The following is a 113738-nucleotide window of genomic DNA, read 5'->3' as shown; positions in this document are numbered from 1 at the left end:
ACACGCGAGAGGGCCCGCACGGCCTCTTGGGTTCCAGTGGTCGTTGCAACACCGTCTGGTTTTAAGTGGTGAGTAGATCACGTAGACGCTCGGCCGGGGTATCCCAGTCGAGCGTCTTGCGTGGGCGGCCGTTGAGTTCCTGGGCGACGTGTTCGAGGTCTTCGGGGCTGTGGAGGCTCAGGTCGGTGCCTCTGGGGAAGTACTGCCGCAAAAGGCCGTTGGTGTTCTCGTTGGAGCCGCGTTGCCAGGGCGAGGCGGGATCGCAGAAGTAGACCGGCATGCCGGTGAACATGGTGAACTGCTTGTGGCGTGCCATCTCGCTGCCCTGGTCCCAGGTGAGGGAGCCGCGCAGGTGCGCGGGCAGGGTCTCGATGGTGCGGACCAGGCCGTCGCGGACGGTTTCGGCGTCGTGGGCTCCGCCGGGCAGGTGGACCAGCATGGTGTAGCGGGTGGTCCGCTCCACCAGGGTGGCGATTGCGGAGCGGCTGTTCGCGCCGATGATCAGGTCGCCTTCCCAGTGCCCGGGAACGGCCCGGTCCTCGACGTCGGCGGGGCGGTCACTGATCATGATCATCGGGTCGGTGAACCGTGGCGTGCGTGTGGCTGGGTCGCGGTGTGGTTTGCGGCGGGTGCGGCCGGTGCGGATCGCTGCCTGCACTTCTCGTTTCAGGCCGCCGCGCGCCTGGAAATACAGTGCCTGGTAGATCGTTTCCACGCTCACCCGCATGCTCCGGTCGTCGGGATGCTCCTTGAACAAAGCGTGGCAGATCTGTTCCGGCGACCACCGTCTGCGCAAGCCGTCCTGGACGAAGTAGCGCAACAGGCCCTCGCGCAGCAGCTTGCGGCCTTTGGGCCGGGGCCCGCGCGCTGCAGCTGCCCGGTGGGCCGCACAGGGCTGGTAGCCCTCGGGGCTGGAGTGGGTGTCGATCTCCCGCATGATCGTGCTGGCCGGCCGGCCCAGGGCGCGGCCAATCGCCCGCAACGACTGGCCCGCCGCCCGAAGATCGCGGATCTGCTCGCGCTCGGCCAGCGTCAGGAACCTCGGATGCAGCTGCTTCTCCAGGGCCGCCAGACCCACCGATGATGTGGTCACACCGCACATCGTGACGGACCCCGCCGCGTAATCGACACGGCGGCCATCGGCGTAGGTCCGCGCCGCGCGACTCTTCTTGACGCCCTGGTCCCAGTCCCTGGCCGTGCGCTCGTTCACCCCGACACGCCTGGCCGCCACGGACTGCGCAACACCCTCGGCCCGCAACTGCTCGTACTCATCCCGCCGCAAATGCCGCCGCGGCAAACGCACCGACCCACGTCCGGCTTTCCGCGCCCAGCCGAATGCCGTGTTCCGGTTCACGCCCAGCTCACGCGCCACCACCGTCACGTTCCCCACGACATCCAGCCGCGCAAGGAAACGCTCCCTCAGCCCCGCAAGATCAACCCGCTCAACGCCCACGGTCCTCGCAACTCCCACAGATCGCGGGTGTTGCGAGGACCGTTAGAACCCAAGCATGTGCGGGCCCTCTCGCGTACGTGACTCAGAGCAGCCTCTCGCCCACGCGGCTCAGAGCAGCGCCCGCAGCCGCTCGGCGAGCAGGTCCCAGCGCCACTTCTCCTCGACCCAGGCCCGGCCCCGCTCCCCCATCCGCCGCCGCAGCTCCGGGTCGCGCAGCAGCGTGACGATCCGGTCGGCCGCCTCCTCGGGGGAGCCGCCGCGCACCACCCACCCGGTCTCGCCGTCGAGCACCGCGTCGGGCGCGCCGCCCGAGTCGCCCGCCACCACCGGCAGACCGGTCGCGGACGCCTCCAGGAAGACGATGCCGAGGCCCTCCACGTCGAGGCCGCCGCGGCGGGTACGGCACGGCATGGCGAAGACGTCGCCCGCGCCGTAGTGGGCGGGCAGCTCCTCCCACGGCACCGGTCCGGTGAACCGCACGGAATCACCGACCCCGGTCTCCTCGGCCAGCCGCTCCAGCTCCTTGGTGTACGGTCCGCCGCCGACGATCAGGAGCACCGCGTCCGGGACCTGCGCCAGGATCGCGGGCATCGCGAGGATCAGCGTGTCCTGGCCCTTGCGCGGCACGAGCCGGGACACGCAGACGACGACCGGCCGGTCCGAGAGCCCGAGCCCGGCCCTCGTCCGGTCCCCGCCCGAGTCGGGGTGGAAGGTCTTCTCGTCGACGCCGGGCGGCAGTTGGACCATCCGCGCCGCGGCCCGGGAGGTGAGCGCGGGGGCGATTCGGGAGCGGGTGTACTCCCCCAGGTACGTGATCGTGTCCGTGCCCTCGCCGATCCGTCGCAGCAGCTGCCGGGCCGCGGGCAGCTGCGCCCAGCCCGCCTCGTGCCCGTGCGTGGTGGCGACCAGGCGGCGGGCGCCCGCCTTGCGCAGCGCCGGTGCCATCAGCCCGAGCGGGGCCGCGGCGCCGAACCAGACGGAGGTGCAGCCGTGCTCGCGCAGCAGCCGCACCGCGCGCCGGGTGACCCGCGGGGTCGGCAGCAGCATCGTCGTCGGGTCGCGCACGACGGTGAACGGCTGCTCGGCGTCGAAAGCGGCGGTGGCCGCGCGGCCCTCGGGGCTCCGCTTCCAGGTGGAGGCGTACACGACGACCTGTTCGGGGTCCAGGCGCAGCGCCATGTTGTGCAGGAATGCCTGGATGCCACCGGGGCGGGGCGGGAAGTCGTTGGTCACGATCAGGGTCTTGTCCATCCCGGCCGACAGTACCGGGCTGTCCGGCCCCGATGGCTCCCGCACCGTCCGGACGGGCATCATGGCTCCTCGTACCCGCGGAGTACCCACCGAGTACCGGCCGGGCAACCACCGGGCGACGACCGACGAATGACGGATGACGAACACGGATGAGGCGTTCATGAGGGGATCGGCCGGCGCACGGCTCGCCGCCGCGGCGGTGTGGGCCCTGACCAGGGTCGCGCTGCTGTGCTTCGTCACCAAGGTGATCACGCTGCCCGGACCGGACGTGACCAGTGATGTCTCGGTGATCTACCACGGCTGGTCCGAGGTCCTGAAGACCGGTACGTATCCGGAGTCCGACGTCACCTGGCAGTACCCGCCGCTGGCCGCGCTCGCCGTCCTCTCCCCCGCGCTGCTGCCGTTCCTGGACTATGCCTCGGCCTTCTTCGTCCTCGCGTTCGTGTGCGACGCGCTGGTGCTGGGGCTGCTGCTGTACGCGGGCCGGGGCGGCGGCCGGTCGGTGGCGGGCGCCTGGGTGTGGGTGGCCGGGGTGCCGCTGCTCGGCACGACCGCGTACGCCCGTTACGACGTGATGGTCACGGCGGTCGCGGTGGCGGCGCTGCTCGCGGGGGTGCGGCATCCGCGGGTGATGGGTGTGCTGGCCGCCGTCGGTGCGCTGCTGAAGGTGTGGCCGGCGCTGATCCTGGCCGGTACGGCGCGCGGCCGGCATACGCGGCTGGCGTGGACGGCCGCGGCGGGGACGGCGGCCGGGCTGCTGGTGGTGTGCACCGTGGCGATGCCCGGTGCGCTGGCCTTCCTCGGCTTCCAGCGCGACCGGGGCACCGAGGTCGAGTCGCTGGGGGCGCTGGTCTTCCATGTGGCGCGGCAGTTCGGCTGGGAGGGCCGGGTGGAGTACCACTACGGCTCGATGGAGTTCCTGGGCCCGCACGTACCGCTGGTGAGCACGCTCGCCCTCGGTCTGTCCGTCCTGGCGTTCGGCTGGCTGCTGGTGTGGCGGCTGCGGGCCCGTGAGTTCGGTGCGAGCACCCCGGCGGACGCGGCGTTCGTGGCGGTGCTGCTGTTCACGACGACGAGCCGGGTGATCAGCCCCCAGTACATGCTCTGGCTGGTCGGTCTGGCGGCGGTCTGCCTGGTGTTCCGCGACAGCCGGATGGTGCTGCCGGCCGGTCTGGTGCTGCTGGCGACGGGCGTCACCCAGTGGGAGTTCCCGCTCGGGTTCACGCACGTGGTGACCAGCGACGCGACGGGCGTGACGCTGATGTTCGTGCGCAACGGCCTGCTGGTCGCGGCGACGCTGATCGCCTGTGGCCGGCTGTGGCGGCGGACGGTCACCGGGGCGGCGCGCGACGGCGGGTCCGCCGCCCGGTCCGGCCTCGGCCGTGAGACGGAGCCGGTCGGCTCCTGAGCCGTGCGCAGGGCTCAGCCGAGTGCGGAGCGCAGATACTCCCGCCAGAGCACGGTGAAGTCCTGCGGAGTCGTGTCGAGCACCTCGTGCATGGCCTGCTCCACCGCCCCGTCACGTCCCGAGTGCCCTCCGACGGCCCGGTAGAAGGCGAGCAGCTTCTGCTCGCCCCAGCGGTCGGCGATCAGCTCGCAGGCCGCCCAGCCGCCCTCGTACGCCCTCGCCAGGCGCGCGGCGTCGCCCGCGAAGCCGAAGTCCTCGTCGGTGGGGAGGGCGGCCGGCGTTTCGCCGCGCGCGACGGCGTCCTCGAGTTCGGGCGCGATCCGGGCGGCGGTGCGGTCCTCGGCGCGGTAGGCCGCCCAGTCAGCGAAGCCCTCGGAGAGCCAGGTCGGGGTCGCGGCGGAGGTGTGGGCGCGGGTCGCGACATGGGTGGTCTCGTGGGTGAGGACGACCCGCTGTCCGAAGGCGCCCAGCGTGCCGTACGCCTGCGGGTTGACGATCACCCGGTCCGCGGGCGTCCGGCCCGCGCCGCCGGTCCGCCCGGTGGTGACGGCGGCGATCCCCCGGTAGTCCGCCGCCGACCCCAGCAGTTCCGCCATGTCGTCCACCGTGCGCGGCACGAGCACCACCACGCGGCCCGCCCAGCGCTCCGGCCAGGCGTCGGACACGGCGGGCACCGCGCGGTCGGCGGTCCTGGCGACGGCGCGCAGCTCCTGATCGGTGCGGCCCACCCCGAGGACGAGGCTGTGCTTCCCGCGCACCACCCGTACGTCGCCCTGCTGCCAGAGCTGGCGGGCGCCGTCCCCGCCGGCCCGGTCCCCGACGACGTACCAGCGGCCGGCCGCCCGGTCCCGTCTCAGGTCGAGCACCCGGTCCGCGGTGACCGGCGCCGCGTCGTAGCCCTCGATCCTGTAGCGCAGCTCGACGTCGGCGGTGGCCCGGTCGGTGCCCTCGGCGGTCACGTCGCGCAGCCGGTACGTCCAGGAGGCGAGCGGTACGTCGGCGAGGTTGCCGAGCTCCCGGCGCTGGGCCGCGCGCAGCGCGGTGGCCCCGGGATCCGTGGTGGCGAGGTAGGCGTCCGTGTCGTGGTCCAGCACGGCGGCGGCCCGGCGGTCCAGCGTGGCGCGGACGGCCCGGGTGGTGGATCCGGGGGCGGCGCCGTCGTCGGGGGCCGCGCAGCCGGAGACGAGCAGCAGTCCCGCGAGCAGTGCTCCCGCCGCCCGTCGCCCGCCGTTCCGTCCCCGCCGCTGCATCACCCGATCGAGGGTACGGTCAGACGCGGGTCACCGACGAGACGGGCATCATGCCGACGGGGTCGTAGCGCACCGGGGCCCCGGGGTACGGGGCGTGGATCACCTGGCCGTTGCCGACGTACATCGCGACGTGGCTCGCGTCCGCGCGGTAGACGACCAGGTCGCCGGGGCGGGCCTCGGAGAGCGGCACCATGTGTCCCGCGTACCGCTGGGCCTGCGAGGTGCGCGGAAGGCTGACCCCGGCCTGGGCGTACGCCCACTGCATCAGCCCGGAGCAGTCGAATCCGGCCGGTCCGTTGGCCCCCCAGATGTACGGGCGGCCCAGCGCCTGCCGGACCGCCGCGACGGCGGCCGCCGCACGTGCGGAGCCGGCCGACAGACCGGCCATGGCCGGGAGCCCGCCGTCGCGGCCGGAGCGCGAGGCCCGCTCGAACTCCGCCCGGTCGGCGCCGGGCAGCGTCTCCAGCAGCTTCCTGGCCTCGGCGAGCTTGCGTTCGACGGTCCGTTTGTGGCGGGTGGCGGCCGCCCGGTTGAGCTCCAGCTCGGCCAGCGCGCGGTCCGCCTCCGCCCGGGTCTGCTCCAGCCCCTGCTGGGCCTTCTGGAGTTCCCGCAGCTCGGCGGCCTGGACCTCGTTCAGGCGCTCCAGCACGGCCGCCCGGTCCAGGTAGCTGTCCGGGTCGGAGGAGAGCAGCAGGGCGAGCGAGGGGTCGATGCCACCGGAGCGGTACTGCGCGCTCGCCGCCGAACCGAGCACCGTACGCATCCGGTTGACCTGCTCCTGGCCACGGGCCGCCCGGTCCTGGGCCCGGTCGACCTCGCCGCGCAGCCGGCCGGCGTTCTCACCGGCCTCGTTGTACTGCTCGGTGGCCCGCTCGGCCTCGGTGTACAGCCGGTCGATGCGGGCCTTCGCGGTCCGGGGGGAGTCCTGCGGGTCGGCGTTCGCGGTGGCCGCGCCGAGGCCGGCGGCCGCGGTCGCCGCCGCGGCGGACAGAACGGTGGCCCGGACGCTCAGGTTGAGGCCGGACTGTGTGGAACGGCGATGGGACACCACAGGACGCCGCACTCCTTCCGCTGTACGCAGACGCGCGCAGCCCCTGCCGCCCGGGGCGGGCGGACCGACGACCGGGAGCCGCACAGCAGGCAGACAGTAGTCGGACGATCACGGAGCGACGAACGGCCGCGCCGCGAGGAAGAGTGCCAGAAACGACGGCGCCCCGCCGGTGACCTGTGGTCTCCGGCGGGGCGGACTGTCCGTGCGGGCGCGGGAATTCGCCCGTTCGGGCGTCGTCAGCCGACGCGCACGCCGAACTGGAAGCTGCCGATGGTGTCCATCGACTCGTAACGGACGAACGTGCCCGGGTACGGGGCGTGCAGGACGGTGTTGTTGCCCGCGTAGAGGCCCACGTGCGCGGTGTTGTTGAAGAAGACCAGGTCGCCCGGCTTCAGCGCGCTGCGCCCGACGTGGACGCCGTCGTTGACCTGGGTGTAAGTGACCCGGGAGATCTGGACGTTGGCCTGGGCGTAGGCCCACTGGGTCAGCCCGGAGCAGTCGAAGGAGCCGGGGCCGGTGCCGCCGCGGCCGTACGGCTTGCCCACCTGGGTCTTGGCGGCGTTCAGAGCGGCGGCGCCCCAGGCGGAGGCGGGGAGCTCGTTGCCCAGTTCGACCCGGTCGCCCGCGGAGCGGCTGGCGCGCTGCTGGTCCTCGCGCATCTTCGCGCGTTCGGCTGCGGTCATCGAGTTGAGCAGCTGCTGCGCCTTGGCCAGCTTGGTCTGGAGGTCCTTCTTCTTCTCGCCGAGCGTCTTGCGTACGTCCGCGAGGTCACCGAGCTTGTCCTGGGCCTCTTTGCGCTGCTGCGCGAGGACCCGCTGCTTCTCCTGGATCTTGCCCAGGGTCTCGGTCTGCTTGGCCGTCAACTGGTCGAGGGCCGAGGCCTCGTCGAGGAAGGTGTCCGGGTTGGACGAGAGGAAGAGCTGCACCGACGGGTCGATGCCACCGGAGCGGTACTGGGCCGCCGCGAGCGAACCGAGGCCGTTGCGCAGGTTGTTGACCTCCTGCTGGCCGCGGGCCACCTTGTCCTGCAGCGCGGCGACTTCCTTCTCCAGCTTCTGCTGCTTCTCCTTGGCGCCGTAGTACTTCTCGTTGGCGTCGCCGGCCGCGTGGCTGAGCTTCTCGACCTCTTCCCGGACTTCGCCCTTGGAGGGCTTCGGGTCGGCGTGGGCCGCCTGGGAGGTCAGGGCCACGGCCGCGGCGGCGGTCGCGGTGAGCACGGTCACACGGGCGCGGCTCGGCTGCTTGGGACGACGGTGGGACGCCACGGAGGCGAGCTCCTTCTTCCTCGAGCCGCCTACCGGGCTGTGGGGGATCTGAATCCCCGGCTCCGTGCATGTCACGGACTCGGCGGTGCCCTCGCCGTCACCCCGGATGGGTGATCAACCGTGCGAAGGTTCGAAGCCTGACCCTAGTGACCAACTTGTGATCAGTTCAAATCCTCACCCGAAAAATCTGTCACGGAGCGCACTTCTTTACCCACGACGCACGGGGTGTAGCGAGGAACTGACGGTCCGTTCCCCGATTTCCACCGAGACCCGGCAAGTGTCACTAGACGCGCGAAAGGCGCTTCAGGAGCAAGACGGACGCAACGGGCCTGGCGCCCGCCTTCGCCACTCCGTCGGCGACTTCGCGGTCGGTGGAGACCACCACGACCGGCCTGCCCGGAGGTTCGGCGCGCGCCAGCTGGCGGATGAGCTCGTCGGCGGTCACCCCGGGCTTGCTGAAGAGCACCCTGACCCCGCGCGGCGGCGCCAGCAGCACCGGGGCCGCCAGCTCGGCCCCGTCGAAGACACAGGTCATCTCCGCGCCGGTCTGCGCGGCGAGCACCGAGAGCCCGCCCAGCAGCCGCAACCGCTGCTTCTCCAGCGGCAGCTGGGGATAGCCGGTCTTGGTGACGTTGTAACCGTCGACGATCAGATGCGCCTGCGGTAGCGCGAGCAGCTGGTCGAGCAGGGCCGGGTCGGTCTCCGAAAGGGCCCTCGCGGCAATGTCCTTGGGCGACAGCCGGCCCGGCTCGACCGCATCCACGCCGTCCGCGGGACGCATCGAGGAGGGCGGCAGGGCCAGTTCACGGCGGAGTCCGCTCGCCGCGTCGAGCATCGTGTCGAGCAGCAGCCGCAGCCGCATGTCCTCGACCGAGCGGCCTTCCCTGGCGGCCCGGCGGCCCGCCTCCACGGACGCCTCGGCCTCACCGAGCCTCGCCTTGAGCCGCCGGCTCTCGCTCTCGGCCACCGAGACCTGGGCGGCCGCCTCGGACCGTACGGCCTCGATCTCGGCCCGGCTGCGGCGCAACGCGGCCTCGCCGCGCTTGACCTCGTTGACGGCGCTGCGCAGCTTGCGCTGGAGGGATTCGGCCTCCTTGCGGGCCGCGTCCAGCTCGACGCGCAGCCGCTCCGTCTCGCTCTTCGTCTGGGAGCGGGCCTCGACGAGCTCCTCGCGCAACCGCTCCAGTTCGCGCCGGCTCTCCTCGTCGGCGCGCTCGGCATCCGCGCGCTGGACCTCCTCGCCGGCGGCGGCGACCAGCTTGACCCAGCCCGCCGGGCGCAGCACATAGGCCGCCGCGGCCACGTCGACCGGGTCGGCGGCGGCGGGCGGCGCCCCCGCCTCCAGGGCGGCGGCCAACTCCGGCTGCCCCTCCCTGAGCCGATCACCGATCCGCTGCCGGAACAGCGCGTCGCCCTCCAGGGCGGCCGCCATCGCGTTCCCGGCGAACTTGGCCCGCCGGGTCGGGGTGAAACGGGCGTACTGCCGCAGCTGGGCCGGGAGTTCGGTGACCGTCAGGCCGCCGAACGCGTCCGAGACCAGCGCGACGACCCGCCGCCGTACGCCTTCGGGCAGCGGGCGGTCGAGCGCCTCGACGGCGCCGTCGGCCGCCTCGGCCGACTCGGCGCCGCTAGCGGGCTGCTCCACCATCCGTCACCCCAAATGTCTATGGGCGCGGCTCCGTCAGGAGTCGGCACCCGGCCTGTCCACCAGTTCGATCTGATCCACTGCGTTGCACCAGCGGCAGCGCACCGACTCGATGGTCTCACTGACCACCTCGCGTTCCTCGACGCTGGACTCACCGGCCAGGTCGAGATGGACATATTCGACGACCTTCGAGGAGCGCGTCACGTCGAAGCGCGTGAGATTTCCGCAGAGCGTGCAGCGCCAGCGAGTCCCGTCGGTCATCTGGGGAACCGTCGTCATCGTTGCGTCCTCTTTCGTCGAGCCTCTTGCTGCCTTGCTTCAAGGATCTCGCGGTGCGCCGTCGAACTGCGGATGTCCTGCCGTAACCCTACGGCCTCGCCATGTCCCCCCGACACGGCGAGGCGGTCTGTCCCGTTCCCTCCGCTTGCGTCATGCTCTGTTCATGATCGATCGGCGAGCTGTGACCGGAAGGCTGACCGGTGGGCTGCTACGGACGGTCACCTCGGGCGGGCCAGTGGTGACCCATGCCCTGATCGCGGCCTGCGTCCTGGTCTTCTTGATCAGCCCGCTGTCCGGCTTCAACCCGGTCCCCGGCACCGCCGACGCCCTGCTCGCCGCCCAGGCCGGGTACTTCGAACGCTGGGGCGTGATCCCCAGCGAGCTGTGGGACGGCTCCGCACACGCCCTGCTCACCCCGCTCACCGCCCTCTTCGTGCACGGCAGCTGGCTGCATCTGCTCGGCAACGTGCTCTTCCTGTACGTGTTCGGGGCGATGACCGAGGAACGCATGGGCCGGCTCGGGTTCACCTCCTTCTACGTGATCTCCGGCTACCTGGCCCTGGTCGCCTACGCGGCCGCGCACGCCACGTCCGACCAGACGCTGGTGGGCGCCTCGGGGGCGATCTCGGCGGTGCTCGGGGCGTTCCTGTACCTGTTCCCCAGGGCCCGGGTCACCAGCCTGTTCCCGTTCCTCTTCTTCCTGCCGCTGCGCTTCCCCGCCTGGATCGTGCTGGTCTTCTGGTTCGCCCTCCAGTGGCTGGCCGTCCAGGGCGCGGGCAGCGGGGGGCCGGGCGTGGCCTATCTGGCCCATGTGGTGGGCTTCGCCCTCGGCTTCCTCTACGCCTGGGGGCGTTACCGGCGTACGGATAGAGTGAAGGGACCAGCCACGGCCACCGAGGGAGAAAGCCAGCCGTGATCACCGCGATCGTGCTCATCAAAACCAGCGTGGACCGGATTCCCGAGATCGCCGAGGCCATCGCCGCGCTGGACAGTGTCAGCGAGGTCTTCTCGGTCACCGGTACGTACGACCTGATCGCCATGGTCCGGGTGCCCAAGCACGACGATCTCGCCGATGTCATCCCCGGCCGGATCAGCAAGATCCCCGGCGTCGAGGCCACCGACACCCATGTGGCGTTCCGTACCTACTCGCAGCACGACCTGGAGGCCGCCTTCGCCATCGGCCTCGACGCGTAGACACGCACCTCACCACCCCGCAGCACTTCGGCGGGGGACGGGCCCACAGGCTGCCCGTCCCCCGCCGAAGTGCTGTGTGCCTCAGAGCTGCGCCGCACCCCGGTCCGGGACGCAGCGGCCGTCCTCGGTGCGGTACTTCCACTGCGCGCCCTTGAGCACCAGCTCCTTGACCGCGCGGACGAACCGCTCGATGTGCTCGTCCGGCGTACCGGCGCCGAAGCTCACCCGGATCGCGTTCAATGAGCGCTCGCCCGGCTCGGCCTCCGGCGCACCGCACTCGCCGACCTCCTGCGGGTCGCTGCCCAGCAGGGTGCGGACCAGCGGGTGGGCGCAGAACAGGCCGTCGCGGACGCCGATGCCGTACTCGGCGGAGAGCGCGGCGGCGAAGTGCGAGCTGTTCCAGCCCTCCACCACGAAGGAGATGACGCCTACCCGCGGGGCGTCATCGCCGAACAGCGAGAGCACCTTGACCTCGGGGACCTCGGCGAGGCCGGTGCGGACCGCATCGACGAGGTACTGCTCCCGGGCGACCAGGTTGTCGAAGCCCGCCTCGGTGAGCGCCTTGCAGGCGGAGGCGATGGAGTACACGCCGATGACGTTGGGGGAACCGGCCTCGTGGCGGGCGGCGGTGGAGTGCCACTCGACATCCACTCCGCCGTCGGTGCGACGGGCGACCTTGCGCGAGGCGCCGCCGCCCGCGAGGTAGGGCTCGGCCTCCTGCAGCCAGTCGGCCCGGCCGGCGAGGACGCCCGAGCCGAAGGGCGCGTACAGCTTGTGCCCGGAGAAGGCGACCCAGTCCACGTCCAGCTCGGCGATGTCGACGGGGTGGTGCGGGGCGAGCTGAGCGGCGTCCAGGACGATCCGGGCGCCGTGCGCGTGGGCGGCGGCGGCCAGCTCCTTCACCGGCCACAGCTCGCCGGTGACGTTGGAGGCGCCGGTGACGCAGACCAGCGCGGGACCGTAGGGCTCGCGGTCGGCGAGCGCCCGCTCCAGCGTCTCGACCGCCTGGGCCGGGGTGCGCGGGGCGTTCAGGTACGTCACCCGGGCGTCACGCCACGGCAGCAGCGAGGCGTGGTGCTCGGTCTCGTAGACGAAGACCTGGCAGTCGGCCGGGACGACCGCGGCCAGCAGGTTCAGCGAGTCGGTGGTCGAACGGGTGAAGATCACCTGGTCACCGGCGCGGCAGCCGAGGAACTCCGCGACGGTCGCGCGGCTGTTCTCGAAGAGGTCGGTGGAGAGCTGCGAGAGGTAGCCGGCCCCGCGGTGGACGCTGCCGTAGTACGGGGCGTACGCGGCGACGTCGTCCCAGACCCGCTGGAGCGCGGGGGCGCTGGCGGCGTAGTCGAGCGCGGCGTAGGTGACCTCGCCACCCGTGACCAGCGGAACCGTCACATCCTTGCCCAGAACCGGCAGAGGGGCACAAAGCGACTGGTCGGCGGCAGCGGTGAAGACAGACATGGCGAACTCCCGTAAGAGGCAGGCGAATCGCATGCGCCGGCGGATACGCGGCAGCGCAGCGGAAAAGATGAAGAGGGGTGTGCGGAGGAGGGCCGACGGCCCTATCGCATTCGCGTGCTCACAAGAGGCTCCCTAGGGACCAGGACCCCGGGGGTTGGCATTCACAGATGCCGAGGGGCCCGCGCTTGCCGCAGACCTCGCTGCCTACGGCCTGGTCTTCACCCGGGGCACCCCGCCACGGACGGAGGGTTGCCGGACAGCGGGCCGGGGCCGTAGTCGCTGTCACTCATGACCTGACCTGCATCTTGCCATACGTGCGAAGACGCGCAAGGCGCAGTCCAGGATCCGGACTGCGCCTCGCACCACATCTGCGCCCGTTTCAGGCGTTGCTGGCCGCCACCCAGCGCTCCAGCGCACGCGCCGCCGCCCCGGAGTCGATGGACTCGGCGGCCTTCGCGATCCCGGCCGCGAGCTGCTCGTTCAGCGTGCCGTCCGTCGGGTCGAGAGCCGTCAGCGCCGCCGCCGAGTTGAGCAGCACGGCATCCCGCGCCGGCCCCCGCTCGCCGGACAGCACCCGCCGGGCGACGTCGGCGTTGTACGAGGCGTCCGCACCGCGCAGGGCCTCGACGGGCACCAGTTCCAGACCGACGTCGCGCGGGTCGAAGACCTCCTCGCGCACCTCTCCGTCCCGGACCACCCAGACCCGGGAGGTCGCGGTCGTGGTCAGCTCGTCCAGGCCGTCGTCACCGCGGAAGACCAGCGCCGAATTGCCGCGCTCGGCAAGGACACCGGCGACGATGGGCGCCATCTTCAGGTCGGCGACACCGACGGCCTGGGAACGCACCCGGGCCGGGTTGGTGAGCGGCCCGAGGATGTTGAACGTGGTCGGCGTGCCGAGCTCCTTGCGGGCCCTTGCGACGTACCGCAGGGCGGGGTGGAACTTCACCGCGAAACAGAAGGTGATGCCGGCCTCCTCGGCGACCTCGACCACCCGCTGCGCGGAGAGGTCCAGATTGACGCCGAGCTTCTCCAGCACGTCGGAGGAACCGCTCGCCGACGAGGAGGCGCGGTTGCCGTGCTTGACGACCTTGGCGCCGGTACCGGCGATGACGACCGCCGACATGGTGGAGATGTTGACCGTCTTGGCGAGGTCTCCGCCGGTGCCGACGATGTCGACCGTACGGCCGGGTACGTGGATGGTGTTGGCGTGCTCGTACATCGTCCGGACCAGGCCGGAGACCTCGTCGATGGTCTCGCCCTTGGCGCGCAGGGCCACCGCGAATCCGGCGATCTGCACATCGCTCGCCTCGCCGCTCATGATGCGGTCCATCGCCCACGCGGTGTCGTCGGCGGTGAGGTCCTCGCCGCGCAGCAGGGGGTTCAGCACGCCGGGCCAGGTACGGTCCGCCACGCTGTCGCCGCCGATCGGGGTCACAACGTTCATGGTCCGCTCCTGGGGTCCACAGCCGGTAAAAGGGATCACCTCCACCCTATCGAGCGCCGGGGGCAGCAAAGAGCCCCGTCCATCGAATGGACGGGGCTCTCGCTGTGGCGATCAGTTCAGGCGATCAGTGGTGACCGTGGCCGCTGGTGATCTCCTTGTACTCCTCGGCGGTGGGCTTGGCGATCTGGTTGTTCTCGCCGTAGTAGCCCTTGCTGAGCCGGACCCGCAGCTTCTGCAGCGCAGACACCTTGCGCTCGACACCGTTCTCGTCGACCGTCGGGCCGATCTCGACCGGCTTGTACTGCTCGTGCGCGGTGAGCGTGTGCAGCTTCTCGGGGCCGAGCGGCTCGTGGATCTCGACGAACTCGCCGTGCGGCAGGCGCTTGATGATGCCGGACTCGCGTCCGTGCAGCACCTTCTCCTTGTCGCGGCGCTGGAGGCCGAGGCAGATCCGCCGGGTGGCGATGAACGCGATGACCGGGCCGACGAAGATGAAGATCCGTACGAACCAGGAGATGGCGTTCAGCGACAGGTGGAAGTGCGTGGCCCACAGGTCGTTGGCACCGCCGATGAAGACGACGACGTACTCGGTGATCCAGGCGACGCCGAAGGCCGTCCGGGTCGGGGCGTTGCGCGGGCGGTCCAGGATGTGGTGCTCGCGCTTGTCCCCGGTGACCCAGGACTCGACGAACGGGTAGACCGCGATGATCCCGAGCACCAGTCCGAAGGCCATCAGCGGGATGAACACACCCAGGACGAGCGTGTGACCCCAGAGGTTGATCTCCCAGCCCGGCATCACTCGGATCAGACCCTCGGCGAAGCCCATGTACCAGTCGGGCTGGGCGCCGGTGGACACCTGGTCCGGGCGGTACGGACCGATGGCCCAGATCGGGTTGATCGAGGCGATCGCCGCGATGATGGCGATGATGCCGAAGACCAGGAAGAAGAAGCCACCGGCCTTCGCCATGTACACCGGCAGCAGCGGCATGCCGACGACGTTCTTGTTGGTCCGGCCGGGACCCGCGAACTGCGTGTGCTTGTGGTAGAAGACCAGGATCAGGTGCGCCACCAGCAGACCGAGCATGATGCCCGGCAGCAGCAGGATGTGGATCGAGTAGAACCGGCTGACGAAGTCGTGACCGGGGAACTCTCCGCCGAACAGGAACATCGAGATGTACGTGCCGACGACCGGCATCGACAGGATCGCGCCCTGGGTGAAGCGGACACCCGTACCGGACAGCAGGTCGTCCGGGAGCGAGTAGCCGGTGAAGCCGGTGAACATGCCCAGCACGAACAGCAGGAAGCCGAACAGCCAGTTGATCTCACGCGGCTTGCGGAACGCACCCGTGAAGAAGACGCGCATCATGTGCACGAACATGCCGGCCAGGAAGATCAGCGCGGCCCAGTGGTGGATCTGGCGGACCAGCAGACCACCGCGGACGTCGAAGCTGATGTCCAGCGTCGAGGCGTAGGCCGCGGACATCCGGATGCCCTGCATCGGCTCGTACGAGCCGTGGTACACGACCTCGCTCATGCTCGGGTCGAAGAACAGCGTCAGATACACACCCGTGAGGATGATGATGATGAAGCTGTAGAGGGCGATCTCACCGAGCATGAAGGACCAGTGGTCCGGGAAGATCTTGCGCATGTTGGCCTTGGCCAGGGAGTAGATCCCGAGCCGGCCGTCCGCCCAGTCGGCCACCCGCTCACCGGCGGGCGCCTTGCGCTGTGTGTCGGTCGCAGTACTCATCCGCGCTCCCAGAATGCAGGACCGACGGGCTCTTCGAAGTCACCGAGCGCCTCGAGGTTGCCCTCGCTGTTCACACCGATCCGCAGCTGCGGAAGGGCGTGACCGGCCGGACCGAAGATGACGCGGGCGCCGTCGGAGAGGTCGAAGGTGGACTGGTGGCACGGGCAGAGCACGTGGTGCGTCTGCTGCTCGTACAGGCTGATCGGGCAGCCGACGTGGGTGCAGATCTTGGAGAAGGCCACGATTCCCTCGTGGGCCCACTCGCGCTCGCGCTTGTCCTTGATGTTCTCCGGCTGGATACGGACGATCATCAGCGCGGCCTTGGCGATCTGGTTCTGGAAGTCGTGAGCGCTCTCCTCCAGGCCCTCGGGCATGGCGAAGGTCAGCGAACCGACGGCGACGTCCTCGGGACGCAGCGGCTCCATCGTGTTCATGTTGATGAGCTGCTTGCCCTTGGCCCACAGGGTGTTGCGGAGCTTCTTCTCCGGCAGCGGACCGAGGTCGCGAAGCAGCATCACACCGGAGAGCGGCACCAGGGCCAGCGCGCCGAACATGGTGTTGCGGATCAGCTTGCGCCGTCCGAACGCGGACTCCTCGGCACCCGCCGCGAAGTCCGCCAGGACCTTCGCCTTGACCTCGGGCTCGGCCTCGATGGCGTGCCGGTCGTCGGCGACCTCCACGTCGGACATCAGCGTGCGCGCCCAGTGGACGGCGCCCGCACCGATCGCGAAGAGTGCCACGCCCAGGGTCAGACCCAGGGAGAAGTTGAGCGCGCTCACATGGCCGAAGGGCCAGATGTACACGATCTTGTCGACCGGGAAGATGACGTACGAGGCGATGAAGCCGATCGTCGCCAGCATGGACAGCGTGAACATGAACGCGACGGCGCGCTCGGACCGCTTCGCGGCCCGTTCGTCGATGTCCTGGATGCGCGGCTTGTGGGCCGGCAGCCCCGGGTCGGCGAACGGGTCGTCCGCGACCTCTACCGCGCCGTGCGCGGTGCCCTGCTCAGCGGGCAGGTTCTCGTCTGGAATCTCTTGGCTACTCATGACTTCTTGGCCTTAGCGGTGTGGGCCGCGACCCAAATGGCAACTGCGATCAGTGCGCCGAGCCCGAAGACCCAGGCGAACAGACCCTCGCTGACCGGCCCGAGGCCGCCCAGCTTCAGACCACCCGGGTTCGCCGTCTGGTCGCCGTTCACGGTCTGGACGTACGCGATGATGTCCCGCTTCTGCTGCTCGGGCATCGTCGTGTCCGGGAAGGACGGCATGCTCTGCGGGCCGGTCTGCATGGCCTCGTAGAGGTGCTTCGGGTCCACGCCCTCAAGGCTGGGCGCGTACTTGCCGTTCGACAGCGCGCCGCCCTCACCGGTGAAGTTGTGGCACTGCGCGCAGTTGGTACGGAACAGTTCGCCACCCTTGGCGATGTCCGCACCCGCAGGGTCGACCTGCTTCTTGGTCGGAACGACCGGACCGGCGCCGAGCGACGCGACGTACGCCGCGAGCTGGTCGATCTGCGCCTGGTTGTAGATGACCTTCTTCTTCGGTACCTGGGCGCCGGGCTGCTGCGCCGGCATACGGCCCGTACCGACCTGGAAGTCAACGGCGGCGGAGCCCACGCCGACCAGGCTCGGCCCGTCGGTGGTGCCCTGACCGCCGGTTCCGTGGCAGCTGGCGCAACCGACGGCGTACAGCTTCTTGCCCTCGTCGATGGCGAGGGACTGGGCGGTTTCGTCGGCCTGCGCCTTACTCGCGGGCGCAAACGCGGCGTACAGCCCCCCAGTGGCCGCCAGCGCGAGGAGGAGTACGACGACCGCCGCCAACGGATGGCGTCGTCGTGCGGAGAGCTTTTTCACGGATTACCCCGGTGTCAGGATCTTCTGCGTCGATGCTGGATGTGGTTCGGGTTCGAACCCGGTTACTTGATCATGTAGATCGTGGCGAAGAGGCCGATCCATACGACATCGACGAAGTGCCAGTAATAGGACACGACGATGGCGGCGGTCGCCTGTTCGTGGGTGAACCTCTTGGCTGCGTATGTCCTGCCCAGAACGAGCAGGAAGGCGATGAGACCGCCTGTCACATGCAGACCGTGGAAGCCGGTGGTCAGGTAGAACACCGAGCCGTACGGGTCGGAGGACAGCGAGAGGCCGTCCTTCTTCACCAGCTCGGTGTACTCGAAGACCTGGCCTCCGATGAAGATCGCACCCATCACGAAAGTGATCACGAACCACGCACGGAGCTTCTTCACATCGCCCCGCTCCGCGGCGAAGACGCCGAGCTGGCAGGTGAGTGAGGAGAGCACCAGGATCGTGGTGTTCGTCGCCGAGAACGGGAAGTTCAGGGCCGAAGCCATTTCCTTCCAGTGCTCCGGTCCCGTCACCGATCGCAGGGTGAAGTACATCGCGAAGAGGGCCGCGAAGAACATCAGCTCGGAACTCAACCAGATGATGGTTCCGACGCTGGTGAGGTTCGGTCGATTGACCGACGGGTGCGCGTGCCCGGTTTCTACTGTCGTTGCTGTCGCCACGACCGACATTATGTCGGTCGCTTATCCCGCCCTCACCCCGGGGGGTGCCGTTCGGTGTGTCAGCCGGGTGTGTCCTCCCCGAACGGCCCATGGAACAGCGGTCCGAAGCGGTGCTGACAGGCCGTCGGGCGGAGTACGATCCGCGCATCGGTTCATGCCCGGAAAGCCCCGAAGACACAGATGTCACGGAGGAACAATGCAGCCGACCGCCACGGTCCTGGTCTACAGCGACGACGCCAACACCCGTGAGCAGGTGAGGCTGGCAGCCGGGCGCAGGCCCGCGGCTGACGTGCCACCGGTGGAATTCCTCGAATGCGCCACCATGCCCGCCGTGCTGGAGGCACTGGACCGCGGCGGCATCGACGTCTGCGTGCTGGACGGCGAGACGGCGCCCGCGGGCGGCATGGGCGTCTGCCGGCAGATCAAGGACGAGATCTTCCGGTGCCCGCCGGTCCTGCTGCTGATCGGGCGCCCGCAGGACGCCTGGCTGGCCACCTGGAGCCGTGCGGACGCCGCGGTGACCCTTCCGGTCGAACCGGTCGAGTTCGCGGACGCCCTGGCGTCCCTGCTGCGCAGCAGGGACTGCGTGGACGCCTGATGCCCGCCGCGGCCCCGTCCGCGGCACCACTGAGGGGCAGTGCACTCCCCGGGCCGGTCAGACCTCGGGGCGCAGTCGCGCCGCCTGGATCGTGTCGTCGCGTTCCGGGGTGGTGTCCTTCTGCAGGGCGCTGCCCTTCAGCCATTTGGCCCAGGACAGGTTCCAGTCGCCGAAGCCGTTGTCGAACGGCGTCATCATCTCGCCCTGGCTGCCCACGACCGTGACGATGTCACCCGTGCGCACGGTGTTGTAGAACCACTCGGCCTGGCTGGTGCTCATGCCCGTACAGCCGTGGCTGACGTTCTCGTACCCCTGCGAGCCGGTGGACCAGGGGGCCGCGTGCACGTACTCGCCGCTCCAGGTGACCCGGGTCGCGTAGTAGACCTGCAGGTCGTACGAGTCGGAGGAGCCCTCGGCGATGCCGATCGTCTCCCCGCGCATACGTACGCGGTACTCCTTGCCCAGCACGACCTTGACGCCGTTTCGGGTGGAGAAGCCGGGCTTGCCGGTCGTCACCGGAATGGTGTTGATCACTTTCCCGTTGCGCTTGACCGTCATCGAGTGCGCCGCGGCGTTCGTGATGGCCTCGACGCGGTCGCCCGTGGTGAGCCTCAGCGCCTTCGTGGGGGCGCCGTAAAGGGCGTCGGTGACCTTGACGCCGGCCAGGCCGCTGGTGACGTCGATGGTGGCCCTGGCGGGCCAGTAGTCCTTGGGGCGGTAGTGCAGGGTCTTGTCGTCGACCCAGTACCAGGAGCCGGTCACGGCGGGCGTCGAGCGGACCCGCAGGGCGCGCTCGACGTTGGCCCTGGACGCCTTGTCCTTGACCGGAGCGCTGAGTTCCGCCGTGATGGGCTGTCCCACGCCGTAGGTGCCCGCCTGAGGGCCGAAGCTGACCTTCAGCAACTTCTTGGCGGAGGTGGTCCCGAAAGAGAGCGTACGGCTGCCCGGAGCGCCGTCGTCGTCCTCCACACCGACCCTGACGGTGTACCGGGTGCCGGCGGCGAGCGGGACGGTGGAGTGCCACCGCTTCCCGTCGGCGTCGAGTTCGCCCGCCAGATGGCGGCCGGTCGTGTCGACGGCCGACACGTCCGTGATCCGGCCGTCGTCGCCGTTGACGGTGACTTCCAGCGGCTTGCCGGGGTCGACCTTCTCGTCGCCGTCCGTGGCGTTGGCGGAGATCTCGTCCACCGCGTCGTACGGCTTCTCCGCGAGCGGATGGCCTCCGGACCCGCCACAGGCGGTCACACCTGCGACCAGGGTCACGACCAGCAGAGTGCAGCTCACTACGGGGCGGATGCGCGGCGTGTGGTTCATGAACCCAAGCTATGGAGATTCACCCGAATCAGCGCGCGGTGTGACTGCGAACGGGGGACCCGCACTCCTCTCGGTGGAGAAGCGCGGGCCCCCCGTTCAGGTGGAGCGGTGGAGCTGTGTCACTGGGTGCGGTTCTCACCGCGGTAGTACTCGAAGACCCAGCCGAACAGACCGATCAGGATCATCGGGGTCGAGAAGTAGAGCAGCCACCAGCCGAAGATGACTCCCATGAAGGCGAGCGCACCGCCGACCGCCAGCGAGAGCGGCTGCCAGCTGTGCGGGGAGAAGAACCCCACCTCGCCGGCCTCGTCCGCGACATCGGCTTCCTTGTTGTCCTGCGCCATGGCGTCGACCCGCCGGGCCGTGAAGGCCAGGTAGAAGCCGATCATCATGCTCAGCCCGAAGGCCAGGACGAGCGCGGTGGTACCGGCCGGCTCCTTCGACCACACGCCGTACGTGATGGCGATGACGAGGATGAAGACGCTCAGCCAGATGAACATCTTGCCCTGGATCTTCACTTGCCGGCCTCCTTGCCACCAGCGAGGGCCTTGTCATCCTCGGAGTGGTGCTCCAGCTGCTCGAGCGCCGAGATCTCCGGGTGATGCAGGTCGAACGCCGGGGATTCGGAACGGATCCGCGGCAGGGTGAGGAAGTTGTGCCGCGGCGGCGGGCAGGAGGTCGCCCACTCCAGCGAGCGGCCGTAGCCCCACGGGTCGTCGACCTCGACCTTCTTGCCGTACTTGGCGGTCTTCCACACGTTGTAGAAGAACGGCAGCATCGACAGGCCGAGCAGGAACGAGGAGATCGTCGAGATCGTGTTCAGCGCGGTGAAGCCGTCCGCGGCGAGGTAGTCCGCGTAACGACGCGGCATGCCCTCGGCACCCAGCCAGTGCTGCACCAGGAACGTGCCGTGGAAGCCCACGAACAGCGTCCAGAACGTGATCTTTCCGAGCCGCTCGTCCAGCATCTTGCCGGTGAACTTCGGCCACCAGAAGTGGAATCCGGAGAACATCGCGAAGACCACGGTGCCGAAGATGACGTAGTGGAAGTGCGCGACGACGAAGTACGAGTCCGAGACGTGGAAGTCCATCGGGGGCGATGCCAGGATCACGCCGGTCAGACCACCGAAGGTGAAGGTGATCAGGAAGCCGACGGCCCAGAGCATCGGTGTCTCGAAGGACAACGATCCCTTCCACATCGTGCCGATCCAGTTGAAGAACTTCACACCGGTCGGTACCGCGATGAGGAATGTCATGAACGAGAAGAACGGCAACAGCACGCCGCCCGTCACGTACATGTGGTGCGCCCACACCGTCACGGAAAGACCCGCGATGGCGATCGTCGCGCTGATCAGGCCGATGTAGCCGAACATCGGCTTCCGGCTGAAGACCGGAATCACTTCGGAAATGATTCCGAAGAATGGCAGGGCAATGATGTACACCTCTGGATGGCCGAAGAACCAGAAGAGGTGTTGCCAGAGCAATGCGCCGCCATTGGCCGCGTCGAAGACATGCGCACCGAATTTACGGTCCGCCTCCAGCGCGAAGAGCGCGGCGGCGAGCACCGGGAAGGCCAGCAGGACCAGCACACCGGTCAGCAGGACGTTCCAGACGAAGATCGGCATGCGGAACATCGTCATGCCGGGGGCACGCATGCAGATGATCGTGGTGATGAAGTTGACCGAACCGAGGATCGTGCCGAAGCCGGAGAAGGCCAGCCCCATGATCCACATGTCGGCGCCGACACCCGGCGACCGGACCGCGTCCGAGAGCGGGGAGTAGGCGAACCAGCCGAAGTCCGCCGCACCCTGCGGGGTGAGGAAGCCGGCCACCGCGATGAGCGAACCGAAGAGGTACAGCCAGTACGCGAACATGTTCAGCCGCGGGAACGCCACGTCGGGCGCACCGATCTGCAGCGGCATGATCCAGTTCGCGAATCCGGCGAACAGCGGCGTCGCGAACATCAGCAGCATGATCGTGCCGTGCATCGTGAACGCCTGGTTGAACTGCTCGTTCGACATGATCTGCGTGCCGGGACGGGCCAGTTCGGCGCGCATGAAGAGCGCCATCAGACCGCCGATGCAGAAGAACGCGAACGATGTGACCAGGTACATCGTGCCGATCGTCTTGTGGTCAGTGGTGGTCAGCCACTTGATGACGACGTTTCCCGGCTGCTTGCGCCGGACCGGCAGCTCGTCCTCGTACGAGTCGTCTGCTGCCGCGGCACCCTGAGGTTCGTTGAGGATGCTCACAGTTTGTTCGTCTCCGCATTCCTGGCCGGGTCAGTCTGCTCGATGCCGGCCGGCACGTAGCCCGTCTGGCCCTTCTTCGCCAGCTCCTCGAGGTGCGCCTGGTAGCGCTCCGGGGAGACGACCTTGACGTTGAAGAGCATCCGGGAGTGGTCGACGCCGCAGAGCTCGGCGCACTTGCCCATGAAGGTGCCCTCCTGGTTGGGAGTCACCTCGAAGGCGTTGGTGTGGCCCGGAATGACGTCCTGCTTCATGAGGAACGGCACCACCCAGAAGGAGTGGATGACGTCACGCGAAGTCAGAACGAAACGGACCTTCTCGCCCTTCGGCAGCCACAGGGTCGGACCCGGGTTGCCGTTCTGCGGGTTCCGGGTTCCCGGGACGCCGAAGTCGTAGACACCTTCCGCACCCTTGGGGAAGTCCTCCCGGAAACGGTTGGGGATGGCGTCGAGCTCCTTGGGGATCTCGTTGCCCGTGGCGGTCGAGCCGTCCACGTTCTCGATGTAGTTGAAGCCCCAGCTCCACTGGTAGCCGACCACGTTGATGGTGTGGGCGGGCTTCGGGGAGAGGGTGAGGAGCTTCGATTCATCGCGCGCGGTGAAGTAGAACAACACCGAGACGATGATCAGAGGAACCACGGTGTACAGCGCCTCGATGGGCATGTTGTACCTGGTCTGCGGAGGAACCTCGACCTTGGTGCGGCTGCGCCGGTGGAAGATGACGCTCCACAGGATCAGGCCCCAGACCAGCACGCCCGTGGCGAGCGCTGCCGCCCACGAGCCCTGCCAGAGGGAAAGGATCCGTGGTGCCTCTTCTGTTACCGGCGTAGGCATACCAAGGCGGGGGAAGTCCTTGTATGTGCAACCGGTTGCGGTCGCCAGGATCAGGCCCGCAGTCAGCACCTGCGGCAGCTTCCGCCGCATCGGGCGCCGCGACGAGCGGTCGGAGCCGTTGGGACTCACGTAGCGCCTTCCCGAGAGTCTCGCCCGCGCGGTCGGCGCGGCCGTCTTTCTGGTCGGTCGCCGCCCTGACGCGGGCAGGGGTTTGGATGTTTATGCGGACCAAACCCTACTGGACGCTATTTGGGGTCGCGCGGGGAGGGTGCCCAACGCGCCGTCCGACTCCCCGAAGGGGTGGAATACGGGCCTCCGACCGCCATCTGACGCCCCCTCTCCTGGCCCCGCGGCGGGCCCGTCCCCGGCCCGGCGCCCACCTCGGGCTAGCGTGGCCGCGTGCCCTACTTCGACACCGCATCCGCCGCCCCCCTGCACCCCGTCGCACGCCAGGCGCTGCTTGCCGCGCTGGACGAGGGCTGGGCCGATCCCGCCAGGCTCTACCGGGAGGGGCGGCGGGCCCGGCTGCTGCTGGACGCCGCCCGGGAGGCCGCCGCCGAGGCCGTCGGGTGCCGCCCGGACGAGCTCACATTCACTCCTTCGGGGACCCTGGCGGTTCACTCGGGAATTTCCGGAGCCCTCGCGGGGCGTCGGCGTGTCGGCCGCCATCTGGTCGTCTCCTCGGTCGAACATTCGTCGGTGCTCCATTCGGCCGCCGCCCATGAGGCGCAGGGCGGGGCGGTCTCCGAGGTCCCGGTGGACCGGTCGGGGGCGGTGAGCGCGGCGGCGTACGGGCGGGCGCTGCGCGAGGACACCGCGCTGGCCTGTCTGCAGTCCGCCAATCACGAGGTCGGCACCGAGCAGCCGGTGGCCGCGGTCGCGGAGGCCTGCCGGGCGGCCGGGGTGCCGCTGCTGGTGGACGCCGCGCAGTCGCTGGGCCGGGAGCCGGTGCCGGCGGGCTGGTCGCTGCTGACGGGCAGTGCCCACAAGTGGGGCGGACCGTCCGGCGTCGGGCTGCTGGCGGTGCGCAAGGGGGTACGGTTCGCCGCCCAAGGTCCGGCCGACGAGCGGGAGTCGGGGCGGGCGGCGGGGTTCGAGAACCTTCCGGCGATCGTCGCCGCGGCGGCGTCGCTGCGGGCGGTGCGGGCCGAGGCCGCCGCCGAGTCCGTGCGGCTGCGGGCCCTGGTGGACCGGATCAGGGCCGCGGTGCCGGAGCTGGTGCCCGATGTGGAGGTGGTCGGCGATCCGGTGCGGCGGCTGCCGCATCTGGTCACCTTCTCCTGTCTCTATGTCGACGGGGAGACGCTGCTGCATGAGCTGGACCGGGCGGGTTTCTCCGTATCGTCCGGTTCGTCCTGCACCAGCAGCACGCTGACCCCGAGCCACGTGCTCAGGGCCATGGGAGTGCTGTCGGAGGGGAACGTACGGGTGTCGCTGCCGAGCGGCACCACCGCGCAGGACGTCGACCGCTTCCTGGACGTGCTGCCCCGGGTGGTGGCGGAGGTACGGGAGAGGCTGGGCGCGCCCGTCGCGGCACCCCCGAAGGCCGCCCCGGCCGGGTCCCTGGTGGTCGACGCGCTCGGGAAGCGGTGCCCGATCCCGGTGATCGAACTCGCGAAGGTGATCGGGGACGTACCGGTGGGCGGGACGGTGACCGTGCTCTCCGACGACGAGGCGGCCCGGCTGGACATCCCGGCCTGGTGCGCGATGCGCGAGCAGGAGTACGTGGGCGAGGAGCCGGCGGACCGCGGCTCGGCCTATGTGGTCCGCCGACTGTCCTGACTACGCGAGGTGGGTGCGGACCTCGGCGGCGGCCTCATGGCCGTACGCCTTGGTGAAGCGGTCCATGAAGTGGGCGCGGCGCAGGGTGTACTCCTGGGTGCCGACCGTCTCGATGACCAGGGTGGCGAGCATGCAGCCGACCTGGGCCGCGCGCTCCAGGCCGACGCCCCAGGCGAGGCCGGAGAGGAAACCGGCCCGGAAGGCGTCGCCGACGCCGGTCGGGTCGGCCTTGATCTCCTCCTCCGGGCAGCCGACCTCGATCGGCTCCTGGCCGGCGCGCTCGATGCGGACGCCGCGGGCGCCGAGGGTGGTGACCCGGTGGCCGACCTTGGACAGGATCTCCTCGTCGGTCCAGCCGGTCTTGGACTCGATGAGCCCCTTCTCGTACTCGTTGGAGAAGAGGTACGTGGCGCCCTCCAGGAGGATCCGGATCTCGTCGCCGTCCATCCGGGCGATCTGCTGCGAGAAGTCCGCGGCGAACGGGATGCCCCGGGAGCGGCACTCCTCGGTGTGGCGGAGCATCCCCTCGGGGTCGTCGGCGCCGATCGAGACCAGGTCGAGGCCGCCGACCCGGTCGGCGACGGCCTTCAGCTCGATGAGGCGGGCCTCGCTCATCGCACCGGTGTAGAAGGAACCGATCTGGTTGTGGTCGGCATCCGTGGTGCAGACGAAGCGGGCGGTGTGCAGGACCTCGGAGATCCGGACCGATCCGGTGTCGACGCCGTGGCGGTCGAGCCAGGCGCGGTACTCGTCGAAGTCGGAGCCGGCGGCCCCGACCAGGATCGGCTCCGTGCCCAGCAGGCCCATGCCGAAGCAGATGTTGGCGGCGACACCGCCCCGGCGCACGTCGAGGTTGTCGACCAGGAAGGAGAGCGAGACCGTGTGCAGCTGATCCGCGACCAGCTGGTCGGCGAAACGGCCGGGGAAGGTCATGAGGTGATCGGTGGCGATGGAGCCGGTGACTGCGATTCGCACGGGGAGACTGCTCCTGCGGAGATCGGGGGGAACGGGTGAGCGTGTTCCCGGGGCGGCGTGACACTTCACGCTACCGGTTCCACGGAGCACCACGAAGGGGGGAAAACTACCCGATAGTAGGGCTTTCTTCCTGAGGCCGGTGGTGCCTACGGTGCGGATATGTCGAACCACATCGCCACGCGCGACTCCGAGATGAGCCTGGCCGAGCTGCGCGGTGACTGCGCGCGAATGGCTCCGCACTGGGTGGCCCAGCCGAAGTCTGCCCCCGTTCCGGTCGCGCCGTCCCGGATTCACGGGGTCACCGTGCCCACCGCCTCCGCCCGGCTGGTCGACGCCATGTCCGACTACGGCGACTGAGAGGCGGCCGAGACCCGCACCGTTCGCGCCTGAGCCCCGCGAGGGAACCGTGCGCGCCGCTGCCCCGTCCCACCGTTGTCCCCGTCCGGGGACGGACGACAGGCCGGGCGACGGCATGTGACGCCCATGCAGGCGAAGGAGCGATCCGGTGAGCACCGAGCGACCCGACAACGACGTGACCGGCCCCCGGCGGCGTTCGCCGCTCGCCGTGGCCTCGGTGGCGGCAGCCGTGCTGCTGGCCGGTGGCGGCGGTGCGTACTGGGCCGCGACCGCGGCCGACGGCGACGGCAGGTCCGGCGGCAGCGCGGACGACGGCGGGCGGCGCACCCCTCCCCCGCTGGCCCTGGACCGGCACTCGGGCGCCCCGGCGGCGTCCGAGGCGCCCTCGCAGGGCATCGCGCCGGGCGAGCCCGACCCGAGCGGCGGCCGGGTGGTCTACCGCGCGTCCGGCAAGCTGCCCGAGGGGCCGCGCACGGCCGCGGTGCGGCACGCGGTGGGGACCGTCTCGGCGGCCGAGGTGGCCCGGCTGGCGAAGGCGCTGAAGCTGGCGGGCACACCGCAGGCCGAGGGCACATACTGGAAGGTGGGGTCCGAAGGGGACGGCTCCGGCCCGGTCCTGCGGGTGAACAAGCAGGCCCCGGGCACCTGGAGCTTCACCCGGTACGGCTCCGGCGGTACGGACAACTGCCAGAAGGGGGCGGTCTGTTCGGGCGGGAACCCGGCCCCGGGCGGCAGTGGCTCCCCGGTGAGCGAGAGTGCCGCCAGGGCCGCCGCGGCACCGGTCCTGAAGGCGGCGGGGCAGGGCGGCGCGACGCTCGATTCCGGTCAACTCATGGGCTCTGTACGGGTGGTGAACGCCGACCCGAAGGTGGACGGCCTTCCCACGTACGGCTGGTCGACCGGGGTCCAGGTGGGTCCGGACGGTGAAGTGGTCGGCGGCAGCGGGCAGTTGAAGGGCCTGGAGAAGGGCGACAGCTATCCGGTGATCGGCGCGGCCCAGGCGCTGGAGCAGCTGAACGGGCCGGCGTCCCGCAAGGAGGGCAAGGAGGCCCGCGCGGACATCGGCGGATGCGCCACCCCCGTACCGCTGGACGAGGGCCTGAAGTCGCCGAAGGCCCGCTGCGGGGCGCGCACCGGGGCGGAGCGGCCGACGACGACCGTGACGGTCGACAAGGCGGTGTTCGGCCTGGCGGCGCAGTACGTGGCGGGCAAGCAGACGCTCGTACCGTCCTGGCTCTTCTCGGTGCGGCCCGCCGCGGGCGGCCTGGGAACCACGGTGACGCAGGTCGCCGTGGCCCCCTCGTACCTGGCGAAGGACGCGCCGGCGACGACCGCCCCCACGTCGGCTCCGACGCCCCCGGGGAACGCGGAGAAGCCCCAGCGGCAACTGCTGTCGTACAGCGCCGACGGACGGACCCTGTCGGTGACGTTCTGGGGCGGGGTGTGCAGCACGTACACCGCGAGCGCGACCGAGAGCCCGGACCGGGTGACCGTGAAGGTGACGGAGGCGAAGCAGCCCGGGAAGAAGGTCTGCATCATGATCGCCAAGGAGCTGACCCGGACGGTGACGCTCGACGCGCCGCTCGGCGACCGGACCGTGGTCGACGCGATGTCGGGCGGCGACGTGCCCCGCGCCTGAGCGCCGGGCCCCGGGTACGGCTCGGGTACGACGACGGCGGCGGTCCCGGATTCCGGGGCCGCCGCCGTTGTGCCGTTCCGCGTCGCGCTCAGGCGTACGTGCCGCCTTCAGGGCTCAGCTGAAGGAGTCGCCGCAGGCGCAGGAGCCCGTGGCGTTCGGGTTGTCGATCGTGAAGCCCTGCTTCTCGATGGTGTCGACGAAGTCGATGGAGGCGCCACCCAGGTACGGAGCACTCATCCGGTCGGTGACGACCTTGACGCCGTCGAAGTCCTTCACGACATCGCCGTCGAGCGAACGCTCGTCGAAGAAGAGCTGGTAGCGCAGGCCCGAGCAGCCGCCGGGCTGGACGGCGACGCGCAGCGCCAGGTCGTCACGGCCTTCCTGCTCCAGCAGGCCCTTGACCTTGGCTGCGGCGGCGTCGGACAGGAGGATGCCGTCGCTCACGGTGGTGGTCTCGTCCGATACGGACATCTGCTTCTCTCCCGGGTTGTACGGAGACTGCTTGCCGACGTTGCAACCGACGGGACCGCGGATTCATTCCGGGCCGAGCGCTTGCCTGTTCCATTCATGCTCGCACACCGGTCGGCCGGGGGGATGCGTCACATCGACACTATGGACATCGTCAAAGTGACGTGAACCGGATATGATAGATAGCGTCAATTAGACGAAAAGGCTTCGCGGAAGCTTTTCGCAGAGGCTTTCAGCAGAGAAGAAAGGGTGCGTGACGTGACCACGGCCCACCCCGTCCAGGATCTCGACGTCCAGCCGACGCCCCTCGCCCTGCTCCTGCTCGGCCGTGAGGCCGACCCGAGGAGCGAGCGCGGTGTCGAGTGCCCCGGCGACCTGCCCTCCCCGTCCGACCCGGACCTGGTGGAGCGTGCCCGCGCGGCCAAGGAGAAGCTCGGGGACAAGGTGTTCGTCCTCGGCCACCACTACCAGCGCGACGAGGTCATCCAGTTCGCGGACGTCACGGGCGACTCGTTCAAGCTCGCCCGGGACGCGGCCGCGCGGCCGGAGGCCGAGTACATCGTCTTCTGCGGCGTGCACTTCATGGCCGAGTCCGCGGACATCCTGACCACCGACGACCAGAAGGTCGTGCTGCCGGACCTGGCGGCGGGCTGCTCCATGGCCGACATGGCCACCGCCGAGCAGGTCGCCGAGTGCTGGGACGTGCTGACCGAGGCCGGGGTCGCCGAGCAGGTCGTGCCCGTCTCGTACATGAACTCCTCCGCCGACATCAAGGCGTTCACCGGCAGGCACGGCGGCACCATCTGTACCTCCTCCAACGCCAAGCGGGCGCTGGAGTGGGCCTTCGAACAGGGTGAGAAGATCCTCTTCCTGCCCGACCAGCACCTGGGCCGGAACACCGCTGTCCGGGACATGGGGATGTCGCTGGAGGACTGCGTCCTCTACAACCCGCACAAGCCCAACGGCGGCCTGACCGCCGAGGAGCTGCGGAACGCGAAGATGATCCTGTGGCGCGGGCACTGCTCGGTGCACGGCCGCTTCTCGGTCGAGTCCGTCAACGACGTCCGCGAGCGGATACCGGGCGTCAACGTCCTGGTGCACCCCGAGTGCAAGCACGAGGTCGTGGCGGCGGCGGACCACGTCGGCTCGACGGAGTACATCATCAAGGCCCTGGAGGCGGCCCCGGCCGGCTCGAAGTGGGCGATCGGCACCGAACTGAACCTGGTGCGCCGGCTGGCCAACCGGTTCGCGGCCGAGGACAAGGAGATCGTCTTCCTCGACAAGACGGTCTGCTTCTGCTCGACGATGAACCGGATCGACCTGCCGCACCTGGTGTGGGCGCTGGAATCACTGGCCGAGGGCAAGCTGATCAACCGGATCGAGGTCGACCCGGAGACGGAGAAGTACGCCAAGCTCGCGCTGGAGCGGATGCTGGCGCTGCCGTAGGCGTACGGCTCACACGGCACGCAGGAAGGCCCCGGCACCGGAAATCGGTGCCGGGGCCTTCCGTATGCCGGGTCAGGCCTTCGCGGGCTCCGGCTCCTCGGAGGCGGTCTCCTCCGAGAGGGCCTGGGCGGACACGCCCGCCTTCTTCGCCCGCTTGAGCGCCTTCTTCTTCGCGCGGCGCTCCTTGCGGAGCTCCACCATCGCGTAGAGCGTCGGCACCAGGAGCAGCGTGAGCAGCGTCGAGGTGACCAGGCCGCCGATCACGACCACCGCGAGCGGCTGCGAGATGAAGCCGCCCTCGCCGGTGACGCCGAGTGCCATCGGGAGCAGGGCGAAGATCGTCGCGAGTGCGGTCATCAGGATCGGGCGGAGACGGTGGCGACCGCCCTCGACGACCGCTTCGACGACGCCCATGCCCTGGGTCCGGTACTGGTTGATCAGGTCGATCAGCACGATCGCGTTGGTCACCACGATGCCGATCAGCATCAGCATGCCGATCATCGCCGGGACGCCCATCGGGGTGCCGGTGATCACGAGCAGGCCGAGCGCGCCGGTCGCCGCGAATGGGATGGAGACCAGCAGGATCAGCGGCTGGATCAGGGACTTGAACGTCGCCACCAGCAGCATGAAGACGATCGCGATCGCGGCCAGCATGGCCAGGCCGAGCTTCAGGAACGCGTCGTTCTGGTCCTCGGAGACACCGCCGATGGTGGCGGTGGCGCCGTCCGGGAGCTTCAGCGCGTTGATCTTCGTCTGGAGCGAGGTGCTGACCGCACCGGTGTTGTCACCGGTGGGCTTGGCGGTGATCGTCGCGGCGCGCTGGCCGTCGATCCGGGTCATGGAGACCGGGCCGGGGACCAGTTCGACGTCGGCGATCTGTCCGAGCTTCACCGGGCCGAGGGGCAGGTTCTTCAGCTCGGCCATGGTGGTGGCCGGGTGGGCGGACTTGATGACGACGTCCCGCTCGGTGTCGTCCATGATCGCCTTGCCGGACGGGGTGCCGCGCACCGCTCCGGCGACGGCCGCGCCGAGCGTGGCCTGGCTGAAGCCGGCCTCGGCGGCCTTGGGCTTGGCCTTGACCGAGATCCGCGGGACGCTCTGCGCGAGGTCGCTCTGGACGTCGGTGACGTCCTTCAGCTTCGCCACCTCGTCCCGGACCTGCTCGGACGCCTTCCTGAGCACGTCCGCGTCGGCGGCCTTGACCACGACGCTGAGGTCCTGGCTGCCGAAGCCGTCGCCCGCGGAGATGGTGGTGTCACCGATGCCGTCGAGCTTGCCGAGCGCGGTGTCGATGCGCTTCTGCGTGGCGTCGAAGTCGCCCGAGTCCTTCAGGGTGACCTGGTACGAGGCCTGGTTGGCGCCGGTTCCGCCGCCGAAGGCCGCCATGAAGCCGGAGGAGCCGACGGTGACCTGGTAGTCCTTGACGCCCTTGTCGTCGGTGAGGACCTTCTCGACCTTCTCGGCCGCCTTGTCGGCGGCCGCCAGGCTGGTGCCGGGGGCCAGCTCCTGCTTGATGGAGAGGACCTCCTGCTCGCCCTGGTCGAAGAAGTTGGTCTTCAGCAGCGGGGCCATGCCGAAGGTGCCGATGAAGACGACGATCGCGATGACGATGCTGGTGATGCGGCGCCGGGTGGCGAAGCGCAGCACCGGGATGTACAGCCGCTGGAGCCGGCTGCGGGCCTCCTTCTCCTCGGCCTTGCGGCGGGCCTCGTCCGGGTTCTCCGTGGCGCCCTTCGGGGCGCGCAGGAACCAGTAGGACAGGACGGGGACGACGGTCAGCGAGACCAGCAGCGATGCCAGCAGGGCCGCGGTGACGGTCAGCGAGAAGGAGCCGAAGAGCTCGCCGACCATGCCGCCGACGAGACCGATCGGCAGGAAGACGGCGACCGTGGTGAGGGTCGAGGAGGTGACCGCGCCGGCCACTTCCTTCACCGCGGCGATGATCGCCGACTGGCGCTCCTCGCCGTAGCCGAGGTGCCGCTTGATGTTCTCCAGGACCACGATCGAGTCGTCGACGACGCGGCCGATCGCGATGGTCAGCGCGCCCAGCGTGAGCATGTTGAGCGAGAGGTCACGGGTCCAGAGCACGATCAGCGCGAGGACCACGGAGAGCGGGATGGAGACCGCGGTGACCAGGGTCGAACGCAGCGAGGCGAGGAAGACCAGGATCACGATGACGGCGAAGAGCAGACCGAGCGCACCCTCGGTGGTCAGACCGGAGATCGCCTTGGAGACGGCGGGGCCCTGGTCGGAGACGACGGTCAGTTCGGCGCCGGCTCCGAGGTCCTTGCGGAGGTCGGGGAGCTTGTCCTTGACCGCGTCCGAGATGGCGACGGCGCTGCCGTCCTTGTCCATGGTGGCCATCACGGCGAGGCTCGGCTTGCCGTTGGTGCGGGTGATGGAGACCGCGGTGGACGGCTCCTGCTTCACCGTGGCGACGTCACCGACCCGGACCGGCTCGCCGGGCTTGCCCGTGGCCGGGTCCTGACCGGCGACCCGCAGGTCCTCGATCTGCTTCAGGGAGGTGAAGGCGCCGCCGACCTGGACGGTGCGGCTCTTGCCCGACTCGGAGAAGGAACCGGCGGGGACGGTCGCGCCGCCCGCCTGGAGCGCCTGGGAGAGCGTCATGGCGTTCAGCCCGGCGGCGGCGAGCTTCTTGTCGTCGGGGGTGATGGAGACCTGGAGGTCCTGCACCCCGTCGACGGTGACCTGGCCGACGCCGCTGATGTCCTCCAGGGCGGGGACGACCGTGCGGTCCAGCTGGTCGGCGAGCGCCTGCTGGTCCTTGTCGGAGGTGACGGCGAGGACGACGGCCGGGATGTCGTCCGTCGAGCCGGCGATGACCTGCGGGTCGACGTCGTCGGGAAGCTGGGCGCGGGCGCGGTTCACCGCCTGCTGGATGTCGGCGACGAGCTGCTTGGTGCCCTCGCTGCCGAAGTCGAAGGACGCCATGATGACGGCGCTGCCCTCGCTGGCGGTCGAGGTGATCCCGGTGACGCCGTCGACGGCCTTGACCGAGTTCTCCAGCGGCTCGACGACCTGCTTCTCGACCACATCGGGGGACGCACCCTGGTAGGGGGCGATGACCGACACCATCGGGAGTTCGATGGTGGGCAGCAGCTGCTGCTTGAGCTGCGGGATCGCGATCGCTCCGAATACGAGCGCGACGATCGAGATCAAACCGATCAGGGCCCGTTGCGCGAGGCTGAATCTGGACAGCCAGGACATGGGTGAGGTCTCTCTTCTGTGGCTTACGCGGCAGGTGGGCGGGCGGCTGGGGGACAGACCCGGCCCAGACCGACCGGCACATCGGGGACGCCGCCCCCATGTGCCGGTCGGTCTTACACGATCGCCCACCGGCAGGGGTGAAAGCGTCGGCCCCCGGGTTGCTTTCTTATGCCGCGCATACCGCAGGTGGAGTACGCCGAACCTCCACCCCTCACTCCGCCCTGGGGCGCACCAGACCTGATTCGTAGGCAATTACCACCAATTGGGCCCTGTCCCTGGCGCCCAGCTTCGCCATCGCCCGGTTCACATGGGTCTTGACGGTGAGCGGGCTGACGACGAGCCGCTCGGCGATCTCGTCGTTGGAGTGGCCGCCCGCGACCTGGACGAGCACTTCGCGCTCGCGGCCGGTGAGCGCGGTGAGCCGCTCGGAGTACTCCGCGGCGCTCGGCCCGTCGCCCTGCGAACTGCCGCCCTGGGCGAGGAAGGTGGCGATCAGGCCCTTGGTCGCGGCGGGCGAGAGCAGCGCCTCGCCGCCCGCGGCGATACGGATCGCGTTGAGCAGTTCCTCCGGTTCCGCCCCTTTGCCGAGGAAGCCGGACGCCCCGGCCCGCAGCGACTGCACCACGTACTCGTCCACCTCGAAGGTGGTGAGCATGACCACCCGTACGCCGGACAGCTCCGGATCGGCGCTGATCATCCGGGTCGCGGTGAGTCCGTCCGTACCCGGCATCCGGATGTCCATCAGCACCACGTCGGCGCCGGTCGAGCGAGCCAGCTCCACGGCCTGTGCGCCGTCCGCCGCCTCGCCGACCACCTCCATGTCGGCCTCCGAGTCGACCAGCACCCGGAACGCGCTGCGCAGCAGCGCCTGGTCGTCGACGAGCAGCACCTTGATGGGCGGTGCCATGTGGTCTCCCCCCGCCGACGTGCCGTTCTCCCCCGGTGTCATGCGCTCTCCCCCGTCCGGCCCGCCGCGCCCGGTCACCCGGACTCCGCCGTGCGGGCCTCGACGGGCAGGATCGCATGGACCCGGAATCCGCCGCCGTAGCGGGGCCCGGCGGTGAGGGTGCCGCCGAGCGCGGTGACGCGTTCGCGCATGCCGAGCAGGCCGTGCCCGCCGCCGTCTCCGTGCCCACCGCCGTCTCCGTGGCAGCCGCCCCCGCCGGAGCCGTTGTCGATCACGGTGACCTCGGCCGTGTTCCCGACCCGTACGACGCTCACCTCGGCCCTGGCCCCGGGGCCCGCGTGCTTGCGGACATTGGTCAGCGCCTCCTGGATGACCCGGTACGCGGCCAGGTCGACGGCCGCGGGCAGCGGGGGCCGCCGGTCTGTGCAGGCCACCTCGACGGGAAGCCCGGCCCGGCGGACGGTCTCGACCAGTTCGTCGAGGACGGCGAGCCCCGGGGCGGGTTCGGTCGGTGCCTCCGGGTCGCCGGACTGGCGCAGCAGCCCGACGGTGGCCCGCAGTTCGTCGAGCGCGGAGCGGCTGGCCTCCCGGACGTGGGCGAGCGCCTCCTTGGCCTGGTCGGGGCGCTTGTCCATGACGTGGGCGGCCACCCCGGCCTGGACGTTGACCAGGGCGATGTGGTGGGCGACGACGTCGTGGAGATCGCGGGCGATGCGCAGCCGCTCCTCGGCGACCCGTCGCCGGGCCTCCTCGTCGCGGGTGCGTTCGGCCCGTTCGGCCCGCTCCCTGATCGCGTCGATGAAGGCGCGCCTGGAGCGGACTGCGTCGCCCGCCGCACAGGCCATGCCGGTCCAGGCGATGATGCCGAAGTTCTCCTGGCTGTACCAGGGCGCCGCACCGAAGCACATCGCCGCGGCCGTCAGCACGGCCACCGTCAGCAGCCCGACGCGCCAGGTGGTGGGCCGGTCGGTACGGGCGGCGACGGTACACAGCGCGATGACGGTTGCCATGACCACCGGCGCGGGCGGGTCGGACTTCACCAGCTCGACGACGGTCAGCCCGGCGGTGACCGCGAGCACCGCCATGGGACTGCGCCGCCGCCAGATGAGTGCCACGGCACCGGCCACCATCAGCAGCACGGCGCTCACCTCGGGCGGGCGGGTTCCGAAGGAGGGCACCTCCCCGGGGCGCGGGTGGACGAACGACCCGATGATCATCGCCACCAGCACGGCCAGGGCCAGGGCGGCGTCCAGCGCGAGGGGATGGTCGCGCAGCCAGTGCCGGACGCGCAGGACCCCGGTTCCGAGGGTGGTCACGTCAAGCTACGTTACGGCGTGTCGCGCGGGAACCGGACCGGTCCCGCGCGAAAGGTCCGGATGCGGAGGACCCGGATGCGGAGGACCAGGACGCGACCGGATGCGAAAGGTCCGGACACGCCCGTGCCCCGGGTCCGGCGGACCGGACCCGGGGCACGCGGGTTCATGCGGGTGCTGGAGAGGCGTGGACGGCGTCAGCCGGGAATCAGCCCTTCGTCCCGGAGCATGGCGCGCACCTCTTCGAGGGTCGCGTCGGGCGACGGGAGGATCAGCTCGGACGGCTCCAGGGAGTCGTCCGGCAGCGCTGTACCGAGCTCACGCACCCTCGCCAGGAGCGCGTGGAGAGTGGCGCGGAATCCCGCTCCGTCACCGCTCTCGACCTCGGCGAGCAGTTCGTCGTCGAGCCCGTTGAGCTCAGCGAGATGACTGTCGGCCAGTGCGACCTGGCCCTCCCCCATGATCCGTACGATCATGACGCCGCCTCAACTCTTGTCGAACCTGTGCGGGGACTGCGACGACTGCTGCTGGGCGGCGTCCTGCGGGCCGCCCTCGATCGCCTGCTGCTGGGTGGAGCCGCCGGCCAGCTCGGCCTTCATGCGCTGGAGCTCCAGCTCCACATCCGTACCACCGGAGATCCGGTCCAGCTCGGCGGCGATGTCGTCCTTCGCCGTGCCGGTCGGGTCGTCCAGGGCGCCGGAGGCGAGCAGCTCGTCGATCGCGCCGGCGCGGGCCTGCATCTGCTGGGTCTTGTCCTCCGCCCGCTGGATCGCGAGGCCGACGTCGCCCATCTCCTCGGAGATCCCGGAGAAGGCCTCGCCGATCCTGGTCTGCGCCTGGGCGGCGGTGTAGGTGGCCTTGATGGTCTCCTTCTTGGTGCGGAAGGCATCGACCTTGGCCTGCAGCCGCTGCGCCGCGAGGGTGAGCTTCTCCTCCTCGCCCTGCAGCGTGGTGTGCTGCGTCTCCAGGTCGGTGACCTGCTGCTGGAGTGCGGCGCGCCGGGACAGCGCCTCGCGGGCCAGGTCCTCGCGGCCGAGCGCGAGCGCCTTGCGGCCCTGGTCCTCCAGCTTGGACGACTGTCCCTGCAGCTGGTTCAGCTGCAGCTCCAGCCGCTTGCGCGAGGTCGCCACGTCGGCGACACCGCGACGTACCTTCTGAAGCAGTTCGAGCTGCTTCTGGTACGAGTAATCGAGGGTCTCGCGCGGATCCTCGGCCCGGTCAAGGGCCTTGTTTGCCTTCGCGCGGAAGATCATCCCCATACGCTTCATGACACCGCTCATGGGCTTCGCGCGCCCCCTTCTGACGGACTGAGCTCCAGCACTCCAACAGAACCCACAGTACGGGCCCTGCCTCTATTACCGCACTGTTCGAGCAAGGATGGGCTCCTACCCAAGGACGACTGCACCGGGTCACGACTCCGGCCCGAGGAGTAGGCGGAGGTCAGGGAGACCCGGTCCCGTCACCCGTGCATGAGACACCGGTACACCTGCGAGGACGCAGGCCGTTGCCGGATCGTTCCCGACCGGCCTGGGGTCATGGGAAACGAACCCGTACCCTTGGGCCTTGTGTTCCGTAGCCGTTCGAAGGAAGAGAAGGCGCCCACCGGCAAGGTGACGGCGGACCTCTCCAAGCAGCCCCGCGACCCGCAGGCCCCCAAAGGTCGCCCCACCCCCAAGCGCAGCGATGCCCAGTCGCAGCGCCGTCGCGCCTCCAGTGGCGCGCCTCTCGACCGCAAGGAGGCCATGAAGCGGCAGCGCGAAGCGCGCCGTGTGGACATGGCCAAGCAGCGCGAGGCGCTCGCCAGTGGCGACGAGCGCTATCTGCCGGCTCGCGACAAGGGCCCGGTGCGGCGCTTCGTCCGCGACTACGTGGACTCGCGTTTCTGCATCGCGGAGTTCTTCCTGCCGCTCGCCGTGATCATCCTGATCCTCAGCGTGATCCAGGTGCAGAACATCCAGACCATCTCGCTGCTGCTCTGGCTCATCGTGATCGTGCTGATCGTGATCGACTCGATCGGCCTCTCGTTCCGCCTGAAGAAGCAGCTGAACCAGCGCTTCCCCGATACGCCCAAGCGTGGCGCGGTCGCCTACGGCCTGATGCGCACGCTTCAGATGCGACGCCTCCGGCTGCCCAAGCCGCAGGTCAAGCGGGGAGAGCGGCCCTGAACACGCACGTCTCCGGCTCGGCCGGCGGTCCGTCCGTCGACCGGCCGGACGATGTCGTTCCCGTCACCGGGTTCTCCGGAGCCTCCTCTGTGTGGCTGAAGGGGCTCGGCGGGCTGCGCAACACCGTCCGCCAGGAGCTCGTGGCCCGGCAGCTCGACGAACAGATCGCGGCACGCTTCCCGGTCGGGCAGCGGCTGCGCGTGCTGGACGTCGGCATGGGCCAGGGCACCCAGGCGCTGCGCCTGGCGCGGGCCGGTCATACGGTGACCGGCCTGGAGTCGGACGCGGAGATGCTGCGGGTGGCCAGGGAGGCGCTCGGCAGCGAACCCGCGGGCATCCGCGAGCGGGTCCGGCTGATCGAGGGCAACGGCCTGGACACCGGGGTGCACTTCCTGCCCGGCAGTTTCGACGTGGTGCTCTGCCACGGCGTGCTGATGTATGTCCGGGATCCGGACGCGATGCTGGCGGGCCTGGCCCGGATGCTCGCCCCGGGCGGGCTGCTGTCGCTGCTCGTGCGGAACGCGGACGCCCTGGCGATGCGCCCCGGGACCGCCGGGGACTGGGACGCGGCACTGGCCGCCTTCGACACGGACACGTACACCAACCGGCTGGGCCTCACGGTACGGGCCGACCGGCTGGACGCCCTGACGTCCACCCTCGCCGGGATCGCTGCGCCCCTGCACGCCTGGTACGGGGTGCGCGTCTTCACGGACAACGTGAGCAACGACGTGGAACTGCCGGCCGCTGCCGAGCTGGAGCAGGTGCTCGCCGCGGAGGACCGGGCCGGGCGGACGGATCCGTACCGCCGGGTGGCCGCGCTGCTGCACCTGTGCGGCGTCCGGGGCTGAGCGGTCACGGGAGCGGGTCGCCGGGGCTGCCCGGCGACGTGCCCCGACCGGCCGAACCCAAGAGGCCCCCGATAGGGCCAAAAGCGACAATCGGGGCATGGATATATTCCACTCCCGCGCCCGCGTTCGCCGGCTGCTGCTGCCCCTGGCCGCCGGGGTCTGTGCGATCGCCCTGGTGAGCGGCTGCTCGGACGCCGCCTCCGAGTCACCAAGGACCGAACCGAGCAATCCGGCCTCCGCCACCCAGACCGCAAGCGATCTACAGAGCGACTACCAGGCCGTGATCAAGAACGTGCTGCCGTCGGTGGTGCAGATCCAGGCCGCCGAGAGCCTGGGCTCCGGCATCGTCTACGACACCAAGGGCCATATCGTCACCAATGCCCATGTGGTCGGCAACGACAAGACGTTCAAGGTCACCGTCGCGACCGGCGAGAAGGAGCAGAAGGCCATGCTGGTGGCCTCCTACCCGGAGCAGGATCTGGCCGTCATCAAGCTCGACAGCGTGCCGAACGGGCTGAAGCCCGCGAAGTTCGGCAACTCGGAGAAGGTCGAGGTGGGGCAGATCGTACTGGCGATGGGCTCGCCGCTCGGTCTGTCCTCCAGCGTCACCCAGGGCATCGTCTCGGCGCTCGGCCGGACCGTCAGCGAGAGCCGCACGGGCGGCGGCACCGGTGCGACGATCGCGAACATGGTGCAGACCTCGGCCGCGATCAACCCGGGCAACAGCGGGGGTGCGCTGGTCAACCTGAACAGCGAGGTGATCGGCATCCCGACCCTGGCGGCGACCGACCCGGAGCTGGGCGGCAGCGCGGCGCCGGGGATCGGGTTCGCGATCCCGGTGTCGATGGTGAAGACGGTCGCCGATCAGATCATCAAGAACGGCAAGGTCACCGACTCGGGCCGGGCGGCCCTGAACATCACCGGCCGTACGGTCGTCGACGACAACTACAACCCGGCCGGTGTGGCGCTGGTGAGCGTGACGAAGGACGGCGCCGCGGACAAGGCCGGGCTGCGGCCCGGCGACATCATCACCAGGATCGACGACCAGCCGGTCACGACGATCACCACCTTGTCGGAGGCGCTGGCCTCGGACAAGCCGGGCCAGAAGGTCACGGTGACCTATCTGCGCGACGGGGCGGAGAAGACGGCGCAGGTCACCCTGGGCGAGATCTAGAGCTCCCGCGCGCGAGGAGTGCCCGAGATCGCCTCTCCTCGCGCGCGGAGGCGGCTCAGCCCTGGTCCGCCTGGAGGCTCATGGGGCCGTAGATCTTCGTCGAGTCGTCGAAGAGCGTCACCTGGTCCGCCCCGCCGTCGAGGAGTTCCTTCCAGTACTCACCGATCCAGGATTCCGCGTCGCCCTGGGTGGTGAATTCCTCCGGCTGCAGGGCCGGCTCCGTCTCCGTACCGTCGGACTTCTCGAACCGCCACGTCCACGCCATGTCCGCCTCCTGGGTCGCTTTGCTGCCCCGCAGCCTAGTGCCTGCGTCCGGTGCGGGGACCGGCTCCGCACCTGTCCGGACACACCCAGGTCGCGCACCGGTCGCACGGACACGGGAGGATCGAAGGCGTGGAACTGACTCTGCTCGGCACCGGAGCCCCCGACGGGCTGCCGCAGCCCGAATGTCCCTGCGCCGCCTGCGCCGTCGCCCACGGGGCACGCTCGCGGGCCGCGACCGCACTGCTGGTCGACGACGCGCTGCTGCTCGACCTCACTCCGGGGGCCGTGTTCGCCGCGGCCCGTGCGGGGCACTCGCTCACCGGGGTGCGGCAGGTGCTGCTCACCCATCCGCACGACGGACCCGCCGTGGAACTGCCCGCGGGACTGCCCCCGGCGGGGCGGGTGCCGGACGGGCGGGAGCTGACGCTGATCAGCGGGCACCGGGTGCGGGCGGTGCCGATGGACGCGCCGGGGACCGGGTACGAGGTCACCGGGCCGGCGGGAACCCGGCTGCTGTACATGCCGCCGGGGGCCGCGCCCGCCGGCCTCACGGACCGGTTCGCGGAGCCGTACGACATGGTGGTCGGCGATGTGGTGGGGCGGCCGGACGCGGTGGCGCGGCTGCGGGCCGTGGCGGCGATCGGCCCGGCCACCGAGATCGTGGCCGTCCATCTGGACCATTCCGCGCCGCCCGGTGCCGAGCTGGACCGGCGGCTCGCGGCGGCCGGCGCGCGGGCGGTGCCGGACGGGACGACGCTGCTGGTGGGCGAGTACCGCACGGCCCCGGCGGTGCCCCGGCGCACGCTGGTGACGGGCGGGGCCAGGTCGGGAAAGTCGGTGGAGGCCGAGCGGCGCCTGGAGACGTTCCCCGAGGTGGTGTACGTGGCGACCGGCGGCGGTCGCGAAGGCGACGCGGAGTGGGCGGCCCGGATCGGTCTGCACCGGGAACGCCGGCCGGCCGCCTGGCGCACCGAGGAGACCTGTGAGCTGGTGGGTCTGCTGGAGTCGGACGGGCCGCCGCTGCTGATCGACTGCCTGTCGCTGTGGCTGACCGACGCGATGGACCGGGTGGACGCCTGGGACGACGCGGCGTGGGCGGAGCACGGTGAGGGCGCCCTGCGGGAGCGGACCGCCGAGCTGGTCGCGGCGGTACGGGGAACGCGTCGCACGGTCGTCGCCGTCACCAACGAGACCGGCTCGGGCGTGGTGCCCGCGACGGCCGCCGGGCGGCGCTTCCGGGACGAGCTGGGCCGGCTGAACGCCGCGTTCGCCGACGAGTGCGAGCAGGTGCTGCTGGTGGTGGCCGGTCAGGCGCTGGTCCTGCGGGGCTGACCGGGGCGCCCGCGCCCGCGGTCCGGGGGAAGTGCGTCGCACCGACCGGGCGCCGGAAATGCGCCGGGTACTGTTCCGCAGTGAGCCCGCCGCCGGGCTCACCGGCCCACTCGACGCATCGACCCGCGAGGCAGATCCCCGTGAATCTGGACGACTTCTCCGACCTGATCGAACGCCCCGACGGCGGCGTACGGCGCGATGCCGAGGAACGCCGGGAACGCATGGCCGTTCCCGTCGGCGCCCTCGGCCGATTGGACGAGCTGGGCGAATGGCTCTCGGCCGCGCAGCAATCCGTACCGGTCAAGGCGATCGAGCAGCCGCGCGTGGTGCTCTTCGCCGGCGATCACGGGGTCGCCGGACTGGGTGTCTCCGGGCGCGCGGCCGGAACCGCGCACGAGCTGGTGCGGGCCACGCTGGACGGCGCGACGCCGCTCGCGGTGCTGGCCCGGCAGTTCTCCGTACCGGTACGGATCGTCGACGCCGGCCTGGACTGCGATCCGGAGCTGCTGCCCGAGTCGGTGGTACGTCATCGGGTGCGGCGCGGCAGCGGCCGGATCGACATCGAGGACGCGCTGACGGCCGAGGAGGCCGAGCAGGCGGTACGGCTCGGCATGGCGATCGCCGACGAGGAGGCCGACTCGGGCACCGATCTGGTGGTGCTCGGCGACCTGAGCGTGGGCGGGACGACGGCCGCGGCCACGCTGGTCGCGGCGCTGTGCGGTACGGACGCCTCGGTGGTGACCGGGCGCGGCGGCACGGGCATCGACGATCTGGCGTGGATGCGCAAGTGTGCGGCGATCCGGGACTCGCTTCGGCGGGCCCGGCCGGTCCTCGGTGACCAGATGGAGCTGCTGGCCACGGTGGGCGGCGCGGATCTGGCGGCGATGACCGGGTTCCTGCTGCAGTGCGCGGTGCGCAGGCTGCCGGTGATCCTGGACGGCGTGGTCTCCGCGGCCTGTGCGCTGGTGGGGCAGCGGGCCGCCTTCCGGGCGCCGGACTGGTGGCTGGCGGGTCAGGCGAGCGGCGAGCCGGCGCAGGCCAAGGCCCTGGACCGGATGGCGCTCAACCCCTTGCTGGACCACGGCGTCATCGTGGGGGAAGGGAGCGGGGCATTGCTCGCACTCCCGCTGGTCCGGGCGGCGGCCGCACTCGCGGCCGAACTGCCCGAACGCGAACCTGTCGCCGAGGAGGAGAAGGACGGCGCCGAAGAGGGAGCCGGGGCGGGCGCCGCCGCGTACGGCGACGCGACCTGAGACCGGCCGGTCCCGGGCTCACGGACCGGCGGTGCTGCGGCCGTCGAACACCGGCCGCAGCGCAGTCCCTCATGCAGTGCGATGCACCATATGATCGCTTTTCATGGGAGAGGTCCGATTGGCCACCGACGATTGCGGGCGGGGCACCGTCCGGGCACCGAGCACCGTCCGGTCGCGGCGCAGCGCGGCGTTCGCCATCTGGTACCTGCGCGTCGTGTCGTTCATCAATTTCCTGAGCGCCGTCTGGGTCACTCTCGGCAACGATCTGCGCCGCCACAACACGGCGAACTACTTCACCCCCTACCTGCTCACCGCGGGCTTCTCCTCCGGGGTCGTCGCCCTCTTCCTGGCGATCACCATGCGCCGCCGCAAGCGGGCCGCCTGGATCGTGAACATGGTGGTGAGCGGCGTACTGCTGCTCCTCTTCGCCCTGCTGATCGCGTCCCCCGAGCTCCGGCGGTATCCGCAGAACTGGATCTCGCTGGCGCTGACCGCCGCCTTCGTCCTGGCGCTGGTGCTCGGCCGGCGCGAGTTCTACGCGAAGGGCGACCGGTCCAACCCGAAGCTGGCGGCCGTCGTCGCGGTCGGCGGGCTGCTGGTCACCTCGCTGATCGCCGCGGGCCTGGTCACCCTGACCAACACCGCGACCGACGAATACCGCGCGACCTTCCTGGACCGCTGGCGCTACGGGGCGCTGAGGCTGGTCTCGGTCGCCGACAACGACGCCGCCTTCCCCGGGATCACCACCCCCGGCTGGGTCGACGTCTCCATCAACGTGCTCTCCACGCTGCTGCTGATCGCCGTCGTGTACGCGGCGTTCCGGTCCCGCCGGGCCGTCGACCCGATCACCCCCGAGGACGAGGCCCGGCTCCGGGCGCTGCTGGAGAAGCACGGCGACCGCGACTCGCTCGGCTACTTCTCGCTGCGCCGGGAGAAGAGCGTCATCTGGTCCCCGACCGGGAAGGCCGCCGTCGCCTACCGGGTGGTGGGCGGGGTCTCGCTCGCCTCCGGTGACCCCATCGGCGACCCGGAGGCCTGGCCGGGGGCGATCGGGCCATGGCTGGCCGAGGCCCGCGAGCACGGCTGGATCCCGGCGGTGATGGGAGCGAGCGAGGAGGGCGGCACCGTCTACTCGCGGCACGGCCTGGACGCCCTGGAGCTGGGCGACGAAGCGATCGTGGAGACTGCCGAGTTCACCCTCGAAGGGCGGGCGATGCGGACCGTCCGCCAGGCGTACAACCGGATCGGGCGCGCCGGGTACGAGGTGACCGTCCGCCGCCACGCGGACATCCCCGAGGCCGAGATGGCCGAACTGGTGCGGCGCGCCGACGACTGGCGCGACGGGGCGACCGAGCGCGGCTTCTCGATGGCGCTCGGCCGGCTCGGCGATCCGGCCGACGGCCGGTGCGTGATGCTCGAATGCCGCAACGCCCCCACCGAGGAGGGCGTGCCGGGCGAGTTGCGTGCCGTACTGAGCTTCGTGCCCTGGGGGCCGAACGGCCTCTCGCTGGACCTGATGCGCCGTGACCGGGACGCCGAGAACGGGCTGATGGAGTTCATGGTCATCGAACTCCTCCAGCGCGCCCAGGAGATCGGGATCACGCAGGTCTCACTGAACTTCGCGATGTTCAGGTCCGTCTTCGAGCGCGGTTCGCGGCTCGGCGCCGGACCGGTGCTCAGGCTCTGGCGCTCGATGCTCAGCTTCTTCTCGCGCTGGTGGCAGATCGAGTCGCTGTACCGCGCCAACGCCAAGTACCGGCCGATCTGGGAGCCACGCTTCATGCTGTTCGAGAAGAGTTCGGACCTGCTGCGCATCGGCGTCGCGGCGGGCCGTGCCGAAGGCTTCCTGGAGGCGCCCGGCCTGCCCAAGTGGCTGCACCGCTCGCAGCTGGGGAACGACGGATGAAACCCGTGCGCGCGCTGCGCCGGGCAGCCCGCCGCGAGTGGGGTCCGCTGCTGACGACCGTACGCGCGGCGCTCACGGCCGGCCGGCTGCGGGCGGTCGGGATGACGGTTGCCGCGGTCTGTCTGACGGCGCTGCTCCATGCGCTGCAGAACCGGTCGTGGGGGTTCGGGGTGGTGCACTCCCTCGGGGCGGTGCGGGCCGAGGACCCGTTGTGGGCGTCCCTGCTGCGTACGCCGTTGTCGCTGTTCGTACCGGCACTGGATCTGCCGGTCTGGGGGGCGCTGGTGCAGATCCTGCTGGTGTTCGGCGCCACCGAGATCTGCCTGGGCCGGTGGCGCACGCTGCTGATCGCGTACGTGGCGACGCTGACCGGGACGCTGTACGCGCGGATCGGCGTCGCCCTCGGCCCGGACGGGCTGTTCGGGCTGCCGGCCTCGGACGCCCAGGTCGTCGACACCGGTCCGTCGGCGGCGGTCGTGGGCCTCGCCGTCTATCTCTGCTACGTCCACCGGGCCCGCTTCACCGGGGCGCTGGTGATCGCGGTGATGGTGGCCGAGGTGCTGCTGAAGAACAATCTGGCGGGCAAGGAGCACCTGGTGGCGATCGCCGCGGTCCTTCTGATGTGCGTCCGTGCGGCCCGCCGCGACCTGCCCCGGGATCAGGGCTTGCGTCCGGGGAGCGGCACCCGGTCCGGTGCGCCGCCGATCAGATCCTCGAACCTGCGCCGCGGCCCCGCCCAGCGCACGTCGTGATGGTAGGCGCGGAGCATCGAGCGGGCGCGGGCCCGGTGGCGGTTTCGGTAGAAGCGCCTGGCCCACATCGAGGTCGGCCGGGCCAGCCGGATCGCGCCGATCAGCGCGACGAACGGGACGAGCGTGCCGACGACCGCGAGCCGCGCCTTGCCCTTGAAGAGGGCGATCAGCACGAAGCAGAAGTTGACGATCAGGGTCAGGACGACGCCGAGCCGGTCCTGCTGCTCGTCGCTGCTCAGCTCGTTCACGCCGAGCGGTGAGAACCCGCCCAGCACCAGCAGCACCAGCGCCGCGGTGAGGACCACCACCTCCACGCTCCGGCGGCCCTCCTCGGTCCAGTACACGTCGTCGAGGTAGAGGATCAGCGCGAACTCGTCCAGCACCAGCCCCGCGCCCGCGCCGAAGACCACGGCGCAGATCCCCGCGGTGACGCCCTCCCGCCCGCTGGCGACCGCGCCGAAGCCGCCGACGACGCTCAGCACCACCCCGGGGACCACGTGGTGGATGTGCATCCCGCCGGGAGTGACATTGCGGAACGGGCCCTTCCCCGCCCGGATCATCCGGGTGATGAACCGGGTGATCGCGAAGGTGAGCACGAAGGAGGCCAGGGCGAGGAGCAGCGGCAGCTTCCCCGGCTCGACGATGTTCTGCTCGAACCAGTGACCCATGCCACCCACTCCCGATAAGACGCTTCTGTCATGGTCTGTCGTGTTACGGGCAATCTATCGGCCGGGCGCACCGATTAGCCTGCGCGCCGTGACCTCCCTGAACAGCCACGGCATCCGCTTCGCCTTCGGCACCCTGACCGTGCTCCCCGTCCGCGTCACCCGCTGGGACCGGGAGGCCGCCCGCGCCGGGATGCTGTGCGCGCCGCTGGCCGGCCTCGTCGTGGGGATGCTGGCGGCGGCGGCCGGCGGCCTGTTGCTGCTGCTCGGCTCGGGACCGCTGCTCGCCGCGGTCGCCTCGGCCGCCGTTCCCGCCGCGCTGACCCGGGGTCTGCATCTGGACGGTCTCGCGGACACCGCCGACGGCCTGGGCAGCGGCAGGCCCGCCGACGACGCCCTGCGGATCATGAAGCAGTCGGACATCGGTCCGTTCGGTGTGATCACCCTGCTGTTCGTGCTGCTGGCCCAGGTCGCGGCGCTGTACGAGCTGTACGGGCGGGGCTGGGTGTACGGCGCGGTGGCGGCGGCCGTCGCCGCGGTCACCGCCCGGCTCGCGCTCACCCTGGCCTCCCGCCGGGGCGTGCCGCCTGCCCGCCCGGAGGGGCTGGGTGCGGCGGTGGCGGGCACGGTCACGGGGCGGGGCGCGGTGGCGGTCGGGGCCGTGGTGGTCGCGGGCTGCGCGGGCGCCGGTGCGCTGCTCGGCGGGTACGGGGCGCTGCACCACGCGCTCGCCGCGGTGGCGGCGCTCGGTGTCGCCCAGCTCCTGCTGCGGCACTGCGTGCGGCGCTTCGGCGGGGTGACCGGCGACGTGTTCGGCGCGCTGGCGGAGACGGCGGCGACGGCGGCCCTGGTGGTCCTGACCTTCGGTTAGCCGTTCTGCGCGCGGCCCTTCGGGCACTCCTGGCGCCACACGCCGAGTTCGTACTTCTTCAGCAGCGAGCTGAGCCCCAGCCGCCGAGAATCGGCGCAGAACCGGGTGAGGGGCAGCTCGTACTCGACGTGGAGGACGGCCTTGCCCGCCTTCACGAACGGGGTGAGCTTCCCGCACTCCTCGTACTGCGCGCACTGCTCGTTGACCGCGAAGTCGAAGTCCGGCTCCAGTTCCGGGATCTGCCCGAGGTCGTTCTTCAGGCCGACGGCGAGCCCGTGGCGGTGGGCGATCCGGGCGATCAGCCGGTTGTAGCGCAACTGGTCGGCGGCGGTCAGCGGGAAGCCGGTGCGGTTGCGGTAGCCGTCCATGTTGTCGGGCTCCACCGCGTCGAACCCCTTCTCGGCGCACATCTGGATCCGCCGCTCCATCAGCGGCTCCAAGATGTCCGTGCGGCGGATGTCGAGCCAGTGCTCCCCCTCCCAGCCGTTGCCCCTGCCGCGTACCGAGGCGGGGAACTTCCCGGCGTCCGGACGGAAGTCCTCCCAGGCGCCGGTGGAGAGATAGCAGATCACCTTGCGGCCCCGGCGGTGCAGATCGGCCACCGCCGATGCCTTGTGGTCGAAGCCGTCGATGTCGTACACCGGGACGTCCACCGTCGGATCCAGCCGTCCGGAGAGCTGCCACTGCCAGCCGGTGCCGGGCTCCGGCCGCCAGAGGTCCTTCCCGGCGGGTCCGGGCGCCGAAGTGCAGCCGGCCAGCAGGGCCAGCAGAATCAGTACGGCGACGGGCAGCGCCCGGCTCCCTCCCGTCACGCGTGCGACCCCACGGGCGCGCATGGTTCTCCTCCCGCGGGTCCGGCACCTCCAACGACCCTATGTCCAACGCCGTTTCCGGCCGCACGGACCCCGGCCCGGACGCCCGGGACCGGAGCCGTGGCTCCACAACGAGCCATCCACGGCCCGCCGCCGTGTTCCGGCACCAAGGGCGCGCGTAGGCTCATTCCCGGCACATTGCGGCGGCGTCTACGATGCGCCGGGCACGGTCGGCCCACCCCTCGACCGACAACGAACTCAACGGAAGCGAGATTTCACCACCGTGACTGCTCTCACTCTCAGCACTGCCGGTGCGGCGACGCTGCGCGCCGACGCACTCGTCGTCGGCATCGCCAAGGGAGCCAAGGGGCCGGTCCTCGCGCCGGGCTCCGAGGCCGTGGACAAGGCGTTCGACGGAAAGCTCGCCACCGTCCTTGAGGCCCTGGGCGCCGCAGGTGCCGAGGGCGAGGTGACCAAGCTCCCCGCGCCCGACGGCCTCAAGGTCCCGGTCGTCATCGCGGTCGGGCTCGGCTCCGTCCCGAAGAAGGACGAGGCGTACGACGGCGAGGCGCTGCGCCGCGCCGCCGGCTCGGCCGCCCGTGCCCTGTCCGGCTCGAAGAAGGCCGGCTTCGCGCTGCCCGTCGAGTCCGCCGAGGACGCCGGGGCGATCGCCGAGGGCGCGCTCCTGGGCGCGTACGCCTTCACCGCGTACCAGGGCGGCGAGAACAAGCTCGCCCCCAAGGGCAAGAAGAACGGCAACGGCGCGAAGCTGCCGCTCGGCGAGGTCGCCCTGCTCGGCACCAAGCCGCGCGACAAGGCGTTCAAGGCTGCCGCCGAGCGCGCCGTCGCGGTGGCCGAGGAGATCAACCGCTCCCGCGACCTGATCAACACCCCGCCGAACGACCTGTACCCCGAGTCCTTCGCCGCCGTGGCCACCGCCGCGGGCAAGGAGCACGGCATCAAGGTGCAGGTCCTCGACGAGAAGGCGCTCGTCAAGGGCGGCTTCGGCGGTCTGCTGGGCGTCGGCCAGGGCTCGACCCACGGCCCGCGCCTGGTGAAGCTCGCCTACACGCACCCGAAGGCGGAGAAGACCCTGGCCCTGGTCGGCAAGGGCATCACCTACGACTCGGGCGGCATCTCGCTGAAGCCGGCCGGCCACAACGAGACGATGAAGTGCGACATGAGCGGCGCCGCCGCCGTGTTCGCGGCCGTCGTCGCGGCCTCCCGCCTCGGCCTCCAGGTCAACGTGACCGGCTGGCTGGCGCTCGCCGAGAACATGCCGTCGGGCAACGCCACCCGCCCCGGTGACGTGCTGCGCATGTACAGCGGCAAGACCGTCGAGGTCCTCAACACGGACGCCGAGGGCCGGCTCGTCCTCGCCGACGCTCTGACCCGCGCCTCCGAGGAGAACCCGGACGCGATCGTCGACGTGGCGACCCTGACCGGCGCGATGGTGCTGGCGCTGGGCAACCGCACCTTCGGCATCATGGCGAACGACGACGCCTTCCGTACCTCCATCCACGAGATCGCCGAGGAGGTCGGCGAGGCCTCCTGGCCGATGCCGCTCCCCGCCGACCTGCGCAAGGGCATGGACTCCCCGACCGCCGACATCGCCAACATGGGCGAGCGGATGGGCGGCGGCCTGGTGGCCGGTCTGTTCCTGCAGGAGTTCGTGGGCGAGGGCATCGCCTGGGCGCACCTGGACATCGCAGGTCCGGCCTTCCACGAGGGCGCGCCGTACGGCTACACCCCCAAGGGCGGCACCGGTTCCGCGGTCCGCACGCTGGTCAGGCTGGCCGAGCGCACCGCCGCCGGCGACCTCGGCTGAGACCGCTGCTGTGACGTACGGCCCCGGGCATAGGCCCGGGGCCGTACGTGTTACGCCGATGGCATCGCCGCACGGATCCGGCCGGTTTCGCTCTCGACGAAATCAGTAGGGGTCTACGCAGCGGTAACCCCCTGAGACGGATGATCATCCGGCTCAGACCCGGGCCCCGCGTCCCGCTCACCGTCAACAAGTGCGAAGATGGGTTCTCGGCAGGACAGGGCCCCCACCACAGGGCCGAATGACAAAGCGGCCGCACACCAGCCGACCGGCCGGTCACACCCCAGCGAAGGGGCCCGGCGTACGGCGCACATGCATGGAGGACGTGACGTGGCGAACGACGCCAGCACCGTTTTCGACCTAGTGATCCTCGGCGGTGGTAGCGGCGGTTACGCCGCGGCCCTGCGCGGAGCGCAGCTGGGCCTGGACGTCGCTCTGATCGAGAAGGGCAAGGTCGGCGGCACCTGCCTGCACAACGGCTGTATCCCCACGAAGGCTCTGCTGCACGCCGGCGAGATCGCCGACCAGGCGCGCGAGTCCGAGCAGTTCGGTGTCAAGGCCACCTTCGAGGGCATCGACATCGACGCCGTCCACAAGTACAAGGACGACGTGATCTCGGGCCTGTACAAGGGTCTGCAGGGTCTCATCGCCTCGCGCAAGGTCACCTACATCGAGGGTGAGGGACGGCTCTCCTCCCCCACCTCGGTGGATGTGAACGGCCAGCGCGTCCAGGGCCGCCACGTGCTGCTCGCGACCGGCTCCGTGCCGAAGTCGCTGCCGGGCCTGGAGATCGACGGCAACCGCATCATCTCGTCGGACCACGCGCTCAAGCTGGACCGCGTCCCGAAGTCCGCGATCGTGCTGGGCGGCGGCGTCATCGGCGTCGAGTTCGCCTCGGCGTGGACGTCCTTCGGCACCGACGTGACGATCATCGAGGGCCTGAAGCACCTCGTCCCGGTCGAGGACGAGAACAGCTCGAAGCTTCTTGAGCGCGCCTTCCGCAAGCGCGGCATCAAGTTCAACCTCGGTACGTTCTTCCAGAGCGCCGAGTACACGCAGGACGGTGTCCGCGTGACCCTCGCCGACGGCAAGACCTTCGACGCCGAGGTGCTGCTGGTCGCCATCGGCCGCGGCCCGGTCTCGCAGGGCCTGGGCTACGAGGAGGCCGGCGTCGCGATGGACCGCGGTTACGTCCTCGTCGACGAGTACATGCAGACCAACGTGCCCACCATCTCGGCCGTGGGCGACCTGGCCCCGACGCTCCAACTCGCGCACGTCGGCTTCGCCGAGGGCATCCTGGTGGCGGAGCGGCTGGCCGGTCTGAAGACCGTTCCGATCGACTACGACGGTGTCCCGCGGGTGACGTACTGCCACCCCGAGGTCGCCTCCGTCGGCATCACCGAGGCCAAGGCCAAGGAGCTCTACGGCGCGGACAAGGTCGTCGCCCTGAAGTACAACCTCGCGGGCAACGGCAAGAGCAAGATCCTCAAGACCGCGGGCGAGATCAAGCTCGTCCAGGTCAAGGACGGTGCCGTGGTCGGCGTCCACATGGTCGGTGACCGTATGGGCGAGCAGGTCGGCGAAGCCCAGCTGATCTACAACTGGGAGGCGCTGCCCGCCGAGGTCGCGCAGCTCATCCACGCCCACCCGACGCAGAACGAGGCCATGGGCGAAGCCCACCTGGCCCTCGCCGGCAAGCCGCTGCACTCCCACGACTGATCCGGTCGACCGGGCGCGACGACCGACCTACTTCCGCACTTTCGTAAGGAGCAACTGAAACCATGTCGGTTTCCGTAACCCTTCCGGCGCTCGGCGAGAGCGTCACCGAGGGCACTGTCACCCGCTGGCTGAAGGCCGAGGGCGAGCGCGTCGAGGCCGACGAGCCGTTGCTCGAGGTTTCGACCGACAAGGTCGACACCGAGATCCCGGCCCCCGCGGCCGGCATCCTGGCCGCCATCAAGGTCGCCGAGGACGAGACCGTCGAGGTCGGCGCCGAGCTGGCCGTCATCGACGACGGCACGGGTGCGCCCGTGGCCGCCGCGGCTCCGGCCGCCGAGCCCGCGGCCGCCCCGGCGCCGGTCGCCGAGGCCCCCGCCGCCGCTCCGGCCCCCGCGGCCGAGGCTCCGGCCGCCGCCGCACCGGCCGGTGGCGCCGCCGGTACCGACGTCACCCTCCCGGCGCTCGGCGAGAGCGTCACCGAGGGCACCGTCACCCGCTGGCTGAAGGAGGTCGGCGAGGAGGTCACGGAGGACGAGCCCCTCCTGGAGGTCTCCACGGACAAGGTCGACACCGAGATCCCGGCCCCGGTTTCCGGTGTGCTGCTGGAGATCGTCGTCGCCGAGGACGAGACCGCCGAGGTCGGCGCCAAGCTCGCCGTCATCGGTGCCGCGGGCGCTGCCCCGGCCGCCGCTCCGGCTCCGGCCGCGCCGGCCCCCGTGGCCGCCCCGGCCCCGGCTCCGGCCGCTGCCGCCCCGGCTCCGGCCGCCCCCGCTCCGGCTCCGGCCCCGGTGGCGCCCGCCGCCCCGGCGCCCGTGGCCGCCGCCCCGGTCGCCGCCCCGGCGCCCGTGGCCGCCGCTCCGGTCGCCGCTCCGGCTCCGGTCACCCCGGCCGCTCCGGCCGCGACCTCCGCTGACGACGGCGCGTACGTCACGCCGCTGGTCCGCAAGCTCGCCGCCGAGAACGGCGTCGACCTGGGCTCGGTCAAGGGCACCGGCGTCGGTGGCCGCATCCGCAAGCAGGACGTCGTCGCCGCCGCGGAGGCCGCCAGGGCCGCCGCAGCCGCCCCGGCTCCGGCCGCCGCCGTTGCTCCGGCCGCCTCGAAGGCGCCGAAGCTGGAGGCGTCCCCGCTGCGCGGTCAGACGGTCAAGATGACCCGCATGCGCAAGGTCATCGGCGACAACATGATGAAGGCCCTGCACTCGCAGGCCCAGCTGACCTCGGTCGTCGAGGTCGACGTCACCAAGCTGATGAAGCTGCGCAACAAGGCGAAGGACGCGTTCGCCGCCCGCGAGGGCGTCAAGCTGTCCCCGATGCCGTTCTACGTCAAGGCGGCGGCCCAGGCGCTGAAGGCCCACCCGGTCATCAACGCCCGGATCAACGAGGACGAGGGCACCATCACGTACTTCGACTCGGAGAACATCGGCATCGCCGTGGACGCCGAGAAGGGTCTGATGACCCCGGTCATCAAGGGTGCGGGCGACCTGAACATCGCCGGTATCTCGAAGAAGACCGCCGAGCTGGCCGGCAAGGCCCGCGGCGGCGGCCTGACGCCGGACGACATGTCCGGTGCCACCTTCACCATCAGCAACACCGGCTCGCGCGGTGCGCTGTTCGACACCGTCATCGTGCCGCCGAACCAGGCAGCCATCCTGGGCATCGGTGCCACGGTCAAGCGTCCGGCGGTCATCGAGACCGAGGAGGGCACCGTCATCGGTGTCCGCGACATGACGTACCTGTCGCTCTCCTACGACCACCGTCTGGTGGACGGCGCGGACGCCGCCCGTTACCTGACCTCGGTCAAGGCGATCCTGGAGGCCGGTGAGTTCGAGGTCGAGCTCGGCCTCTGAGCCCTCCGGCTGTAACCAGCCTCACCAGCGGCGCCCCCGTCCGGAACACTTCCGGGCGGGGGCGCCGCCGTATTGTCTAGACACCACCGGTCACCCCGGCAATCGTGGATGGTGCGGACAGCACCGGTTTGCCTCGAAGGAGCCCCTCATGACCCCGCCCGTCGTCCACTCGCTGCGCGAACAGATCCGCGAGCACATCGTGGACGGGATCGTCAGCGGGCGCTGGAAGCCCGGTGAGCGGATCGTGGAGCGCCGGATCGCCACCGAGCTTGAGGTCAGCCAGACGCCCGTGCGCGAGGCGCTGCGGGAGCTGGAGACGCTCCGGCTGATCGAGTCGGCGCCCAACAAGGGCGTACGGGTCCGCAATCTGACCGCCGCCGACCTGGAGGAGAGCTATCCGGTACGGGCCGGCCTGGAGCAGATCGCGGCGGAGCTGGCGGCGCCGGCCCTCGGCGAGGACTGCTCGCGCCTCACGCCGTACGTGACGGCGCTCTACGAGGCGGACCGGCTGGCCGACGGCGAGGCGCAGGTACGGCACACCGTGGGCTTCCACCGCGAGATGGTGCGGGCCGCCGGGAACGCGGTGCTGCTGCACACCTGGGAGGGGCTGGGCATCGAGGTGTTCACCGCCCTGTCGATCCGGTGGCTGGGCACGGTGCAGAAGTCGTACGCGGAGGAGCACGAGGCGCTCATCGAGGCGTTCCTGCGCAAGGACCCGGACATCGGGGTGCTGGCCAAGGCCCACGTACTCGGCTGCGCGCCGCGCGCCTGAGGGCCCTTGAGGTCCCCTGAAGGCCCCCGAGGGTCGTACGCATCTGTCGCAGAGGGCGCTCGCCTGTGCAGGCGAGCGCCCTTTTTGCGCGCTAAATCCCGTCACTCCGTGCCCCCTTTCGCGGCACCGCATGCCAATTTCTTCATATCGAGAAGTTTTGCGCTTCACCCTTTGATCGATCATCGATCGGCGACTTACAGTTCACTTCGCGGGCCCACCGGCCCCATCGCCCTGTCCTGCCAGTCAGGGCCTTCTCCACCCCCCTCCACTCCGGAAGGCGGCGATCATGACCGACCCCGTAGGAAAGCTTCCGAGCGAGCTCGACCAGCTCCCGGACCGTGACCCCGAGGAGACCGCCGAATGGGCGGCCTCCCTGGATGCCGTCACCAAGGCCGCGGGCCCGCACCGGGCCGCGTACCTGATGCGTCGCTCGCTCGAACACGCCGAGGGCGCCGGTCTCGCGCTGCCCAAGCTGCTGGAGACCGATTACGTCAACTCCATCCCGACCGCCGCCGAGCCCGCGTTCGACGGCGACCTGGAGATGGAGTCCAGGATCACCGCCTGGAACCGCTGGAACGCCGCCGCGATGGTCACCCGCGGCTCCCGCTTCGGTGTCGGCGGTCACATCGCCACCTTCGCCTCGGCGGCCTGGCTGTACGAGACCGGCTTCAACCACTTCTTCCGCGGCAAGGAGGGGGACGGCTCCGGCGACCAGCTCTACATCCAGGGCCACGCCTCCCCCGGCATCTACGCCCGCGCCTTCCTCGACGGGCGACTCAGCGAGCAGCAGCTCGACAACTTCCGCCAGGAGGCGGGCGGCGACGGTCTGCCGTCCTACCCGCACCCGCGGCGGCTGCCCTGGCTGTGGGAGTTCCCCACCGTGTCGATGGGCCTCGGCCCGCTCTCGGCGATCTACCAGGCGCGCTTCAACCGCTACCTCGCCAACCGCAACATCAAGGACACGTCGAACTCGCACGTCTGGGCCTTCCTGGGCGACGGCGAGATGGACGAGCCCGAGTCGACCGCCGCCCTCGCGCTGGCGGCCCGTGAGGGTCTCGACAACCTGACCTTCGTCATCAACTGCAACCTGCAGCGCCTCGACGGCCCGGTCCGCGCCAACTTCCGGGTGGTCCAGGAGCTGGAGGGCGCGTTCCGCGGCGCCGGCTGGAACGTCGTCAAGACGCTCTGGGGCAACGCCTGGGACGAGCTGTTCCAGCTGGACACCACCGGTGCGCTGGTCCGCCGGCTCCGCGAGGTCCCGGACGCGCAGTTCCAGACGTACGCGACCCGCGACGTCTCGTACATCCGCGAGCACTTCTTCGGCGCCGAGCCCGCGCTCGCCGAGCTGGCGAAGCTGCTCACCGACGCGAAGATCGCCGAGTGCTTCTACACCTCGCGCGGCGGCCACGAGGCCCGCAAGGTGTACGCGGCGTACAAGGCGGCCGTCGAGCACAAGGGCGCGCCGACCGTGATCCTCGCCCAGACGGTGAAGGGCTTCACGCTCGGCAAGGGCTTCGAGTCCAAGAACGCCAACCACCAGATGAAGAAGCTGTCCGTCGACGAGTTCAAGGACATGCGCGAGCTGCTCGGACTCCCGATCCCGGACAGCGCCTTCGCCGACGGCCTGGTGCCCTACGGCCACCCGGGCGCCGACTCCCCCGAGGTCCGTTACCTCCAGGAGCGCCGCGCCGCCCTCGGCGGTCCCGCCCCGGCCCGCCGGGTGCACGCCGCGGCGCTGCCGCAGCCCGAGGAGCGGGCGTTCGCCGCGCTCAAGAAGGGCTCCGGCAAGCAGGAGATGGCCACGACCATGGCCTTCGTCCGCCTGGTCAAGGACCTGATGCGGGACAAGGAGACCGGCAGGCGCTGGGTTCCGATCGTCCCGGACGAGGCCCGTACCTTCGGCATGGAGTCGCTGTTCCCGTCGGCCGGCATCTACTCTCCGCTGGGCCAGACGTACGAGCCGGTCGACCGCGACCAGCTGATGTACTACAAGGAGGCCAAGGACGGCCAGATCCTCAACGAGGGGATCACCGAGGCCGGGGCCATGGCCGACTTCATCGCCGCGTCGACGTCGTACGCGACGCACGGCGAGACGATGATCCCCTTCTACATCTTCTACTCGATGTTCGGCTGGCAGCGGACCGGCGACCAGATGTGGCAGCTCGCCGACCAGCTCGGCAAGGGCTTCATCGTCGGCGCCACGGCGGGCCGTACGACGCTGACCGGTGAGGGCCTCCAGCACGCGGACGGCCACTCGCAGCTGATCGCCGCCACGAACCCCGCGTCGCTCAACTACGACCCGGCGTTCGCGTACGAGATCGCGGTGATCGTCAAGGACGGTCTGCGGCGGATGTACGGCCCCGAGGCCGAGAACGTCTTCTACTACCTGACGGTCTACAACGAGCCGAAGCCGCAGCCCGCGATGCCGGAAGGTGTCGAGGAGGGCATCGTCAAGGGCCTGTACCGCTTCAAGGAGGGCACGCCCGCCTCGGCGGACGCCCCTCGGGCCCAGCTGCTGGCCTCCGGTACGGCGATCCACTGGGCACTCGAGGCGCAGGAGCTGCTGGCCGCGGAGTGGGGTGTCACGGCCGACGTCTGGTCCGCCACCTCCTGGGGCGAGCTGCGCCGCGAGGCGCTGGAGTGCGACGAGGCGCTGCTCCGCGGTGAGCAGCGGGTGCCGTACGTGACCCAGGCGCTGGAGGGCGCGCCGGGTCCGGTCCTCGCGGTCAGCGACTGGATGCGTCAGGTCCCGGACCAGATCAGCCAGTGGGTGGAACAGGACTGGTCCTCGCTCGGCACGGACGGCTTCGGCCTCTCCGACACCCGCGACGCCGCCCGCCGTCACTTCGGTGTCGACGCGCAGTCGATCGTGGTCGCGGCGCTGGCCCAGCTGGCCCGCCGCGGCGAGGTGCCCGCGTCCGCGGTCAAGGAGGCCCGGGAGCGGTACGGGCTGTGATGCCTGGGCGGCCGGGTACGCCCGGCCGCCGCTTCGCCCCCGGTCGCCGGGCGGTCCCCTGGAGCGGGCCGTCCGGTGACCGGGGGCGCGCGCGTTCTGCGGTCACAATGGTCTGATGCGTGCTGCCCGTCTGATCAGAATGGTGCTGCTCCTGCAGTCCCGCCCGGCCATGACCGCCGCCGAGCTCGCCCGCGAACTGGAGGTGTCGGAGCGGACCGTGACCCGGGACGCCCAGGCGCTCTCGGAGGCGGGTGTCCCGGTGTACGCGGACCGGGGCCGGGCCGGGGGCTACCGCCTGGTCGGCGGCTACCGCACGCGCCTGACCGGCCTGGCCCGTGACGAGGCGGAGGCGCTCTTCCTCTCCGGGCTGCCGTCCGCGCTGCGCGAGATGGGGCTGGAGGACGCCGCGTCCGCCGCCCGGCTCAAGGTGTCGGCGGCCCTGCTGCCCTCGCTGCGGGACGCCTCCGAGAGCGCCGCCCGGCGCTTCCACCTGGATGCTCCGGGCTGGTACCAGGAGCCGGTCACGCCCGAACTGCTGCCGGCCGTCGCCGAGGCCGTCTGGGACGACCGGATCGTCCGTGCCAGCTACCGCCGGGGCGGTGCGGACGACGAGGTGGAGCGGGAGCTGGCACCGTACGGGCTCGTCCTGAAGGCCGGGGTCTGGTACGTCTGCGCCCGGGTGGGGGACGACTTCCGGGTGTACCGGATCGACCGGTTCTCGGCCGTGGCGGTGTCGGACGAGCGGTTCGAGCGCGACGGGCGGTTCGATCTGGCGGGCTTCTGGGAGGAGCGGGCCGCGCAGTTCGCCCGGTCGCTGCTGCGGGCCGAGGTGAGGGTGCGGGTGTCGCCCGAGGGTGTACGCCGACTGCCGTACGCCATGGACCGTTCGGCGGTCCAGGACGCTCTGGACGCGGCCGGGCCGCCGGATGCCGAGGGGTGGCTCGCGCTCACCCTGCGGGTCGAGTCGATGGAGGTCGCCTACGGCCAACTGCTGTCTCTGGGGCCGGAGTCGGAGGTGCTGGAGCCGGCCGCCCTGCGGGAGCGTTTCACCGCGGCCGCCGAACGTCTGCGCGAGCTCTATCGCTGAGGGGCATCTCTCGCCGCGTCCGCGTGCGTGGGCCGCTGCCAGGGCCGATGCTTGACCCGTGATGGACGAGACGGAGTTCTGGGAGCTCATCGACGGCACCCGCACGGCCGCCGGGGGCGATCCCGAGGATCAGGCCGACCTGCTGGTCGAACGGCTGGTGCGGCTCGATCCGGATGCGGTGTTGGACTTCGCCCGGCACTTCGAGGCCCGTTTCAACCGCGCCTACCGCTGGGACCTGTGGGGCGCCGCCGCCGTGCTGCTCGGCGGCGCGAGCGACGACGCCTTCGACTTCTTCCGCTGCTGGCTGATCGGCCAGGGCCGGGAGGTCTTCGAGGGGGCTCTGCACGACCCGGACGGCCTCGCCGTTCTCCTCGACGACTTCGACGAGGAGATCGACGGGGACGCCGAGGATCTCGGCTACGCCGCCGACGAGGCGTACGAACAGCTCACCGGCGTGGTCGCCCCGGACCTCGGCCTGCCGCCCCAGGCCGCCGAGCCCGAGGGGACCCCCGTGAGCTTCGAGGACGACGCGGTCCTGGCGGAGCGCTTCCCCTCGCTCTGGGAGCGGTTCGGGCCCGGCTGAGGGGCTCCGGGGGCTGCCCCGTAGCCTCTGGCGGGCGTGCGCCTCAGAAGTGGGTGCCGCCGTCGATACGGATCTCCGTACCGGTGATGAAGGCCCCGTCCCGGGAGCCGAGCATCGCGACGACGCCGGCGACGGTGTCCGGGCTGGCGAAGCCCGCGCCGAGCGCCGGGGCCAGCTTCATGAAGAGCGACATGTCGGCGTCGGCGGGCAGACCCGGGCCGTTGCCGCTGGTCATGTCGGAGGAGATCGAGCCGGGCGCGACGGCGACGAACCGCAGCCCCTGCTTGCTGTACTCGCTCGCCAGCGCGTGCGTCATCGACTGGATGCCGCCCTTGCTCGCCGCGTACGCCGACATGTAGGGGTGCGCGAAGCTCGCCGAGGTGGAGGAGAAGTTCACGACGGCCGGCTCGTCGCCCGCCAGCAGGGCCGGGAGCGCCTCGCGGATCATCAGGAACGTACCCGTGAGGTTGACGGCGAGGATCTTGTTGAAGAACTCCAGCGTCGTCTTGTGGGTGTGCTCGGAGCGCAGGATGCCGGCCGCGTTGACCAGCACGTCGAGCCCGCCGAGGGTCTCCACGGCGGAGGCGACGCCCGCCTGGACCGCGGCCTCGTCCGAGATGTCCAGGGCGAGGGTGGTGAGGCGCTCGGCGCCGCCGTTCGCCACGGCAGTCTCGTACGTGGCCTTCAGCCCGGCCTCGTTGACGTCGGCCGCGACGACGTGGCCGCCCTCGGCGAGGACGCGGTGGACGGTGGCCTGTCCGATGCCGGAGCCGCCCCCGGTGATGAGTACGCGGCGGCCTTCGTAGCGGTTCATGTCTGTCTCTCTTCCGATCCCGGTGACTGCTGTCACGAAGCGGCTCGGCGGCGCCCCGATGACGTCCCGATCTATGTCCACCGTACGCCCGAGTGGCACGTTTTGCCACAATGGCATTTCGCGCACACTTCTGCCTGCCCGGGGTAATCTCCCGGGAATGAGCACCGAGCCGAGTCAGCCCTCCCTCACCGAGCGCCGGAAGGCCGCGACCCAGCTGGAGATCGCGCGTGCCGCGGCCGCGCTCTTCGCCGAGCACGGGCCCGACGGCACCACGGCGGAGGACATCGCCGGCCGGGCGGGGGTGGCACTGCGCACCTTCTACCGCTACTTCCGCTCCAAGCAGGACGCGGTGGGCCCGCTGCTCTCCGGCGGCGGCGATCGCTGGCGGGCGCTGCTGGCGGCGGCCGAGCCCGGGGAGCCGCTCGCCGGGACCCTGGAGCGGGCGGTCACCGAGGCGCTCCGGCCGCCGGGCGCGGACGGCGCCGAGCAGCTGGGCGTGACGCGCGGGCTGCTGCGGGCGGCGGCGCAGGACCCGGCGCTGCGGGCCGTCTGGTACCGGGTCAATCAGGATTCGGAGGAGCGGCTGCTGCCGGTGCTGGCCCGGCTGGCGGGCGACGGGGCGGACCCGCTGGAGGTCCGGCTCGCCGCGGCCGCCGCGACGGACGCGGTACGGGTCGCGCTGGAGGCCTGGGCGGAGACGGACGCCCCGACGGCCGGGCCCGGCTCACCCGCCGAGCTGGCGGTGCGCTGCCTGCACGAACTCATGGGCGGCATGCGGCTGTTCAAGCCGTAGAAGACGTACTCACGGGGCGAGCGGGCAGCCCATCAGCACGTCGTCCACGTAACGCCCGTCCAGGAAGAACTCGCCGGGCAGCACCCCTTCGACGACGAACCCCTCCGACTCGTACAGGGCGCGCGCGGGTGTGTTGTGTCCGAGCACCCGCAGGGTCATCCGGTTCGCTCCTTCGCGGCGCGCCGCCGCGAAGGCGGCCCGCAGCAGGGTCCTGGCTACACCGCGGCCGCGCGCCCAGTCGGCCACGGCGAGGCCCTGTATCTGCCGGACATGGGAGTTGCAGGCCAGCGGGGTCGGCAGGACCAGCCTGAGGTAGCCGGCCGTGCGCCGCTCGCCGTCGGCGTCCGCCGCCTCGGCCACCAGGAAGCCCTCGGGCCGGTGGCGCTCGTCGAAGAACGGCTCGTACGGCGGCTGCGGCCTGGGCATCACGGCGTGCAGCGTCGACCAGGTGGCGCGGTCGAGCTCACCGAGTGCGGCCTCGTCGGAGAGGACGGCCGGGCGGACGAGGACCGGATGGGTGTGGGTCTCGGGCATGCGCGCCACTGTGCCACGGCGCCCCGGGCCCGGTCAGCCCGGTTTCGCCACCCGGCCGGCCCGGTTCCGCCGCCCGGTACGCCCCGATGACACGAGGGACCAACGGCCCCGGCAGGTGGGCCCCACGGGGCCGCTGGGGCAGGATGGACCCATGCCGCACTCCCGAATCGCTGTCACCGGAGCATCAGGACTCATCGGAGCGGCGCTGGTGCGCTCGCTGCGGGCCGACGGGCACGAGGTGGTGCGCCTGGTGCGGCACCCCGCGCGGGCCGGCGACGAGGTGGAGTGGGATCCGAAGCGGGGATACGTCGACGTGGCGGGCCTGGTGGGCTGCGACGCCGTCGTCCACCTCGCCGGGGCCGGGGTCGGCGACCACCGCTGGACCGCCACGTACAAGCGGGAGATCCGGGACAGCCGGGTGCTGGGCACAGCGGCGATCGCGGAGGCGGTCGCCTCGCTGGACGTGCCGCCGAAGGTTCTGCTGTCCGGGTCCGCGATCGGCTACTACGGCGACACCGGGGACCGCGCCGTCGACGAGAGCGCCCCGGCCGGCGAGGGATTCCTGCCGTCCGTCTGCGTGGAGTGGGAGGCGGCCACGGCCCCCGCCGAGGAGGCGGGGGTACGGACGGTGCACGCGCGCACCGGTCTGGTCGTCGGCCGCGAGGGCGGCGCCTGGGGCCGGCTCTTCCCGCTGTTCCGGGCGGGGCTCGGCGGCCGGCTGGGCGACGGGCGCCAGTACTGGAGCTTCATCGCACTGCACGACGAGGTCGCGGCGCTGCGCCACATCCTGGACACGGAGTCGCTCTCGGGCCCGGTGAATCTGACCGGCCCCGACCCCGTCACCAACCGCGAGGTGACGGCCGCGATGGGGCGGGTGCTGCACCGCCCCACGCTCTTCACCGCACCGGCACCGGCGTTGCGGATCGCCCTGGGGGACTTCGCCGAGGACGTGCTGGCCAGCCAGCGGGTGCTGCCGGGTCAACTGCTGGACTCGGGCTTCGTGTTCGCCTTCCCGGGAATCGATGCGGCGATCCGCGCGGCACTGCGCTGAGCCCGGACGCCCCCTTCACGCAATCGGACGGGCGTGCGACCCCGTGCAACGGTGCCCCGGGTGCGCGCGACTGCGCCTTTGTCGGCCGCCTTCCTACCCTCCTTGCGAACTCGGGCATTCCGGGGGCCTGTTGGGGGCAAGAGCCTCCCACCAGTTGCGCCGACTCGGGGAGGGGCACGTGCTCAGCACGGCACACCACGCGGACGTCGTCATCATCGGGGCCGGGATCGCCGGCCTGTCAGCCGCCCACCGACTGACCAGTGCAGGGGTAAGCGTCAGCGTCCTGGAGGCCGGCCCCCGGGTCGGCGGCCGGATGACCACCACCGACCTGGACGGCTTCCGGCTCGACCATCTCGGCCCACTGCTGAGCACCTCCTACCCGGCCCTTCGCACGACGCCCGGCCTCGAAGGACTGGTGCTGCGCAACTTCGCCCCGGGCGTCCTCGTCCACAGCGAGGGCCGTCAGTACCGGACCGGCGATGTGCGGGGCGCGCGGGGCGCATTCAAGGCAGCGCGCGCCCTGGCAAGCGCCCCCCGGCCACCGATGGGCGGGCCGATCGACCAGGCCCGGCTGGGCGCCGCCCTGACCCGGCTCGCCGCCACCCCGTCCGCCCGCATCCTGGCCCGGCCCGAACAGACCGCGCTCGCCGCCCTGTCCCACCGCGGCCTGCCCGCACGCACGGTCAACGGCTTCCTCCGCCCGCTGCTCTCCGCGCTGCTCAGCGACCCGGAGCTCGGCACGTCCAGCCGGTGCGCCGATCTGGCCCTGCGCGGCTACGCGAGCGGCAGGCTGTGCGTGCCCGAGGGCGGCGCGGCGACGCTGCCCGAACTCCTCGCGGCGGCGCTGCCGCCAGGCACCGTACGCACCGGGGTGCATGTCACGGCCGCCGACATCACCTCGGTCCGCACCAAGGAGCACGGCGAACTGGGCTGCCGTTCCCTGCTGCTGGCGACCGGTGCGGGCGCCGCCGCCGAGCTGCTGCCGGGTCTTCGGGTGCCGCCCTTCCATCCCGTGACGGTCCTTCACCACACCGCCCCCGCTCCCCCGCCGACCGGCGCCGCGCTGCTGCTGGACGCCGACCGCTCGGGCCCGGTCGCGCACACCGCGGTGATGAGCGCGGTCGACCCCTCGCGCGCCCCGCGCGGCCGTACGCTGATCAGCTCGACGGTGCTCGGCACCCCGCCGCCCGACCTGGACCGCGCGGTCCGCTCCCATCTCGCCGCGCTGTACGGCACTCCCACCGACGACTGGGAGCTGCTGGCCGCCCACCACGATCCGGAGGCGGTCCCCGCGATGCCCGCCCCGCACGATCCGCGCCGCCCGGTGCGGCTGCTGGCCGGCCTGTACGTGTGCGGCGACCACCGCGACACGAGCACGGTCCAGGGGGCCCTGTTCTCGGGCCACCGTGCGGCCGAGGCGATCCTCACCGACCTGGGTGTACGGCCGGGGAGCGGGACGGCGCTGCCCGAGGCCGCGTAGGCCCCGGCCGTAGTCCCCCGGGCCCCGTCCGACGGCATCGGTCCGGCGCGCGCCGGAGTGCGCCGGTGGCCGCCCCGGGCTCAGCCGAGCGCGGCGACCCGGTCGCGGTAGCCGCGTACCGCGGCGGCGTCCCGGTACGGCTCCAGGCGCCGTTCGAAGTCCCGCACGTACTCCGTCGCCCGCACCGACCGCATCTCCGTGGCCTGCTGGGCGGCCTCGGCACCGAGCGCGCACGCCTGGTCGAGCTCGCCGAGCCCGAGCCGGGCGGAGGCCAGCACCACCCGGCAGAACAATCGGCTGCGGGCGTACGCCGGGGAGCGCAGCTGGAGGGAGCGCTCCGCGTGCTGCGCCGCGGCCCGGTACTGCTGGAGGTCCCGGTGGCAGTGCCCGAACTCGTCGGCGAGCTGGGCCTCGTCGAAGTACCGCGCCCAGTGCGGTACCTCGTCGCCCGACCGGGCGATCTCCAGCGCGTGTTCCGCCCGTGCCAGCGAGGCGGTGCAGGGCCTGGCCTCGCCGAGCACCCCGTGGCCGCGCGCCTCGACGGCGTGCAGCAGGGCCTGGACGACGGGCGGCGCCGAGGAGCCGATGCCCTGCTGGGCCACCCGGGCCAGCTGCACGGCCTCCCTGCCGTGGCCGAGGTAGACCGCCTGCCGGCTCATGGTGATCAGCACGTAGCTGCCGTACGCGCGGTCCCCGGCGGCCTGGGCCAGCCGCAGCGCCTGGACGAAGTACCGCTGGGCCAGGCCGTGGGCCGCGATGTCGTACGAGGTCCAGCCCGCCAGCCGGGTCAGATCGGCGGCGGCGGCGAAGAGCCGGCGCCCGGTGGCCTCCCCGTACGTGCCGCGGAGCATGGGCTCCGTCTCGTGCTCCAGGTACCGGACGAGGGCCTGGCGGGCGTGGCCACCGCCGTAGGTGTTGTCGAGGGCGCGGAAGAGCTCGCCGACCGAGCGCAGGGCGGCGACGTCGCCGCCGCTGACCCGCTGGCCGGGGACGCGTTCGGACTGCCGTTGCCGCGGGACGCCGGGGGCGCCCGGCAGCCCCGCGCCCAGCGGGGCCGGAACCGTCGGAGCGGTGGGGGATCCCGGTGGGGCGCCTGGACCGGAGGGCCGGGAGGGGACGGGTCCGCGGGCGCCGCCCCGGCCACCGGCGCCGTGCGCCGGGCTCCCGCCGTGCGCCCCGTACGGGCCGCCGCGCGCCGCGCCGGGACCACCGGGCCGCACGGGGACCCCGGTCTCGGCGGCCCCCGCGGGCCTCGTGATCCCATCGGCCCCGTGGTCCCCGCCGGTCCCGCCGTGCGTCTGGGGCGCGGGCTCGCTCCCCCGCCCCACCCACTCGTCGGCCCGTCCGATCAGCCAGTCCCGGCTGGGGACGACGAGCCCGGCCGGGGTGAAGGCGATCTTGCGCAGCTCCGCATGGCTGCCCGAGTCCTTCCGCCACAGCCCGCTGACGATGTCGACCGCCTCCGCGGGCGTGGCCGCGAACTCCAGGCCCGCGTAGACCGGGGCGCAGGCGTCGAGGCCCAGGTCCTGTGCGGAGAGACGGCGCCCGAGCCGCCGGGTGAAGACCTCGGCGATCAGCGCGGGGGTGGTCCCGCGGGGCTGCTGGCCGCGCAGCCAGCGGGTCACGGAGGTCTTGTCGTACCGCAGGTCGAGGCCGTGCTCCAGGCCGAGTTGGTCCACCCTGCGGGCGAGGCCGGCGTTGGAGAAGCCGGCCTCCGTGATGAGCGAGGCGAGTCGGCGGTTGGGGGTGCGCTGCGGAGGTCGTTCCGACATCAGCTGTACGGTCTCCTGCCTTCGGGGCCGGGCGGGCAGCCCTTATGGAACGGCGCGAATTTAGCGGCCTCCGCAGCGGCCACAGCCACCTTCGCTTCACTTTCATCCGATCGTGTGAGGATTGATGTCGGCGCTGACGGGAAGACCTGCCGGGCCATCGCCCGAGTGCCGGTCGTACAGTGGCGCCGGGGGCGTGATTTCAGTGCATGGTGACGCGGCTCCGGGCACCCCCGGACGCACGGCACCACAAGTAGGGAGGCATCTGTCGTGGCTGAGCTTCGGTTCGTCCGGCTGGGATTCGGCGAGGAAGCCGTCGACTACCAGGAGGCCTGGCAGAAGCAGCGCGAGGTGCACGCGGCCAGATTCGAGGACACCGTCCCCGACACCTGCCTGCTGCTGGAGCACCCGCCCGTCTACACGGCCGGACGGCGCACGACCGACAGCGAGCGCCCACTGGACGGCACCCCCGTCATCGACGTGGACCGCGGCGGCAAGATCACCTGGCACGGTCCCGGTCAGCTGGTCGGCTACCCGATCCAGAAGCTGCCCCGCCCGGTGGACGTCGTCGCGCACGTCCGGCGGCTGGAGGACGCGCTGATCCGTACCGCCGCCGAGTTCGGCGTGGAGACCACCCGGGTCGAGGGCCGCAGCGGCGTCTGGGTGCTCGGCGACCCGGTCGAGGACCGCCCGGCGATCGGTGGACTCTCGCTCGACTTCGACCCGCGGCTGCACGACGAGGAGTTCGACGCCCGGCTGAACGGCCCCGAGTACGCCCCGTCCAACGCCGGCCAGCGCCGCGAGGACCGCAAGCTGGCGGCGATCGGCATCCGGGTGGCCAAGGGCGTCACCATGCACGGCTTCTCCTTCAACGTGAACCCGGACAACACCTGGTTCGACCGGATCGTGCCGTGCGGCATCCGGGACGCGGGCGTCACCTCACTGGCGTACGAGCTGGGCCGCGACATCACCATCGCGGACGTGCTCCCGGTCGTGGAGAAGCACCTGAGGGACGTCCTGGAGAACGCCGAGCTCGCCCCGCGCGCAGTCGAGCGCCCGACCGATGCCGTGGCCACGGCGTGACGTACGGATCACCCTCCGGGGAATAGGCCCTGCCGGCCACAGGTTGGCCACACGTAAAGCCGTTTGAACCACGGGCGTACCCTGGTGTTCGCCGAAGAATCCAATGCAGTGAAAGCAAAGGGGAGTGCCGGAGTGTCCGCTGTCGCACCCGACGGGCGCAAGATGCTGCGCCTTGAGGTCCGGAACAGCCAGACCCCCATCGAGCGCAAGCCCGAGTGGATCAAAACCCGGGCGAAGATGGGCCCCGAATACAACCAGCTGCAGAAACTCGTGAAGAGCGAGGGTCTGCACACGGTGTGCCAGGAGGCCGGCTGCCCCAACATCTTCGAGTGCTGGGAGGATCGCGAGGCCACCTTCCTCATCGGAGGTGACCAATGCACCCGGCGCTGTGACTTCTGCCAGATCGACACGGGCAAGCCGCAGGCGCTGGACCGGGACGAGCCCCGCCGCGTCGGCGAGTCCGTCGTCACGATGGACCTGAACTACGCCACCATCACCGGCGTCGCCCGCGACGACCTGGAGGACGGCGGTGCCTGGCTGTACGCGGAGACCGTGCGCCAGATCCACGCGCTGACCGCGGAGCGGGAGGCCGGCCGTACCAAGGTCGAGCTGCTGATCCCCGACTTCAACGCGGAGCCCGAGCAGCTCGCCGAGGTCTTCTCCTCGCGCCCCGAGGTGCTCGCGCACAACGTCGAGACGGTGCCGCGGATCTTCAAGCGGATCCGCCCCGGCTTCCGTTACGAGCGCTCCCTGGAGGTCATCACGCGGGCCCGTGAGGCCGGTCTGGTGACCAAGTCCAACCTGATCCTCGGCATGGGCGAGACCCGCGAGGAGGTCAGCGAGGCGCTCCAGGACCTGTACGACGCGGGTTGCGAGCTCATCACGATCACGCAGTACCTGCGGCCGTCCGTGCGCCACCACCCGGTCGAGCGCTGGGTGAAGCCGCAGGAGTTCGTGGAGCTGAAGGAGGAGGCCGACGAGATCGGCTACTCCGGCGTGATGTCCGGGCCGCTGGTCCGTTCCTCGTACCGCGCGGGCCGTCTTTTCCAGCAGGCGATCGAGCGTCGCGGCGCGACCGCCGCGGCGCCCGCCGTGTGAATCCGAGCACAAGAAGCTACCGAGTGGTAATCGCTGTTTCGAGGCGGCCCGTACGCTCCCCGCAGGCCGGGGGCGCGTATGGGCCGCTTCGGCGTGCGCGGCACCCGTATCAAGGTTTCATTGGTGTTTGACCGACTGGTCATGCGCTGGTAACACCGAGCAGTGACGCTGGGTGCACACGACGCGGTGGCCGGCAGCAGCCGTCCGGGCCGCTGCCGCCCCCACGCCCCGCACCCCAGCGCCCGCCACTCACTTCGCGCAACGCAGTCCCGGGCAGTTCGGCCCGGGCAGCTGAGGTCACACGACTCAGTCCGCACATCCGCTCCGAGGAGATCTCCACGATGCAGGCCGTGCCGGTACGCGCCACCGCCATCCCTTCCGTCACCGATGCCCTCCGTGCCGTCGAGTCGCTGTTCCTGGGCGGCGGCCAGCGCACCGCCCGCCGCAACGCCTGGACCGCCGTCCTGGAGGACCGGCGCCGGGCCAAGGACCGGGTCGAGGCCGAGTACGTACTGGAGGCCGCGGCCGACCACCGTTCCTAGGCCACGTAAACTTCTGTACATGGCGAGGAAGGCAAACACTGAAGGCGCGGACAGCGCCGAGAACGCGGGGCGGCTCAAGCAGATCGCCCTGACCTACAAGATGGCCAGGCGGTCCGACCCGAAGGTCGGTCTTGTCGTCGCGGGCGTGGGAATTGTCACCTTCGGTGTCCTCCTCGGGGTCGGCTTCCTGATCGGCCACCCGATCTATCTGGGCATCCTGGGCTTCGTGCTGGCCCTCCTCGCGATGGCGATCGTCTTCGGACGGCGTGCCGAGCGTGCCGCCTTCGGGCAGATGGAGGGGCAGCCGGGCGCCGCGGCGGCGGTGCTGGACCGCGTGGGCCGCGGCTGGACGACGACACCCGCGGTCGCGATGAACCGCAGCCAGGACGTCGTGCACCGCGCCGTGGGCAAGGCGGGCATCGTGCTGGTCGGCGAGGGCAACCCGAACCGCGTGAAGCTGCTGCTCGCGGCCGAGAAGAAGAAGATGGCGCGCATCCTGGTCGACGTACCGGTGCACGACATCATCGTCGGCAACGACGAGGGCCAGGTGCCCCTGAAGAAGGTGCGCACCAAGATGCTCAAGATGCCGCGCGTGCTCACCGGCCCGCAGGTGACGGCCGCGAACGACCGGCTGCGCGCGATGGGCGACCTGATGAGCAACATGCCGCTGCCCAAGGGCCCGATGCCGAAGGGCATGCGGATGCCGCGCGGCGGAAAGATGCGCTGACGCCTGAACCGGACACCGGAGACACGGAGTGTCGCCGGACGGGATACGAAGAGGCGGGGCGCGAACCGGATCGGTTCGCGCCCCGCCTCTCTGTCTGCCTGTCTGTCGAGAGGCCCTAGATACGGACCTGGACGGCGCGGGCCAGCCGGTCGTGCAGGCCGCGGCCGTCGCGGTCCCAGACCAGGGCCGGGATCGCCAGGCACAGCAGCACGCTGCGGACGACCACCCGCCCGAGGGTGAGCCGGCCACCGTTCTCGGAGACGACCCTGATGCCCAGGAGGCGCTTGCCCGGCGTACAGCCGATGGTCCCGACGGTGAGCACGCTCAGCACCAGGAAGATGCCCAGTGCCCAGTTTCCGGCCGCCTGCTGGTCACCGCGGGCGAACAGCCCGTATGCGATCAGCAGGCACAGGGCCCAGTCGATGAGGACCGCGCCGAACCGCCGGCCGAGCGGCGCCACGGAACCCGGCCCGTGTTCGGGCAGGCCGAGTCGCTTGCCCCGGTGGCCGAAGTCGGCCCCCATCTCCTCGGCGGCCGCGCGCGGCCCGGAGAGCCACGATCCGATTGCTTGCCTGTTGTCCACCCGAACACGGTACTGCGCCGTCCCCGGCGGGACGCCGGGCGGGGGCCCGGTACAGCCCCCCGAAGCGGCCGGAACACGGGTCCGTAACCGGTCACGAGGTGCCGGTCACACTCGGCTCGGTTAACTTCAGCGAAACAAATGGGTCATGCTTGAGAAATCCGGTCTGCCTATGGTCGGGTCCAGCGTGTGCCACCGCACTGGCCGCACCACGAGCTACAACCCCGTCCCTCCCGGGCCGGGAGTAGGAGGAGTTGGATGTTCCAGAACGCCGACGACGCGAAGAAGTACATCGCCGACAATGACGTCAAGTTCATCGATGTCCGGTTCTGTGACCTGCCCGGTGTGATGCAGCACGTCACCGTCCCGGCGGCGACCTTCGACCCGGCCGACGAGCTTGCCTTCGACGGCTCGTCGATCCGCGGCTTCCAGGCCATCCACGAGTCCGACATGGCGCTGCGCGCGGACCTGTCGACCGCCCGTCTCGACCCCTTCCGCCGCGACAAGACCGTCAACATCAACTTCTTCATCCACGACCCGATCACCGGCGAGCAGTACAGCCGTGACCCGCGGAACGTGGCCAAGAAGGCCGAGGCGTACCTCGCCTCCACCGGCATCGCCGACACCGCGTACTTCGGCCCCGAGGCCGAGTTCTACGTCTTCGACAACGTCCGTTTCCAGACGTCGGCGAACGAGAGCTTCTACCACATCGACTCCGAGGCCGGCGCCTGGAACACCGGTGCGGTCGAGAACAACCGCGGCTACAAGGTCCGCTACAAGGGCGGTTACTTCCCGGTCCCGCCGGTCGACCACTTCGCCGACCTGCGTGCCGAGATGTCCCTGGAGCTGGAGAACAGCGGCCTCCAGATCGAGCGCCAGCACCACGAGGTCGGCACCGCCGGCCAGGCCGAGATCAACTACAAGTTCAACACGCTGCTCGCCGCGGCCGACGACCTGATGCTCTTCAAGTACATCGTGAAGAACGTCGCCTGGCGCAACGGCAAGACCGCGACGTTCATGCCGAAGCCGATCTTCGGCGACAACGGCTCGGGCATGCACGTCCACCAGTCCCTGTGGGCCGGTGGCGACCCGCTGTTCTACGACGAGCAGGGTTACGCGGGCCTCTCGGACATGGCCCGCTACTACATCGGCGGCATCCTCAAGCACGCCCCGTCGCTGCTGGCGTTCACCAACCCGACGGTGAACTCCTACCACCGCCTGGTCCCCGGCTTCGAGGCCCCGGTCAACATGGTGTACTCGCAGCGCAACCGCTCGGCCGCGATGCGCATCCCGATCACGGGCTCCAACCCGAAGGCCAAGCGCGTCGAGTTCCGCGCCCCGGACCCGTCGTCCAACCCGTACCTGGCCTTCTCCGCGCTGCTGATGGCGGGCCTCGACGGCATCAAGAACAAGATCGAGCCCGCCGAGCCGATCGACAAGGACCTCTACGAGCTGGCTCCCGAGGAGCACGCCAACGTCCAGCAGGTCCCGACCTCCCTCCCGGCCGTCCTGGACGCGCTGGAGGCGGACAACGAGTACCTCCAGGCCGGCGGCGTCTTCACGTCCGACCTGATCGAGACCTGGATCGACTACAAGCGCACCAACGAGATCGCCCCGATCCAGCTGCGCCCGCACCCCCACGAGTTCGAGCTGTACTTTGATCTGTAAAGATCAATCAGCTTCTGAGCTGTAGGTTCGCACTGCGGACCCCTCGCCAGTCCGCGAGGGGTCCGCAGCTTTTTTGATCTTGCCTGCCATGACCGCCTCGACGGCACTCCGCGTGGACTCATCCGAGTCCGGCCACAGGTGACCGTATGTATCCAGCGTCGTCTTCGCGGACGAATGCCGGAGCCGGTGCTGCACCACCTTCACATCGGCACCCGACGCGATCAGCAACGAGGCGTAGTAGTGCCGCAGGTCGTGGAATCGGAAGTCGGCAGGGAGTCCCGGCACGTCGCCGCGGACCGCTCGTATCCGCCGTTCGATTGCCCACGTGCTCACCTGCTCGCCGGCGTCGTGGGCCAGCACGGTGACCGGGCCGTCAGCAGCAGGGCGCGGCAGTGCGTCCACGAGCGCATCGGGAATGGGGATGAACTCCTGGCTCATCTCCGTCTTCAGCGGCTCGGCCGGGTACTGCACCGCAGGACGGATCTCCCGAACGTCGAACTCGACGTCGGTACGCCGGAGCCCGCAGACCTCTCCCACGCGCAGGCCGGCGAACGCGCCGAGGAGAACGGCCAGCTGGTACTTCTCGCCAAACGCCTCATACAGCTGCCATACCTGCTCGGTGGTCGCGACGTAGGGCCGCGGCTTCCCTCCACCAGGGCTGGTGCGCCGCGAGCACGGGTTCGACGACACGATGCCGTCGTGTACGGCGTCCGTCATCACCTGGGACAGCCGGTTGTGCAGGGCGAAGATGTACGACGGCTTGCGCCCCTCCTTCGCCAGACGGGCCAGCCATGACTTCACCATGCTGGGCTTGATGCTGCCGACTGGCAGGGGCCCGAACTCCTTGCGGATGCGGGCCAGGTGCACTTTCGCCTGTCGAACCGTCGACGTGCGCTTTGCCGCATAGCCAGCGAGCCACCGGTCACACCACTCATCAACCGTGACCTTCCGCGCCTTGGGGTCGACATATTGCCCGGTGACCAGGCTCGCCGTCTCCTCGTCGAGCCAGCGCTGCGCGTCGACTTTCCTGGCGAAGTGGCGGGCATGCTCACGGCCAGCGGCATCCCGATACCGCGCCCGATACTTGCCGTTCGGGCGCTTCTTGATGCTCGCCATTACTGCTCCATCCGCGGCAGAGACGCCGCATGCTCCAGCATCCCCAACTCGGCCATCTGGTCCAGCCACCGGGCAGGCAGGGCCGGAACCCCTACCCGCGCAGCGAGCATGCCGTCGAGGACATCCGCCAGGAGCCGGAGGGCCCGGATCTGCTTCTCCCGAGCCGCTGAAGTACCTTCCGGGCGGCCGACGCGTTCGGCGACACGGAGGTCAGAGTCAGCTTGGTGCACCGTTGCTTGGGCAACGTTGAGTCGACCGTAGAGGCGTAGCGGAGCCGAGTGCTGAAGCCAGAAAGCCGAGTCCCCCACCGTCTGCCGCTCGGCGTTGACTGCCTGCTCCTCGCCAATGATCCACTTGCGAGCGAGGTCAGGATGGATTGCCTCACCCGGAATGACCTCGACCCGGTCAGCCTCTCCAAGGGGGAGCATCAACGCCAGGGGCGGCACGTCGAGCACGCGCGCGAGGGCCAACCACTCGACCACTGTTACGTTCTGCCGCTTGCCGCTCTCCAGCCCGCTGACCGTAAAGCGGTTCCAGGGGATACCTAGATCTGTCAGCCTCTCGCCGAGCTCCTGCTTGGTCAGGCCCTTGCTCACCCGGAAGTCTTTCACCTTGCTCGCGATGGTCTCGGTAGGCCCGTCAGTCATCGACATCTCCTTTGCGTGAGTTGACCTCACATTAACGAGAGCTTGCGTCACCCGCAATGACAGTGCATCATCGCACTCGACGAGCAATAAACGCTCGTTGACGTGAACTCAACTCACACATTGGGGAGCTAATGTCACATCAGGCACTTCCCGCTGGACGTCGCCCTCTCGCGACCGTGCCGGAACTCGCCGAGCACTACGGAGTTCCACAAGCCACCGTCCGCCGTTGGCACCACACCCAGACGGGCGTTGGTCCCCTGATGTTCCGGGTCGGCAAGTACCTGCGCGCCCGCTGGGACGACATCGACGCCCATGACGCCAGCCAGGCCGGAGGGCGGAAAGCCGCATGACCGAGAACACAGAAACGCCCCGGCGGGTATCCGGGGCGTTTCAGGGAACTCGCGCGGTGGGCGCATGGCCCATCGTCGCACAGGTCCAGCGGCGCCGTGAAGCGGCCCACCGTTCCGAGCCGCTGGAGTGCGGGCACCGCGACCCGCTCGACTGCCAGCGCGAAGCCCTTGAGCCTTCGCCCGAACTGGTCGAGCTGGTCGAGCACATTCAGGCAGACGACATCGTGGGCCTGTGGGCCGAAGCGAAGTCGCTGTTCTTCGCCGGGACATTCCCGCCCTACGCCTCCCCGGCCTGGCGGGAGCTCCACCCGGACGACCCCCGCCGGCTGGCCGGGGCGCTCGACGCTGCCGAGTCGTGGCGGAAGTACGGCGACGACGTCACCCAGTGGCTGCACGACGCCTTCACGGCCAGGCCGCCGCTGTCGTCCGGCCGCAGCCTCGCCGAGCTCGACCGCGCTGCCGAGCCGAAGCCGCCGCACCAGTTGCGGGCCACGCCCGGCTGGCCGCCCATCGCGGTGCCTGGCAAGCCCGGACAGTGGCTCGCCTACGAACACGAGAGGGGGTTGGCTGCGTGACCTACCCCGACATGTGGGCCGAGGACGAGCAAGGATACGAGCCTGTCCCGACCCACAGTGACGAGCCCGCGCGGCTGACTGTCGCCCCCGCCCCTGCCACACCGGTACCGACGTGGCGACCGCGGGATCTGCAGGAAGTCCTCGATGGGACGTACAAGGCGCCGCAGCCCACCGTAGGGCGGCGCGATGACGGGGTGCCGCTTTTCTACGCGGGGCGCATGCACTCCGTCGTCGGCGAGTCCGAGGGTGGCAAGACGTGGTTCGCCCTGCTCGCCGTCGCGCACGAACTGGCGCAGGGGAACAGCGTCGTCTTCATCGACTTCGAGGACGACGCCCCGGGAGTCGTCGGCCGGCTGCTCGCCCTCGGCGCCAACGCGCAGGACATCAGCGACCGGTTCGCCTACATCCGGCCCGAGGAGCCCCTCACGATCGGACTCAACCGGCTAGAGATCGGCCAGGCACTCAACGACCTGCGGCCCACCTTCGTACCCATCGACGGTGTCACCGAAGGCATGGCCATGCACGGCCTCGAACTCAAGGACAACACCGACGTCGCCAAGTTCGGCCGCATGCTGCTGCGTCCCATCGCCGAGATGGGCGCCGCGGTGGCCACCCTCGACCATGTCGTCAAGGACAAGGAAGGCCGCGGCCGGTACGCCATCGGAGGAGTCCACAAGCTGAACGGGCTCAACGGGGCCATGTACGTGCTGGAGAACCGGACGCCGTTCGGCGTCGGCGTCACCGGTAAATCCACGGTCCGCATCGCCAAGGACCGGCCAGGGCAGCTCAGGAAGCATGCCCTGCCGCACCAGAGCGGCCTCCACTGGTTCGCCGACTTCGTCCTGAAGTCCCATGACGCCACCTTCACCGAAGCCTCGCTGTACGCGCCCATCGAGCACGAGGGCCCGTTCCGTCCGACTGAGGTGATGAAGAAGGTGGCCGACGCCATCACCCACGCCAGGGAGCCCATGAACGTGCGGGCCATCGAAGCGCGGGTCGGCGGCAAGAAGGACGTCCTGGCCGCAGCCATCGCCCGCCTTGTCGACGAAGGCTTCGTGGACGTCGCGCCAGGCCCGAACCGCTCCAAGCTCCACACCCTCGTGAAGCCGTTCGAGGAGGTGGCCTAGCCACAATACCGGTGATTTAGGTGCTCTTCTGGCGTCTGCTGGCGGGTTTGGTGGGCGGGATGAGTGTGATTGCTGCTGCGGGTGGTCGGGGTGGGTTGCGGTGGTGGGTGTGTTTGAGGTGCCAGTTGGCCATCTTGCGTTTGATGACACGGGGGTTGGAGCGTTGCCTGCGGGGTGGCAGGAGTCGTTCCAGCAGCTCACGGATGGCGTGGGTCAGGGCTCGACTGAGTCGTGAGGGGGGAAAGTGCCGCCTGGTCGGTGACGTGGCGGCGAGCGATGCGAAGGGTGCGGGTGAAGGACAGTCTGTCGGGGTCGAGGCCGGCCTGGTGAGCGGTGTGGTGCATGACGTCCCGGAGTGCGTGGTGGACAAGAAGGAAACCGTAGATTTCCTGCTCGACGCCATCGGGGTACTGGGAGCGGAGGACGAGGCGGTGTCCGCCCTGATGGGTCTTGATCTCGTCCAGGGTGTTCTCGATCTCCCAGCGTTGATGGTAGAGGCCCGCCAGGTCGGCCGCAGGGGCCTCCTGCGGGTTGCAGATGGTCGTGATCAGCCGGTAGACCGTGTCGGCGTCCTCGCGGCCGAGGGTGTACTCGATGACGCGGACCCGGACCGGGTCCCGGTGCTTGCGGTCGCCTGCCGCAACGATCTCGGACAGGTAGGAGCCGTCGTCGAAGGCTTCGAGGACCGGGAGCACGATGTTCTTCCGGACGCGCCACAACAGGTCCGCGCCCGTGTCCGAGGCGGCCCGCCACAGCTCGAAGCCGGTGATGCCGCGGTCGGCCATCAGCAGCATTCCCGGCTCGAGCCGGCCCAGCAGGCCGGGAATCAACTGCTGTTCATGAACCGACAGCGGGCCGGTCGCCGCGGCGAACACCGCGTGTGTCCCGCACTCCACCAGCGCAGCGACCCTCACCTGCGGGTAGGCACTGCGCTGCTGTCCCCGGCCCGAGCCGGGCCGGCCGAAGAAATCGCTGTTCGCCCCGGTGTCCGGCACATCGAAGACCGTGCCGTCCACCGCAACCAGACGCCACTGCCGATACCAGGCACCAGTAGTGTCCGGGGCGGCCACCGGCCGGCACACTCGCGCGAACAGCACCTTCAACGGCTCCGGCCCCAATCGCCGGCGGGCCCGGCCGATCGCCGCTGTCGTGGGCACCTGCCACGGTTTCTCCCACCGCCGCACCCGCTCCAGCCCCTGCGTCAGCAGTCGGGCCACCTCCTCATAGCCCTGCCCGGAGAACAGACACATCGCGAGCACGAAATAGACCACCACCCGGGCCGGCAACAGCCGCGACCGCTGTTCCAGACGCCCACACCCAACAACCACCTCATCCACCAACTCGGGCGGAAACACCCGCGTCAGCACACCCAGAGCGATCCGGTCCGACAACCGCTCACCCGACGACTTCACCTGTCCAGGCCTTGGCACACCACACCCAACGACCCACCACCAACAAAGTCACCGGTATTGGGCCTAGCCAGTGTCCCCGTGTCCCCCGGGTGTCCCCCAGTGTCCCCCGAGGGACGCCGTCCCCCCGGTGTCCCCGTGTCCCCCGTCCCCCTATAGGGGGGACACGTGGACGGGGGACACCGACCGGGTCGCCAGCCAGCAGGCCGGTGTCCCCGCAGGGGGACAAAGACGCAGCAAGAAAGAGACCCCCGCCCATTCCTCACCTAGCCAGCCATCGGTAACCGCAAGCAGCGATAAGGAGCACCCGTGAACGTCGATGACATCGTGCGGCACCGCATAGCCGAGGAGCGCCGCAAGGACGAGCAGAAGAAGCGCCGGCGCGCAGAGCTGGCCGAGCGGCGCCGGTACGGGCTCCAGGCCAGGCATGCGGCGAAGATGCGCCGCTGGGACAAGGGGGTCTCATGAGGAAGCGCACGTACTGCGCCAGCTGCGCCCGACCGCTCCGGCGCGGCACCTACGCCCGGTGCCCGCTCGACTGCGGCGCCGCCCTCTGCCGCAAAGGGCCCTGCGGCAACCAGCACGTCCCGAACAACTGCCCCGTCGACCAGGCTCGCCGAGGCCTTCAGGAGGTAACGATGCCTGAGTCACCACCGACCGACACCGACGTGCTGAACGTCGTCGACGCCATCAAGCTGCTGGTCGCGGATGCTGCGATCGAGGATGCGCTCGCACCCCGGCCGGCCGTGCCCGAGGTCGCGGTCAGGCCCGACAAGGCCCGTGCCGCCGACATCCTGCGCGACTTCTACCGGCTCGGCTTCTTCGACACAGAGAGGGGCGAGTGACCATGGCTGTCCGTACCGTCACTGTCCGCCTGCGCGCCGACATCTCCCAGTACACCCGCGGTATGCGGCAGGCCAGCGACACTACGTCGCGCCTAGCCAACGGTGGTGCGGCAGTTGGCGCAGCCATGCTCGCAGGATTCGCGGTGGCTGCGGCTTCCGCTGCCAAGTTCGACAAGGCGCTCTCCAACGTCCGGGCCGTCACCGGGGCGTCCACGGCGGACATGGCGAAGCTCCGCGCGGCCGCACTGGAGGCGGGCAAGACCACGTCGTTCACGGCCACGGAGGCGGCGACCGCGGAGGCCGAGCTGGCCCGCGCAGGCGTGTCCACGGCCAACATCATCGGCGGTGCGCTGAAGGGTTCGCTCGCCCTGGCCGCGTCCGGGCAGGTGGATCTCACCGAGGCCGCCGTTGTGTCCGCGCAGGCCATGAACACCTTCGGTCTGAAGGGCAAAGACGTCACCCATATCGCCGACCTCCTGGCGGCAGGCGCGAACAAGTCCGCTGCTGACGTGCACGGGCTGGCGATGTCTCTGCGGATGGGTGGCCTGCTCGCGCATCAGACCGGGCTCAGCATCGAGGACACCGTGGGCGTGCTGTCGGCGTTCGCCGACCATGCCCTGATCGGCTCGGACGCTGGTACGTCCCTGAAGGTCATGCTGCAGCGGCTGGTTCCCCAGTCGAAGGAAGCCGCCGCGATGATGGACAAGATCGGCTTCTCTGCCTACGACTCCAGCGGGAAGTTCGTCGGACTGACGGAGATGTCCGAGCGGATGAAGACGTCGTTCTCGAAGCTGACGCCCGAGGCCAGGAACGCGGCGATGGCCACGATCTTCGGCGCTGACGCCGTCCGGTCCGCGACGATCCTGTACGAGCTCGGCTCCGAAGGCATCGACAAGTACGTCAAGAGCGTCGATGACAGCGGCGCCGCCCAGCGCATGGCCGCTATCCAGACCGACAACCTCATGGGCGACCTGGAGCGCCTGCGCGGCGCCCTGGAAGTCGCCCTCATCGAGGGCGGGTCCGCGGCGAACGGCGCCCTGCGGGACATGACCCAGTGGATCACCGCCCTCGTCAACGCGTACAACGACCTGCCGCCCGGCCTGCAGCACGCCGTGACCGGATTCATGGGTATCGGCGGCGCGATCGCTCTGGCAGTCGGCGGCTTCCTGCTCCTGCTCCCGCGCATTGCCGCGACCCGGGCAGCTCTCGCCTCCATGGGTGTGACGGCTGCGACCGCCCGGTCAGCCATGCTGCGCATGGGGCAGATCGGCCTCGTCTTTGCGGCACTGTCGACCCTCTCGATCGGGCTCACCAGCGTCATGAAGCGTTTCCAGGAAGCGCCGCCGTCGGTCGCGAAACTGACCAGCGCGCTCATCGACTTCGCGAACAAGGGCCTCGTGGCCGGTGAACTCGCGCGGGTGGCCGGTAAGGACTTGGACGGCTTCGGCGAGGCAATCGCGCGTATCGCCCACCCGGGAGTCGGGGCGCGGATTCTCGACTCCGCTGTGGCCATCACGAACTTGGGCATGAACTCCTCGACTGCATTGTCTGAGGCTCGGGACAAGGTCAGCGGGTTCGATGACTCGCTGGCCAGCCTCGTTGAGGGCGGCAACACTGCTCTCGCGGCGAAGGCTTTCAAGCAGCTTGCCGTTGAAGCGGAGGCCCAGGGCACATCCACCGACAAGCTGCGCACGCTCCTCCCGAAGTACGGGGAAGCCCTGGCTGGGGTGGACGCCCAGCAGAAGCTCGCCGCCACCGGCCAGAGCAAGCTCGGCTCTGAGGCCGGCATGACCACGGATGAGCTGAACGACCAGAGGAGCGTCGCCGAGAAGCTGGCCGACGCTCTGAAGACGCTGAACGGCATCAACATCAGTACGGCCGAGCAGGAGATCAGCTTCCGGAAGTCTCTGGCCGACCTCACTGGCGCGGTGAAGGACAACGGCCACAGCCTTGACGTCACCTCGGAGAAGGGCCGCAACGTCAAGGGCGCCTTCCTCGATGCGGCGAAAGCGGCGATGGAGCACGCTGAGGCCGTTGCCGAACAGAAGAACAGCGTTGAGGCGGGCAACGCCGTCCTGGTCAAGGACATCGAAACCCTCAAGGCCACGATGCGCGCGGCCGGGTTCTCGAAGGACGCAATCGACAAGCTGACCGCCGCATACGCGCAGCTGCCCGCCACGGCCACCACGAAGGTCACGGCCGACACGAAGAAGGCCGTCAGCGACCTTCAGGCCGTGCAGAACAAGGTCCGCACCACCAAGGGCAAGTCGTTCACCATGACGGCCCTGACCTCCACCGCCGAGAAGTCCCTGAAGGACCTCGGCTTCAAGGTCACCCACATGAAGAACGGGTCGGTGAAGATCTCGGTCCCGACCGGATCGCCGATCGCCCAGGTCGGCGCGATCCAGCGGGCCATCAACGGCATCCAGGGCAAGCCGGTCGGCATCGGGGTGTACCTCAAGGCGACCGGCAGCGACCGGGATGCCAACGGTGTGCCCGACATGATCCAGTCTCGGCGGAATGGCGGCATCATCCACCGGTACGCATCCGGCGGCGCCGTGCTGCAGATGTACCCGTTCGGCGGGCCGATCTCCGGCCCCGGCACCGGCACGTCGGACAGCATCCCGGCGCTGGTCAGCAACGGCGAGTACATCGTCAAGGCGGACGCGGTACGAAAGTACGGCGTCAGCATGCTGGACCGGCTCAACGCGAAGCGGTACGCCTCCGGCGGTCTCGCCGGATTCACGTACACCCCGACCGGGGCGTCTGTTCTCGGTGGCCCGACGGATGCCAAGGAGCGGTACGACAAGCAGGTCCAGGCCCTCAAGGACGCCTGGAACGACCTGACCAAGGCACTGGCCGACGCGAAGAAGAAGGCCGACTCCCTCAAGGACGCCGAGAAGAACCTGGCCAAGGTCCGCAAGGGCAAGCACACCGCGAAGCAGCTGGACGCGGCCGAGGACCGGGTGGCCAAGGCCAGGGCGGCGAAGAAGAAGGCCGACGCCAAGGTCAGGGAAGAGCGGCAGGACGTCTACGACGCCGACAAGGCGCTCGGCGTGAAGAAGGGCGCCAAGGCCCCCAAGGGCTTTGACCTCAAGGCGTACCAGCTGCAGCTCTCGAAGTCCCTGGCGGCCACGGAGAAGTGGCGCAGCAGTCTCGCGAAGATCGGGAAGCGGGGAGGTGAGGAAGTCCGCGCCCTGCTGGAAGGCATGGGCGAGGAAGGCTATGCGCTCGTCAACGCACTGGCCGGCGCCTCCGACAAGCAGTTCAAGGACATCGTGTCCAGGCTGCAGAAGACCGGCGAGGCCGCCAAGGCGACCCTGGCCGACTTCACCCAGCAGCTCAACGCCGCAAACAAGACCAACCAGCAGTTCGCCACCGACCTGCAGACCCTCGCGGCCCGCGGGTACGGGGACCTGGCGCAGGCCCTGGCGGCGCAGGGCGATGTGAACGCCCAGGCGCTCGCGCATGCTGCGGCAACCGGGAAGGCTGCGGACGTCGCGAAGGCCAACGCCTCGGTGAGCAAGGCGAACAGCACGCTGTCGGGCGAGGACCTGTCCAACGCCCTGGTTCTGCTGACCACGCTGCGAGGCGGCTCGGGGCGCGGGTACGCCGACCTGATCGCCGCCGGGCTCGACACGGCCACGATCCGGGCCCTGGTCCCGAAGATGCTCGGCCAGATCAACAGCCTGCCCGAGGCCAACAAGGGCGCGTTCCTGAAGCAGTTCGCCGCCCAGACCGGGATCACGGCGATGGCCCGCGGTGGCATCCTCCGCTCGCCCACCGTCCTGGCCGGCGAGGCGGGGGTGCCCGAGTCGTACATCCCGATCAACGGGTCTGCGCGGTCCAGGGCGCTGCTGGCGACGACAGCGCGGATGCTCGGCTACGACGCCCGCCCGGCCGGCCGGTTCGGCGCGGCCGGTAGCGGTGCGCCGGTGGTGCAGCAGATCACCAACCGGACCGAGGTCACGCTGAACGGGGCCAAGCAGAGCAGCGCCGAGCAGGCGCACGACATTGCCCGCCATCTCAACTTCGTTGGATAGGAGCCCCATGCCCTACTGGATCCCCCTGCAGCAGGCCAAGGCCGAGGCGCTCGCAGCCGCGGCTGAGGCCGCCGCCAGCACGGCCGCCGTGCCCACCGCTCCACCCGTACCCGACGGGTACTACGCCCGCACCAACGTGCCCGAGACCGAGGTCGACGAATGCCTCGCCACTCTCGGCATCCACCGCAACGCCCGCCAGCTCTAACTCACCAAGGAGACACCCATGCAGCAGCTCGAAAACCTCAAGACCCACGGCGCCACCGGGCTCATCGAAGCGGCCCGCCGCGGCGACATCACCCTGCCCCAGCAAATGACCGACGACTACACCGGCCTTGAGCAGCTGGCGGACGAGCACGCCGACCGGTGGGGGCGGGTCGACGACCCCAAGGTGAACAAGGCGGCTGACGAGCTGGCTGGCCGCATCGGTGCGGCAATGGCCTACGGCAACGCGACGGCGCTCATCATCGAGCACGTGCAGCCGGCCCTCGCCAAGTTCCTCGACGACCTGCGCGCCGACCTCAAGGCCGCCGGCCGACACGCCACACAGGCAGGCGCCACCCTCGACATGCTCGAAGAGCCGGAAGAAGTTCGGGTCGCGATCCTTCGGCTCAACGTGGCGTTCCCCAAGTACGCGGCAATCCGTACCTGCTGGGAGTCCCTTCGGCGCGGGGCTGGCACGAGCGACCCGCTCGGCCTCGTCAGCCCGCTCGCAGAGGTCGCCAACCTGCCTGACCTCGTCCCTGACTGGCAGTCCGCGTACTACGGCCGCGCACCGTGGCCGTGGCACTCCACCGCCTTTCACATCCGCATGGGCTGGCTGCTCGCTAACGGCGCCCAGGTCTGGGTGCCCACCGCGGCCGAGCAGGACGCGGCATGGAAGCGCTACGCCCCCCAGGTGAAGGCTGCGGCCTGACCCACTGACTGGCAGCCGGCGCGGGTTCTCCTGTGTGCCGCGCCGGCTGCCGCCCGACGTCACGCTTAGCGATCAACCCCGGGGAGGGACCCCCAGGAAGATCACGACGGGGACCGCCGGGGAGGGGGCTGGAACCCCGAGCATTGCTCAAGATCCGTTTTTGCCCACAGAGAGTGAGATCGAAATGGACGTACCGGAGGCCCCGTCGGGGCTCGGCGAGGCCGGCCGAGCTCTGTGGGTAGAGATCCTGTCGGAGTACGAGCTGGCCCCGGATGAGCGCATGCTTCTGGTCCAGGCGTGCCGGACCGTGGATGAGCTGGAGATGCTTGCCGATGCGCTCGTCGACGGCGCGGTCGTCGTGCATGGCAGCACGGGCCAGCCGAAGGCGTCAGGCCTGTTCGCCGAAGCTCGCGCGCATCGTGTGGTTCTGGCAAAGCTGTTGGAGCAGCTCGCACTGCCCGCGGACGGCGACGAAGAGGGGAAGTCGCCGGCGCAGCTGAGGGCGCAGAAGGCCGCTCAGGCGCGTTGGGCGCTGCAGAGGGCCCGCAGTGGCACGGCGTAGGCGCCAGGCGCCCGTAGAGGACGCTGGGACGCCCGAGTGGCTGTGGGAGTTCGACGGCAGGCTGTGGGGCTGGCACGCGAAGGATCTGCGGTCCTGTCAGGGGCAGATCGAGGGCCACCATGCGGCCCGGTCGCGCTGGCACGCGGCCCGCCGTGAGTGGCTGGAGGAGCGCGGCCTGGTGACTCGGGACTCGGTGCCGTGGTCGGATTTCAAGCGGATCGAGCGGGAGGAGCCGCACCGTGTCTTGCGCCGCGCCGAGCCACCTGCGGCATGATGGAGCCGTCCGGACATGCAGAAGCCCCCGCCGCAATTCTCCTGCGGCGGGGGCTTCCTGCTGGTCACCTCGTTGATGTTATCCACGAGGTTGGGCTACACCTGGTGCGTCTTGGCCCAATCGACGAGCGAAGACCAGGCGGCCGGCTGGAGCGGGATTCGTGCACCCATGGGGCGCTTGGAGTCCCGGACCAGTACACCGTTCACCGGGCGGGCCCACTCGACGCACGAACCGGAGTCCGTGTACGTCGACTTCACCCAGACCAGAGCATCTTCTCTACCTTCGTGCACAGCGTTCTCCTCGCCGTGTCGATCAACTCAAGTGACGCTGCTGGCGGCAGTGCACTTGCTTGCAGGTGATCGTATGCGGCCGAGTAGGCGGCGATGTCCTCCGGACGAGTGCTGATCATTGAGCCGGTCAGCTGCTCAGTGAAGACAACGCGCTGCGGGCCGACCTTGTACGCGGTGAACGCCCCTGACAGGCCGGGGTGCCCGGGGCAGTCGATCGGTAGCACCTGCAGCGTCACGGACGGCCGCAGCGATACGAGCGTGAGCAGGTGCTCCAGCTGCTCAAGAAGCACGGCCGGCCCGCCTACGGGGCGCCGCAGCACCTGCTCGTCGACGATGAACCAGGCCCGCCGGTCGCCGCCGTAGCCGAGCGCATCGATGCGCGTGCTGCGGCGCTCGGCCCGTTCGGCGACGTCCTCTATGGGAAGGGACGGTGCGGCCGTCGTGATGGCGCTGGCCGCGTACTGGTAGCTCTGCAGCATGCCGGGCACGAGCGTCGGATGCCATGCCTGGATCTGGTCTGCCGCGGCCTCAAGGCGGATCAGCCGCTCGATGTGGTCGGCCTGCGAATCCTCCGAACCGGCCCGCCACAGGCCGGCCTTCGATGGGTCGCGGGTGCCGCGGACGATGTCCGCAGCTTCCTTGCGGTTGGGCTTCACCGGTTCTCCTCCGGTCGTGCCTTCTTGGTCCGTCAAAGCTACTCCTCGTGTGTGGTGCGTCACACCGCTTGATCGGGTTCACCTGTTCGTTCACCTGGGTGGCGAGTGAACTTTCGGCGTGCTACGCGCGCACGTGCGCGCACGAGTCGGACGTTCACTCATCGGCAGCGAGACCCTTGGTGTCAGCGCGAGGTGTCAGCCCGAGGTGTCACCTCGCGCGCGCACGCGCATTGACCTAAGGAAACGGCCCCAATTCGGGGCCGCTGACACCCCGCTGACACCCGTTCTGACTGTCAGCGGGGTGGACTTGGGGTGTCAGCCGGTGTCACCGCAGGTCAGAGGGGGTGTCAGCGCTGACACCCCCTGAATTGAGCGGGGTGCTCAACTGCTGCTCAGCGCTGCTCCGTCGCAGGTCAGAGCCGCTCGGGGTACTGCTCGCGGGGTGCTCGGGATTTTGGCGAGCAGTTGACCGAGCACCTCGTCGAGCGGCTGTGACCTGCGGTCGAGCAGCACCGAGCACCCCGCGAGCAGTAGCCGATATCAGGACAAGCCGGGTGGTGGGTGCCCGGCGAACACCCGGCGGGCACCCGGCGCGGACCCGGCGGGCACCCGGCGGGCACCCGGCGGGCACCCGGCGGCTGGCCGCGGGGGGCGACTTCTCCGCCGGGTCTCTGCCGGGCCTGTGCCGGGCCTGTGCCGGGCCTGTGCCGGGCTGGACGAGCCGTCGGCCTGTTGCTATACGCGCGCGAGCGCGCCGGGGCGCGTTGAGCATCCGATGGCTCAGCTCGAACGGCTTGAGCCGAGCCGTTGAGCCATCGCTCCCGGCCCGTCTATCCACCCGTCTACAGGCCGACTTCGACCCGTCTATGACCCGCCTAGGGTCGCGGGCGAGCCGGAACCGTAGACGGGCCAAAGACGGGGCATAGACGGGGTCCAGGCGGCCCATAGGCGGGCTAGGCGGGTCACGGGTCTGACCTGCGGGGTCACGCCAGGGTCACACCCCGGGTCACAGCCGTGACGCCCTGCCTGCTGTGCCCGGTAGGAGGCGGGCACAGACGACAGGGCGCTTGGGTCAGGCAGACAGGAAGCGCAGGGCAACGGCGCCCAGTTGTTCCTGCAGAGAGTCGATGCGGGCCTGCATCAGCGCCATGTCCGCAGCCATCTGCGCCACCACCGGATCGGCAGCAGGGGCCGGCTGAGGATGCGGGCTCGGCGTGGGCGCCGCAGGTACCGCCTTCGGCGCCGCCGATACCGGCTCGCCCTTCTGCTGCAGGAGGCGCGCGAACCGTTCAGCCACCGCCTGCCTCGCACCCTCGTAGGCGTCGTCCAGGACGCGCTGGATGTGGTTGCGGGGCACGATCGTGCGGTCGGAGTGCCAGCCGGCCACCGTGCGCACCGCAATGTCGAGGTGCTCGGCGAAGGCGTCGTTCGTCATGCGGAACGCGCGCTGCAGGGTGATGGCAGTCTCCGCGGTCCACGTGTCGATGAAGGGCCGTTCGGTAACGGACATCAGACATTCCCCTTCGCGGCGATGTACGGGTAGGCGCGGTCGATGGCTCGGTAGCTCGCCCGGATGTAGTCCCCGATCGACGGGTCATCCAGAAGTTCGGCGTGGGTCTCGGCATCCTGCTGGATGGTGAACGGGCTTTCCATCGCCAGGGACAGTTCGACGCTCTGGCGGATGTACGCCACATCCCAGGTGTCGGGGTTCTCGCCGCTGGCACCGCAGGCAAGGTCGAGCGCGGTGGCGAGCATGTCCCGGGTCATGGCGACCTTCAGAGTGACGACCGCTCGGACGTCTTCCCCGGGAAGGATGTCGTCAGGGTCGGCCACGCCGAAGACGTAGTCGGTCGGCGTGGCCGGCGGGAGGTGCACCGACCGGCCGTCAGACAGGGTATGAATGCTCATGGTTCTGCCCTTCCAGGTGTGGGCCACTGGCGGGCCCCGGGGTGCGATCCCGGGGCCCGCGTGGCGTTACCGGTGGAGTGCTTCCCGACCGTGCGGGAAGCGAGTTGTACGACCCCCGGAACCCGTGTGGGTAAAGGGCTCCGGAGCGGTGGGGGACTTGCGATGCGACCTGCGGTGAAGCCCCCGACCTTTTGGGATTTCGCCTGCGGTTTCGGGGCCGCGAGCGGGTGGGGGTCGATGGGATTCGACCTGCCCTTTCGCACCCCCGAAACCGGGGGAGCACTTGGTTTGCGACCAGCCAACTTTTCTGCGAATCGCAGGCCGAGCACTTGTTGAACAACCTGCGGCGATGCGGTCCTTCACTTGGATCGCACGCTGCGGTCTTACGACCCCTGCGGGACGATCCCGAGCGCCCTGTCGAGCAGGCAGCTGAACAGCTGCTGCCCGTGCCGGTCACCGGTCGCGCGGGCCGCTATCAGCCGATCGGCAACCTGTCCGACGGGCGGCATGCGGCGGGGCGTCATCGAGCGGAGCGCGGCGTCCTCTGTCGGCCGGCGAACCAGTGCGGTACTCACGGCCCCTCCGCACGGATCGCTTCGAGCTGGCCGACCATCGTCAGGATGTGATCGGCGTGGGACCGGAGAGCCGCGGCAATTCGACGCGACCCGGTCGGCCCGACCTCGAGGTGCCCGTCGTCCGTCTCGACGGACAGGAACACCTGCGTGCGGTCGCTGCACGGCCACTGCACCAGGCCGACCTCGACCATGCTCACCGGCCCGTGCTCGGGGGTGTCGGCCAGGGCCCACACGGGCTCGCTGCGATGCGTGATCTCCGCCTGCGCCGGCGGGTACCGGTAGCCGTGCTGGACCGTGCACCACGAGGGGCACAGGATCCGGACGTCACCGGCATCGGACGTCGTGACGGTGAACGTGCCGTCGGAGTTCCGGACCGGCAGCGGGGCCACGATCGGGCGGTCCTCGCTCATCGGCCGGCCCGGTTCGCCATGGCGCGGATCTCCTCGGCGAACTCCACCATCTTGTCGGCGAACTCCAGGGCCTGCGCCGGGGTCATACTGAAGCTGTCGGCCTCGTCGTCGATAACGACCAGCGGCTGACGGTGCGACTCCGCCGTACCGAACGAGTCCGCGTTCAGCCGGGCGTGCAGCAGGGGCTGCGGGTCCTCAGCGACGCGCGGGGCCCACACAGTCGCCGAATCGCTGGAGTGGTAGACGTCCTCCAGGTTCAGCTCGGGGTCGAGGTGGTCGCGGGTGCACCACTCGTAGCACTCGACGTGGACGACGCCGTTGCTCACGGCGGCCGGGCGCAACGGGCGTGACAGCTTCGCGCGCTTCGCATAGGTCTGCTCGGCGGGGCTGATGCGGGCGAGGAGGTCCCTGACGATCGGCTCGCGGTCCGCCTGCGGCAGGTTCCGTTCGAGCTGGATTTCGGCGTCACCGACACGGCCGGTGAAGTAGCCGACGATGCCGTCTGCGGCGAGTTCCCCCTGCTGGACCTCGACGATACGCACGCCGAGGGTGGCCAGCAGTTCGTTGATCGGGGTGGTGGCGACGGCGCCGAGGGTCATCGACCGCCAGGCGTCGGCCGACTGCTCGGCGACCCGCTGCGCGACGATGCCGCCGGACGGCTTGAAGGAGGCAGGTACCGTGTTCTGCATGGTTCTCTCCTCTTGCGTAGGAGTGCGGACCTAGGCCCCGTCCCGGTTCTGCTGCCAGGCTCCACCGGGCGGGGCTGCGTGCTCTCAACGTAGAGGGCTCTACTACTCGACGTCAAGCGCTCTACCGGATACGCTTTTGGAAGGCAGAGCGCTACACACGAGAGGAGCCCACTAGATGGCAAAGACCGGATATGCGGAGATCGCCGCTCATTACCGGAGACTCATCGACGAAGGCACGCTGAAGGCCGGCGACCCCATGCCGCCCATGAGTCAGGTTCAGAAGGACTTCGGTGTCACCATCACCACCGCGAACCGGGCGTACAGGCTGCTGAAGACGGAGGGGCTCACCGAGGCCAAACCGGGGGTGGGGACCGTAGTCGCCGAACGTTCGCGTGTCGCCTCAACCGGGGCAGCCCGCCTCCAGCGTCTGGAGCGCACGGGGAAGCCCTATGCCCCGGGCGAGACAGCCACGGACCACCAGGCCGCGTTGCGCTCCTGCGCCGATCCCGAGATCGCCGAACTGCTCGGCGTCGAACTGCACGACGAGATCGTGCTGCGCTCCCGGGTCTTCCTGCGTGAAGGGCAGCCGGCCGTGGTGGCTCTCTCCTGCATCCACCCCCGGGCGCTGGGGCCGGTCCCGGAACTGCTCGGCGGTCCACTTGATCGATTCTGGCAGGAGCTCTACACAGAGCGGACCGGGCGCGTCATCACCCGTTCGCCGGAACGGCGAGGCGCTCGGCTCGCCTCCAACAGCGAGCTCGGCGCCCTGTCTGTTGCCGCGCCTGCGGGTGCCGCTGTCCCAGTGCTCGTACTCCGGAACGTGTTCCACGACGAAGATGGACCGATCGAAGTATGGGAAGACGTCTATGCGCCCGGTCTGTGGCAGGTGGCCAGCGGACCCGGCACGGCTTGAGAATTCCGCTCGCCGCAAGAAGCCCCACCCATGGATTGGGCGGGGCTTCTTCGTCTCGCGGCGCCGCTACACGCAGCGACGATCTGCAGTCCGCAGGGAGTCCGCAGAATGACGAATCATGATGAGCTACAACAGCACACGACGAAACTTAAAATGCGCAGGTCAAGGCGCTGCTGCCGCGCTGATCGAGGTGGGGAGGAAGCCGCACGAGTTCGAGCTGTACTTCGACCTCTAAAGAGCGGAACCCGGCACGCCGGCCGGGGGTACCGGCCCGGCCCGCTCCGGACCGGACGCACCACATACGTGCATGAGCCCTCATCGAGAAGCCGATGAGGGCTCATGACGTTCGAGGTCGAGGAATCACAGAGGCGTCACCGGTTGCTCGCCGGTTGCAGTGCCGGGCTGCATGGTCCCCGTCGTAGTGCCCGGAGTGGTCGTCCCACCACCAGTGCCCGGAGTGGTCGTCCCACCACCGGTACCCGGAGTGGTCGTCCCACCACCAGTGCCCGGAGTGGTCGTCCCACCACCAGTGCCCGGAGTGGTCGTCCCACCACCAGTGCCCGGAGTGGTCGTCCCACCACCAGTGCCCGGAGTGGTCGTCCCACCACCAGTGCCCGGAGTGGTCGTCCCACCACCAGTGCCCGGAGTGGTCGTCCCACCACCAGTGCCCGGAGTGGTCGTCCCACCACCGGTACCCGGAGTGGTCGTCCCACCACCGGTACCCGGAGTGGTCGTCCCACCACCGGTACCCGGGGTAGTCGTCCCACCACCGGTACCCGGAGTGGTCGTCCCACCACCAGTGCCCGGAGTGGTCGTCCCACCACCGGTACCCGGAGTGGTCGTCCCACCACCAGTGCCCGGGGTAGTCGTCCCACCGCCGACCGTGTTGCCGCCGCCGACCGTGTTACCGCTCCCCGCGATGACGGAGCCACCGATGGTGGAACCAATGATCTGGTTCAGGTTGTTGACTGTCTGATTGGTGACCTGGTTTATCACCGTCTGCGACAAACCAAGACTTCTGCCGGTGGCCTGCGCCGCCGCGACACCCTGTGCCGCCGCCGCCTGTGGGGAAGCGCCCCTGCTTCTCGCCGCCTGTGCCGCATTCGCTCCGGCAGCCGCAGCAGCGGCTGCACCCGCTCCGGCCGATGCCGCTGATTCCCCACCGGTGCAGGCCACAGGGCCTATGGAGAAGCTGCCCGTGCCCGTTACGGCCGTCGGTCCTATACGACCGTCAGCAGAGGGGCGCAGCACCATCCCCCCGGGGGATACGACGAACATCCCGTTGGGATTGAAGTTCTCTCCCGTCAAGGTGCCTGCGGCTACCCGACACGTCTGAGTCGGGGCGGCGGAAGCAGGAGCGACAGCGGTCACAGCCAGCCCCCCGACAAGCGCCACTGTCGCGGCGGAACTCAGGACGACTTTTCCTCTCACGGTTTTCCCCTTTCCGGCACTGTGCATTCTTGCTGTCCGGTCACGTGTCATCGTGAGCAGCGGGCCATAGCCGTGGTGCGACTCCGGCGTGACGCTGACGTGACGCCGGCGCAATGACGGGACCGGCAGCAGCAACTCCAGGCGGAATCCTGGAATCCCTCCTCCTCAAGCTTGCGCGTTCTTCCTGAGGATGTCGCACCGAAAGATTTCCCGGATTCAACCAGTCCCGATCGGAGAGTTGAGGCCGGTGTCGTACGAAATGGACCGGCAAGAGAACGGGTCGAACGATACGATGGTTGTCAACGCCCAGTTCTGGTCGCGTTTCCACGAGCAGTTCTGGTCGTACGAGAATCCGTCCCCGTCGAGCCATGGTGCCGAGGCCGCAGAAGCCCCAGCACGCCGATGGGGAACTCCAGTTCACCCCGAGCCTTTGAGCTGATGGACATGAAGAAGAGAACTTTGCGGAACATCAGCGTCGCAGCGGCGGCTACCTTCTTGACGGCCGGGATCTTGGGCACATCAGCGAGCAGCTCCCTTGCCTCGCAGCAGAATTACCAGGCCGCACCTTCGGTACTCAAGTGCTACACGCTCATCGACAATCCGGACGAGGTCGTCTGCTACCGGATTTCGCAGCGGGCTCTGAATACGGGAAGCGAGATCGTGTTCTTCCCGTTCCTCATCCAGGTGCCCACGCCTTCGAATCCCCCGGCCCCGCTCGTCGTGAGTGTTCTGCCGCCGGATCTGACTCCAGGGGATTCCTTCAACGGTTCATGACAGTCGCGCGCGCTTTCGCGGTGCGGTCAGTGCCGCAGAGCCTGTCCCACCTCGGCCTTGACCTCTCCTGACAGCTTGCGGTTGCTGCGGGCCGTGGCGTCCTTGGACGCCTTGGCGCCGACGTCGTCGACCGTCACCACGACCGTGTCGAGCAGATTGCCGCTCCCGTCACGGAAGTTGACCTGCACCGCGTACGACTTCTTCGAGTCGGCGCTGTTCTTCACGGTGACCTTCACGGTGGCGCGGCCGTCGCCGTCGGTGCTCGGCCTGCCCAGCTCGACGTCGCTCCTGGCGTTCACGCCGCTCTTGAAGTTGTGCAGCTTCTCGCCGGCGGCGGCCGTCGCCGAGGCCACCACGTCGGCGCCCCGGGATGCAGCGGACGCCGCGGCGGACGCGGCCTCGGACGCCGTGCTGGACGCGCTGCCGCCACCGCCGGAGCAGGCTGCGGCGGTCGACATCACGGCCGTCGTCAGCAGTAGGGCCCACAGGCCTCGCGCGGCTTTCCTCGTCATCGTGCCTCCCAGCACTCGCCACTCCCCCCTTCGCCCATCGCCTCAGTCAAAGGCGCGGCGGCGCGGGCCGCATGCGGTGTACGCCGGACGGGTGAGCCGAGGGGCGGTGTCGATTCGCGGTGCGGTACGGGGCGGACGAGGCTGGGGGCATGAGCGATCACCGGAGGCCGGGCGGCGTCCCTGGGGGGATGCGGCGTCGGCGGAGGTGGCCCTGGGTACTGCTCGTGAGCGTGCTCGTGCCGGCCGGTGCCGGCGCCGTGGCCGTCGAAGTGGCCGCCGCTGCGCTGTCGAGGGAGGGGGCGAAGCCGCTTCGGATCACGTACGAGGTCACCGGCACCGCCAAGGACGTCACCGTCACCTATCCCACCTGGCGCGACGGCGACCTCTCGACCGCGCGGCTGACCCTGCGGACGCTGCCGTGGGCCGGGGAGACGCGGACCAGGGGCTTCATGAGCGGCGGCTCCTTCGCCGTCACCCTCGGGGCAACGGGCGGCGAGGTCGCCTGTGCGGTGACGGTGGACAACGGGACCGTCCGGACGGCCACCGCCTCCGGAGCCTTCGCCACGGCTACCTGCGGCGGGTTCTGAGCCCCGCCCATTGCTGCCCCTGTACGTGGCCGTGTCCCCGGGCCGCGGAGGGCTCGGGGACACGGTCGTCGGGTGCGCCGGACGTCAGCGGCCGTAGCGGATCAGGGCGCGGACCATGCGGCAGGTGGTGTCGGACGGCGGGTGGATGCCGATGCGCTCGGCAGTCGTACGTATCTTGGCGTTGGTCGCGGTCGACGGGTAGTAGACGCCCGTGTCGAGCAGGGCGATCGCCAGGCGCATGGCCTTCAGGCGACGGTTGTGGGTGACGTACCACTCGCGGGGCCGGCCCGCGGGGAGCGGCTTCTTCAGCAGGGGCTTGTCGAGCGGCTTGGTCGTGACTGCGGCAACGGCCATGGGCAACCTCCTGGCTTGGTCGTGGAACCCTCACCAACTGCCTTTATTTTACTGCCCGGCACTGACAATCGGCGCTGGCCAGAAGGGCTTTCGGGCCGTCCCTCGCGTACCTTTGGCCCCATGGAGATCTGGATCAATCCCGCCTGTTCGAAGTGCCGCAGCGCGGTACAGCTGCTCGACGCGGAGGGTGCCGAGTACACCGTCCGCCGCTACCTGGAGGATGTGCCCTCGCCGGACGAGATCCGGGCCGTGCTCGACCGGCTCGGGCTGGAGCCGTGGGACATCACACGGACGCAGGAGGCCGACGCGAAGGAGCTGGGGCTCAAGGAGTGGCCGCGCGAGGCCGGTTCGCGTGAGCGGTGGATCTCGGCCCTCGCCGAGCACCCGAAGCTCATCCAGCGGCCGATCATCACCGCGGACGACGGGACCGCCGTCGTGGGGCGCACGGACGAGGCGGTACGCGACGCGCTCGGACGCTGAGCATCCGTCGCGCGGTCCGCGCGACGGCCGTCACGACGGCCTGTCACGACGCCTGTCACCCGATGAAGTCCGCGATCCTGCGGTTCAGTTCGACGGCCGTCGGCCCGTGCAGCGGCAGTGTGTGGTGCGTCGCTCCGGGGATCGTCGCCGTCGTCACCCTCGGGAGCAGCCGGGCCGCCTCGGCGGCGACGCGGGCCGGGTCATGGGCCCGGCCGCGCCCGGCGAGCAGGACCAGGGCCGGTACGTCCAGCCCGCGCAGCGCCCCGGGAGCGGGGCGGGGACCGGTGACCGGGCGGGCTGACGGGAAGCCGGCCGCCGCGTCGCGCAGCCGCAGCCAGGCCGGGTCGAGCGCGGCGCCGCCCGTCTCCCACTCCAGGAAGGCCCTCGTCCGCTTGACGCTCGGCCGGATCAGCATCGGCAGGGCGTGCAGGAGGTAGCCGGGCCGGAAGCCGGCGAAGCACTGCGTCGGGTCCACCAGGACCAGCTTCCGGACGCGGTGGGGTGCGTGCAGGGCGTGGTGGAGAGCGATCCAGGCCCCGTAGGAATGCCCGCCCAGCGCGGTGCGGTCGGCGCCCAGCCCGTCCAGTACACCGTCCAGCCATGCCGTCAGGTCCGCCACCGTACGGATCGGGCGCTCCCCCACGACGCTGCGGCCCGGCTCACCGATCAGGTCGACGGCGTGGACTCGGTGTGCCCGGCCCAGGTGGGCCGCCTGGGCGTACCAGACGGTGGAGGTGGAGCCGCCGCCGGCCAGCAGCACGAGGGGCGGGGCGTCCCCGGGGCCGCAGCTGTTGACGTGGGTGGTGCCGTACGGGGTGGTGACCTGGGAGTACGTCGTCCCGGCGGGCCAGTTGGCCGCCAGGACCTCGTCGTACGCCTCGTGGAACGACGTGGGTGCCGACGTGGATGTCATGGGTGCCTCCCCGGTCGTGGCTGTTCCTGCCAACTCCCGGATATTATCTCGCTCAGCGAGATAATGGGCTCGGTGGGACGGAAGGAGCTTCGATGAGCGAGCGGGGTCCGGAACCGGGACCGGAGCTGGAGATCGTGCATCTGCTGCGCAAGGTGACCGTCGAATTCGGGCTGCGCCAGGCCGAGTTCGCGGCTCTTCACCACATGCACAGCACCGATGTCCGCGCCTTGATCTGTCTGCTGGACGCGGAGCGGGCGGGTACGGACGCCACCGCCGGGTGGCTCGGCGCGCAGCTCGGACTCAACTCCGCGGGCACCACCGCCGTCATCGACCGGCTGGAACGGCTCGGCCACCTCACCCGCACCCGCGACCCGCGCGACCGGCGACGGGTGCTGCTGGCGGTCGACGAGCGGGCGGTGGAACTGGGATGGGCGTTCTTCGGGCCCCTGATCGAGACCACGGTGGCGGTGCTGCGCGACTTCGACGAGACGGAGACGGCCGCCGTCCGGCGTTTCCTGTACGCCGCGCACGAGGCGGTCACTTCGGTACCTTGACCATCGGAGCGCCTCGCGCACCGGTCCGGCTCGAACCCCGACCGCCCGACGAAGCGGAGACGCCCGCATGCCCCACCCCGGCCTCACCTCGTCCCCCGTGGCCTTCCTCGGGGACTTCCTCGTCACCGGCGCGGTGGGCGGCGCCGATGCGAGTTCCACGCCCGACGAGGTCACGGCACTGCTCGGCGACGAGTTCGCGGAGAGCGGCGACACGAAGCAACGGCTGCGCAGCTACAGGATCGTCGAGTTCGCCTGGCAGCGGGCCGCGCCCGAGGACCCCTGGGACGGCCTGTACGTCATGGCGCAGGCCCATAGGCTCGAAGTTCCCGTGCTGGTCGATGACTTGGCGGACCATCTGCGGCAGGCGGGCTTCCCGGTCGTCGAGGTGGCGCCCGACGGGCTCGGGTGCCGCCGCTTCGTACGGGAGGACAGCCGCACGGGCCTGCTGGCCGACGAGAACACCGGGGCCGTCCTCAAGGTCTCGGCGCCGACGTGGTTCGGGACCGGCCCCAGGCACGCGGAGCCCGCCTGGTCGCGGGAGGCCGGGAAGAGCTGGGTGAACCACCTGGTGGCGCTGGACCCCGGCGAGCGGGAGCAGTGGGCCGTTCGCCGGCAGCCCGAATCCGGGGCGGAACGGGCCCGCTGGTGGTGGTTCCTGCTGGTCGCCTGTCGGCAGCGCGTTCCCGAGGGGCCGGACGTGACGCGGGCCCCGTGGACGGAGCTCGCGCTCTGGCTGGTCACGAAGTGCCGCGCGGCCGGGGTCCTCGACCGTACGGAGGCAGCGTTGCAGATCGCCGGCCACTCGCTGCTCCCGCCGGACGAGACCGTCCGAATGTGTCTGGACGCCATCCCGGTGTCCCGGGCCGAGGTGGCGACCCGGGACACCACTCCGTACGCCCCCGAGCATCTCGTGGCGATCAACCGGTCCCGGCAGGCGAAGGCGCTCGCGATGGCCGCGGGTGCTCAACTTCGCAGAGGTGTACGGGATTCGGGCCTGAGGGCGGAGACCGAGGCCTGGCTGGAGCTCCGCCGGACGCTGATGTGACCGGCGCGGCGGCGGAGCCGTCGCCGTGCTACGCCAGTTGCTTCTCCGCCTCCGCCAGCAGCTCCGTCAGGCGCAGCCCGAACCGTACGTCGCACGGGTGCGGATCGCCCGTACGCACCGATTGGATCAGCGCGTCGACCGCCGACCGGAACGAGCCGATCGCGTCGCCCCCGTGCGGCATGCCCGCCGTCCCCTGTTCGCCCCTGAGCTCGATCTCCGTGGCGACCGCGCCCAGGGGTGCTCCCAGTGCGAGCGTCACCGTGCTGGAGGCGCCGGAGGTGTGGCGGAGGACGAGGTGGGTGGTGTCGGCCGGGCCGCGGGCCGCCGTCATCCCGGTCACATCGCCCAGCACCGGGATCAGGACCGACAGGGCGTGCGGGCCGACGTCCCACAGGCCGCCCTTGTCACGGCGCCACTGCGAGGCGGCGTACTCGCTGGTCGAGCCGGGGGCGAACAGCGCGCCGATCCACTCGGCACGGGCGGTGAACCAGCCGTCCAGGGCGGCCTGCTCGGCGATCCAGGCGGAGGTGTCGGCCGCGAACCGCAGGGTGCAGAAGACGACGGAGGCGACCCCGGTCTGCTCGGCCGCCCGGACGACCTCGCGGGCTCCCGCGACGGTGGTCGCGACCGGTTTGTCCAGCAGCAGATGACGGCCGGTGGCCGCGGCGCGGGCGGCGAGCGGGGCCTGGACGTCCGGCGGCAGGGCGAACGCGACGGCGTCACTGGCGGCGAAGAGCTCGTCGATGCCCGTCTCGCCGGTGTACGCCTCGGTGCCGTGCGCGGCGGCCAGCTCCTGCGCGGCCTCGGGGCGGCGGCCCCACACACCGCTCAGTACGACGCCGGGGTGGGCGGCGAGGGCGGGGGCCTGGGTGTTCCGGGCCCAGGGGCCGGTGCCGACGAGGCCAATGCGCAGAGGGGTCGCGGGAAGTGTCGTCATGGGGCCAGTCTGCCGGTTTCGCCGGAGCGATCCGGTATTGAGTTGGCGGAGGGTGAGCTTCATGGATACGTTTGCGGCGCCGGCCGCGGGACTCCGGCTGCGACTTCCGGGACTTGCCTGTAAAGCAATAATTTCGCTGTTCGCGCCCCCATTCCCCGGCCGGCGCTCCGCCCCCGCGTGCGGCGGAGCGCGACACCACGGGGGAAACCATGACCACCAGCACCGGGAGCGACACCGGCCTCGTCGCGGCCGAGGACGTACTCCTCTTCGTCAACGCGGCGATCACCGCGACCGGGCAGCGCGAGTTCCGCTCGACCGCGTACCAGCAGCAGCTCTCGCTGGACTTCCTCCATGAGTACGTACGGGTCAACTACCGCCGGGTGTACGCCGCCTCGCTGGCCCTCGACATCAACGACCACAACGCCGCGCGCATCGTCCGCGGCCTGCTGGAGCACGCGGCCGACGCGAGCGCCGAGGAGAAGCGCACCGAGGGCCGGCTGATCGCCGCCCGGCTGGCGAAGCTGCCGCCGCAGCGGGTGTACCGGCTGTTCCGGGAGCTGCGCGCGGCCAAGGTGAACAACCGGCGCACCCGCGCGATCATGCGGGACTGGCTGGCCGCCCGGCCCGACCCGGCGCACGACGCGGTGAAGTACCGCTCCGGGCTGAAGACCGCCGCCCGCCATGCCCACCTCGGGTTCGAGGGATCCGCCGATCCGGACGGGTCCGGTGAGATCGGGGACTTCCTGTTCCGGCCCCGGCACCGGCCGGGCTACCGGCACCGGTTGCTCGACGCCTGGCGGCGCGCCCACTACGCGCAGGGGGCCGTCGAGGAGCTGCCGTTCACCGTCGCCGAGGGCCTCGCCGCCCGGCACGGGGTGAAGCGCGAGGTGTTCCTGGAGCGGATGGCGCCGCGGATGACCCGGCTGGAGCGGCTGCGGACCCTGGACCGGCGCACCGGCGGCGGCGACGCGCCGCTGCCCGCGGACGTGGACCTGACCGTCATGCCGCTGACCCGGCTCGCCCTGTACGTCCTGTCGCTCGGCTTCGAGGCGCGCAGTGCGCACCGCGCGGAGCTGACCCGTGCGCTGCGCACGGCGGCCCGTCGCGCGGCGGGCCCGCACGCCGGGAGCTGGGGCCGCGTCGCCGCCGTACTGGACGACAGCTACTCGTCGTCCGGGTCGGGCGAGAAGCGGCGCCGCCCGCTCGCCGTGGCGCTGGCCTGCCACTTCCTGCTGGAGGCGCTGGCCGGGCCGGGCGCGTACACCCCGCTGTGGACTTCGGGCCGTACCGATCCGCTGCTGGTCAGGCCCTGGGGGCCGACCCCGCTCGGCTTCCGCGTGCTGGACGCGCTGGAGCTCGGCCCGGACCGGCTGGTCATCGTCTCGGACGGCTGGGACAACGCACCGCCCGGACTCGCGGGCGAGGTGCTCCGGGTCTGGCGGACCGGGCTCGATCCGGACCGGCGTACCGCGGTGGTCCATGTGAACCCCGTATACGACGCGGACGCCTTCGACGTGCGGCGCCTTTCGCCGAGCGTGCCCACCGCGGGGGTCCGGGACGCGGAGGACCTGCCGGCGCTGGTGGAGCTCGCGGGCTTCGCCGAGGGGCGTACGGGAGCGGCGGCGCTGTACGCCTATCTGGACCGGCGGGTGGCACGGTTCGTAGGGGACGACGGGGCGGGAGCGACATCGTGAACAGGCTGGAACTGACCGGGCTCACCACCCGCCCCGCCCAGGTGTGGGGCGGCATCCGGCTGGTGCCGCTGGTGCGCGAGCGGCCCGTGGAGGGGCTGCGGCTGCACGAGGAGCTCTACACGGACTACGGGAACGGCACCGTGGACATCGGTCCGCGCACGCACTACGCCTCGGTCATCCCGCACGGCTTCGTCGCCGACTGGTCCGGCGAGGGCGAGCAGTCCGCCGCGTACGGTACGCACCTCGGCGCCGCGCCGGGCGCCGCGGGTCCTCCGGCCGGGGGCCGTCAGGCGCCCCGGACCGCGCGGCTGCAGCGCCACCGCCACCACCGGATGGCGAAGCGCCGGCCGGGCGACCGGCTGCGCTTCCTGCCGCTGCACCTCGCGCTGGAGGGCTATCTCTCGCTGCACTTCGGCGGCCCGGCCATCGCCTGGGAGGAGTGGTCGCGGCAGGCGCTGCGCGACGGGCTCTCGCCGCGCGCCGAGGACGCGTACATGGGGTGGTCGGTGCGCGGGCTCGGCGCGGCGCTGCGGGTCTTCGAGATCCATCCCGGCCAGTGCGGGGTGATGGTGTACGCGGCCGACGCGCTCGCCGCCGCGTTCGTCGTGCCGCACCCGGACGACTACCGGCTGCTGCACCCGTCGCTGGTCGAGGACCTGTACGGCGAGCTGATCCACCAGTACGCGCTGTACGGCGCCCCCGTGCCGGAGTTCACGGCGCGGATACCCGACGGTCCGCAGTTGCGTACGCTCGCCGGTCTGCGGGCGGCCGCGCATGCCCAGGAGCGCGAGTGGGCCGAGGCGCACGACACCCTGTTCGCGGGTGAGCTGCTGGACGGTTCGTACACCTTCGACCGGGTGTACCGGATGGGTTCGTTCACACTGTGGCGGTTCCTGCCGCCCTTCCGGCCGGGCGGGGCCGGGCAGCACATCGGTGAGACGATCACCGATCACAAGGGGCAGGTCGCGTACCTGAAGACGTTCCGGCTGTCCGAGGCGCAGATCAGGCGCGGCCATCTGCTGCACCGGCTCGCCGACGCGGACTGGCGGCTCGCGGGTGCGGCGAAGGCGCTGGGGACCACCGAGGAGGAAGTGGTGCGGCGGATCCGCGCGGCCGGCTTCGAGTCGCTGCTCAGGGCCCGCGCCTGAGACCGGCCGCACGCGCGAAACCTCGGTAACACGGGGTTCACATCCGGGCAACGGACGGGAAATCGCGTCTTGCGAAGCTGCGCTGCATAGACCGGACCGCAGCACCGCAGCACCCGCAAAGGATGGCTTCCGTGACGTTCAAGGCTGAGTACATCTGGATCGACGGCACCGAGCCGACCGCCAAGCTCCGCTCCAAGACGAAGATCATGGCCGGGGCCCCCTCGCAGGACGTGGCGGAGCTGCCGATCTGGGGCTTCGACGGTTCGAGCACCAGCCAGGCCGAGGGCCACGCCTCCGACCGGGTGCTGAAGCCGGTCTTCTCCTGCCCGGACCCGATCCGCGGCGGCGACGACATCCTGGTGCTGTGCGAGGTCTTCGACATCGACATGACGCCGCACGCGTCCAACACCCGTGCCGCGCTGCGCCCGGTGGCCGAGCGGTTCGAGGGCCAGCAGCCGATCTTCGGCATCGAGCAGGAGTACACCTTCTTCGACGGCCACCGGCCGCTGGGCTTCCCCGAGGCCGGCTTCCCGGCCGCGCAGGGCGGCTACTACTGCGGGGTCGGCGCCGACGAGATCTTCGGCCGCGAGATCGTCGAGAAGCACCTCGACAACTGCCTGAAGGCGGGGCTCGGCATCTCCGGCATCAACGCCGAGGTCATGCCCGGCCAGTGGGAGTTCCAGGTCGGCCCGCTGTCCCCGCTGGAGGTCTCCGACCAGCTGTGGGTCGCCCGCTGGCTGCTGTACCGCACCGCCGAGGACTTCAACGTCTCCGCGACGCTCGACCCGAAGCCGGTCAAGGGCGACTGGAACGGCGCGGGCGCGCACACCAACTTCTCCACCAAGGCGATGCGCGAGGGATCCGAGGGCTATGCCGCGATCATCACCGCGTGCGAGTCGCTGGGCGAGGGCTCCAAGCCGATGGACCACGTCAAGAACTACGGCGCGGGCATCGACGACCGGCTGACCGGTCTGCACGAGACCGCCCCGTGGAACGAGTACAGCTACGGCGTCTCCGACCGCGGCGCCTCGGTCCGCATCCCGTGGCAGGTCGAGCAGGACCGCAAGGGCTACATCGAGGACCGCCGCCCGAACGCCAACGTCGACCCGTATGTCGTCACCCGCCTGATCGTCGACACCTGCTGCACCGCGCTGGAGAAGGCCGACCAGGTCTGATCCACGGCCCAGGGGGCGCCCACCCGGCCTGGTGGGCGCCCCCTTCGCCGCCCCGGTCCGTTGTCAGTGGCCCGTGTCAGGGTTGGCTCATGCTCGACATCAAGGTGGAGACCGAGAACTCCGAGACGCACACCCACATTTCGGACCGGGCGCTGAGCGACCTGGTGCACCGGATCGGCATGAAGGGTGACCGCTTCCTGGTCGTGCAGCGCGTGCCCGACCTCCCCGGGACCTTCGTGCAGGTCTGGTTCGACCACGGTGACGGGTACCAGCTGGAGCGCCGCTCCGGTGGTGCCGCCACGCATTTCCGGACGATGGTCGACGCGCCGGAGCGGGTCGCCGAGCTGATGACCCGCTGGGCGCGCCAGGAGCCGGAGTGGGACGCGGGTGTGGAGTGGGAACGCGCCGACGTGCCGGAGGAGGAGCCGGTGCCGGAGCTGCCGGCGGAGATCCGGGAGACGCTGGAGGAGCGGATACGGGTGCTGCTCCGCTGCGGGTACGGGACGGTCCAGGAACTCACCGAAACGGCCGAGGATTACCTGGTGAAGGACGGCGTGCGCCCGGTGACCCGTGCGCAGGCGCGGCAGCTGGCGGAGCGGCTGTGGCTGGAGCGGGTGGAGGAGCAGCGCCAGTGGTCGGACGTGACCGACGCGGACCGGCTGACTCGGGCGTTCGCCCGGCTGGACCGGGACGGAATCACGGCGAGGGAGCATTTCACCTGCTGCCGGTCGTGCGGTATGTCCGAGATCTGGGGCGCCGGGCAGGAGGATGCGCGCGGCTTCGTCTTCTTCCACATGCAGTGCACCGAGAGCGCCGTGTCGGGGCACGGCCTCTCGCTGTACTACGGCGGGTTCGACGAGGAGTCGGACACCACCACCGCCGTGGGCCGGGAGGTCGTGGAGGCGCTCGGCGATGCGGGGCTGACGGTGGAATGGGACGGTTCGCCGGACAAGGCGATCGAGCTGACCGGCCTGGACTGGCGCAAGCGGCTGGTGGGTTGAGAGGGGTGCGGGGGTGAGGAACGTAACGCAAAGGGTCCGTATCGACGGGTGGGAGAGGTCTGCTGCGGCGTCCGGTTCTCTGGTTCAATGGGGGCATGGCCAGCTTCCAGCACACCTCGACAGGTCGCAGCGACCTCGAACCGTTCTGGCCTTCCCGTCAGCACCATGACTTCGACCGGGTGTGTTGTCGCGCGTTGAACGCGCAGGCCCTCTAAAGCCGATCACCCCGGCCTTCGGCCCGCGCGCAAGCAAGTCCGTCCACCGACGACTCCTTCGCGCGAAAGAGCTGACCCTCATGGCGAACACCCGTACCTTCTCCGCCTCGGCCCCTGCCACCTCAGCGCCCTCGGCGACCGCTGCGGCCACCACCTCCGCCCGCCCCCTCTCCCCCAACCGCCACCGGCTGCGTGCCGTCGACCCCGACGAGGTCGTCCAGCTGGCCGATGTGGCCGAGTTCCTGCCGCCGGGTGCCACCTGGCTGCCCGCACCCCAGCACACCGTTCCGGCGCTGCCGGGCCGGCCGCCGATGGTCGGCTACCTGGTGCTCGTACCGGCCGACCAGCAGCCCGCCGTCGCCGCGGCCACCGCCGCGGCCGCCCAGTTCGTGGTGCCGTCACCGGTGCCGGACACGGCCGCGGGTCCGGTGCTCATCGACCCCGTACAGCGCACCGCCGCGGTGGACGGGATCACGCTCGACCTCACCTACCTGGAGTTCGAGCTGCTCGCCCACCTGGTCGCGCACCCGCACCGGGTGCACACCCGCGACCAGTTGGTGACCACGGTCTGGGGCTACGGGCACGTGGGCGACGGGCGCACCGTCGATGTCCACATCGCCCGGCTGCGCCGCAAGCTGGGCGCCGAGCACCGCCGTTCGATCCAGACGGTGCGACGCGTCGGGTACAAGTACACGCCCTGACGCGTCGAAGTCATGAGGAACGGCCCTGGTCCGGTGTACGTACCGGACCAGGGCCGTTCCATGTACCGGGCCGGGCCGGCCGGGTCAGCCGCGCCACCCGTTCCCCGCCGGCTCCCGCTCCCGCCCCGGCTCCGGCTCCTCGTGTTCCAGGCTCGGCAGGCGGGTCAGGGCGCGCGGGGTGCGCCAGTTCCGCTCGCCCAGCAGCGCCATCACGGAGGGCAGCAGGACCATCCGTACGACCGTGGCGTCCAGCAGCACCGCGACGGCGAGGCCGACGCCCATCTGCTGCATGTCCTGCATGGACAGCGTCCCGAAGACCGCGAAGACCGCGACCATGATCGCGGCGGCACCGGTCACCGCGCCGGCCGTGCGGCGGACGCCCTCGTCGATCGCGGCCCGGGTGGTCAGCCCCCGGTCGCGGGCCTCGCGGATCCGCGAGACCACGAACACGTGGTAGTCCATGGAGAGTCCGAACAGGACGACCAGGACGAAGAGCGGCATCCATGCCTCGATCGCGCCGACCCCCTCCGAGCCGATCAGCGAAGCCCCCCAGCCGTGCTGGAAGACGGCGACCATCACCCCGTAGGCGGCGGCCACGGAGAGCAGGTTGAGCACGATCGACGTCACGGCGATGACGTACGAGCGGAAGCAGAACAGCATCAGCAGGAAGGTCACCGCCGTGATGAAGGCGAAGACCGGCACGATGCCGCGCTTGAGCTGTTCGTTGAAGTCGACGGAGCCGGCGGTCTCCCCGGTCACGTACACCTGGGCGCCGGTGGCGTCGAACGCGGCGGGCAGCCGCTCCTCGCGGAGTTCGCGGAGCGAGGCCCGGCCGTGCGGGAGCGGTACCTCGATCTCCGCGACGTTCTGCGCGTCGTGGACGGTCACCTTCTCGAAGCCGTCGAACGCCTTGCGCAGCGCGGGGGCCTCGATGTCGTCGGCCTTGACCACCACGCGGGCCGGGTCGGGGCCGCCCGGGAAGGTCTCGCTGATCTGCCGGTAGGCGACCGAGAGCTGTGACTGCGAGCCGAACTGCTTCTCCAGGCCGAGCTGTTCGGTCTTCATGCCGATGGCGGGCGCGGCCAGCGCGAGCAGTACGACGACCGAGGCGATCGCGAAGGTCCTCGGCCTGGACAGCACCGGCCTCAGCACCGTCCCGGCGATCCCGCCGGTGCGTGCGCGGCGGCCCCCTCGTCGGCCGAGAAAGGGCACCCGTCCCGCTTCGACCCGGTCGCCCAGCCAGGACAGCAGCGCGGGCAGCACGGTCACCGAGCCCAGCATGGCGACGAGGACCACGATGATGGTGGCGAGCGCGAAGCCCTTGAACAGCATCAGCCCGGACAGGAACATGCCGGCCATCGCGACCATCACGGTGAGCCCGGAGACCAGCACCGCCCGGCCGCTGGTCGCCGCCGCGATCCGCAGCGCCGTCTCCGCGTCGCGTCCCGCCGCCCGCTCGTCGCGCTCGCGCCGCAGGTAGAACAGGCAGTAGTCGACGCCGACGGCGAAGCCCATCAGGAACATCACCGAGTACGTGGTCTGGAACAGGTGGAGCTGGTGGCTGGCGAGCGACAGCAGACCGAAGGCGGCCAGGCACGCGGTGAGCGCCAGGCCGACCGGGAGGAGCGCCGCGACGACGGCGCCGAAGGCGACCAGCAGAATGCCCAGGGCCAGGGGTACGGCGGTGAATTCGGCCTTCTTGAAGTCCTCGGAGAGCAGGTCGCCGAGCCATTTCCCGGCGCTGGCCTCGCCGAACTGGTGGATGGCGACGTCGGGGTGGCCGTCCCGGACTCCGTCCACCGCGTCGAGCACGGGCTGCACCCGGTCCGGCGCCGTCGCCGCGTCCCCCTTCAGGTCGAAGGTGATCAGCGCGTCCTTGCCGTCCTCGGAGGGGACCGGCGCCGCCAGGTCCGCCACCTCGCCGGTCCTGCCGAGGGCCGCGGAGAGCTCGCGGGCGGCGCCCTTCCAGTCACCGGCCTTCGCGGCGGACACCATGACCAGCTCGCCGGCGGGCTGCCCGAGACCGGCGTCGTCGAGGATCTGCTCGGCCCGTGCCGAATCACCCGCACCGTTCTCCGAGTCGGACATCTCCACCATCCCGGACGCCCCGCCGATGCCCGTGGCGAGCACGACGAAGAGCAGCCAGCCGAGAATGGCGGTCTTGCGGTGGTGCGCGCTCCACACACCGATGCGTGCCGCAAGGTTGCGCCTCATGGCGTGTTCGCCCCCAGAAGTCAGTTGTAGCCGGAGTGCGGCGGCGCCGGACGCGGCGCCGCCGTTGGATGCCGATGAATCTAGGAACGCGGAGCCGCCCGCCCCAGCCGCCGAAGCCCCCTCCCCCGGAGCCTTAGGGCGAGGTCGGCGGGGTGGTGCTGGGTACACCCCCGCCCGGGTGGCGAAACGGCTGACGCCCGGGGCCGCCACCGGGTGAGACTGTCTGCGGAGCGGGTCCGGCAGAAGGGCCCGACGAGGGGAGACGGACCGGGATGAACGTGATGCAGGGACGGATAAGGGCCGCGATGCTGGCCGCCGGGCGCGGACTCGTGCTGTCGGTCGCGAGCCTGGTCACTTCGATCACGCTCTTCGTCCTGGCCGTGGTCTCGATCGTCTTCATCGTGCTGGGCGTCGGACTGTTCACCACCCCCTACGTGCTGGATCTGGTCCGCGAGCACGCCAACCGGCGCCGGCTGCTCGCGGCCACCTGGTACGACATCCGCATACCGGTCCCGTACCGCCCCTTCCCGAAGGATCTGCGTACCGGGTTCACCGGACGGGTGGAGCGGACCACGCTGATGCTGAAGGACCCGGCGACCTGGCGCGACATCCGGTGGCTGCTGGTCGACATGACGGCCGGCTATGTCGTGGCGACTCTGGCGGCCGGGCTGCTCATCTACCCGGTGGAGGGTGTCGTGCTGGCGGCCGGGCTGTGGCGGGTCTTCACCGACGACCGCTACTGGTACGGCTTCGTCCCGGTCAGCAGCCAGGCGACGGGGCTGGCCGCCGCGGCGCTCGGTGCGGCGCTGTTCGCGACCGGGGTACTGGTCAGCGAGCGGCTGCTGCGGCTGCACTTCGTGATCGCCCGCGCGATGCTGGCCCCCACCCCGGAGGAGGACCTGGCCCGGCGCATCGACCGGCTGACCGAGACCCGGCACGAGGCGGTGGACACCGCGGCCTCGGAACTGCGGCGCATCGAGCGGGATCTGCACGACGGCGCGCAGGCCCGGCTGGTCGCGATGGGCATGAGTCTGGGCACCGTGGAGGCGCTGATCGAGAAGGACCCGGCGCAGGCGAAGAAGGTCCTGGCCATGGCCCGGGAGTCGTCGGCCGAGGCGCTCACGGAGCTGCGCGATCTGGTCCGGGGCATCCACCCGCCGGTCCTCGCCGAGCGCGGACTCGGGGACGCGGTAAGGGCGTTGGCGCTGCGACTGCCGTTCGAGTCGGAGGTCGGGGCGGAGCTGGGCGGCCGGATGGACGCCGCGGTCGAGTCGGCGGCGTACTTCGCGGTGAGCGAGACGCTGACCAACGCCGCCAAGCACTCTGGGGCGGACCGCGTCTGGGTGGACATCCACCACGAGGACGCCATGCTGCGGATCTCCGTCACCGACAACGGCCGGGGCGGTGCGACGGTCGGCGGCGGATCCGGACTGAGCGGAATCGAACGCCGGCTCGGTACATTCGACGGCATCATGGCCGTCAGCAGCCCCGCGGGCGGTCCCACCATGGTGACCATGGAGATCCCTTGCGAGTTGTCCTAGCCGAAGATCTCTTCCTGCTGCGCGACGGCCTGGTCCGCCTGCTGGAGGCGTACGACTTCGAGATCGCGGCAGCCGTCGAGAGCGGGCCCGAACTGACCCGCGCCTTCGCCGAGTCGGAGCCGGACGTCGCGATCGTCGATGTCCGGCTTCCGCCGTCCCACACGGACGAGGGCCTGCAGTGCGCGCTGGCGGCCCGGCGGGCGAAGCCGGGGCTGCCGGTGCTCGTGCTCTCCCAGCACGTGGAGCAGTTGTACGCGCGCGAGCTGCTGGCGGACGGCAACGGCGGCATCGGCTATCTGCTCAAGGACCGGGTCTTCGACGCCGAGCAGTTCGTCGACGCGGTGCGCAGGGTGGCGGCGGGCGGCACCGCGATGGACCCGCAGGTGATCTCGCAGTTGCTGTCGCGGCGCTCGCAGGACAGGCCGATGGGCATGCTCACCCCGCGCGAGCTGGAGGTCATGGAGCTGATGGCGCAGGGCCGTTCGAACGCGGCGATCGCCTCGCAGATGGTGATCACGGAGCGGGCGGTGGCCAAGCACACCTCGAACATCTTCGGGAAGCTCTCCCTGCCGCCGTCCGACGACGACAACCGCCGCGTCCTCGCGGTGCTCGCCTATCTCGACCGGGGCTGAACGACGGACGGCCGTGCGACCCCCGGCCAGGGGGTCGCACGGCCACCGGGTCACGGCGTGGTGCTCAGGTGCAGCGTCGTCGCCCCGAGGTGCGGTGTCGCCCGGGATTCCAGCACCTTCACCCGTACCGAGGTGGCGGTGACGGGCGTGGCCAGGGACAGGATGCGCCGGTGGCCGATGGTCGTACCCTCGGCGATCCGCTGCCAGCTCCCGCCGACGCGGGCCTCGACGGCGAACTTCTCCACCCGCTGCCCGTGCCGGATGTCCTCGCGCACGGCGATCCGGTCGAAGGTGTACGGGGCGGGGCCCTGCCTGCGTACGTCGGTGCCGTAGATACGGCGTACGTCGGAGCCGAAGGCGGTCAGTGCGGCGACGTCGGCGTCTTCGATCCGGCCGTCCTTGTCCGGCGGGACGTTGAGCAGCAGGGAGGCGTTGCGGCCGACGCTCTTCTCGTACAGGTTCATCAGCTGGGCGGGCGTCTTGGGCTTCTGGTCCGGGTGGTGGAACCAGCCGGGCCTGATCGAGACGTCCGCCTCGGCCGGGTACCACTGGAGGTAGTTGACGGACGGGTCGAGGAGCTTGGCGCGGGAGCCGATGTCGGGGTCGGTCGAGTCGTTGGGGAGGCTGCCGAGCCCGGTCCACGGGTCGGTGGTGTGCGGGGTGACGCTCCACTCGGTCTCGCGGGCGACGCCGCTCTCGTTGCCGACCCAGCGCACGCCCTGCGGGCCCTGGAAGACGACGGTGTTCGGCGAGAGGGCCTTCACCATGTCGAACCACTGCTTGACGTCGTACTTCTGGGTGATGCCGGAGCCGGACCAGGGGTTGGCGCCGTCGAGCCAGAGTTCCTCGATCGGCCCGTACTGGGTGAACAGTTCGTAGAGCTGGTTGAGGTAGTAGGTGTCGTAGTCGTCGGCCTTCACCCGGAAGGTGGGCAGCTTGCCGCTCCGGACGGCTGCGGCCCGGTCGTCGCCGGGTACGAGGGTGGGGATCGTGCGCTCGGTGACCGGGCTGCCGTTGCCGAAGCGGCCCTCACCGGCCGGGGCGCGGTCGCCGTCCTCCAGGGCCATGCGCTCGGGGAGGCTGAGCGGCTTGCCCTCGGCCTGCTTCTCGCGGATCGTGTCGACCCACTGCGCGTGCCAGGCATGCGGGAGTTCGGCGCCGTCGGAGGGCGAGAGGTAGAGCCCGACCTTGAGGCCCGCCTTGCGGGCGGCCTTCACATAGGCGGCCACGACGTCGGGGCTGCCGGGGCTGAGCGCCACCGAGTGGTCGGTGTACCGGCTGGGGTAGAGCACGAAGCCGTCGTGGTGCTTGGCGGTGAGCATGACCTGTTCGACACCGGCGGCCTTGTAGGCGCGCATCCACTGGTCGGCGTCGATGGCCTTGGGTGCGAAGAGCTTCTCGTCCTCGGTGCCCGAGCCCCATTCGCGGTCGGTGAAGGTGTTCATCCCGAAGTGCGTGAAGGCGGTCACCTCGCGCTGCTGCCAGGCGAGTTGGCCGGGGGTGGGGACGATGTTCGCGGCCTTCTCGATGATCCGGTCCGGGCTGTCGCAGGACTCCACCGTCATCTGCGAGGCGGGCTTCACCGGCGCGCTGCACGGGGTGCCCGGTGGCGCCTGCCGCTGGTGCGCGGGCTGCTGCGCGGTCGCCTGTACGGGGACGAGCGCGGCGGCCACCGCCAGTGCGAGCGCACTGAGCACACGGGTGCGTCGTGCCATGGTTCCCTCCCATTCCCGACCAGTATTGATCGGATCTCTTGGGTACCGACGTGGGCATGCTGCCGCACACAGGGACCCACGGGAAGGGTGCGTACGAGATACGTCCTATCTCTCGCTAGCAAAGTCCAAGCCCGCCGCCGCAGCCGCCCGAGCCTGCCTCAGTCGTTGAACCAGCCCGGCACATCGAGCCGGAACGCGCCCTCGGGCACCATCGCGCGCAGGTCCGCCTCCATCGCGCGCACCCGGTCCGCGCCGAGCGCCTCGACCCAGCGGGCGCGCAGCCGGTCGAAGCCCTCGGCCGACCTGACCAGGACGTCCACGCCCCGCGCGGTCAGCCGGACCAGCTTGCGGCGGCCGTCGCGGGGGTCGTCGACGCGCTCCACGTATCCGAGCCCTTCCAGCTTCTCCACGGTCTTGCCGGCGGCCTGCTTGGAGACCCCGAGCCGGCGGCCGATCTCGCTGGCGGTCGCCCCGTCGCGGCCGACGGCCTGGAGCGCGTAGCCGTACGCGGGGCGGACGTCGGCGTGCCCCTGTTCGGCCAGCTCACGGTGCAACTCGTCGATGATCGACCGGAATCCGGCGAACAGCAGCATGGGCAGCTCGAAGCCCGCCGCATCCCGCCCGGACGCCTCCGCCCGTCGCTCAGCCATTGTGAAACTCGACAACCTGGTTTACCTTTTCGTCAATCACGTTGTCGATTTTAGCCCGAGCGGCCACCAGGAGAGATCAGCCATGCCCGTATCCGCGTTCCCCGACCACACCCTCGAATCCGCCCCGGCCGCCGCCCGCCGCACCATGGCGGCTGTGACGGCGAAGCAGGGCCATCTGCCCTCCGCCGTCGCCCGGCTCGCCACCTCGCCGGAGCTGCTCGACAGCTTCCTGAAGGCGAGCGCCGTCTTCGAGTCCACCACCCTCGACCCGCTCTCCCGCGAGGTCCTGATCATGACGATGGCGACCGGCAACGACTGCCACGTCTGCGTGGCGATGCACACCGCGAAGCTCACCGCACTCGGCGCGGACCCCGGGGTGATCGCGGCCCTGCGTGAGCGGCGGGTGCTTCCGGACGAACGGCTGGAGGCGGTACGGGAGTTCACCCTCGCCGTGATCGCGACGGCCGGCGCCGTGGACGACGCGACGCTCCAGGCGTTCCTGGCACACGGATACACCGCCCGCAACGCGCTGGAGGTCGTCCTCGGCATCGGTACGTACACGATGTCGACGCTGGCCAACCGGATGACCGGGGCGCCGGTCGATCCCCAGCTCGCCGCCTTCGCCTGACCCCCGCCGTCCGGCAGCCGCATGCCCGGCCGCCGCCCCGGCATGCGACCGAACAGCTGGTTCGCCACAAATCGCCGTACGCCCCGTTGCCCCGCCCCCGCACCCGTCATTAACGTGCGCACCGCACGCACCTGTTGTCGCATGCACCACCATGAACAACACCGAGGAGTGCGGATCATGACGGAGACCTCCCTGCCCTTCAGCTCCTCCCGGCCGACCAGACGTACGGTGCTGGGCACCGCCGGAGCCATCGGCGCCGCCGCCGCGTTCGAGGCCGCCGTCCCCGCGCACGCCACCGCTTCTGCGGCCGCTCCTGCCGCTCCGGCCCGCGACCTCGCGCCCGCGCACGAGGCGCTCGGCCGTCTGCTGCCGGACCACGCCGGGCAGTTCCGGCTCGGCGCCCTTCCCCGGAGCGAAGGTGCCCCCGACCGCTTCCGGGTCACCGGCACCACCGGTCGGATCGAGATCGCCGCCACCACCGCGGCCGCCGCGCTGACGGGGGCGCACTGGTACCTCAAGTACACCTGCGACGCCGTGATCTCGTGGTCCGGCAGCCGTACCGCACTGCCCCGCCGGCTGCCCGCTCCCCGTACCCCCGTCGAGCGCTCCGCGACCGTCCCCCACCGGTTCGCCCTCAACGACACCCACGACGGCTACACCGCCCCGTACGCCGACTGGCCGCGCTGGGAGCGGATGCTCGACGTCCTGGCCCTGCACGGCTGCAACGAGGTCCTGGTCACCGCCGGTCAGGAGGCCGTCTACCACCGGCTGCTCCAGGACTTCGGCTACAGCGACACCGAGGCCCGCACCTGGCTGCCCGCGCCGTCCCACCAGCCGTGGTGGCTGCTCCAGAACATGAGCGGATACGGCGGCCCGCTCGGCCCCGAACTGATCGCCCGCCGCGCCGAGCTGGGCCGGTGCATCGCCGACCGGATGCGGGAACTGGGCATGGCGCCGGTGTTCCCCGGCTACTTCGGTACCGTCCCGGACGGCTTCGCGGACCGCAATCCGGGGGCCCGCACCGTCCCGCAGGGCACCTGGAACGGGCTGCGCCGGCCCGACTGGCTCGATCCCCGCACCCCCGTCTTCGCCGAGGTGGCCGCCGCCTTCTACCGGCACCAGGAGCAACTGTTCGGCCCCGCCGGCCACTTCAAGATGGATCTGCTGCACGAGGGCGGCAACGCCGGTGACGTCCCGGTGCCGGACGCCGCCCGCGCCGTCGAGTCGGCCCTGCGGACCGCGCACCCCGGCGCGACCTGGGTGATCCTCGGCTGGCAGGCCAATCCCCGGCCCGCGATGCTGGAGGCGATCGACACCGGCCGGCTGCTGATCGTCGACGGCCTCTCCGATCTCGACACCGTCACCGACCGGGAGAAGGACTGGGGCGGAGCCCCGTACGCCTTCGGCACCATCCCGAACTTCGGCGGCCGTACGACGATCGGCGCCAACACCGACCGCTGGACGGAGAAGTTCACGGCCTGGCGCGACAAGCCGGGCAGCGCGCTGACCGGCACGGCGTACATGCCGGAGGCGGCCGAGCGCGATCCGGCGGCGTTCGAGCTGTTCAGCGAGCTGGCCTGGCGCAGCGAGAAGGTGGACCGGGAGGCGTGGTTCCGGGCGTACCCGAGGTTCCGCTACGGCGGCCGCGACCGCTCGGCGGAGGCGGCGTTCGCCGCGCTGGCCGCCACGGCGTACCGGCTGACCAGCACCGATGGCCGCCCCGTCGACTCGCTCTTCTCCCGCAGGCCGAGCATCACCGCCTCCGTCAACACCGCCTTCGACCCGGCCGGTTTCGACCGGGCGTTCGCGGCGCTCCTCGGCGTACGCCCGTCGCTGCGCGACTCGGACACCTACCGCTACGACCTCACCGATCTGGCCCGGCAGGCGCTCGCCGACCGCTCCCGGACCCTGCTGCCGCAGCTGCGGGCCGCCCAGGCCGACAAGGACGTGGCCCGGTTCCGGGTGCTCGCCGCGCTCTGGCTGAAGCTGATGCGGCTGACGGACACGGTGTCGGGCTGCCACCGGGCCTTCCTGCTGGGGCCGTGGCTGGAGGACGCCAAACGGCTGGCGACGAGCCCGGCGGAGGCGGTGCGGCTGGAGTGGACGGCCCGCACCCTGATCACCACCTGGGCGGACCGGACGGCCGCCGACAACCTCAGCAACTACGCCAACCGGGACTGGCACGGGCTGATGGGCGAGGTCCATCTCCCGCAGTGGCAGGCGTACTTGGACGAGCTGACCGACGCGCTCACAGAGGGCCGGGCGGCGAAGGCCTTCGACTGGTACCCGGGCGAGGAGGAGTGGACCCGGCGGACCGACGTCCATCCGGTACGGGCGACGGGCGATGCCCACCGCACGGCGCGGCGGGTCTTCGAGACCCTGTCCACCGCCCCGTACCAGGGCACCGTCACGGTCTGGGCCGATCCGGTGACGTTCGCCCCTGGCAGCACCGGGACGGTGACGGCCGCTTTCCGCAATCTGAACGGCCTGCGGTCCACCGGCCGGGTCGACTTCGCGCTCACCGGCCTGGACGCCACCGCGACGGGCGGCACCTCCCTCGACGAGGTCGCGGCGGGCGGCTCGGGTTCGGTGGACTGGCGGGTCACCGCCCCGTCCGAGCCGCTGACCGCGCCGCTGGTGCCGATGCCGTACGAGCTGGGCACCGCGTACGGGCCGCGCGGCGAGGACCGGGTGACCGATCTGCGGCGTGGCGCGGTGTACCTGGCGGCGCCGCTGGAGCCGGGCTGGCGCACGTACACGTCGAACGCGGCGGTCTTCGGGGAGCTGGACGGGCGGTTCGCGATCAACGGGGCGGGCCAGGACCTGTGGAAGGGCACCAGCCAGTTCGGCACCGCGTACCGGGAGGGGGCGTGGTCCGACGGGGCGGAGGTGACCGTGCGGGTCGACGTGCAGGAGAACACCGGGGGCTGGGCGCGTTCGGGGCTCGTGGTGTGCAACAGCCTCGCGGCGCCGGGCTCCGCGGGGTTCCTGAATCTGGCGGTGACGCCGTCCAACGGTGTGGTCCTCTCGTACGACACGAACGGCGACGGGACCCTGGACACGTACCGGCGGATCACCGGGATCAAGGCCCCGGTACTGCTCCGGCTGGCCCGGGCCGGGGACGGATGCACGGGCTCCTGTTCCACCGACGGCGGGGCGAGCTGGCGGACGGTGGGCACGGTCGCCGTGCCGGGGACGGCGGCGGTCCAGGACGTGGGGATCTTCATGACCGCGACGAACGGCGGGAGCGGGCTGCGCGGCACGGTCGGGTTCAGCGAGTGGCAACTGCGGTGAGGTGGAGGCCCGTTGAGCCGTGCGCGGACGGGCCGGAGTGACCGTCACACGATTCGCCCGGCAACCGCGCCGAGGACAACCGACTGCCGCGCCGCACCCGCGCCGTCCGGGCGCACCTGAGTGGCGCGGCGCGTCGGCTACGAGTACGTCCCCGTGCGGCTTGTCACCGTACGCAGCCGGCCAGGCACGCGGGAAACACGGCCGTCCATGGGCAAGTCCTGACCATGGCCGGGGCGCAGGCAGACGCCCTCGGAGAGCATCCGCCGACTGCCGTCAGCCGAGCCCGGTCACGCCGACGTCACGCCGCGGTGATGCCCGGCACATGACGATGGCTGGTGCAGGCAAGCTCAAACCCGCTTCCACACGCAAGGAATCCACCATGATGAGAAGCATTCGCCAAGGAATTCCCCGCCTGATCGGCGTGTCGAGCTTGGTCGCGGCGATGGCCGGCGGAGTCGGCGCAGTCGGCGCGACAAGTGCTACAGCGGCGCCCCAGGCCGTCCCGTCCGCAATCGTCTGCACTCAGTCCCAACCCCCGACCTGCTTCGACACGGCCACCGGCAACGTCCTCCAGCAGGGCGCACAGACCGGTGGCACCGGCAACGTCCTGCAACAGGGCGCACAGACCGGACGAGGCACCGGCAACGTCCTCCAGCAAGGCGCACAGACCGGACGAGGCACCGGCAACGTCCTCCAGCAAGGCGCACAGACCGGACGAGGCACCGGCAACGTCCTCCAGCAAGGCGCACAGACCGGACGAGGCACCGGCAACGTCCTCCAGCAAGGCGCACAGACCGGACGAGGCACCGGCAACGTCCTGCAACAAGGTGCACAGACCGGACGAGGCACCGGCAACGTCCTCCAGCAGGGCGCACAGACCGGCGGTAACGGCAACGTCCTCCAGCAAGGTGCGCAGACCGGGCGAGGCACCGGCAACGTCCTCCAGCAGGGCGCACAGACCGGCCCCGGCAACGGCAACGTCCTCCAGCAGGGCGCACAGACCGGCGGTAACGGCAACGTCCTGCAACAGGGTGCGCAGACCGGCGGTAACGGCAACGTCCTCCAGCAGGGCGCACAGACCGGCCCCGGCAACGGCAACGTCCTGCAACAGGGCGCACAGACCGGCCCCGGCAACGGCAACGTCCTCCAGCAGGGCGCACAGACCGGCCCCGGCAACGGCAACGTCCTCCAGCAGGGCGCACAGACCGGCCCCGGCAACGGCAACGTCCTCCAGCAGGGCGCACAGACCGGCCCCGGCAACGGCAACGTCCTCCAGCAGGGCGCACAGACCGGCCCCGGCAACGGCAACGTCCTCCAGCAGGGCGCACAGACCGGCCCCGGCAACGGCAACGTCCTCCAGCAGGGCGCACAGACCGGCCCCGGCAACGGCAACGTCCTGCAACAGGGCGCACAGACCGGCCCCGGCAACGGCAACGTCCTCCAGCAGGGCGCACAGACGTGACCTCTGTCGCGTGCTGACCACGCCAAACCGACCGAACTCGGTAACGCGAGCCCGCCACTGGACAGTGGCGGGTTCGCCAACTCCGCGCTACGGGGCAGCTACGCAGCTACGGGGATCCGCCACCGGGGCGCGACCGCTGAAGTTCGGACACCAGCCGGCGCAGCCGTGGCGTGGGGCGGAGTCCCAGCTCGTCGCTGAGCTGCTGCTCGTAGCGTTCGAAGTCGTACAACGCCTCGGACCGGTTGTCCTCCGCCAGGTGGGCACGGATCAGCGAAGCCTGACTGCTCTCCCGCAGCGGATCCGCCTGGACAGCCGCATGGGCGGCCGTCACGGCCCAGGCGAACTCCTTCGTGTCGATGAAGGCTTCCGTCAGTGCCTCAAGGGCGTGGAGCCGAAGCTGCCGCCATTGCTCCGCCTCCGGCAGCATCCAGTCGTCGTACCAGCCGGGCAGCAGATCTGCGGACAGCTGGTCGACGGCCGTCGCGTTGAGGTCGGGTTCCTCGGCCGGGACATGGGAATCGATGATGCGCTGGGCCAACGACCGAGCCCGAAACAGGTCGACGTCGACCTCCCGCGCGAGACGCACCTCGGCGGGGCAGATGTTCAGCGCCTGCTTCCCGAGGTCCTGGAGACGTGACAGCGCCGACCGAAGGTTCGTGTTCGCACCCTGCTCGGTTGCTTCGGGCCAGAGACTCCCGGCGACCAGAGTTCGGGGAACAGCAGC

General features: G+C 70.6%; 106 protein-coding genes and 1 riboswitch (1 of these 107 only partly in view). Of the genes, 57 read left to right on the top strand and 49 right to left on the bottom strand.

From position 1 onward, the window contains the following. Positions 1–61: 61 nt before the first annotated feature. Positions 62–1297 carry an IS30 family transposase gene (locus OG842_RS28745; RefSeq protein WP_443064073.1) on the bottom strand — a complete coding sequence of 412 codons (1236 nt, stop codon included), beginning with the start codon at positions 1295–1297 and terminating at the stop codon, positions 62–64. A gap of 264 nt (positions 1298–1561) precedes the next feature. After that, a complete protein-coding gene (locus OG842_RS28740; protein WP_266736795.1) occupies positions 1562–2704 on the bottom strand; it encodes a glycosyltransferase family 4 protein in 1143 nt (380 codons plus the stop codon). Positions 2705–2864: 160 nt separating this feature from the next. On the opposite strand from OG842_RS28740, the gene OG842_RS28735 reads away from it, so the two are divergent. Further along, positions 2865–4112: a glycosyltransferase family 87 protein gene (locus OG842_RS28735; RefSeq protein ID WP_266737366.1), complete on the top strand. Its 1248-nt coding sequence runs from the start codon at positions 2865–2867 to the stop codon at positions 4110–4112. A 14-nt stretch (positions 4113–4126) separates the two neighbouring features. On the opposite strand, the gene OG842_RS28730 is transcribed toward OG842_RS28735, so the two are convergent. The 5 genes from OG842_RS28730 to OG842_RS28710 all read right to left on the bottom strand — a co-directional run bounded on the left by OG842_RS28730 (position 4127) and on the right by OG842_RS28710 (position 9602). Beyond that, entirely contained in the window at positions 4127–5362 is a 1236-nt protein-coding gene (locus OG842_RS28730) for a hypothetical protein (protein ID WP_266737367.1), read from the bottom strand. Between the two features lie 19 nt (positions 5363–5381). Beyond that, complete coding sequence (locus OG842_RS28725) at positions 5382–6413, bottom strand: C40 family peptidase (protein ID WP_266736797.1); 1032 nt, start codon at positions 6411–6413, stop codon at positions 5382–5384. A gap of 236 nt (positions 6414–6649) precedes the next feature. Then, on the bottom strand, positions 6650–7678 hold the full coding sequence (locus tag OG842_RS28720; protein WP_266736798.1) for a C40 family peptidase: 1029 nt from the start codon (positions 7676–7678) through the stop codon (positions 6650–6652). 283 nt (positions 7679–7961) lie between these two features. Then, positions 7962–9323, bottom strand: a complete 1362-nt coding sequence (locus OG842_RS28715; protein ID WP_328512689.1) for an NYN domain-containing protein — start codon at positions 9321–9323, stop codon at positions 7962–7964. 36 nt (positions 9324–9359) lie between these two features. Further along, the gene (locus tag OG842_RS28710) at positions 9360–9602 is read right to left on the bottom strand and encodes a hypothetical protein (RefSeq protein WP_266736800.1); all 243 of its coding nucleotides are present in this window, start codon (positions 9600–9602) and stop codon (positions 9360–9362) included. A 163-nt stretch (positions 9603–9765) separates the two neighbouring features. Between OG842_RS28710 and OG842_RS28705 the strand changes: the two genes are divergently transcribed. After that, positions 9766–10518 carry a rhomboid family intramembrane serine protease gene (locus OG842_RS28705; RefSeq protein ID WP_266736801.1) on the top strand — a complete coding sequence of 251 codons (753 nt, stop codon included), beginning with the start codon at positions 9766–9768 and terminating at the stop codon, positions 10516–10518. Further along, positions 10515–10796, top strand: coding sequence for an Lrp/AsnC family transcriptional regulator (locus OG842_RS28700; RefSeq protein ID WP_124718123.1), 282 nt, complete (start codon positions 10515–10517; stop codon positions 10794–10796). Before OG842_RS28705 ends, OG842_RS28700 begins: the two co-directional genes overlap by 4 nt. Positions 10797–10877: 81 nt before the next feature. Here OG842_RS28700 and OG842_RS28695 read toward each other — a convergent pair whose 3' ends face one another. The 6 genes from OG842_RS28695 to ctaE all read right to left on the bottom strand — a co-directional run bounded on the left by OG842_RS28695 (position 10878) and on the right by ctaE (position 17986). Continuing rightward, entirely contained in the window at positions 10878–12254 is a 1377-nt protein-coding gene (locus tag OG842_RS28695; RefSeq protein WP_266736802.1) for an aminotransferase class V-fold PLP-dependent enzyme, read from the bottom strand. A gap of 176 nt (positions 12255–12430) precedes the next feature. After that, a riboswitch (SAM riboswitch) is annotated at positions 12431–12548 on the bottom strand. 85 nt (positions 12549–12633) lie between these two features. Then, positions 12634–13698 carry an anthranilate phosphoribosyltransferase gene (gene trpD / locus OG842_RS28690; RefSeq protein ID WP_266736803.1) on the bottom strand — a complete coding sequence of 355 codons (1065 nt, stop codon included), beginning with the start codon at positions 13696–13698 and terminating at the stop codon, positions 12634–12636. Positions 13699–13822: 124 nt separating this feature from the next. Then, positions 13823–15448 carry a cytochrome bc1 complex cytochrome b subunit gene (gene qcrB / locus OG842_RS28685; protein WP_266736804.1) on the bottom strand — a complete coding sequence of 542 codons (1626 nt, stop codon included), beginning with the start codon at positions 15446–15448 and terminating at the stop codon, positions 13823–13825. Beyond that, complete coding sequence (gene qcrA / locus OG842_RS28680) at positions 15445–16497, bottom strand: cytochrome bc1 complex Rieske iron-sulfur subunit (protein ID WP_266736806.1); 1053 nt, start codon at positions 16495–16497, stop codon at positions 15445–15447. Before qcrA ends, qcrB begins: the two co-directional genes overlap by 4 nt. Then, positions 16494–17303, bottom strand: a complete 810-nt coding sequence (gene qcrC, locus OG842_RS28675) for a cytochrome bc1 complex diheme cytochrome c subunit (protein WP_266736808.1) — start codon at positions 17301–17303, stop codon at positions 16494–16496. The genes qcrA and qcrC overlap by 4 nt, the downstream gene beginning before the upstream one ends. 62 nt (positions 17304–17365) lie before the next feature. Next, positions 17366–17986 carry an aa3-type cytochrome oxidase subunit III gene (gene ctaE / locus OG842_RS28670; RefSeq protein ID WP_124718117.1) on the bottom strand — a complete coding sequence of 207 codons (621 nt, stop codon included), beginning with the start codon at positions 17984–17986 and terminating at the stop codon, positions 17366–17368. A gap of 187 nt (positions 17987–18173) precedes the next feature. Here ctaE and OG842_RS28665 point away from each other — a divergent pair, with 187 nt between their 5' ends. Further along, positions 18174–18575: a hypothetical protein gene (locus OG842_RS28665; RefSeq protein WP_266736810.1), complete on the top strand. Its 402-nt coding sequence runs from the start codon at positions 18174–18176 to the stop codon at positions 18573–18575. 57 nt (positions 18576–18632) lie between these two features. Here OG842_RS28665 and OG842_RS28660 read toward each other — a convergent pair whose 3' ends face one another. From OG842_RS28660 to ctaC, 4 genes are all read right to left on the bottom strand, one after another. Beyond that, positions 18633–19889, bottom strand: a complete 1257-nt coding sequence (locus OG842_RS28660; RefSeq protein ID WP_266736811.1) for a L,D-transpeptidase — start codon at positions 19887–19889, stop codon at positions 18633–18635. 119 nt (positions 19890–20008) lie between these two features. Beyond that, on the bottom strand, positions 20009–20407 hold the full coding sequence (locus tag OG842_RS28655; protein ID WP_266736812.1) for a cytochrome c oxidase subunit 4: 399 nt from the start codon (positions 20405–20407) through the stop codon (positions 20009–20011). Further along, positions 20404–22140, bottom strand: coding sequence for an aa3-type cytochrome oxidase subunit I (gene ctaD, locus OG842_RS28650; RefSeq protein WP_266736814.1), 1737 nt, complete (start codon positions 22138–22140; stop codon positions 20404–20406). Before ctaD ends, OG842_RS28655 begins: the two co-directional genes overlap by 4 nt. Then, on the bottom strand, positions 22137–23099 hold the full coding sequence (gene ctaC / locus OG842_RS28645; protein WP_266736816.1) for an aa3-type cytochrome oxidase subunit II: 963 nt from the start codon (positions 23097–23099) through the stop codon (positions 22137–22139). Before ctaC ends, ctaD begins: the two co-directional genes overlap by 4 nt. 270 nt (positions 23100–23369) lie before the next feature. Between ctaC and OG842_RS28640 the strand changes: the two genes are divergently transcribed. Further along, complete coding sequence (locus tag OG842_RS28640) at positions 23370–24752, top strand: cysteine desulfurase/sulfurtransferase TusA family protein (RefSeq protein ID WP_266736818.1); 1383 nt, start codon at positions 23370–23372, stop codon at positions 24750–24752. Here OG842_RS28640 and OG842_RS28635 read toward each other — a convergent pair whose 3' ends face one another. Continuing rightward, positions 24753–25727, bottom strand: coding sequence for a carbohydrate kinase family protein (locus OG842_RS28635; RefSeq protein WP_266736819.1), 975 nt, complete (start codon positions 25725–25727; stop codon positions 24753–24755). Between the two features lie 159 nt (positions 25728–25886). Here OG842_RS28635 and OG842_RS28630 point away from each other — a divergent pair, with 159 nt between their 5' ends. Further along, the gene (locus tag OG842_RS28630; protein WP_266736821.1) at positions 25887–26084 is read left to right on the top strand and encodes a hypothetical protein; all 198 of its coding nucleotides are present in this window, start codon (positions 25887–25889) and stop codon (positions 26082–26084) included. Positions 26085–26232: 148 nt separating this feature from the next. Then, on the top strand, positions 26233–27723 hold the full coding sequence (locus OG842_RS28625; RefSeq protein ID WP_328512575.1) for a hypothetical protein: 1491 nt from the start codon (positions 26233–26235) through the stop codon (positions 27721–27723). 114 nt (positions 27724–27837) lie between these two features. On the opposite strand, the gene OG842_RS28620 is transcribed toward OG842_RS28625, so the two are convergent. After that, positions 27838–28194, bottom strand: a complete 357-nt coding sequence (locus tag OG842_RS28620) for a HesB/IscA family protein (protein ID WP_030933606.1) — start codon at positions 28192–28194, stop codon at positions 27838–27840. A 246-nt stretch (positions 28195–28440) separates the two neighbouring features. Here OG842_RS28620 and nadA point away from each other — a divergent pair, with 246 nt between their 5' ends. Beyond that, entirely contained in the window at positions 28441–29637 is a 1197-nt protein-coding gene (nadA, locus tag OG842_RS28615; RefSeq protein ID WP_266736823.1) for a quinolinate synthase NadA, read from the top strand. 72 nt (positions 29638–29709) lie between these two features. Here nadA and OG842_RS28610 read toward each other — a convergent pair whose 3' ends face one another. The 5 genes from OG842_RS28610 to OG842_RS28590 form a co-directional block, all read right to left on the bottom strand. Further along, positions 29710–32865, bottom strand: coding sequence for an efflux RND transporter permease subunit (locus tag OG842_RS28610; protein ID WP_266736824.1), 3156 nt, complete (start codon positions 32863–32865; stop codon positions 29710–29712). A gap of 211 nt (positions 32866–33076) precedes the next feature. Next, the gene (locus tag OG842_RS28605; protein WP_266736826.1) at positions 33077–33772 is read right to left on the bottom strand and encodes a response regulator; all 696 of its coding nucleotides are present in this window, start codon (positions 33770–33772) and stop codon (positions 33077–33079) included. Positions 33773–33846: 74 nt separating this feature from the next. Then, complete coding sequence (locus OG842_RS28600) at positions 33847–35088, bottom strand: sensor histidine kinase (RefSeq protein ID WP_266736828.1); 1242 nt, start codon at positions 35086–35088, stop codon at positions 33847–33849. 194 nt (positions 35089–35282) lie between these two features. Further along, complete coding sequence (gene pspAA / locus OG842_RS28595; protein ID WP_266736830.1) at positions 35283–35561, bottom strand: PspA-associated protein PspAA; 279 nt, start codon at positions 35559–35561, stop codon at positions 35283–35285. A 9-nt stretch (positions 35562–35570) separates the two neighbouring features. After that, the gene (locus OG842_RS28590) at positions 35571–36353 is read right to left on the bottom strand and encodes a PspA/IM30 family protein (protein WP_266736832.1); all 783 of its coding nucleotides are present in this window, start codon (positions 36351–36353) and stop codon (positions 35571–35573) included. Positions 36354–36650: 297 nt separating this feature from the next. On the opposite strand from OG842_RS28590, the gene OG842_RS28585 reads away from it, so the two are divergent. The 3 genes from OG842_RS28585 (at position 36651) to OG842_RS28575 (ending at position 39272) form a co-directional block, all read left to right on the top strand. Beyond that, on the top strand, positions 36651–37250 hold the full coding sequence (locus tag OG842_RS28585; RefSeq protein ID WP_266737371.1) for a DUF3043 domain-containing protein: 600 nt from the start codon (positions 36651–36653) through the stop codon (positions 37248–37250). A gap of 89 nt (positions 37251–37339) precedes the next feature. Then, complete coding sequence (locus tag OG842_RS28580) at positions 37340–38098, top strand: class I SAM-dependent methyltransferase (protein ID WP_351257393.1); 759 nt, start codon at positions 37340–37342, stop codon at positions 38096–38098. A gap of 97 nt (positions 38099–38195) precedes the next feature. Further along, a complete protein-coding gene (locus OG842_RS28575; RefSeq protein ID WP_266736834.1) occupies positions 38196–39272 on the top strand; it encodes a S1C family serine protease in 1077 nt (358 codons plus the stop codon). Between the two features lie 55 nt (positions 39273–39327). Here the strand turns inward: OG842_RS28575 and OG842_RS28570 are convergent, their stop codons facing one another. Further along, a complete protein-coding gene (locus tag OG842_RS28570; protein ID WP_072483289.1) occupies positions 39328–39537 on the bottom strand; it encodes a hypothetical protein in 210 nt (69 codons plus the stop codon). A 128-nt stretch (positions 39538–39665) separates the two neighbouring features. Between OG842_RS28570 and OG842_RS28565 the strand changes: the two genes are divergently transcribed. The 4 genes from OG842_RS28565 (at position 39666) to OG842_RS28550 (ending at position 44779) form a co-directional block, all read left to right on the top strand. Continuing rightward, positions 39666–40868, top strand: coding sequence for a bifunctional adenosylcobinamide kinase/adenosylcobinamide-phosphate guanylyltransferase (locus OG842_RS28565; RefSeq protein WP_266736835.1), 1203 nt, complete (start codon positions 39666–39668; stop codon positions 40866–40868). Between the two features lie 140 nt (positions 40869–41008). After that, on the top strand, positions 41009–42121 hold the full coding sequence (gene cobT, locus OG842_RS28560) for a nicotinate-nucleotide--dimethylbenzimidazole phosphoribosyltransferase (protein ID WP_266736837.1): 1113 nt from the start codon (positions 41009–41011) through the stop codon (positions 42119–42121). A 103-nt stretch (positions 42122–42224) separates the two neighbouring features. Continuing rightward, the gene (locus tag OG842_RS28555) at positions 42225–44027 is read left to right on the top strand and encodes a phosphatidylglycerol lysyltransferase domain-containing protein (protein ID WP_266736839.1); all 1803 of its coding nucleotides are present in this window, start codon (positions 42225–42227) and stop codon (positions 44025–44027) included. Continuing rightward, the gene (locus OG842_RS28550) at positions 44024–44779 is read left to right on the top strand and encodes a hypothetical protein (protein ID WP_266736840.1); all 756 of its coding nucleotides are present in this window, start codon (positions 44024–44026) and stop codon (positions 44777–44779) included. Before OG842_RS28555 ends, OG842_RS28550 begins: the two co-directional genes overlap by 4 nt. Here OG842_RS28550 and OG842_RS28545 read toward each other — a convergent pair. Next, the gene (locus OG842_RS28545; RefSeq protein WP_266736842.1) at positions 44686–45447 is read right to left on the bottom strand and encodes a hypothetical protein; all 762 of its coding nucleotides are present in this window, start codon (positions 45445–45447) and stop codon (positions 44686–44688) included. The genes OG842_RS28550 and OG842_RS28545 overlap by 94 nt on opposite strands. Before the next feature lie 88 nt (positions 45448–45535). On the opposite strand from OG842_RS28545, the gene cobS reads away from it, so the two are divergent. Then, positions 45536–46315, top strand: coding sequence for an adenosylcobinamide-GDP ribazoletransferase (gene cobS / locus OG842_RS28540; RefSeq protein ID WP_266736844.1), 780 nt, complete (start codon positions 45536–45538; stop codon positions 46313–46315). Here cobS and OG842_RS28535 read toward each other — a convergent pair. Then, positions 46312–47151, bottom strand: coding sequence for an endo alpha-1,4 polygalactosaminidase (locus OG842_RS28535; RefSeq protein WP_266736846.1), 840 nt, complete (start codon positions 47149–47151; stop codon positions 46312–46314). The two genes, cobS and OG842_RS28535, sit on opposite strands and share 4 nt — an antisense overlap. Before the next feature lie 259 nt (positions 47152–47410). Here OG842_RS28535 and OG842_RS28530 point away from each other — a divergent pair, with 259 nt between their 5' ends. The 7 genes from OG842_RS28530 to OG842_RS28500 all read left to right on the top strand — a co-directional run bounded on the left by OG842_RS28530 (position 47411) and on the right by OG842_RS28500 (position 57916). Further along, a complete protein-coding gene (locus tag OG842_RS28530) occupies positions 47411–48955 on the top strand; it encodes a leucyl aminopeptidase (RefSeq protein ID WP_266736848.1) in 1545 nt (514 codons plus the stop codon). 327 nt (positions 48956–49282) lie between these two features. Beyond that, the gene (gene lpdA, locus OG842_RS28525) at positions 49283–50671 is read left to right on the top strand and encodes a dihydrolipoyl dehydrogenase (RefSeq protein ID WP_266736850.1); all 1389 of its coding nucleotides are present in this window, start codon (positions 49283–49285) and stop codon (positions 50669–50671) included. A gap of 62 nt (positions 50672–50733) precedes the next feature. Then, positions 50734–52518: a 2-oxoglutarate dehydrogenase, E2 component, dihydrolipoamide succinyltransferase gene (gene sucB / locus OG842_RS28520; protein WP_266736851.1), complete on the top strand. Its 1785-nt coding sequence runs from the start codon at positions 50734–50736 to the stop codon at positions 52516–52518. Between the two features lie 148 nt (positions 52519–52666). Further along, positions 52667–53290, top strand: coding sequence for a GntR family transcriptional regulator (locus tag OG842_RS28515; protein ID WP_124718089.1), 624 nt, complete (start codon positions 52667–52669; stop codon positions 53288–53290). A gap of 286 nt (positions 53291–53576) precedes the next feature. Next, the gene (gene aceE, locus OG842_RS28510; protein WP_266736852.1) at positions 53577–56246 is read left to right on the top strand and encodes a pyruvate dehydrogenase (acetyl-transferring), homodimeric type; all 2670 of its coding nucleotides are present in this window, start codon (positions 53577–53579) and stop codon (positions 56244–56246) included. Positions 56247–56361: 115 nt separating this feature from the next. Then, positions 56362–57333 (top strand): helix-turn-helix transcriptional regulator, encoded by a 972-nt coding sequence (locus OG842_RS28505; RefSeq protein ID WP_328512574.1) that lies wholly within the window; start codon positions 56362–56364, stop codon positions 57331–57333. 61 nt (positions 57334–57394) lie between these two features. After that, positions 57395–57916 (top strand): DUF4240 domain-containing protein, encoded by a 522-nt coding sequence (locus tag OG842_RS28500; protein WP_266737373.1) that lies wholly within the window; start codon positions 57395–57397, stop codon positions 57914–57916. Positions 57917–57959: 43 nt separating this feature from the next. Here the strand turns inward: OG842_RS28500 and OG842_RS28495 are convergent, their stop codons facing one another. Then, positions 57960–58730, bottom strand: coding sequence for an SDR family NAD(P)-dependent oxidoreductase (locus OG842_RS28495; RefSeq protein ID WP_266736855.1), 771 nt, complete (start codon positions 58728–58730; stop codon positions 57960–57962). A gap of 157 nt (positions 58731–58887) precedes the next feature. Here OG842_RS28495 and OG842_RS28490 point away from each other — a divergent pair, with 157 nt between their 5' ends. Further along, a complete protein-coding gene (locus OG842_RS28490) occupies positions 58888–59523 on the top strand; it encodes a TetR family transcriptional regulator (RefSeq protein WP_266736857.1) in 636 nt (211 codons plus the stop codon). A 9-nt stretch (positions 59524–59532) separates the two neighbouring features. On the opposite strand, the gene OG842_RS28485 is transcribed toward OG842_RS28490, so the two are convergent. Next, the gene (locus tag OG842_RS28485; RefSeq protein WP_266736858.1) at positions 59533–60057 is read right to left on the bottom strand and encodes a GNAT family N-acetyltransferase; all 525 of its coding nucleotides are present in this window, start codon (positions 60055–60057) and stop codon (positions 59533–59535) included. Positions 60058–60208: 151 nt separating this feature from the next. On the opposite strand from OG842_RS28485, the gene OG842_RS28480 reads away from it, so the two are divergent. Further along, on the top strand, positions 60209–61108 hold the full coding sequence (locus OG842_RS28480) for a TIGR01777 family oxidoreductase (RefSeq protein ID WP_266736859.1): 900 nt from the start codon (positions 60209–60211) through the stop codon (positions 61106–61108). A 178-nt stretch (positions 61109–61286) separates the two neighbouring features. Continuing rightward, positions 61287–62588, top strand: a complete 1302-nt coding sequence (locus OG842_RS28475) for an NAD(P)/FAD-dependent oxidoreductase (RefSeq protein ID WP_266736861.1) — start codon at positions 61287–61289, stop codon at positions 62586–62588. 80 nt (positions 62589–62668) lie between these two features. Here OG842_RS28475 and OG842_RS28470 read toward each other — a convergent pair whose 3' ends face one another. Beyond that, positions 62669–64360 (bottom strand): regulator, encoded by a 1692-nt coding sequence (locus OG842_RS28470; protein WP_266736863.1) that lies wholly within the window; start codon positions 64358–64360, stop codon positions 62669–62671. 267 nt (positions 64361–64627) lie between these two features. Between OG842_RS28470 and lipB the strand changes: the two genes are divergently transcribed. From lipB to OG842_RS28450, 4 genes are all read left to right on the top strand, one after another. Beyond that, the gene (gene lipB, locus OG842_RS28465) at positions 64628–65440 is read left to right on the top strand and encodes a lipoyl(octanoyl) transferase LipB (protein ID WP_266736864.1); all 813 of its coding nucleotides are present in this window, start codon (positions 64628–64630) and stop codon (positions 65438–65440) included. Between the two features lie 132 nt (positions 65441–65572). Beyond that, the gene (lipA, locus tag OG842_RS28460; RefSeq protein ID WP_266736865.1) at positions 65573–66538 is read left to right on the top strand and encodes a lipoyl synthase; all 966 of its coding nucleotides are present in this window, start codon (positions 65573–65575) and stop codon (positions 66536–66538) included. A gap of 341 nt (positions 66539–66879) precedes the next feature. After that, positions 66880–67080, top strand: a complete 201-nt coding sequence (locus tag OG842_RS28455; RefSeq protein ID WP_266736867.1) for an SCO2195 family GlnR-regulated protein — start codon at positions 66880–66882, stop codon at positions 67078–67080. Between the two features lie 19 nt (positions 67081–67099). Beyond that, on the top strand, positions 67100–67807 hold the full coding sequence (locus OG842_RS28450; RefSeq protein WP_266736869.1) for a DUF4191 domain-containing protein: 708 nt from the start codon (positions 67100–67102) through the stop codon (positions 67805–67807). A gap of 115 nt (positions 67808–67922) precedes the next feature. On the opposite strand, the gene OG842_RS28445 is transcribed toward OG842_RS28450, so the two are convergent. Further along, the gene (locus tag OG842_RS28445) at positions 67923–68390 is read right to left on the bottom strand and encodes an RDD family protein (RefSeq protein WP_266736871.1); all 468 of its coding nucleotides are present in this window, start codon (positions 68388–68390) and stop codon (positions 67923–67925) included. A gap of 255 nt (positions 68391–68645) precedes the next feature. Here OG842_RS28445 and glnA point away from each other — a divergent pair, with 255 nt between their 5' ends. Next, complete coding sequence (glnA, locus tag OG842_RS28440) at positions 68646–70055, top strand: type I glutamate--ammonia ligase (RefSeq protein WP_266736872.1); 1410 nt, start codon at positions 68646–68648, stop codon at positions 70053–70055. Between the two features lie 3 nt (positions 70056–70058). Here the strand turns inward: glnA and OG842_RS28435 are convergent, their stop codons facing one another. Together OG842_RS28435 and OG842_RS28430 are read right to left on the bottom strand one after the other, a co-directional pair. After that, a complete protein-coding gene (locus OG842_RS28435) occupies positions 70059–71171 on the bottom strand; it encodes a site-specific integrase (RefSeq protein WP_266736874.1) in 1113 nt (370 codons plus the stop codon). Then, entirely contained in the window at positions 71171–71818 is a 648-nt protein-coding gene (locus tag OG842_RS28430; protein WP_266736875.1) for a helix-turn-helix domain-containing protein, read from the bottom strand. Before OG842_RS28430 ends, OG842_RS28435 begins: the two co-directional genes overlap by 1 nt. Before the next feature lie 176 nt (positions 71819–71994). Between OG842_RS28430 and OG842_RS28425 the strand changes: the two genes are divergently transcribed. Genes OG842_RS28425 through OG842_RS28415 form a run of 3 tightly spaced genes read left to right on the top strand, consistent with a single transcriptional unit; the run spans position 71995 to position 73870 of the window. Then, complete coding sequence (locus OG842_RS28425) at positions 71995–72168, top strand: DNA-binding protein (protein WP_266736877.1); 174 nt, start codon at positions 71995–71997, stop codon at positions 72166–72168. Between the two features lie 56 nt (positions 72169–72224). After that, a complete protein-coding gene (locus OG842_RS28420) occupies positions 72225–72743 on the top strand; it encodes a hypothetical protein (RefSeq protein WP_266736879.1) in 519 nt (172 codons plus the stop codon). A gap of 11 nt (positions 72744–72754) precedes the next feature. Then, positions 72755–73870, top strand: coding sequence for an AAA family ATPase (locus OG842_RS28415; protein ID WP_266737374.1), 1116 nt, complete (start codon positions 72755–72757; stop codon positions 73868–73870). 197 nt (positions 73871–74067) lie between these two features. Here OG842_RS28415 and OG842_RS28410 read toward each other — a convergent pair whose 3' ends face one another. Further along, on the bottom strand, positions 74068–75300 hold the full coding sequence (locus OG842_RS28410; protein WP_266734240.1) for an IS4 family transposase: 1233 nt from the start codon (positions 75298–75300) through the stop codon (positions 74068–74070). Between the two features lie 288 nt (positions 75301–75588). Here OG842_RS28410 and OG842_RS28405 point away from each other — a divergent pair, with 288 nt between their 5' ends. The 7 genes from OG842_RS28405 to OG842_RS28375 all read left to right on the top strand — a co-directional run bounded on the left by OG842_RS28405 (position 75589) and on the right by OG842_RS28375 (position 81916). Beyond that, positions 75589–75747 carry a hypothetical protein gene (locus OG842_RS28405; RefSeq protein ID WP_266736881.1) on the top strand — a complete coding sequence of 53 codons (159 nt, stop codon included), beginning with the start codon at positions 75589–75591 and terminating at the stop codon, positions 75745–75747. Between the two features lie 170 nt (positions 75748–75917). Beyond that, a complete protein-coding gene (locus OG842_RS28400) occupies positions 75918–76124 on the top strand; it encodes a hypothetical protein (protein ID WP_266736883.1) in 207 nt (68 codons plus the stop codon). Positions 76125–76126: 2 nt separating this feature from the next. After that, positions 76127–80167 (top strand): phage tail tape measure protein, encoded by a 4041-nt coding sequence (locus OG842_RS28395; RefSeq protein ID WP_266736884.1) that lies wholly within the window; start codon positions 76127–76129, stop codon positions 80165–80167. Between the two features lie 7 nt (positions 80168–80174). Further along, complete coding sequence (locus OG842_RS28390) at positions 80175–80372, top strand: hypothetical protein (protein ID WP_266736886.1); 198 nt, start codon at positions 80175–80177, stop codon at positions 80370–80372. 18 nt (positions 80373–80390) lie between these two features. Continuing rightward, positions 80391–81080 (top strand): hypothetical protein, encoded by a 690-nt coding sequence (locus OG842_RS28385; protein WP_266736888.1) that lies wholly within the window; start codon positions 80391–80393, stop codon positions 81078–81080. A 184-nt stretch (positions 81081–81264) separates the two neighbouring features. Then, on the top strand, positions 81265–81642 hold the full coding sequence (locus OG842_RS28380; RefSeq protein ID WP_266736889.1) for a hypothetical protein: 378 nt from the start codon (positions 81265–81267) through the stop codon (positions 81640–81642). Further along, positions 81629–81916 (top strand): hypothetical protein, encoded by a 288-nt coding sequence (locus OG842_RS28375; protein WP_266736891.1) that lies wholly within the window; start codon positions 81629–81631, stop codon positions 81914–81916. Before OG842_RS28380 ends, OG842_RS28375 begins: the two co-directional genes overlap by 14 nt. Positions 81917–82011: 95 nt before the next feature. Here the strand turns inward: OG842_RS28375 and OG842_RS28370 are convergent, their stop codons facing one another. The 7 genes from OG842_RS28370 to OG842_RS28340 form a co-directional block, all read right to left on the bottom strand. After that, positions 82012–82122 (bottom strand): DUF397 domain-containing protein, encoded by a 111-nt coding sequence (locus OG842_RS28370; RefSeq protein ID WP_328512688.1) that lies wholly within the window; start codon positions 82120–82122, stop codon positions 82012–82014. Positions 82123–82169: 47 nt separating this feature from the next. Further along, entirely contained in the window at positions 82170–82862 is a 693-nt protein-coding gene (locus tag OG842_RS28365; RefSeq protein WP_266736894.1) for a DUF5753 domain-containing protein, read from the bottom strand. Between the two features lie 1072 nt (positions 82863–83934). Then, a complete protein-coding gene (locus tag OG842_RS28360; RefSeq protein ID WP_266736896.1) occupies positions 83935–84372 on the bottom strand; it encodes a hypothetical protein in 438 nt (145 codons plus the stop codon). Further along, complete coding sequence (locus tag OG842_RS28355) at positions 84372–84770, bottom strand: hypothetical protein (protein WP_266736897.1); 399 nt, start codon at positions 84768–84770, stop codon at positions 84372–84374. The genes OG842_RS28360 and OG842_RS28355 overlap by 1 nt, the downstream gene beginning before the upstream one ends. A 383-nt stretch (positions 84771–85153) precedes the next feature. After that, positions 85154–85345, bottom strand: a complete 192-nt coding sequence (locus OG842_RS28350; protein WP_266736898.1) for a hypothetical protein — start codon at positions 85343–85345, stop codon at positions 85154–85156. Then, positions 85342–85755, bottom strand: a complete 414-nt coding sequence (locus tag OG842_RS28345; RefSeq protein WP_266736899.1) for a DUF6907 domain-containing protein — start codon at positions 85753–85755, stop codon at positions 85342–85344. The genes OG842_RS28350 and OG842_RS28345 overlap by 4 nt, the downstream gene beginning before the upstream one ends. Beyond that, positions 85752–86444, bottom strand: coding sequence for a DUF6907 domain-containing protein (locus tag OG842_RS28340; protein ID WP_266736901.1), 693 nt, complete (start codon positions 86442–86444; stop codon positions 85752–85754). The genes OG842_RS28345 and OG842_RS28340 overlap by 4 nt, the downstream gene beginning before the upstream one ends. A gap of 175 nt (positions 86445–86619) precedes the next feature. Here OG842_RS28340 and OG842_RS28335 point away from each other — a divergent pair, with 175 nt between their 5' ends. Next, complete coding sequence (locus tag OG842_RS28335; RefSeq protein ID WP_266736902.1) at positions 86620–87357, top strand: GntR family transcriptional regulator; 738 nt, start codon at positions 86620–86622, stop codon at positions 87355–87357. A gap of 1869 nt (positions 87358–89226) precedes the next feature. Beyond that, on the top strand, positions 89227–89562 hold the full coding sequence (locus OG842_RS28330) for a hypothetical protein (protein WP_266736904.1): 336 nt from the start codon (positions 89227–89229) through the stop codon (positions 89560–89562). Between the two features lie 26 nt (positions 89563–89588). On the opposite strand, the gene OG842_RS28325 is transcribed toward OG842_RS28330, so the two are convergent. Then, a complete protein-coding gene (locus tag OG842_RS28325; RefSeq protein WP_266736905.1) occupies positions 89589–90074 on the bottom strand; it encodes a hypothetical protein in 486 nt (161 codons plus the stop codon). 224 nt (positions 90075–90298) lie between these two features. Between OG842_RS28325 and OG842_RS28320 the strand changes: the two genes are divergently transcribed. Continuing rightward, positions 90299–90661: a hypothetical protein gene (locus tag OG842_RS28320; protein ID WP_266736906.1), complete on the top strand. Its 363-nt coding sequence runs from the start codon at positions 90299–90301 to the stop codon at positions 90659–90661. Between the two features lie 84 nt (positions 90662–90745). On the opposite strand, the gene OG842_RS28315 is transcribed toward OG842_RS28320, so the two are convergent. Then, on the bottom strand, positions 90746–91015 hold the full coding sequence (locus OG842_RS28315; protein ID WP_266736907.1) for a hypothetical protein: 270 nt from the start codon (positions 91013–91015) through the stop codon (positions 90746–90748). Between the two features lie 120 nt (positions 91016–91135). Here OG842_RS28315 and OG842_RS28310 point away from each other — a divergent pair, with 120 nt between their 5' ends. Further along, entirely contained in the window at positions 91136–91495 is a 360-nt protein-coding gene (locus OG842_RS28310; protein ID WP_259933912.1) for an arsenate reductase family protein, read from the top strand. A gap of 55 nt (positions 91496–91550) precedes the next feature. Here OG842_RS28310 and OG842_RS28305 read toward each other — a convergent pair whose 3' ends face one another. Then, positions 91551–92408 (bottom strand): alpha/beta fold hydrolase, encoded by an 858-nt coding sequence (locus OG842_RS28305; RefSeq protein ID WP_266736910.1) that lies wholly within the window; start codon positions 92406–92408, stop codon positions 91551–91553. Between the two features lie 92 nt (positions 92409–92500). Here OG842_RS28305 and OG842_RS28300 point away from each other — a divergent pair, with 92 nt between their 5' ends. Together OG842_RS28300 and OG842_RS28295 are read left to right on the top strand one after the other, a co-directional pair. Then, entirely contained in the window at positions 92501–92962 is a 462-nt protein-coding gene (locus OG842_RS28300; RefSeq protein WP_266736912.1) for a MarR family transcriptional regulator, read from the top strand. Between the two features lie 67 nt (positions 92963–93029). Beyond that, a complete protein-coding gene (locus OG842_RS28295; RefSeq protein ID WP_266736913.1) occupies positions 93030–94007 on the top strand; it encodes a hypothetical protein in 978 nt (325 codons plus the stop codon). Positions 94008–94035: 28 nt separating this feature from the next. Here OG842_RS28295 and OG842_RS28290 read toward each other — a convergent pair whose 3' ends face one another. Next, entirely contained in the window at positions 94036–94944 is a 909-nt protein-coding gene (locus OG842_RS28290; protein ID WP_266736915.1) for a Gfo/Idh/MocA family protein, read from the bottom strand. A gap of 209 nt (positions 94945–95153) precedes the next feature. On the opposite strand from OG842_RS28290, the gene OG842_RS28285 reads away from it, so the two are divergent. The 5 genes from OG842_RS28285 (at position 95154) to OG842_RS28265 (ending at position 100878) form a co-directional block, all read left to right on the top strand. After that, positions 95154–96638: a hypothetical protein gene (locus OG842_RS28285; RefSeq protein ID WP_266736916.1), complete on the top strand. Its 1485-nt coding sequence runs from the start codon at positions 95154–95156 to the stop codon at positions 96636–96638. Next, positions 96635–97786 carry an ARPP-2 domain-containing protein gene (locus tag OG842_RS28280; RefSeq protein ID WP_266736918.1) on the top strand — a complete coding sequence of 384 codons (1152 nt, stop codon included), beginning with the start codon at positions 96635–96637 and terminating at the stop codon, positions 97784–97786. The genes OG842_RS28285 and OG842_RS28280 overlap by 4 nt, the downstream gene beginning before the upstream one ends. 131 nt (positions 97787–97917) lie before the next feature. Continuing rightward, entirely contained in the window at positions 97918–98961 is a 1044-nt protein-coding gene (gene glnII / locus OG842_RS28275; RefSeq protein ID WP_266736920.1) for a glutamine synthetase, read from the top strand. Between the two features lie 89 nt (positions 98962–99050). Beyond that, positions 99051–99962 (top strand): DUF6891 domain-containing protein, encoded by a 912-nt coding sequence (locus OG842_RS28270; protein ID WP_266736922.1) that lies wholly within the window; start codon positions 99051–99053, stop codon positions 99960–99962. A 295-nt stretch (positions 99963–100257) separates the two neighbouring features. Next, complete coding sequence (locus OG842_RS28265) at positions 100258–100878, top strand: winged helix-turn-helix domain-containing protein (RefSeq protein WP_266736924.1); 621 nt, start codon at positions 100258–100260, stop codon at positions 100876–100878. Between the two features lie 84 nt (positions 100879–100962). Here the strand turns inward: OG842_RS28265 and OG842_RS28260 are convergent, their stop codons facing one another. Further along, positions 100963–103092: an MMPL family transporter gene (locus OG842_RS28260; RefSeq protein ID WP_328512573.1), complete on the bottom strand. Its 2130-nt coding sequence runs from the start codon at positions 103090–103092 to the stop codon at positions 100963–100965. 272 nt (positions 103093–103364) lie between these two features. Between OG842_RS28260 and OG842_RS28255 the strand changes: the two genes are divergently transcribed. Together OG842_RS28255 and OG842_RS28250 are read left to right on the top strand one after the other, a co-directional pair. Further along, positions 103365–104633 (top strand): sensor histidine kinase, encoded by a 1269-nt coding sequence (locus tag OG842_RS28255; protein ID WP_266736926.1) that lies wholly within the window; start codon positions 103365–103367, stop codon positions 104631–104633. After that, positions 104618–105265 (top strand): LuxR C-terminal-related transcriptional regulator, encoded by a 648-nt coding sequence (locus OG842_RS28250; RefSeq protein WP_266736928.1) that lies wholly within the window; start codon positions 104618–104620, stop codon positions 105263–105265. The genes OG842_RS28255 and OG842_RS28250 overlap by 16 nt, the downstream gene beginning before the upstream one ends. A 50-nt stretch (positions 105266–105315) precedes the next feature. Here the strand turns inward: OG842_RS28250 and OG842_RS28245 are convergent, their stop codons facing one another. Beyond that, entirely contained in the window at positions 105316–106980 is a 1665-nt protein-coding gene (locus tag OG842_RS28245; protein ID WP_266736930.1) for an alpha-L-fucosidase, read from the bottom strand. 158 nt (positions 106981–107138) lie between these two features. Beyond that, positions 107139–107630, bottom strand: coding sequence for a MarR family winged helix-turn-helix transcriptional regulator (locus OG842_RS28240; RefSeq protein WP_266736932.1), 492 nt, complete (start codon positions 107628–107630; stop codon positions 107139–107141). 82 nt (positions 107631–107712) lie between these two features. Here OG842_RS28240 and OG842_RS28235 point away from each other — a divergent pair, with 82 nt between their 5' ends. The 3 genes from OG842_RS28235 to OG842_RS28225 all read left to right on the top strand — a co-directional run bounded on the left by OG842_RS28235 (position 107713) and on the right by OG842_RS28225 (position 113014). After that, the gene (locus OG842_RS28235; protein ID WP_266736933.1) at positions 107713–108258 is read left to right on the top strand and encodes a carboxymuconolactone decarboxylase family protein; all 546 of its coding nucleotides are present in this window, start codon (positions 107713–107715) and stop codon (positions 108256–108258) included. 177 nt (positions 108259–108435) lie between these two features. Then, entirely contained in the window at positions 108436–111552 is a 3117-nt protein-coding gene (locus tag OG842_RS28230) for an alpha-N-acetylglucosaminidase (RefSeq protein WP_266736935.1), read from the top strand. A 379-nt stretch (positions 111553–111931) separates the two neighbouring features. Further along, positions 111932–113014: a hypothetical protein gene (locus OG842_RS28225; protein WP_266736937.1), complete on the top strand. Its 1083-nt coding sequence runs from the start codon at positions 111932–111934 to the stop codon at positions 113012–113014. A gap of 106 nt (positions 113015–113120) precedes the next feature. Here the strand turns inward: OG842_RS28225 and OG842_RS28220 are convergent, their stop codons facing one another. Then, positions 113121–113738 carry the 3' portion of an AfsR/SARP family transcriptional regulator gene (locus OG842_RS28220; protein ID WP_266736938.1) on the bottom strand. 108 nt of this gene lie beyond the right edge of the window, so the window shows 618 of its 726 coding nt (coding positions 109–726); its start codon lies beyond the right edge, outside the window — the gene reads right to left on this strand; the stop codon is at positions 113121–113123.

The sequence above is a fragment of the Streptomyces sp. NBC_00376 genome (assembly GCF_036077095.1).
Classification (GTDB): domain Bacteria; phylum Actinomycetota; class Actinomycetes; order Streptomycetales; family Streptomycetaceae; genus Streptomyces.
Note: the sequence above shows the minus strand (reverse complement) of the source record. Positions and strands in the feature narration are given on the sequence as shown.

What these genes read in the sequence shown, in the direction of transcription:
- OG842_RS28740 (WP_266736795.1), bottom strand. Translation starts at nt 2,704, where the DNA reads ATGGACAAGACCCTGATCGTGACCAACGACTTCCCGCCCCGCCCCGGT.
- OG842_RS28735 (WP_266737366.1), top strand. Translation starts at nt 2,865, where the DNA reads ATGAGGGGATCGGCCGGCGCACGGCTCGCCGCCGCGGCGGTGTGGGCC.
- OG842_RS28730 (WP_266737367.1), bottom strand. Translation starts at nt 5,362, where the DNA reads ATGCAGCGGCGGGGACGGAACGGCGGGCGACGGGCGGCGGGAGCACTG.
- OG842_RS28710 (WP_266736800.1), bottom strand. Translation starts at nt 9,602, where the DNA reads ATGACGACGGTTCCCCAGATGACCGACGGGACTCGCTGGCGCTGCACG.
- OG842_RS28705 (WP_266736801.1), top strand. Translation starts at nt 9,766, where the DNA reads ATGATCGATCGGCGAGCTGTGACCGGAAGGCTGACCGGTGGGCTGCTA.
- OG842_RS28695 (WP_266736802.1), bottom strand. Translation starts at nt 12,254, where the DNA reads ATGTCTGTCTTCACCGCTGCCGCCGACCAGTCGCTTTGTGCCCCTCTG.
- trpD (WP_266736803.1), bottom strand. Translation starts at nt 13,698, where the DNA reads ATGAACGTTGTGACCCCGATCGGCGGCGACAGCGTGGCGGACCGTACC.
- qcrB (WP_266736804.1), bottom strand. Translation starts at nt 15,448, where the DNA reads ATGAGTACTGCGACCGACACACAGCGCAAGGCGCCCGCCGGTGAGCGG.
- qcrA (WP_266736806.1), bottom strand. Translation starts at nt 16,497, where the DNA reads ATGAGTAGCCAAGAGATTCCAGACGAGAACCTGCCCGCTGAGCAGGGC.
- ctaE (WP_124718117.1), bottom strand. Translation starts at nt 17,986, where the DNA reads ATGTCGGTCGTGGCGACAGCAACGACAGTAGAAACCGGGCACGCGCAC.
- OG842_RS28665 (WP_266736810.1), top strand. Translation starts at nt 18,174, where the DNA reads ATGCAGCCGACCGCCACGGTCCTGGTCTACAGCGACGACGCCAACACC.
- OG842_RS28660 (WP_266736811.1), bottom strand. Translation starts at nt 19,889, where the DNA reads ATGAACCACACGCCGCGCATCCGCCCCGTAGTGAGCTGCACTCTGCTG.
- OG842_RS28630 (WP_266736821.1), top strand. Translation starts at nt 25,887, where the DNA reads ATGTCGAACCACATCGCCACGCGCGACTCCGAGATGAGCCTGGCCGAG.
- OG842_RS28620 (WP_030933606.1), bottom strand. Translation starts at nt 28,194, where the DNA reads ATGTCCGTATCGGACGAGACCACCACCGTGAGCGACGGCATCCTCCTG.
- OG842_RS28610 (WP_266736824.1), bottom strand. Translation starts at nt 32,865, where the DNA reads ATGTCCTGGCTGTCCAGATTCAGCCTCGCGCAACGGGCCCTGATCGGT.
- OG842_RS28605 (WP_266736826.1), bottom strand. Translation starts at nt 33,772, where the DNA reads ATGGCACCGCCCATCAAGGTGCTGCTCGTCGACGACCAGGCGCTGCTG.
- pspAA (WP_266736830.1), bottom strand. Translation starts at nt 35,561, where the DNA reads ATGATCGTACGGATCATGGGGGAGGGCCAGGTCGCACTGGCCGACAGT.
- OG842_RS28590 (WP_266736832.1), bottom strand. Translation starts at nt 36,353, where the DNA reads ATGAAGCGTATGGGGATGATCTTCCGCGCGAAGGCAAACAAGGCCCTT.
- OG842_RS28575 (WP_266736834.1), top strand. Translation starts at nt 38,196, where the DNA reads ATGGATATATTCCACTCCCGCGCCCGCGTTCGCCGGCTGCTGCTGCCC.
- OG842_RS28570 (WP_072483289.1), bottom strand. Translation starts at nt 39,537, where the DNA reads ATGGCGTGGACGTGGCGGTTCGAGAAGTCCGACGGTACGGAGACGGAG.
- OG842_RS28555 (WP_266736839.1), top strand. Translation starts at nt 42,225, where the DNA reads ATGGGAGAGGTCCGATTGGCCACCGACGATTGCGGGCGGGGCACCGTC.
- OG842_RS28550 (WP_266736840.1), top strand. Translation starts at nt 44,024, where the DNA reads ATGAAACCCGTGCGCGCGCTGCGCCGGGCAGCCCGCCGCGAGTGGGGT.
- OG842_RS28545 (WP_266736842.1), bottom strand. Translation starts at nt 45,447, where the DNA reads ATGGGTCACTGGTTCGAGCAGAACATCGTCGAGCCGGGGAAGCTGCCG.
- OG842_RS28535 (WP_266736846.1), bottom strand. Translation starts at nt 47,151, where the DNA reads ATGCGCGCCCGTGGGGTCGCACGCGTGACGGGAGGGAGCCGGGCGCTG.
- sucB (WP_266736851.1), top strand. Translation starts at nt 50,734, where the DNA reads ATGTCGGTTTCCGTAACCCTTCCGGCGCTCGGCGAGAGCGTCACCGAG.
- OG842_RS28515 (WP_124718089.1), top strand. Translation starts at nt 52,667, where the DNA reads ATGACCCCGCCCGTCGTCCACTCGCTGCGCGAACAGATCCGCGAGCAC.
- aceE (WP_266736852.1), top strand. Translation starts at nt 53,577, where the DNA reads ATGACCGACCCCGTAGGAAAGCTTCCGAGCGAGCTCGACCAGCTCCCG.
- OG842_RS28505 (WP_328512574.1), top strand. Translation starts at nt 56,362, where the DNA reads ATGCGTGCTGCCCGTCTGATCAGAATGGTGCTGCTCCTGCAGTCCCGC.
- OG842_RS28500 (WP_266737373.1), top strand. Translation starts at nt 57,395, where the DNA reads ATGGACGAGACGGAGTTCTGGGAGCTCATCGACGGCACCCGCACGGCC.
- OG842_RS28495 (WP_266736855.1), bottom strand. Translation starts at nt 58,730, where the DNA reads ATGAACCGCTACGAAGGCCGCCGCGTACTCATCACCGGGGGCGGCTCC.
- OG842_RS28490 (WP_266736857.1), top strand. Translation starts at nt 58,888, where the DNA reads ATGAGCACCGAGCCGAGTCAGCCCTCCCTCACCGAGCGCCGGAAGGCC.
- OG842_RS28485 (WP_266736858.1), bottom strand. Translation starts at nt 60,057, where the DNA reads ATGCCCGAGACCCACACCCATCCGGTCCTCGTCCGCCCGGCCGTCCTC.
- OG842_RS28480 (WP_266736859.1), top strand. Translation starts at nt 60,209, where the DNA reads ATGCCGCACTCCCGAATCGCTGTCACCGGAGCATCAGGACTCATCGGA.
- OG842_RS28470 (WP_266736863.1), bottom strand. Translation starts at nt 64,360, where the DNA reads ATGTCGGAACGACCTCCGCAGCGCACCCCCAACCGCCGACTCGCCTCG.
- OG842_RS28455 (WP_266736867.1), top strand. Translation starts at nt 66,880, where the DNA reads ATGCAGGCCGTGCCGGTACGCGCCACCGCCATCCCTTCCGTCACCGAT.
- OG842_RS28450 (WP_266736869.1), top strand. Translation starts at nt 67,100, where the DNA reads ATGGCGAGGAAGGCAAACACTGAAGGCGCGGACAGCGCCGAGAACGCG.
- glnA (WP_266736872.1), top strand. Translation starts at nt 68,646, where the DNA reads ATGTTCCAGAACGCCGACGACGCGAAGAAGTACATCGCCGACAATGAC.
- OG842_RS28435 (WP_266736874.1), bottom strand. Translation starts at nt 71,171, where the DNA reads ATGGCGAGCATCAAGAAGCGCCCGAACGGCAAGTATCGGGCGCGGTAT.
- OG842_RS28430 (WP_266736875.1), bottom strand. Translation starts at nt 71,818, where the DNA reads ATGACTGACGGGCCTACCGAGACCATCGCGAGCAAGGTGAAAGACTTC.
- OG842_RS28415 (WP_266737374.1), top strand. Translation starts at nt 72,755, where the DNA reads ATGTGGGCCGAGGACGAGCAAGGATACGAGCCTGTCCCGACCCACAGT.
- OG842_RS28400 (WP_266736883.1), top strand. Translation starts at nt 75,918, where the DNA reads ATGCCTGAGTCACCACCGACCGACACCGACGTGCTGAACGTCGTCGAC.
- OG842_RS28395 (WP_266736884.1), top strand. Translation starts at nt 76,127, where the DNA reads ATGGCTGTCCGTACCGTCACTGTCCGCCTGCGCGCCGACATCTCCCAG.
- OG842_RS28390 (WP_266736886.1), top strand. Translation starts at nt 80,175, where the DNA reads ATGCCCTACTGGATCCCCCTGCAGCAGGCCAAGGCCGAGGCGCTCGCA.
- OG842_RS28385 (WP_266736888.1), top strand. Translation starts at nt 80,391, where the DNA reads ATGCAGCAGCTCGAAAACCTCAAGACCCACGGCGCCACCGGGCTCATC.
- OG842_RS28380 (WP_266736889.1), top strand. Translation starts at nt 81,265, where the DNA reads ATGGACGTACCGGAGGCCCCGTCGGGGCTCGGCGAGGCCGGCCGAGCT.
- OG842_RS28360 (WP_266736896.1), bottom strand. Translation starts at nt 84,372, where the DNA reads ATGTCCGTTACCGAACGGCCCTTCATCGACACGTGGACCGCGGAGACT.
- OG842_RS28355 (WP_266736897.1), bottom strand. Translation starts at nt 84,770, where the DNA reads ATGAGCATTCATACCCTGTCTGACGGCCGGTCGGTGCACCTCCCGCCG.
- OG842_RS28345 (WP_266736899.1), bottom strand. Translation starts at nt 85,755, where the DNA reads ATGAGCGAGGACCGCCCGATCGTGGCCCCGCTGCCGGTCCGGAACTCC.
- OG842_RS28340 (WP_266736901.1), bottom strand. Translation starts at nt 86,444, where the DNA reads ATGCAGAACACGGTACCTGCCTCCTTCAAGCCGTCCGGCGGCATCGTC.
- OG842_RS28335 (WP_266736902.1), top strand. Translation starts at nt 86,620, where the DNA reads ATGGCAAAGACCGGATATGCGGAGATCGCCGCTCATTACCGGAGACTC.
- OG842_RS28330 (WP_266736904.1), top strand. Translation starts at nt 89,227, where the DNA reads ATGGACATGAAGAAGAGAACTTTGCGGAACATCAGCGTCGCAGCGGCG.
- OG842_RS28325 (WP_266736905.1), bottom strand. Translation starts at nt 90,074, where the DNA reads ATGACGAGGAAAGCCGCGCGAGGCCTGTGGGCCCTACTGCTGACGACG.
- OG842_RS28315 (WP_266736907.1), bottom strand. Translation starts at nt 91,015, where the DNA reads ATGGCCGTTGCCGCAGTCACGACCAAGCCGCTCGACAAGCCCCTGCTG.
- OG842_RS28310 (WP_259933912.1), top strand. Translation starts at nt 91,136, where the DNA reads ATGGAGATCTGGATCAATCCCGCCTGTTCGAAGTGCCGCAGCGCGGTA.
- OG842_RS28305 (WP_266736910.1), bottom strand. Translation starts at nt 92,408, where the DNA reads ATGACATCCACGTCGGCACCCACGTCGTTCCACGAGGCGTACGACGAG.
- OG842_RS28300 (WP_266736912.1), top strand. Translation starts at nt 92,501, where the DNA reads ATGAGCGAGCGGGGTCCGGAACCGGGACCGGAGCTGGAGATCGTGCAT.
- OG842_RS28295 (WP_266736913.1), top strand. Translation starts at nt 93,030, where the DNA reads ATGCCCCACCCCGGCCTCACCTCGTCCCCCGTGGCCTTCCTCGGGGAC.
- OG842_RS28290 (WP_266736915.1), bottom strand. Translation starts at nt 94,944, where the DNA reads ATGACGACACTTCCCGCGACCCCTCTGCGCATTGGCCTCGTCGGCACC.
- OG842_RS28285 (WP_266736916.1), top strand. Translation starts at nt 95,154, where the DNA reads ATGACCACCAGCACCGGGAGCGACACCGGCCTCGTCGCGGCCGAGGAC.
- OG842_RS28270 (WP_266736922.1), top strand. Translation starts at nt 99,051, where the DNA reads ATGCTCGACATCAAGGTGGAGACCGAGAACTCCGAGACGCACACCCAC.
- OG842_RS28265 (WP_266736924.1), top strand. Translation starts at nt 100,258, where the DNA reads ATGGCGAACACCCGTACCTTCTCCGCCTCGGCCCCTGCCACCTCAGCG.
- OG842_RS28260 (WP_328512573.1), bottom strand. Translation starts at nt 103,092, where the DNA reads ATGAGGCGCAACCTTGCGGCACGCATCGGTGTGTGGAGCGCGCACCAC.
- OG842_RS28255 (WP_266736926.1), top strand. Translation starts at nt 103,365, where the DNA reads ATGAACGTGATGCAGGGACGGATAAGGGCCGCGATGCTGGCCGCCGGG.
- OG842_RS28245 (WP_266736930.1), bottom strand. Translation starts at nt 106,980, where the DNA reads ATGGCACGACGCACCCGTGTGCTCAGTGCGCTCGCACTGGCGGTGGCC.
- OG842_RS28240 (WP_266736932.1), bottom strand. Translation starts at nt 107,630, where the DNA reads ATGGCTGAGCGACGGGCGGAGGCGTCCGGGCGGGATGCGGCGGGCTTC.
- OG842_RS28235 (WP_266736933.1), top strand. Translation starts at nt 107,713, where the DNA reads ATGCCCGTATCCGCGTTCCCCGACCACACCCTCGAATCCGCCCCGGCC.
- OG842_RS28230 (WP_266736935.1), top strand. Translation starts at nt 108,436, where the DNA reads ATGACGGAGACCTCCCTGCCCTTCAGCTCCTCCCGGCCGACCAGACGT.
- OG842_RS28225 (WP_266736937.1), top strand. Translation starts at nt 111,932, where the DNA reads ATGATGAGAAGCATTCGCCAAGGAATTCCCCGCCTGATCGGCGTGTCG.